The sequence below is a fragment of the Natrinema salifodinae genome (assembly GCF_900110455.1).
GTDB lineage: Archaea > Halobacteriota > Halobacteria > Halobacteriales > Natrialbaceae > Natrinema > Natrinema salifodinae.
In genome coordinates this window covers 336,611-448,206 of sequence record NZ_FOIS01000004.1, presented here as the reverse complement: position 1 = coordinate 448,206, position 111,596 = coordinate 336,611, and the positions used below count along the sequence as shown (strand labels likewise).

Sequence of the window (111,596 nt, the reverse complement as noted above, 5' to 3'; positions counted from 1 at the left end):
CGAGGGCGCGAACGGCGGAGGCGACTACCGGCTCGCGTGCGAGCACCGCCAGCAGGAGCGGGAGTTCGCACTCGAAACGGACGCCGTGATCTTCGGGACGGGCTACCGGCGTCCGACGCCGACGTTCCTCGAACCGATCATCGACCGGATCGCCTTCGACGATCGCGGCCGGTTCCGCGTGACCGAAGACTACCGACTCCAGGGCGATCTGGATCGCGAGCGCGGAGACGACGGCGATGACACTGAACCGGGCAGGCGCATCTTCGTCCAGAACGCCGAACTCCACACCCACGGCGTGGGCACGCCGGACCTCGGCCTGGGCTGTTACCGGAATGCGGTGATCGTCTCGCAGCTCGCCGACCGCGAGGTGTATCCCGTCGACCGGGACACCGTCTTCCAGAATTTCGATCTCGAACGGTTCGCCGACCACGCGCCGGTGCAGACGCGGACCGGCGCTGCACAGCCGCACTCGCAGTCACACACGCTCGATACGGAGTAATCCAGCCATGCAGAACCCACGACACGACATCGATCAGACGAACGGACTCGACGGAATCGACACGCTAGACGACGCGCTCACCGAATCTCGCTGGGACGACGCCGGCCGGGATCTGCTCGCGAAGATCCTGCGGGAGTTCACCTACGAGGAACTCATCGATCCGGAGCCGGTCGGAGACGATCGCCTGGCTGACGAGCGGGAGACCGGGAAGTCGGCGGCGTGGACCCGGTACGAGATCGACCTCGCCGGCACGCGCTACCGCTTCGACGCTGCGGAACGGGCCTGGGACAGTATCGGCGTCCGCGCCGACTCGATCGAACGGGACGCCGGCGACGGCTTCGAGCCCGCGGCCGACCCCCTCCAGTTCGTCGTCGACCTCGAACCGACGATCGACATGGATTCGATCACGGCCGGCCACCTGGTCCGCGAGTATACGAATACGCTGCTCGCGGACGCCCACATCGACGCCGATGCCGACGAGACCAACGGGTCGGTGCTCGACATGCCCTACGCCGAAATCGAGGGCGAGATGACCGGCCACCCGTGGCTCACCGTCAACAAGGGTCGGGTCGGCTGGGGGTACGACGACTACCGCGCCTACGCGCCCGAGCGCTCCGAGCCGATCCGGCTCGCCTGGTGTGCCGTCTCGCGCGACGCGGCGACGTTCGTGAGCGTCGACGGGCTCGACCACCAGGCGCTGCTCGAGTCGGAACTCGGCGAGCACTACGATCGGTTCCGCGACGAACTCGAAGAGCGGGGGCTCGACCCGGAGAACTACTTCTTCATGCCGGTCCACGACTGGCAGTGGGAGAACGCGGTCGTCCCGCTGTTCGGGCAACAGCTCGCGACCGACGAGATCGTCCCGCTGGGGCGGGGCCCCGACGAGTACCTGCCGATGCAGTCGATCCGGACGTTCGTCAACGCCGACGAGCCGGGCAAGCACAACGTCAAGCTCCCGATGATGATCAGCAACACGTTGGTCTGGCGCGGGCTCCCCGGCGAGCGGACCGAGGCCGCCCCACTGGTCACGGAGTACGTCAAGGACGTCCGCGACTCGGATCCGTTCCTGCGCGACGAGTGCGAACTCGTCCTGCCGGGCGAGATCGCCGGCGTGAACGTCGACCACCCGACGTTCGACGCGCTCGAGGCCCCGGCCTACCAGTACAACGAACTGCTGGGCAGCGTCTGGCGCGAGAGCGTCACGGACCTGATCGACGACGGCGAGCGGGCGATGACTCTCTCCGCGCTGTTGCACGTCGAGGACGGCGACCCCGTGATCTCGAAGCTGGTCGAGCGCTCCGACCTCGCGCTCTCCGAGTGGCTCGACGAGCTGTTCGCGACGACGCTCCCGCCGCTGTTACACTACCTCTACCGCTACGGAACCGCCTTCTCGCCCCACGGCGAGAACACGATCCTCGTCCTCGAAGACGACCGGCCGTCGCGGCTCGCGGTTAAGGACTTCGTCGACGACGTTAACGTCAGCGAGCACCCAATCCCGGAACTGACGGAACTGCCCGACGACCTCCGGGACGTGCTCCTGTCCGTGCCGCCGAGCGAGTTGCGTCTCTTCATCGTCTACGGCCTGTTCGTCGGCGTCTACCGCTACCTCGCGGACCTGCTGGCTCGCCACCACGACTACTCCGAGGATCGCTTCTGGGGCCAGGTCCGAGCTGCGATCGACGACTACCAGGCGCGGTTCCCCGAACTCGAGGAGCGGTTCGAACTGTTCGATCTGCTCGATCCGACGCTGCCGAAGCTGACGCTGAACCGCAACCGGATCGTCGACTTCGGGTACGGCGACCTCCCCGAGCGGCCCCACGCGATCGAACACGGGATCGTGTCGAACCCGCTGTACGAGGTCGGCCCGCAGCGGACGGACTAACGTCGACCGGCCCGCTCCCGTTTCGTTCGGTTACCCGACGCTCCGGGGCCGTCGCTGACGGTCGCGGCACCGAATAGTAGTCGCAGGAAAGCGGGTCGGGACGGCAGAACGAAGCAGGACGGTCGGATTCGACTCCGGAAATCGCGGTCGGTCCGATTCTCGGTCTCAGTCTCGATCTCGGTCTTAATCCTCGGTCGTCGTCTTCTCGACGTCGAGTTCGCCCTCGTAGATCTCCGCGCCGTCCTGGGCGACCTTCTCGGCGAGCACCGCGCACTTGACGCGCATCGGCGAGATGTCGACGCCGAGCATGTCGATTACGTCGTCGCGGTCCATCTCGAGGAGTTCGTCGACGGTCTTCCCCCGAAGTTCTCCCGAGAGCATGCTCGCGGAGGCCTGGCTGATCGCACAGCCGTCGCCCTGGAACGCGACCCGCTCGATCGTCTCCTCGTCCTCGTCGAGTTTGACGTCCATGCGAATCTCGTCGCCGCACATCGGGTTCTCGCCGACGTGGGTGAACGTGGGATCCTCGAGCTCCCCGTAGTTGCGGGGGTTCTTGTAGTGGTCGAGGATCTGCTGTCGGTACATATCAGAGCCCAGTCCCATCGTTGTATACGGATAGGCCAGTGACTTGTAAAAGGGTTCCGGGGCCGAAATGGACGGTCGCGTCCGTCTCCGACGGATTCGGCTCCGTCGCTCGGCACGCCGATTTCTTTCCACCCTGGACATATGAACAAATCCATTACTCTCAAAACCGTCGTGGATGGAACAACCCTTTTAGGCGCCGTCTCTGAGAGAAACTAATGAGTGACCGGGAACGGCCGAGCGAATCTCACAACGAGATTTCGGCCGAACTCGAACGCCGCGAAGGCGCTCTCCGACAGGCCACGGAGATCATTTCCGACGCGGAGCTGGAATTCAGAGAACAGATCGACGCGCTCTTGGAAGTCGTTCGAGACGCGATCGGAACGGAGTACGCGACGTTCTCGTTCGTAGACGGCGACACTTACGTTTTCGAGGCGCTGGACGTGCCAGCCGACGTCGACCTGCAGGCGGGGGCGACGGTTCCCCTCTCGGAACTGCCGAACTGCAAGCACGTCGTCGAGACCGAACGGACGCTCGTCCTGCGGGACGTCGAGGACGAGGCCCCGGAGTTAGCGGACCCGACGTGGGGAATCGCCTGTTACCTCGGGTCCCCGGTGTTCGCCGGCGACGAGGTGTACGGGACGTTTTGCTTCTACGGAATGGAGTCGCGGGCCGCGGAGTTCTCCGACTGGGACGTGACGTTCGTCGAACTCATCAGTAACTGGGTGAGCTCCGAACTCGAACAGCGAGAGCGCGAACAGACCTTACGTGACGCCAACCTGCAGATGGAGGCGGCGGTGGAGGCCGGCGCGGTCGGAACCTGGGAGTGGTTCATCCCCGAAGACCAGTTCGTCACTGGCCCCTCGTTCGCCAGAACGTTCGGCGTCGATCCGGACGCGGCCCGCAAGGGCGTCTCGCTCAACCAGTTCGTCTCCGCTATTCACGAGGACGACCGCGAGCGAGTCGAACGGCGAATCGAGGAAACCGTCGAGTCCTGCGGCGAGTACGAAGAGGAGTACCGTGTCTGGAACGAGGACGACGAACTCCGGTGGGTCCTCGCCCGCGGACACGTCGAGTGCGACGCGGACGGAAATCCACATACCTTCCCCGGGGCGCTCATCGACATCACGGAGCGAAAGTACACCGAACAGCGACTCGAAGCCCTGAACGATCGACTCCGGGCGTCGAACGAACGGCTCGAACAGTTCGCCCACGCGGCCTCGCACGACCTGCAGGAACCCCTCCGGATGGTATCCAGTTACCTCCAGTTGCTCGAAAGCCGGTACGGGGACGAGTTAGACGAGGACGCCCACGAGTTCCTCGAATTCGCCGTCAACGGCGCCGACCGGATGCGCGAGATGATCGACGGGCTCCTCGCGTACTCCCGGGTCGAGACGCAGGGCGCCTCGTTCGAACCCGTCGACTTGAACGACGTGCTGGCTGATGTCCGGACCGACCTCCAGCGACAGATAGCGGAGTCCAACGCCGAGGTAACCGCCGAGACGCTCCCCCGAATCGAGGGGGACGCCAATCAACTGCGCCAACTGCTCCAGAACCTGCTGGAAAACGCGCTCGAATACAGCGGCGACGAACCGCCGCGCGTCCACGTCTCGGCCGAACGGGAGGGGAACGAGTGGGTCGTCGCCGTTCGTGACGAGGGAATCGGCATCGATCCCGCGGATCAGGACCGTATCTTCGAGGTCTTCCACCGCCTCCACAGCCGCGAGGAGTACGCCGGGACCGGCATCGGACTCGCGCTCTGTCAACGGATCGTCGAGCGCCACGAGGGCGAGATCCGGATCGAGTCCGAACCCGGCGAGGGATCGACGTTCTTCATTTCCCTGCCGGCGTCCCGAGCGTAAGACCGTCCCAGTTCGGCGTCGTTTGGAGCCGCCGCTCGATACCTACCCGACGGCCGGACGCTCACTCCTCGCGTTCGGCCACTTTGACCAACTGCTTCCCGATGTTCTCCCCCTCGAACAGCCCGAGGAACGCGTCGGGCGCGTTCTCGAACCCCTCGACGACGTTCTCGCGGTACTGGAGTTCGTCCTCCCGGATGAACCGCGAGAGCCGCTTGAGCGCCTCGCCCCACCGGTCCTGATAGTCGCCGACGAGGAACCCTTCGACTTTCGCCCGGGTCTCGATGAGCTTGGCGAGCTTCCGCGGTCCGGTCGGGACCTCGGTCTCGTTGTACAGCGCGATCTGGCCGCAGACCGCGACCCGCGAGCGCTCGTTCAACAGCTGCCACACGGCGTCCGTGATCGGCCCGCCGACGTTATCGAAGTAGACGTCGACCCCGTCCGGACAGGCCTCGGCCATCGCATCCGCCAAATCGTCCGTTTCCTTGTAGTTGATCGCGGCGTCGAATCCCAGATCGTCGGTCAGCCAGGCGACCTTCTCGTCGCTGCCGGCGGTGCCGACTACCCGCGCGCCGTTGAGACGGGCGAGCTGGCCGACGACGGAGCCAACCGCGCCCGCCGCGGCGGAGACGACCACGGTGTCGCCGGGTTTGGGGTCGCCGACGTCGAGCAGGCCCCAGTAGGCTGTCACGCCTGGCATGCCGAGCACGCCCAGCGCGGTCGAGACGGGCCCGAGGTCTGGATCGACCGCACGGAGTTCGTCGGCGTCCGCGACCGCGTGTTCGGCCCACAGGAGGTTGCCGGTCACGACGTCGCCCTCGTCGAACGCGTCGGCTGCGGACTCGACGACTTCGCCGACGACGCCGGCCTGCATGGGCTCGCCGACGTCCCACGGTTCGGCGTACGACTCCGCGTCGCGCATCCGTCCGCGCATGTAGGGGTCGACCGACTGGTACAGCGTCTTGACGAGGACCTCGCCGTCGTCCGGCTCGGGGCGGTCGACGGTCACGAGTTCGAAGTTTTCCATCGTCGGTTCGCCGACCGGGCGACTGGCGAGTCGCCACTGCCTGGTTTCTGCCATACCGTTATATCGGCGCCCCGGAAGGTGAGTATTTGGCTCGCGGAAGTTCGGCCGAACGCCCCGATACTGTCGCGGACGCCGACGGATCGAACCTTTTTGGCCCTCGTTCGGGTACGTATGGTATGGGAACAGGTCGCAAGACACTCGCGGAGCTGCTCGCGGGCAACGAACGCCACATCGAGTCGCTGCCGGACGAGTACTTCGCGGACGTCCAGACGGGCCAGCGGCCGACCGTCGTCGCGATCTGCTGTTCGGACTCGCGGGTTGCACACGAAGGCATGTGGGGGGTCGATCGTCCGGGCGCAGTCTTCACGCCGAGCAACATTGGGAACCAGGTCTGGGACGAGGACGACGGCGAGCGGATCGTCGACGGCGGGATCCTCTACCCGATTCACCACACCGGGACCGACGCCGTCGCCGTCGTGGGCCACACCGGCTGCGGCGCCGTCACCGCGGCCTACCGGGTCGCGATCGGCGAGGACCCGCCCGGGCCGCGGGGCGTCGACAAGTGGGTCGATATGCTCGTGCCCGTGGTCGAGGAGGCCCTCGAGAGCAGCCTCGTCGACGCCGACGCGGCCGACGACCGGGTGATCAACCAGCTCGTCGAGTACAACGTCGGCTACCAGGCGCGATCGCTGTACGTATCGGACGATGTCCTGGACTTCGTCGACATCTACGGGTTCGTCTACGACTTCCAGGGCGTCTACGGCGACGATCCGGGTCGGACGTACCTCGTCTCCGTCGACGGCGAGACCGATCCCGAGGCGATCGTCGAGTCGGTGCCGGACGGATACGAGGCGGCACAAAAGAGTCTGCTGTACGAGGACGTCGGTCCGGGCGAGTGAGAGCGGTCCGAGTCCCGACGCTCAGTCGTCGGCGGCCGACTGCGCGACCGGCGCCGCGGGGTCCGCCGCCGCGTCGGTCTCCCACTCGAGGTCGCCCAGATAGCGGAAGACCGCGTTATCGCGCTCGGGATCGACGACGGTCAGGTCTCCGATCCAGCCGTTGTCGGCCAAGTGCTCGACTTGCTCGTGGGTCCGGAGGATCTCGGTCACGCGCTCGACCGGCGCGTGGATGACCGCCGTCAGCCGGAGGGGCTGGTGGTACGGCCGCTCGTCGGCGACCTTGAGCGACTGAAGCGGGAGGCCGGTCATCAGGTCGCCGCCGTTGCCCTGCACGACCCCGACGTTGCCGACCGGGTTCTGGGTGATCTTCGACCCGCTGCCGTAGACGGCGTTGTCCACGGTCGCGAAGTAGTACTGGTTGTTGATCCACTGGGTGACGACCAGCGGGCCCGTCATGATCCCCTCGAGGGCCTCGCCGTCCGGATCGGTCGTCCAGTCGTAAGAGTGCAGGAACGCGCGCCCGTGGAGGTTCCGGCCGTCGGTCAGGTCCCGCGGGCCGATAACGAACGAGGCGTTGCCGGCCAGGCCCCACTCCGGACGGGTCTCCGCCCAGTCGGCCGCGCGGCGTTCCACCTCGTCGACGCCGGCATCGGGATCGCCGCCCGTCGTCGCCGCGGTGCGCTCGGCCGCGGCGCCGGCCCGGGCGCTGGCGAGGTCCTCGCGCAACCGCTCTATGTCCTCGCGGTGGCTCTCGGGCACCCCGTCGTCGAACAGGGCGAGCTCGTCGGTCGTCGTGTTGTGTTCGCCGGCAAGAAAGACGGTGTCCTCGGGGATCTCGAACCCGCGATCCCGGAGGGCGTCCCTGACGTCCTCGTCGTTACAGATCGCCGCGAGCACGCGGGCGTTCGGGCCGCCGGGGTTCCCGGCGCAGGCGCCGCAGTCGAGGCTCGAGCCGAAGGGGTTGTTGGTCGTCTCGCTCGCGTGACCCGCGAAGACGACCAGGCGAGCGAACACCGTCCACCCCATGAGTTCGAAGGCGCTCGCGGCGTACTCGACCTTTTCCTCGAGGCTCATTCCCTGCGGGAGGTCGTGATCGGCGTGATCGTGATCGTCGTACTCCTCGGAGTCGATCGCGGGGGAACAGATCTCGCGGGCACTCGGCACGCGCTCGTCGACGGCGGCGCCGAGTTTGGCGATCGCCGACGGCGCCAGCGTCCGCGTCGCCATCGCCGAGCCGTACGCGCCGCCGGCGCCCTCGACGAATGTGAAGGCGGCGACGACGTTCTTCTTGAGCGTCTCGAAGTGGTGCGTCGCCGCGTCGGCCAGGCCGGTCCACCGCTCGCGGGCGGTCGCCGCGTCCCCATCGGCGTCGGGCCGGTCGACGACATGGTGTTCCGGTTCGACGATCGGCGGACAGGCGTCGGCCTCGCCCGCCGAGTCGTGTCCCCGATAGCGCATCGGCACGCCGAAGAAGCCGGCGTAGCCGTGGGTCTCGTAGGGACCTTGAGCCTCGATGTGGCGACGGATCACCTCCGAGCGGGTGTCGATGCAGAACACCAGTTGCGCGGCCGGGCGCTCCCCGTCGTCCCCCGACGAGGGGTCCGCGACCCCGTCGTCGAGCCCCTCGAGGAGCCGGTCGCGGTAGCTCTCCTCCCAGGCGGTCAGCCAGCTCTCGGCGAGGGGAACGTCCCCGTCGACGTCGGCGACGTCACCGGCAGGGCCGTCGCCGCCGCTCTCGACGGCGTCGGCTTCGGGTTCGATCGGCGCGTCCAGCAGGTCCGCCAGCGTCAGCCGCACCGCCAGGTACTCCGCTAGCGTGATCGGGTACCGCTCCTGCCACCGGTCAGTGTCGTCGTCGATCCGCTGCTTGATGAACCCGCTCCACCCGGGGAGCGCGGCGAGGTGGTGCGCTAAGATGTCGTCCCACTGTCCCACGGGATAGTCCGCGAGGACCGCCTCGAGCGCCGCCGTCGCCGTCTCGGGGAGGTCGTCGGGATCGTCGCAGCCGGGTGCGTCGCCGTCGTACGGGGCGACCGAGCGCCAGGCGGCGTAGAATCCCTCCTCGCGGTTCGGCATCGGCCATTTGGCTTCGCCCTCGTCGAGGAAGGCGGCGAGCCACTTCGACAGCACGCGGTCGACTTCCTCGGTCGCGGTATCGGGCTCGCCGCGCTCCGCGTCGCCCTCGGCCATCTCCGCGAGGAGGTCCTCCGGGTCGCGGTCGATCCCGCGGGCCTCGAGTTCGGCGTGCAGTACGTCCGGATCGATTCGACCGTCCTCCCAGGCTCGACGGAAGACCGACGGGCGCGGGTAGCCGCGCCCGCCGAACAGGCGTTGGCCCTCCGCGACGGCCTGGTGGAACGGCTCGTCCTCGAACCCCGAGAGGGGGTTGGCCGTGACGAACGAGTGCAGTGGCCAGACCGAGCCGATGCGGTCGGCCGCGCGGTCGATACTCTCCTCGATGCGGCGCTGATCGTCGAGTTGCTCAGACATCGTCGTATTCCTCCTTGTCGGTGAGCACGGTCGTCGGATCGGGCTGCGAGAGGTTCAGCAGGGAGACGTAGAGGCGCTCGCTCGAGCGGTGCCAGCCGAGTTCGACGACGAGGTAGGCGCCGACGAACAGGGCGACGACGAGGGAGTGGGCGCCCGTCAGGTCCGTCGAGACGTGGGTCATGGGGACGCCCGAGAGCATCGTCGAGACGGCGTTGAACGCGACGGCGTAGCCGCCGATGGCGGTCAGCACGACCAGCGGGACGCTGACGAACCTGACCGCCGTCGGCAGGGTCGACCGTCGCAGGATGTCCCGCGCCGCGGTCAGCGTCGTCAGCACGACCACGAGCGTCAGGACGGTCCCGCCGTTCAGCGCGAGGCTCGTCGCCTTCCCGGTGAGGACGCCGAACAGCGCGCCCCCGCCGACGGCCGTCGCCAGGCTGACGGCCATCCCCGAGAAGCCGAGGTGGGTGTGGTCGCCGTCCTTGGGAGCCGTCCGCTCGACGACGGCCCCCGACGACAGGAAAAGATACGCCTTGTAGAACCCGTGCAAGACGAGGTGGGCGATCGCGGCGGCGAAGAAGCCGAGGCCGCACTGCAGTATCATAAAGCCCATCTGGGCCATCGTCGAGCAGCCGAGTTCGCGCTTGACGTTCGACTGAACGAGGATCATCGCCTGACCGAGCACGGCGCTGCCCGCGCCGACGAGGACGAGCGCCGACATGACGACGAGTTCGTCGGCGACCACCGGCGCGAACCTGGTGAGCAGGACCCCGCCCGCGTTGACGAACCCGGCGTGCATCAGGGCGGAGGCCGGCGTCGGTGCCGTCATCGACGACAGCAGCCACCCGTGGAACGGGAACAGGGCCGACTGGACGATCGCGGCGAGGACGATGCCGCCGGCGGCGACGAGGCCGGCCGTCCGCGAGACCCGCTCGAGGTTCTCGAAGATCCCGGTGATGCTCGTCGCTCCCGTCGACCAGACCAGGACGGCCAGCGCGGCGGTCAGCACCGCGCTGCTGGCGAGGAAGTACCGACGGGCGAGCGCGGCGGCGGCCCGCGCTTGCGCCCACTCGCGAACGTGCCCGATCAGCGACGCCATCGCCAGGCCCATCGCCAGCCAGGCGGCCGCGAACAGCGCGACGTGGTCGGCCGCGGTCAGCGTCATAACGACGAGCGTGAACGCGAAGATGCGGGCGTAGAACCGGTCGACGTGACGGTCGCCCGCCAGGTAGCGTCGGGAGTAGCTGTGGACGATACCGCTGAAGAAGGTGACCACGACCCACATGACCGCGGTCAGCCCGTCGACGCGCAGGTAGCCCGGAATCTCCCAGCCGGCCCCGCTTCGGGCCGCGACCACGAGGATGCCGACGCTGCAGAGGAAAAGCGCCCAGACCGCCCAGGTCGACGCTCGGGGGACGAGCGAGATCGGCGGCGTCGGTTCGGGAAGCGGTGCGACGTCGTCGTCGGATGCGGGTGCCCTTTCGTCGGTCATGCTTCGAGTTCACGCTCGGACCAGCGCGTGATCGCGGTCGCGTCGCGGCGAGTCGATTCCGGCAACACTTGCACGCCTGGTCGTCTTCACTCCATATACGAACAGACCGGTTATTATATCCTCGGGTTCGAACAAATCGTTCGGCGACCGCTCTATAGTAGACGATCGTGATAGATATGTGTCTTGGTACCGAGAGTCAGGATGGTCGAGACGACCGGACGTCGCCGCTCGCGGTATCCGAGAGCGCGACGCGCGGAGAAGCGAGAGCGGGGGGTTCGGACGAGACGGAGGGACGGCGATTCGCCGCGTTACCGCGAGGAGAACTCGTCGAACGACGTCGACTGGTGACTCCGTACGAGCACCTCGTCAGTGATCGTCAGTCCCATATCCGAAATCTCCTGTGCGATCGGTGTAATATCCCGGTCGGTCTTGACGACGGCCGTCACGAGCAGGTTCTGCTCGCCCGTGACCAACTCCTGTACCGAGACGACGCCGGGGATGTCCAGTATGTCGTCGATGTAGTCGCCCCGTTCCGGGATCGGAGCCGTACAGAAGAGGAGCATCCGGATCGGATAGCCGGACTTCGTGTAATCGATGTTCGCGCTGTACCCCTTGATCACGCCCTCCGATTCCAGCCGCTGGATTCGTTTGCGGACCGTACTCGACGACGCCTCGGTCCGCTCGGCGATCTCGCTGGACGAAAGGTTCCGAGCCTCCTCCTGTAACGCGTAGAGGATCTCCCGATCGACCGCGTCGAGTTCGTAATCCGTCATACCGTCCGTTTTTCCGCGGCGGCTATAAGGAACTTCGGCAGCCGCGACCGCGGCGAGACGACGGACGTCGGACCGTCATCACCGCGATCTCCGCCGCCGGCCTGGCGGCCTTAGCCGTCATCAACCTGATTTCGATCACGGTCAGCCGTCTGGAGGATGGGGACCGCCTCTGGCGTCGATAACTCCTGCAGTGGCGGAGAGAGGCCCTCTTGGCCCTTCTCTCCCCGCAGTTGCAGCCGTGGGCCGAGTCGTAGGGTTTATCACTCCCGGGCCGCTCTCTTTAGAAGCAATGGCGAAAGGAACCGTTGATTTCTTCAACGACACTGGCGGCTACGGATTCATCGAGACTGAGGACGCGGACGAGGACGTCTTCTTCCACATGGAAGACATCGGCGGCCCTGACCTCGAAGAGGGTCAGGAACTCGAGTTCGACATCGAGCAGGCCCCCAAGGGCCCGCGCGCGACCAACGTCGAGCGCCTGTAAGGCGAATTCGTTACGGTATCGGCACTTGACTGCAGTATTTTACACCGGATAGCGACGCGACCGTCGCTGACGCTGCCCTGACTCTGTCGTCGCAGAGCGGGTAGCACGTCAATCCGATTCCGATGGTGTGACGCTCCTCGCAACTCACTATCCGACTCGACCATCCCCGACGGTTTTGTGGATCCGGCACCGAGTCGGCGTATGACCGAGCCACTGGTCCGGCGCAGCGACGAGATCGAGTACGAGTCCGTCGACGCGGCCGACGGCCTCGAGAAGGGCGTCCTCGTCAGCGACGACCACGGCGCGCCCCACTTCGCGATCCGCCGGTTCGTCCTCGAACCCGGCGCAGAGGTACCGAAACACACCAACGACGTCGAACACGAACAGTACGTCCTCGACGGCGAGTACACGGTCGGTATCGGTGACGAGGAGTACGCGGTCGAGCCTGGCGACTCGCTGTTGATCCCCGCCGGGACGGTCCACTGGTACCGCAACGAGGGCGACGAACCCGGCGCGTTCCTCTGTGCCGTCCCGAACGGGAACGACGAAATCGAACTCCTGGAGTGACCAGAATTTCGGCACAAGCCGGCGATTTAGCCCAGTTTAACGCGAGACGGTCCGTCGATCGACCGCGATCATGACTATCAGTTGTCAAACGGTCTCGTAACCGCAACTACTAAACATCTTTTAGGCACACCTAAATAGGGATGGCAGAAGCGAAGTCGGTCGGCGGGCACGCGTCCGCTCGGGAGCGGGGGGGATGGGTCACCGGAACGCTCGTGCTCTTTTGCCTGGCGAGTACGGTCGTCACCGTCGTCGCCGGGCTCGTGCAGGTGACGTTCGGCGAGTACTCGATGACGGTCGCCGAGGCCTGGCGGGCGGTGTTCGACCCGATGGTGATCTTCAACCTCAACGCGTGGACGGCGTTCCTGTTCGGGACCGAACTCCCGGACATGGACACCGCCAGTATCGTCGTCTGGAACCTTCGACTCCCGCGCGTGTTCGTCGGCATCATCGCCGGCGCGACGCTGGCGGTCTCCGGCGCGATCTTTCAGGCCGTGACGCGAAACGAACTGGCCAGCCCCTTCGTGCTGGGTGTCAGCTCGGGGGCCGGCTTCGCCGTCCTGGCGACGCTGGTCGTCTTCAGCGGCCTCGCGCCGTTCCTCCCGTTGGTCGCCGCCCTCGGCGGCACCGTCGCCTTCCTGGTCGTCTACGGCATCGCCTGGAAGGGCGGGACCAGCCCCGTCCGCCTGGTGCTCGCGGGCGTCATCGTCAACATGGTCTTCCAGTCGCTCCAGCAGGGGCTGTTCTTCTTCGCGGACGACCTCGGCGTGGTGCAGACGGCGATCGCCTGGCTCACCGGATCGCTGACGGGAACCGGGTGGGACGAGGTCCGGATCGCGATCCTGCCGGCGATCGTCGCAATCGCGATCGCGCTCGCGGGCTCGCGGCAGTTGAACGTCCTCCTGCTGGGCGAGAGCACCGCTCGCTCGCTGGGCATGCGCGTCGAGCGGGTCCGCTTTTTCCTCTCCGCGGTCGCGATTCTCGCGGCCAGCGTCGCGATCGCAGTCGCCGGTGTCGTGAGCTTCTTCGGGCTCGTCGTCCCCCACATCGTACGGAACACGGTGGGCGGCGACTACCGGCAGCTGATGATCGGCTGTCTCTTTGCGGGACCGGCGCTGATGGTCTCCGCCGACGTCGGCGCGCGGCTCGCGCTGTCCGGCACGCAGGTCCCGGTCGGCGTCGTGACCGGCTTGATCGGCGGTCCGTACTTCCTCTATCTGATGCGCAACCAGCAGTCCATGGGTGAGCTATAATGGCACAACAAACGGAGACCCAAACGACCCAGGAACGGATCACCGACAGCAACGGCGTCGCGGTCGAGAGCGCGCTCGTCGGCGACGACCTCGAGTTGAGTTACCCGACGAGCGAGGAGACGATCGTCGAGTGTGCGCGTCTGGACATCCCGGAGAACGCGGTGACCGCGCTCGTCGGCCCGAACGGCAGCGGGAAGAGTACGCTCCTGAAGGCGCTCTCGAACCACCTCGAACCGGACGCGGGTTCGGTCACGATCCACGGCGAGGACCTCGACTCCTTCGACCGGAAGGAACTGGCCCGCGAACTGGGCGTCCTCTCCCAGGAGAACGACTCGCTGGGCTCGATCACCGTCGAGGATCTGGTCTACCACGGCCGGTATCCCCACCGGGGCTTCTTCGACGGCGTCAGCGAGGCGGACCACCGCGCCGTCGAGCGCGCGCTCGACCTGGCCGGGATCGACCACATCCGCGACGCCGAACTCGGACAGCTAAGCGGCGGGCAGAAGCAGCTGGCCTGGATCGCCATGGTGTTGGCTCAGGACACCGACGTCCTGTTGCTCGACGAGCCGACGACGTTCCTCGACGTCCACCACCAGTTCCGCGTCCTCGAGACGATCCGCCAGCTCAACGAGGAGAAAGGCGTCACCGTGGCCGTCATCCTCCACGACATCTCGCAGGCGGCCCGCTTTGCGGACTACCTGGTCGCCATGCACGACGGCGAACTCTACGACTGGGGCCCGCCGGCAGACGTGGTGACCGAACAGCTGCTAGCTGACGTCTTCGGCGTCGAAGCCACCGTCCGGTACGAGCCCGAACTCCAAGTTCTGCCCAAACGCGCGCTCCCGGACCGCTGACGCGAAATCGCGGGATCGTTTAGCGGCGCGTGACGGGGCTGCACGGTGCGAAACGATCCGGCTCCGGAATACTTTTATCGTTTTAGGTGAGCCTAAAACATGATGACCGACGAACGGACCTGGACGCGACGCAACGTACTGCGAACGAGCGGGGCGATCGCCGGCGTGGGCGCGATGGCCGGCTGCCTCGATTCGCTCGGATCGTCGGGCGACGAGATCGAATACACGGTCTCGATGCCGCCGGTCGGCGAGGTCGGTTTCCCCGGGGTGCCCGAGACGTGGGCAACCGGCAACGGGACTTGGGCCGACATGGGGATCGCGCTCGGTCAGGAGCCGCCGGGGGCCCTCTGGTTGACCTCGCGGTTCCACACCCAGTACTACGACGAGATTCCCGACGTCAGCGTCAGCAAAGAGGGGATGGTCGATCTCTACGAGGACGGCGTCGACGTCGAGAAATTCTACGATATCGACGCCGACCTCCACGTCATGGACCCCAACTTCATGACGAATCGGTACGACAGCATCGACGAGAGCGACGTCGAGGACATCGAACAGATCGGCCCGATCTTCGGAAACACCATCTTCTCCCGGGACTACGCCTGGCACGACGACTACGAGTACCTCACGCTGTACGAGGCGTTCGGAAAGCTCGCCGAAGTGTTTCAGGAAGAAGAGCGCTACGAGGCGTTTTCCGCTCTCCACGACGAGTTCCAGTCGCGGGTCGACGAGATCGTCCCGCCGGAGGACGACCGACCCGAGGTCGCGATCCTGTGGCCCATGGGTGAGGGCGAGTTCCTCCCGTACACGATCGACGAGGGGACGAGTTTCAAACAGTGGCGCGACCTCGGCGTCCGCGACGCGCTCGCGGAAGCGAACGTCTCGGACTTCCACGACTCGCGCGGTCGGATCGACTACGAAAACGTCCTCGAGATCGACCCCGAAATCATCCTGTTCCGCGGCAACGAACAGCTGACCGCCGACGAGTTCCAGGAGCAGGTCGTCGCGGAGATGGAAGACCACAACGTCGCGAGCGAACTGAAGGCCGTCAAGAACGGCGACGTCTACCGCGGCGGCCCGCTCCACCAGGGGCCGATCATCAACCTGATCATGACCGAGCGCGCGGCCCGTCAGGTCTACGACGTCGACGACGAACTCTTCGACCGGCAGAAAGTCAGCGATATCGTCACCGGCGACTTCTGATCGATCGCGGAATCGCTCCGTTCTCTCTCCGATTCTCCCGCCGCTCGCACCCGACAATCACTGTGGCTCCTGCCAGTCGAACTTTCGCCCGGCCGTCGTCCCGTCCGTACCGGTCCTCACGGTATCGCCCTCGTCCTCACCCTCAGCGGCCGGCGCAGCGTCCGTCTCCCCGTTCGTTCCGGTCTCCGTCTCTATCGCCGAAAGTGCCGCGCCCGGATCGTCCCCGTCCGGATCGGCCGACACCTCGAACGCGGCGAGCGCGTCGGCGAGTTCCTTCGCCTGGTCCGACAGCGACGTGGCCGACCGGGAGACTTCGACCAGCGACGAGGTCTGTTCCTCCGCGGCCGCCGCGACGGTCTCGGCCTCGGCGCTGGTCTCCTCGCTGATCGCCGTCACGTCGTCGGTCATCGTCGCGACTTCCTGGGTCGCGCCGGCCTGCTGTTGGGTCGCCGCCGAGATCTCCTGGACGCCGTCGTTCGTCTCGGCGGCGAATTCGGAGATCTCCTCGAGCGACGAGACCGACGCCTCGACCGCGCTACGGTGGGTCGCGATCCGCTCGTCCGTCTCGCGAACGACCGTCGCGACCCGGTCGGTCTGCCGGCCGACCCGTTCGAGCCGGTCTTCGACGTCCGTCGCGGCCTCTTTGGTGTCCGCGGCGAGGGACTTGACCTGGTCGGCGACGGCGGAGAACTCCGCGTCGTCGGAGTCCGAGCGCGCGGCCTCGATGCTCGCGTTGAGCGCGAGCATGTTCGTCTCGGTGGTCACCTGGCCGATGAACTCGAGTAAGTCGTCGATCGCTTCGATCTCCGCCTCGAGCCGGTCGACTTCCGCGACGGCGGCGGTGGCCTCCTCTTCGATCGCGTTCATGCCGGTGATCGCCTGCTGCGCCGACTCGCGGGCAGCCGCGCTGGTCTCGGCGGTCCGCTCCGCGAGGGTGGCGACCTGCGACGCGCTCGCGGCGATCTCCTCGGTCGTCGTCGACAGGTCGTCGATCTCGCCGGTGATCGCCGCGAGCTGGTCGCTCTGGCGCTCGGCCCCGTCGGCGATCTGTTGGACGGAGGTCGTCACCTGATCGGAGGCCGTCCGGACCTCGACGACCCCGTCGGCCGTCGACGTAGCGGCCCGGTCGACCGCGTCGGCGAAGGTTCGCGTCGCGGCGACGGTCGCCTCGATATCGTCCATCATCGCGTTGAACTCCGCGGCGACGGTCGCCATGGCCTCGCTCTCGCCGTCCGGGTCGAGCCGTTGCGTGAGGTCGCCGTCGGCGCAGGCCCGCATCGTCTCGCCGTACTCGTCGGCCGTCCGCTCGAGGCGCTCGGAGAACGCCTCCGACTCGGCGCGGGCGCGCTCGGCCTCGGCTCGGGCGGCCTCGGTCTCTTCGAGGCGATCGCGCAGCGACCGTCGCATCCGATCGATCGATCGGTAGAGGTCGCCGAGCTCGTCCGACCGATCGGACTCCAGCGGCTCGTCGAGGTCCCCGTTCTCGATGGCCGCCGCCCGCTCGGAGAGTTCGCGCAGCGAGCCGGCGGTGGTCCGCCCGATGGTCGCGCCGAGGACGACCAGGCTGGCGAAGACGACGGCGAGCATCGCGAGGAGCTGGGTCGAGATGCTCGTCTGGAGCGAGTAGGCCTGCGACGCGGGGACGCGGGTCGTTAGCGTCCACCCCTCGTGTGAGAGGGCCGCGTAGCCGACGACGGTCTCGTCGTCGCCACCGTTCGTCTCGTCGGGAGCGATCGACGCGGTGCCGGTGCCGTCGGCGACGGCCCCGGAGTCGAGGACGTCGCGTTGTAACAGCAGCGACTGATCCTCGGCGAGGACGACCGTCCCGCTCTCGTCGACGACGCGCACGTCGTGGGTCTCGTCGGCCCCGATCATGTACCGGGACAGCGACGCGAGATCGACGAGTCCGACGACGGCGTGATCGGACTCGCCTGGCACGCCGCTGACGGCGAGCATCGCGGGCCGGCCGTCGTCGGTCTCGAACGGCTCGGAGAAGACGACCTGCGAATCGTCTTCCAGGGCGGTCGCGAACCGTTCGTCGACGGCGTCGTTCATCCGGCCGTCGTCGATGACCGCGGTCGCGCCGGCGTTGGCGTCGACGTCTCCCGTCTCCGTATCGACGTAATAGGCCCCCTCGAACGCGGTCCGGTCGGTCACGCGGTGTAAGGAGTCGGCGATCGCGACCCGATCGTCGTTGCGAAACGCGACCGATCGAGGGAGCGACCCCAGATACCGCTCGGTGGACCGGAACCAGATGTCGAGCCGGTTTGCGTCCTTCTGAGCGTCGGTGACGAGTTGCGACTCGACGTCGTCCTGTAATTGGTCGCCGGTCTGCGCGTAGATGCTCCCGCCGAACAGCCCCACCACGAGGAGGACGATCGCGAGCGCGGCGACGAACCGAAGCGCGTAGCTGCGACGAATCGCTGGTACCCTCTCCCACGGATCCAAGTGCATCGCCTTGGGGATTCGACCCGTGCTACATGTAAGTCTCTAAGAGTGTTATGTAGTGCTATAGATCTCTCCAGTTCGATATGCAATCGGCGCCGCGTTTCGGCTCTCGAGTCGCCTGGTCTCGGTCAACGGACCGCGGTCGGAGTCGGATTCGACGGTTCGGGTTCGCAGCGATCGACCCAGTCCGAACCGCTGAAATACCGCTGTGCCCTAGACGCGTCCGTGTCGAAGCAGGTCCAGGAGGTCGAGACGATCTTTTGTCACGAGACAGGTGACGATTACCTCATCGCCGTCGAACGTGACGGACAGCGGCTGTTCCGGGCAAAGCTCGGGCTCTCGGAAACCTCGGCCGGGCCCCGGCCCGCGAAGTTCCGGCTCAAGCAAGGCTCGAGCGAGGAGCCCCGCCAGCCCGACGAATTCGTCGAACTCGCCCGTCGCGCGAAGCGGATCCGCATTTCCGAACAGACCTCGTCGGCGGGGCGTCGCGAACTCACCGAGATGCTGGGCGGCTACCAGCTCGACGACAAGACCAAGACCGTCCGGACCTGCCGCTACTGCGCCTCCGCGGGCCGGTACTCGCCGATCACGACGGAGACCGCGGTCAAGGACGACAACGATTGGATCTGCCAGGACTGCGCTCGTCAGGAACTCGAGCGCCAGCTCTCCTTCGCCGGCGGCGGCGAAGTCACCGGGGCCGCGAAGGAACGTCTCGAGGACCTCATGCTCGAGGTCCAGGACTTAGAGCGGATCGTCAACCTGCTCAAGGGGCGACTCGACCCCGATCTGACGAAGTTCGATACGATCTCGGCGACGACCGATGAGGTCGACCTCGTTCGGACCGACTCGCTGAACCTCCACCCCGGCCTGCAGAACCTGCTGGAAGACCGCTTCGAGACGCTGCTGCCGGTCCAGAGCCTCTCGGTCGAGAACGGCCTCTTCGAGGGCGACGACCAGATGGTCGTCTCGGCGACGGCGACCGGAAAGACCCTGGTCGGCGAGATGACCGGCATCAACCGCGTCTTAAACGGCAAGGGGAAGATGCTCTTTCTCGTCCCCCTCGTGGCCCTGGCCAACCAGAAGTACGAGGACTTTCAGGAGGAGTACGGCCACCTGGTCGACGTCTCTATCCGCGTCGGCGCGAGCCGGATCACCGACAACGGCAACCAGTTCGATCCCAACGCCGACGTCATCGTCGGCACCTACGAGGGGATCGACCACGCCCTGCGGACGGGCAAGGACATGGGCGATATCGGGACCGTCGTCATCGACGAGGTCCACACCCTCAAGGAAGAAGAGCGGGGCCACCGGCTCGACGGCCTCATCTCGCGGCTCAAGTACACCTGCGAGCAGCGCGCGAAGCGACGGGACGACTACTCGGGCGCGCAGTGGGTCTACCTCTCGGCGACCGTCGGGAACCCCGAGCAACTCGCGCAGGCCCTCGAGTCGAAACTCATCGAGTTCGAGGAGCGGCCAGTGCCGATCGAGCGCCACGTCACCTTCGCGGACGGCCAGGAGAAGGTTCGGGTCGCGAACAAGCTCGTCAAACGCGAGTTCGACACCGAGTCCTCGAAGGGGTATCGCGGCCAGACGATCATCTTCACCAACTCCCGGCGGCGCTGTCACGAGATCAGCCGGAAACTGGACTACTCCGCCGCCCCCTATCACGCCGGCCTCGACTACAAGCGCCGGAAGACGGTCGAACGGCAGTTCGGCGACCAGGAACTCTCGGCGGTCGTGACCACCGCCGCGCTCGCGGCCGGCGTCGACTTCCCGGCCTCGCAGGTCGTCTTCGACTCGCTGGCGATGGGCATCGAGTGGCTCTCGGTCCAGGAGTTCCACCAGATGCTCGGCCGCGCGGGCCGGCCCGACTACCACGACAAAGGCAAGGTCTACGTCCTCGTCGAGCCCGACTGCACCTACCACAACTCGATGGAGATGACCGAGGACGAGGTCGCGTTCAAACTGTTGAAAGGCGACATGGAGTCGGTGATGACCCACTACGACGAGGCCGCCGCTGTCGAGGAAACCCTCGCGAACGTCACGGTCGGCGGCAAGGCCGCGAAGGCGCTCAACGACCGGATGCTCGGCGAAGTCCCGACAAAACACGCCATCGGCAAACTGCTGCAGTACGAGTTCATCGACGGCTTCGAACCGACGCCGCTCGGCCAGGTCGTCACCCAACACTTCCTCAAACCAGGCGAGGCGTTCACGCTCGTCGACGGCATCCGGAAGGACGCCCATCCCTACGAGCTGATCGCAGATCTCGAGCTTCGCGACGCGGACCTCTGATCCCGCCGACAATAGCTTCGTCACCGACCGGTTTACTGGCGTCTGACGGCTACACCTGTTCTTCCTTCCTCTTTACGACCAGTAATAGTAACGTGGCGGCACGTGACGCGCCTGGCCGACGCCGCCGCGGTTACGGGACGAACGCGACATCGAACACCGACAGCAGGATAACGAGCAGCGACCCGGGGAAGCCGCCGATCGCTACGATCGCCAATGCGATCGGCGTCAGCGCTACCCCGATGCCGAAGACGACCTGCGCGAGGTACACTACCAGGAGGCCGACTACCGCGTTGACGATAAACGGCCTGGCAGCCTGGACGAGTTGAGCCGCCCCGAGAACGAGCACGAGCACGAGAAGCAGCATCAGTAGTTCGAGTCCGGTCATAGACGGCGGTAGCACGGCATCGGGGAAAACCGTTCGGTCCATAACGAAACGCTTTATGACGTTGGCCCAGTAGGGTTGACGTACGGGATCGTGGGTTAGCTTGGTATACTTCGGGCCTTGGGTGCCCGTGACCCCGGTTCAAATCCGGGCGATCCCATCCTTTTGTCGCGGACAACCCCCGTGAACGACGGAGCTGTACTGATCGTGGATGTAATCCTGAACGTCACAGCGCTCGGGTGACCGCGGGAGCGATCGTCTTCTGCCGGGGATGCAAAGAATCGGGGTGGCCGCACTGGTTGCGAGCGGAACCGGTTACGGAAGCGGTTGGAAGTCCGTCGAGCCACAGGAGCAGGACTCGACTCCGATCGGACGGATCCGTCCGTCCGAGAGCACTCGCGCCGCATACGCCGATCCGCAGCGTTCACAGACGGCCATCATGCGGTTATGGTCGTCCAGGGCAATCACCCCGGTCATAAAACGCGACCTAGCAGCATCAACCCCTGTTAGAAATTCCGTGTACCTCATTGACGGGTGTAAGTCGTCAGTTATTGAATCTTCTATCCGATACTAATTGCGAACGGGGCGACCGCCGACGGCTACGAAAGCGGTATCGTGAATTGGGCTGCCCCGTCAAAGCCGTCGCTCGTGAACAGGGACTCGAGCATAGCGACTCCGATCGCGACGTAACCAGGCGATATCGATTCAACGTACTCGACGTACGTTGTCATAGGTCGTCAACAATCGTGGCGGAAGCGACGAAAAGTGGCTGTCGAGGATCGAGGGAGTGGCAGCTCTGACTGAGGCAATCGATGGCTCGCCCATCGGACCGGGACGGAATCGCAGGGATCGATCAGACGTTTGCCTGGCGGCTCGGTCCACCGTCGGATCCTCGCTGCAAGCGCCTCGGCGGCCGGATCAAACCGTACCCGAGATATCAGGTGGCGCTTACGGCGTCGGGGCGGGTTGTTCGAGTTGCGTGAACGATCCGTCGCCGCAGACGCAGTCTTCGCTCGTTCCGAGGGGACGGACGGTGCCGTCCTGTGCGACTTCGGCGACTAAGATGACCTGACAGTTGGTACAGCGGACCGCGGCTCGCGTCCGTTCGGCTGTGTTCGTCATGGATACATTCGAAGACTCCCCAGAGGTATCACTCCGCTGCCAATGTATCGGGGTAGTCTGCCACGAATCTGGAGCGTACGCCCTCGAAACGCCCGGCTCGGGCGGCGAGGGGGATCATCAGCTGATGGATACTCGTGGATCGATACGCCGGCCGCAAACTACCAGTTCGGTGGCTGATCAATCACCGAACGATACAGCGAGTGACCTGTCTTCGTCGAGCGAGCGCTCAGTAATGGATCCCGTCCGCTGGTCGGGACGCGCTGGCCGTCTCGACCGTCTTCGATTCCTCTCTCGACGTGCGCTCGCACGGACGCGGACTCGCCTCGATCGAGTCGGCCGCGTTCCTCGTTCAGTTTCGGCCCGCTTTGCGACCATTTATACACGATGGCGGCCCTAGACGGTTGCAATGGCGCAAGCGGGCAATTCGGAACTCGTCGACTCTTTCGAGCAGTTCTTCCGCAACTACTACGACAACGACATCAAGCAGCTTGCGCAGCGGTATCCCAACGAGCAGCGGTCGCTGCACGTCGACTGGCAGGACCTCTACCGGTTCGATCCCGACCTCGCGGACGATCTCATCAACCAACCCGAACAGCTCCAGCGCTACGCCGAGGAGGCGCTGCGGCTCTACGACCTCCCGATCGACGTCAGCCTCGGCCAGGCGCACGTCCGCGTCCACAACCTCCCCGAGACGGAGTCGCCCGAGATCCGCGAAATCCGGGCCCGAGACATGAACTCCCTCGTCCAGGTGCACGGCATCGTCCGCAAGGCGACCGACGTCCGCCCGAAGATCGAGGAGGCCGCCTTCGAGTGCCAGCTCTGTGGCACCCTCACCCGCGTCCCCCAGTCCAGCGGCGACTTTCAGGAACCCCACGAGTGCCAGGGCTGTGAACGCCAGGGCCCTTTCCGCGTCAACTTCGATCAGTCCGAGTTCGTCGACGCCCAGAAACTCCGCATTCAGGAGAGCCCCGAAGGGCTCCGCGGCGGGGAGACGCCCCAGTCGCTTGACGTCCACGTCGAAGACGACATCACCGGCGAGGTGACGCCTGGCGACCACGTCTCCGCGACCGGCGTCTTGCGGCTCGAACAGCAGACCGACGGGCAGGAGAAGTCGCCCGTGTTCGATTTCTACATGGAGGGCATGTCGGTCGACATCGAGGAAGAGCAGTTCGAGGACATGAACATCACCGACGAGGACAAAGAGGAGATCGTCCGGCTCTCCTCCAGCGAGGACATCTACGAGAAGATGATCGGATCCGTCGCGCCCTCCATCTACGGCTACGAGCAGGAGAAACTCGCGATGATCCTCCAGTTGTTCTCGGGGGTCACGAAGCAACTCCCCGACGGCTCGCGAATTCGCGGCGACCTGCACATGCTCCTGATCGGGGACCCCGGTACCGGTAAATGCGTCCGCGGCGATACAAAGGTCACACTCGCGGACGGGCGAACGGTCCCGATCCGGGAACTCGTCGAGTCGAATCTCACGGATCCGAAACCGATCGACGACGGCTGGTGGGACGAGGTCGATCTCGCAGTGCCGTCTCTGCAAGATGACGGATCGATCGCTGCACAGCAGGCAACGAAGGTCTGGAAACGCGAAGCACCCGACCGGATGTATCGGATTCGGACCTCGAGCGGACGGGAACTCGAGGTGACGCCGTCGCATCCATTATTCGTCCAACAGGGCGGGAAGTGTACACCGACTGCGGCAGATAACCTCGCCGAGGGACAGTTCGTCGCTGCACCTCGAAGCTATACAACAGAGGGAAATGATGTCCTCGACGTTGATGTCCGAAGATCCAAGTCCCGAAACGCAGTACAGCTTGATCTACCGGACGAGTGGACGCCGTCGTTAGCACGGGTAATCGGATACATCATTGCAGAAGGGTACGTAGAGCAGCGAGACGACAACACCGGCTTTGTTTCGATTACGAATAACGATAGAGACGTTCTCATCGATGCAACGAACGCTCTCGAGGAACTGGGTCTCAATACGACGGAACGGGATCCTCACGAGGGCAAAGAAGCCCGTGAACTACTCTGTTCGACAGGTGAGTTCGTAAGCTTCCTCGAAGAACTCGAGCCGTGTATCCTTCAGCCATCCGACGAACAATGTGTTCCGGATGACATTTTCGAAGCCACTGACTCGACGAGGTCGGCGTTCCTCAAAGCGTTCATCGAAGGAGAAGGCCACGTTTCAGCGTCGCAGCGGGAGATAACCGTCGCTTCGATGAGCCATGAACTGCTCAAAAACATTAGAACGCTACTGCTCTCTGTCGGAATCCAGTCGCAACTTCACGAACGAAATACCGGTAGTTATCGGCTCAGAATAAGCGGCAGCGAATTCGAGAAGTATGTCACGCAGATCGGGTTCGTAACACAGCGAAAACAACAAGCTGCCGAACAATATGCTGATACAGAAGGAAATACCAATCTCGATATCGTTCCCGCTATCGGGTCGGTGCTTCGGCAGATTCGGGAGTCGCTATCGCTCACACAGGCTGACTGTGGACTCCCACGGTCGACGTATCAACACTACGAGCGAGGGTCGAGAAATCCGAGTCGAGAAAACCTCCAGAACGTCGTTGCAGCATTCAAAAATGCACTGGCAACTGAGGATAGTCAGAGCGACGAAGGCATTTTAGCCGACGGTGGATCCGTAAAAACGAGCATTGCCGCTCTCGAGCAACTTGTCGAAGGTGACGTTTGCTGGGAACACATCGAATCAATCGAAACAGTCGAACCCGACTACGACTGGGTGTACGACCTCGAGATTGAGGGAACGCACAACTACATCTCGAACGGCGTCATCTCGCACAACTCCCAGATGCTGGGATACATCCAGAACATCGCCCCCCGTTCGGTCTATACCTCCGGTAAGGGTAGCAGTTCGGCCGGTCTCACCGCCGCCGCCGTCCGCGATGACTTCGGCGACGGCCAGCAGTGGACCCTCGAAGCCGGCGCGCTCGTCCTCGCCGATCAGGGGATCGCTGCGGTCGACGAGCTAGACAAAATGCGTTCGGAGGACAGGAGCGCCATGCACGAGGCCTTAGAACAGCAGAAGATCTCGGTCTCCAAGGCCGGCATCAACGCGACCCTCAAGTCCCGCTGTTCGCTGCTGGGCGCGGCAAACCCCAAGTACGGCCGCTTCGATCAGTACGAGCCCATCGGCGAGCAGATCGACCTCGAACCGGCGCTCATCTCGCGGTTCGACCTCATCTTCACGGTCACCGACCAACCCGACGAGGAGAAAGACCGCAATCTCGCGGAACACATCCTCACCACCAACTACGCGGGCGAGCTGACCACTCAGCGCGAGAAAATGACGTCCCTCGAGGTCAGCGCCGACGAGATCGACGAGATGACCGATCAGGTCGACCCCAAAATCGACGCGGAACTCCTGCGCAAGTACATCGCCTACGCTAAACAGAACTGCCACCCCCGAATGACCGAGGCGGCCCGCGAGACGATCCGAGACTTCTACGTCGACCTGCGATCGAGGGGGACCGACGAAGACGCCGCCGTTCCCGTCACCGCACGGAAACTCGAGGCGCTGGTTCGCCTGGCGGAGGCCAGCGCCCGCGTTCGACTCTCGGATACGGTCGAACAGCGTGACGCCGAGCAGTCCGTCGAGATCGTTCGCTCCTGTCTGCAGGACATCGGTGTCGACCCCGAAACCGGCGAGTTCGACGCAGACATCGTCGAGGCCGGGACCTCGAAGTCCCAGCGCGATCGGATCAAGAACCTCAAACAGCTCATCAGCGACATCGAGGAGGAGTACGACGACGGCGCGCCGGTCGACATCGTCCTCGAACGGGCCGAGGAGGTCGGCATGGACCAGTCTAAGGCCGAACACGAGATCGATAAACTCAAACAGAAAGGCGAGGTCTACGAGCCGAGTACGGACACGCTCCGGACGACGTGATCGGCGTCAGAACGCAATTCACCGAACCGGTCGCTCGAACCTGAATCTGATTCTAGAGCTCTTCGATGGCCGTAACGGTCGACCGAATCGTCACCGCCGCCACGTCGGCGACCTCGGCCGCCCTGGTCTGGGTTACCGTCGGCCACTCTTCGCGTTCGCCGGCGGCCTTGTAGAGACAGGCTGCGGCGACGCCACTCGGGTTGCGACCGCCGATTTTGCCCGCCTCGAGTAGCGCAGTGACGTGTTCGCGGGCGCGGCGTTCGACGTCGGTTCCGACCTCGAGTTGCGACGCGTACCGCGGCAGATACTGCGTCGGCTCGATCGGTCCCGTCGGGAGGCCGAGATCGCGGTTCAAGGCGTCGTAGGCGACGCCGAGTTCGTCGCCGTCGGCGCGTGCGATGTCGGCGATTTCGTCGACCGTTCGAGCGATCGACCGCGTTCGACAGATCGCGTAGATCGCGGCGGCGGCGAACCCTTCGAGCGATCGGCCCTGAAAGAGGCCTTCGGACTGGGCGGACTCGAAGAGCGCGCAGGCCTGGTCCCTGACGTCGTCGGGCAGCGAGAGCAACGCGGTGACGCGTCTGATCTCGGCGAATCCGTACACCTGATTTCGCTCCGCTTTCGAGGAGATCCGCGCGCGGTTGTGTTCGCGGCGTAGACGCGCGATCTGTCGCCGCTTCCGCCCGGTTAGTCGCGCCTGGTATCCCGCATCGGCGCCGGAGCCGTAACCGATCTCCGTCGAGAGTCCCCGATCGTGTCGCGAGCGGGTCAGCGGCGAACAGATACAGTATACAGGAAAATATTGCCACACCTGGTAACAAAATGGTAAGTAAACGGTATGTATCTGGTAAGTTAGTTTATTTAATAATCAGAACGTAAACTAACTTGTAGCAATGTCGGCCACAGGGATTCCCCACCCCGCAAAAGAAGAAGCCGCGAATCAACGCGTCGCACGGGCTTTGCAGGAGCCAACAATGCGAGACACGGACCTGCAACCCTTGACACCCGAAGATGCGAAGGAACGATACCTACGATCACTTGAGGATGACAAAGCCGATAGTACTATCCAAGCCCGAGAATACAAACTTCGACATTTTATTCGCTGGTGTAACAATAACGGTGTTGATAATCTGAATACCCTGAATGGAAGGGATATTGAGGATTACAAACATTGGAGAAAAAAGGACGGTGATCTGAATAAGACAACTTTGCGAAGTCAGATGTCTATCATTAGGCAATTCCTGGAATATTGTGGACGAATTGACGGTGTACACCCTCATCTTTATGAACAGGTGATCTTGCCTTCTCTCGAAAAAGGAGAAAATAGAAGTGAGGTAACCATTGACGCTGATCGTGCAGAAGAAATTATTAATTTTATGAATAAGTTTGAGTATGCCACTAGGGACCATGTGGTAATATTGATTCTCTGGAAAACAGGGGTTCGCACAGGGAGCCTTCGCGCTCTTGATCTAGATGACTACCATGAACGAAAGGCAGCTCTCGAATTGAGTCACCGACCTGAGACAGATACCCCTCTGAAAAACAAAGAAGATGGAGAGCGGATGATTGCCTTAAAAGAAGAAGAAATGGAAGTGTTAGATGACTATATCAAACACAACCGTAAGGACGTGACTGATGAATACGGACGTGAACCTCTGATAACTACAACCAATGGACGTATTGGGAAGGTCACAGTACGACGAACCACCTATCGATACACACGCCCTTGCGTTGTAACAGGGGGATGTCCGCATAATAAAGATCCAGAGAACTGTGAAGCAGCAACAAACTATGATAAGGCCTCACAGTGCCCTGATAGCGTAAGCGCTCATCCCTTCCGTCGCGGGGCAATCACCCACCATCTAAACAACGACTTCCCCAAGCCACTGGTAAGTGATCGGATGAACGTCTCTATTGATGTAATTGATGAGCATTACGACGCGGAAGATGAGGAAGGAAAGATGGAACGGCGTAGAGGATATCTTGACAATATCTAAGGAATAAGACTTACTTAGGGTATATTTTTGTTCTCTGTCTGATTTTCAGTAGCATGTTTTATAGTTCTCTCAATAATAAGGAGGATAACCAATATTGGCACAAATACAGCTGGGTTGTTGTTCGCATATGAAGTAACTTCTGACACAATATCGAGTGAAAGGACAAAAGGTAGGAGGTATTCTATAAACGCCATGAGAAAGATCCCCGAAGGAGCAATTCCTTTACCAAAGATCTCCATGAGCTTCTTAATCCGTTTGTGATTAGCAACAATACCACGCTGGTAAGCTAAAACAATACCAAATGTAATTCCAGCTAAGGCAAAACTTAGAGGGGAAAGCTCAGTAACAGTTAATGAAGCAAACCAAAGAACAGCAAAAGCACCAATATATGCAGAGGTAAGGTTATCTGAATCTGTTGTAAATGCTAACCCAAGATAATGACCAGATGATACACTAATAAATAATGTAACGAATATTGGGGAATAATACTCCTGAAATATCGAACTCTCTGTCTTCCCACCAATCTCTACTCCTATAGCCAGGAGAGAAAGCATTAAAATTGCACCAGCGACAAACGACCAAAGATCAATATCACGTTGTACCTTCTGTAAGAGATTAGATGGTATCTCTAGTGTACGCTGGCTAGAATTGACTATATCTTTATTCATGTTATGAGAATAGTATTCGACATTGAAGTAAATGTCGGATAAAGCAACCGATCAAACTGAGTGTTAATCCACCTCCCTCTGCTCCCAAATATGGGGCCCATCACGGTTCTAATCTTGATGGGGACCGAGTTTCCGTGTAAACTCGTTCGTTCAACCAGAGGGTTTTGCCGCTAAAACGCCTCAATCGTCAGCCGTCTTAGACACTACATCAGAAGATAACTGCCAATTATCATTTGAGGCCGATATATGGGCCTCAGATCGATTCCTAGCGAAAAGTAGGGGGGTAGGATGGTTCAATCAAAATATCGCTTAGAACGGCACTCAGGGCCTAGTGGTGATGCTGGTAAAGAGACAACTTGACTGATGATTATTGAGCAAACTATGCATAGTGTTACGGAAATTTTATTAAAAACCCATCACTATCGACACTCATGGTCAAAACACGATCGTGCAATCTGTACCGTTGTAAGGACTGCCATGTTGTTGTTGGGCAAAAATCCAGTAGAGTTTCCAGTCCAAGACAGGACTGTCCAGCCTGCGGTAACTCAAAGTGGGAAGAAGTTGTCGTAGCGTAGTTGCAAATTGCAGCAACGGGCAGCCGTACACGCGCCCGTGATCCCGGCCCATTATACTGATACTCTTCTATGTAACAGGAGCATGGAACACATTACGCTCATAGGAATTTCATTATAGTATTACTCCGCCCCATGTTTCGCGTACGTACGCGCAAGGCAAGGCCGTGTCCTGAATTAAGCCCAAACGTTAGCAGCAGCCAGAACATTTTTGTCTAGGGATATTCATTTGATGACTGCAAAGTCCATGATGGCGTATCCCCGCGGTCATACCGTGAACGGATACACTTCGCAATCACCCTAGTTGCGAGGGGAACCGCAAGACGGGGCGGGGATAATCGATTCACCAGTGGTCACTGATTGATGGAATAAGCGGCGCGCCGGTCCGTCGCCGGTCGGTGTCCTCGTCCTCGAACGATCGCCATTCGGGGCCGCGATCGATCGCGTCTTCGGCGGAGACGAGCCCGCATTCCTCACAGATCATTTCGGTACCCTCCCTCCGTAATCTGCCGTCGCACTCCGGGCAGACCATAGGCGTTTTGGTCTTTGCCATTGGTTATTCCGTGTCTAAATATCCGGTTGCCGCGCGCTGATATTTAAAATGTTGGAAATGCTGAAGAAACGGGGCGGCGAGGGGACGGAAGCCGAGACCGGTCAGCGTGCGAGCAATCGCGTTAACAGCGACTGCGAGTCCGATACCGAGTCGGCGTCCGTCGACTCGGATTCGTCTACTCGATCGGCGAGGAGTCGTTCGTACTGATCGATGATCGCCTGGCGGCGCTTCTCGCTCGTTTCGACGGCTCGTTCGAGCGCGGCGACTTGCATGCGGAGTTGCGTTCGTTCGATTCGATAGGAAAGCGGTAGTTCCCGGGGATTCGAGACGCTGGTCTGTCGGCGTGTCTGGCGGTCCTGTGCGGTCGATTCGACGGGGTTGGTCGGGGGAACGGGTCGAGTCCGATCGCCGGCGGAAACGGGAGCGTCGGGACCTCGTTGCTCGGCGGACATACCTCGATACTGGTTACCACACCCAGCCGGAAAAAGGTCAGTCAGTCGGGCGTCAGACGCGACCGACGCCGGTCGCGCCCGTGCGGTTCAGGTCGATTCGGTCCGCTCACTCTTGCAGGTGTTCGAGCACGCCTTCCGTGTCGGCCGGAACGGGCTCGGGATCGCTGCCGGCGGCGGCCGCGGCGTCGGGGTCCTTGAGCAGGTGGCCCGTCGTCAGGCAGGCGACGCGCTCGTCGTCGTCGACGATGCCCTCGGCGCGGAGCTTCCGTAGACCGGCGACGGAGGCGGCGGAAGCGGGTTCGACTCCGATCCCCTCGCTCGCCAGGTCGCGCTGGGCTTCGGTGATCTCCTCGTCGGAGACCGCGACGGCGGTGCCGTCGGTCTCGCGGATGCCGGGCAGGGCCTTTGGCGCGTTGACCGGATTGCCGATCCGGATCGCGGTCGCACGGGTTTCCACGTCGTCCCAGCGCCGGACCTCGTCGGCGCCGTTCTCGATTGCTTCGACCATCGGGGCCGCGCCCTCCGCCTGGACGCCGGTCAGCTTCGGCACGTCGGCCTCGTCGAGCGCGCCCGCCTGGACGAGTTCGCGGAAGGCCTTGTACAGCGCCGACGTGTTGCCGGCGTTGCCAACCGGCAGGACGATCCGATCCGGCACGGTATCGTAGTCCGCGAGGAAGCCCTCGAGGATCTCGAGGCCGATCGTCTTCTGGCCCTCGAGGCGGAACGGGTTCAGCGAGTTCAGCAGGTAGGCCTCGCCGCCGGCCGCGAGTTCCTGGACGATGTCGAGGCAGGCGTCGAAGTTGCCGTCGACCTCGAGGATGCGCGCGCCGTGGAGGCTCGCCTGGGCGATCTTGCCGGCGGCGACCTTCCCCGCGGGGAGGAGCACGAGTGTCTCCATCCCGCCGCGGGAGCCGTAGGCGGCCAGCGCGGCGCTGGTGTTGCCCGTCGAGGCGCAGGCCAGGCGGTCGACGCCGAGTTCCTTCGCGACCTTGACGCCGACGGTCATGCCGCGGTCCTTGAACGAGCCGGTTGGGTTCATCCCCTCGTGTTTGATCCGCAAGGCCTCGACGCCGATCTCGTCCTCGAGCCGGGGGACCTCGTACAGCGGCGTCGCGCCCTCCTGAACCGAGACGCCGGAGTCGAACGGCAGGGCGTCGGCGTAGCGCCAGACGCCCTGGCCGTTGCCCTCGAAGTCGTCGAACGTCGGCAGGTCGGCGTACCGGACCTCGAGTAGGCTGTCGCACTCGTCGCAGGTGTAGCGGACGTCGTCGAAGGGTGCGAACGTCGCGCCGCAGTCGATGCACTCGAGCCAGGCGCCGTCGTCGGCGTCGGCCGGCGCTTCCGGCTGATCAGCGGAGAGGCTGAGACTCATTGTCGGTCGAGAGGGTGGCGAGTGGGAAAAAGTGAGTGGATTCGGCAGTCGGCCGTGCGAGGCGGAGGACGGGTCACCGCTCCGTGCCGTCGAACTCGTCGATCACGTCGTGGACGGTCGCCGTCCAGGCGTCCAGAGCCTCGTGGAGCAACTCCTTGGCCGCCGGGAGTTCGAGGGCAGTGTACTGATAGACGTAGCCGCCGCCGTCCAGCAGGCGTCGGTCTCGGCGGACGAGTCCGCGATCGCGTAGCGTCGACAGCGAACGGGTGACCGTGCTCCGGTCGCGGTCGAGCGCCGCGGCCAGTTCCTCGATCGTACTGCCCGGCCGCTCGCAGAGCCCGAGATACGCGCGCGTCTCGTGGTCTTCGATCCCGAATACGCAGCTCATCACCTCCTCGAACGCCGGATTCGATGCTTCCATCAGTTCCCCGAGACGGTGTTGAGGGGAGTCAGCCATAGCCGTCCTATGAACGGCGAGCGACAAACGCTCGTCGTCTCGCGGGGTCACTCGCCGCCGCCGTCGCCGTCGGATCCCCCGTACCCCATCTTCCGGATACAGGTCCGCATTTCGGCTTCGCTCTCGTGGCGATGGAGCCGCGTCGGCGTGTCGCAGTAGTAGACCGAGCCGTCGTAGCGCAACGTCACCTCGTGTTCGTCATCGAGGTTCGTCGTCGTCACCACGATCCACCGACCGTCCTCGATCGCGTCGATGATCTCGTCGGCCGTGCGGTCGCCGGCTTTGATCCGTAGCGGGTCGCCCATCGCTCGACACTGCACGGACCGCTCTAAAGAGGCTTTGCCTCGTCACCGACGTCGGCGACCGCGATCGGTCCGAGTATCCGGGCCGCTGCGGTCCCGTAAAACCGCTGATCGGCTATGCGTACTCGTCGCACGACCGCGATACTGATACACACACCCACAGCCTAGTCAGTGACATGAGTCAACGAACAGCAACCCCAACCGAGGAACGAACTGGAACTGCGCTCGAACCCTGGCAGGCCGGAACCGTCGGCGGCATCGTCGGCGCCGTCGTCTTCGGGGCGATGATGGCGATGCAGACGCCCGACGTGCTCGAGGCCGCGATCCCGGCCATGTACGGCCTCGAGGGCGGGCTCGCGGGAATGATCATCCACGTCTCCCACGGGGCCGTCCTCGGCGTCGTCTTCGCGGCGCTGCTGGTCGCGGCGGGCCGACCCAACCTCGCTGTGGGACCGGCCGTCGCCGCCGGCCTCGTCTACGGCATCGCCGTCTGGGCGGTCCTCGCCGTCGTCGTCATGCCGCTCTGGCTCTCGGCGGTCGGGTTCGCGATGGCGCCCGCCGTCCCGAACGTCGCCATCGAGAGCCTGATCGGCCACGCCGCGTACGGCCTGGTGCTGGGCGCGGCGTACGCGGCGCTCGAGTAGGCAGCCGGACGAGCGGTTCGAAAACGGTGAGACGAAAGCGTCGATTGCTCACTCGAGCAGCCAGCTCAACAGCGCCTTCTGGGCGTGGAGCCGGTTCTACAACCCACCTTTTTTCGTTCGGGTTCGTTCCACTCACCTCTCACGGAAAAAAACTGGACCAAAAAACGCCCGCTCGTTTCACTCGCGGTCGACGCTATTCCAGTAACCAACTCAACAGCGCCTTCTGGGCGTGGAGCCGGTTTTCGGCCTGGTCGAAGACGATCGAGCGGTCGCCCTCGATGACGTCGTCGGTGATCTCCTCGCCGCGGTGGGCCGGCAGACAGTGCATCACCGAGGCGTCGGGGGCGTGGTCGAGGAGGTCCGAGCAGACCTGGAACCCCTCGAAGTCGTTCATCCGGACGTCGCGCTCGTCCTCCTGTCCCATGGAGATCCAGACGTCCGTGTAGATGACGTCGGCGTCGGTGGCCGCCTCGACGGGGTCGGTCGTGACCGTCGGATCGCCGCCGAGGTCCCTGGAGCGCTCGAGGACATCCTCATCGACCTCGTATCCGTCGGGCGTCGCGATCGTCAGATCGAGGTCGGTCAGCGCGGCGCCGAGCGCGAACGACTGGGCGACGTTGTTGCCGTCGCCGATCCAGGCCGCCGAGACGCCCTCGAACCCGCCCTCGTGCTCGCGGATCGTCAACAGGTCCGCGAGCGTCTGGCAGGGGTGGGCGTCGTCGGTGAGGCCGTTGACGACCGGCACGTCGGCGTACTCCGCGAGCACCTCGATGTTCTCGTGTTTGAACACGCGGGCCATCACGGCGTCGACGTACCGCGAGAGCGTCCGCGAGGTGTCCTTCAGCGGCTCGCCGCGGCCCAGCTGGATGTCGTCTTCGCCCAGGAAGACGGCGTGACCGCCCAGCTGGGTCATCCCCGTCTCGAAGGAGACGCGGGTCCGCGTGCTCGGCTTCTGGAAGATCATCCCGAGCGTCTGCCCGTCTAAGTCGGCGTGGTCCTCGCCCGCCTGCTGGGCTCGCTTGTACTCGCTGGCCCGCTCGAGGATCGCGGAGAGTTCGTCGCGCGACACGTCGTCGATATCGAGGAAGTGCGTCGGATCGGAATCGGTCGTCATGGCTGATCACCGCATACGGATAGTCGTGCTGTCGTTGCCGCCGGTTCGTGATCCAGAGCCGTCGCCGTCACCGCCGTCATTCGTCATCGCCTCCGCGGAGCTCCGTCGCGACCCGCTCTAGGACGGCGATCGATTGCTCGTACTCCGGCAGCGAGAGCCGCTCGTCGGGCGCGTGGTCCAGCGCCGAGTTGCCGGGCCCGTAGGTTACCATCGGACAGTCCCAGGCGGCGGCGTAGAGGTTCATGTCGCTGGTGCCGGTCTTCCGGAGGAGGCGGGGGTCGCCGCCCTCCTTCCGGATCGCCGCCCGGAACGCCCTGGCGACCTCCGTCCGCGGGCTCTCCATCACCGGCGGGATCGGCTCGTCCCACGAGACGGTGCCGACCTCGAGCTCTGCCTCGGCGGCCTCGCGGACCGTCTCGGCGTCCAGCGACGGCGGGATCCGCAACTGGACGTCGAGGGTCGTCTCCACGGAGAGGCCGTCCTCGCTGGGGCCGCCGTCGATGTCGACCGGCTTGGCGGTCACGCGCTCGAAGACGGGCGTGTACTCGTCCTGCTCGAACGCCGACTCGACGCCGGTCCACCAGGCGATCCCGTGTTGGATCGCGTTGGGTTCGGGCCGGGAGGTGTGGCCGGATTCGCTGGTCGCGACGTAGGTGCCGGCGAGAAAGCCCCGGTAGCCGAGCGTGATGCCCGTCGCGCCGCTGGGCTCGCCGTTGACGACGGCGTCGGGTTCGGCTTCGCGGTCGGCCACGAGGTGGCGCGCGCCCGCCGAACTCGTCTCCTCGCGGACGACGCCGACGAAGGAGACGCCGGTCCGGACGGCCGCGACGGCCATCGCGGCCAGCGGGCCGGTCGCGTCGACGCTGCCCCGGCCCCAGAGGATTTCGTCGCCCGCTTCGGCGACGTCGTCGGCCTCGTCCTCGGCGTCCGCGGTGTCGACCTCGACCGGGATCTGTCCGGGGACGGTGTCGATATGGGACGTGAGCAACGCGGCGTCGTCGGCCGGCGCGCGGACGTTGCCGACCTCGTCGATGCAAGCCTCGCGGCCGTGGGCGTCGAAGAACTCGACGACCCGCTCGGCGGCTTCCGCTTCCTCGCCGGAGGGCGAGGGGATCGAGACGAGGTCGATCAGCAGCTCGCGGGCCGCCTCGAGCGATACGTCGGCCGGGTCGGTCACGCTCGCGTTCATGAGTTGGCCTCGGCCTCGGGTGCGATGACCGCCGTTAGCGCGTCTATGAGTCGATCCGCTTCGTCCTCATCGATCACGAGCGGCGGCAGCAGACGCAGCACGGTTCGGCCCGCGGGCAGCGCCAGGATCTGGTGGTTCATCGCCAGGTCGCGGGCGACGCGGTTCGCCCCCCGTTTCAACTCGATGCCGACGAGCAGGCCCTCGCCGCGGACCTCGCGGACCGCGTCACCCAGCGCCGCCTCGAGCTTGGTCACGAGGTAGTCGCCGATTTCGGCGGCGTGGGCGGGCCATTCCTCCTCGACCAGCGTCGAGACGGTCGCGTGGACCGCCGCGGCGACGACGGGGCCGCCGCTGAACGTGGCGTTGTGCGAGGCCGCGCCGTCGGCGATCCAGTCTTGCACCGCGACCGCGCCGACGGGCAGCCCGTTGCCCAGCCCCTTCGCCGTCGTGAGCACGTCGGGCGTGACGCCCGCGTTCTGGCAGGCCCACATCGAACCGGTGCGGCCCATGCCGGTCTGGACCTCGTCCAAGACGAGGGCCGCGCCGGCCTCCTCGGTCAGTTCGCGGGCGGTCTCGAGGTAGCCCGCCGGCGGGACGTTGATCCCGCCCTCACCCTGGATCGGCTCGAGGATCACAGCCGCGGTCTCGTCGTCCACGGCGGCCGCGAGTTCCTCGCCGTCGCCGTAGGGGACGAACTCCACGTCGCCGGCCAGGGGTTCGTAGGGCTTCTTGTACTTATCCTTCCAGGTGGCTGCGAGCGCCCCCATCGTCCGCCCGTGGAACGAGCGAGTCGCCGCGACGATCTTGGACTCGCCGGTCGCAGACCGGGCGAACTTCAGCGCAGCCTCGTTGGCCTCGGTGCCGGAGTTACAGAACCAGGCGGACTCGAGTCCGTCCGGCGTCGACGCGACGAACGAGGCGTAGGCGTTCTCACGTGCCTCGACGGGATAGGATGAGTCGACGAACGTCAGGTCGCCGACCTGCTCCTGTACCGCATCGACGACTGCAGGATGGGAGTGTCCCAGCGGCGTACACGCGAAACTCGCGCCGGCGTCTATGTACTCCGTGTCGTCGGCGGTGTAGAGGAACGGTCCCTCGCCGCGCTCGATGCCGATGGGCTTGCTCCCGGAGACGAAATCGAGGTCGCTCATTCTGCGGCCTCCGTTTCCGCTTCGTTGTCTTCGTTCTCGTCCGCGAGCACGCCTGGCTCGAGCGTCGTGCCCTCACCCGCGAGCGCGCTCGTGATCGGCGCGTCGGCGTTGGCGGTCGCGACGGTGACCGAGGCGGCGCCGCCTTCGAGGGCCTCCTCGGCGGCCATGACTTTCTTCGTCATGAACCCTTCCGCGGCGTCCTTGACCGACTCGAACTCCGCGGGGGTCGACGCCGACTCGATCTTCGTCGACTCGTCGTCGGGGTCCTCGTAGATCCCCGAGACGTCCGTGAGGACGACCAGGTCGGCCCCGAGCGCGCCGGCAATCGCGGCGGCCGCGCGGTCGGCGTCGGCGTTGACCGCCGTGTAGCCGCCCTCCTTCTCCCTCCCGAGCACCGGGACGGAGACGACGGGCGTGTACCCGCCCGCGAGGACGGTCTCGAGCAGGTCGGCGTTGACAGACTCGATCGTGCCCGAGTGGTCGCCGCGCTTGATCTTCTTCTTGCCGTCCTCTTTCACGCGGACGGCGGACTTGCGCTTGCCCTCGAGGAGCTTGCCGTCCGTGCCGGAGAGGCCGACGGCGTCGACGCCCTCGTTGTGCAAGCTCTCCACCAGATCGGTGTTGAGCTTGCCGGGCATGACCATCTTGAAGACGTCCATCGTGCGCTCGTCGGTGAAGCGACCGACGACGCCGCCAGGCGTCTCGACGTAGGTCGGCTCTTCGCCGAGCGCTTCGAGGGTCTCGTCGACGGCGGTCGAGCCGCCGTGGGTGAGTACGACGTCCTCGCCGTCCTCGACCAAACTCGCGACGTCCGCGAGCGCGCCCTCGGGGTCGACGGCGCGAGCGCCGCCGATTTTCACTACGACCGTCATTACGGCGCCCCCACGGGGTGGAGCCCCGTAAACTCGAGTCCGGCCGTCTCCTCTAACCCCAGCGCGATGTTCGCGGCGTGGACCGCCTGGCCGGCCGAGCCCTTCATCATGTTGTCGATCGCCGAGAAGACGACGACGCGCTTGTTCGAGGGGTCGAGTTCGAAGCCGACCTCGGCCAGGTTGGTTCCGGCGACCGCCTTTGGTTCGGGGTAGCGGTAGACGCCGGAGCCGCCGGCGGCCATCCGGACGAACGGCTCGTCCTCGTAGCAGCCGCGATAGGCCTGCCACAGGTCGCCCTTCGAGACGGGCGAACTCGGGAAGACGTGGTTCGTCGCGCTGGCGCCGCGGACCATGTCCACGGCGTGGCAAGTGAACGAGACGCTGGTATCGAGGAACTGCTCGATCTCGGCCTCGTGGCGGTGGCCAGTCGGCGCGTACGGGCGCACCACGCCCGAGCGCTCGGGGTGGCTCGAGGCCTCGCCGCCACCGGCACCGCCTTCGGAGGAGCCGACCTTCACGTCGACGACGATCTGCTCACTGCCGTTGAGGATGTCGTGCTCGAAGAGGGGGTACAGGCCGAGGATCGTCGCGGTGGCGTTACAGCCGCCGCCGGCGATCAGTTCCGCGCCCGCGAGGTTCTCGCGGTTGATCTCGGGGAGCGCGTACTCGGCCGTTTCGAGGTACTCCGGTGCCTCGTGGCCGTCGTACCACTCGTCGTACTGCTCCTCGCTCTCGAGGCGGAAGTCGGCCGAGAGGTCGACAACGGTGTCGGCGTGGTCGAAGAACTCGTCGACCTGACCCATCGAGACGCCGTGGGGCGTCGCGGCGAAGAGCACGTCGACGCTCTCCAGATCGTCGGGTTCGGTAAAGCGTAGGTCCGACCCCCGAAGCGGCGGGTGAACGGAGCCGACGCTCTTGCCGGCCTTCGAGCGGCTGGTGACCTCCGCGATCTCGAAGTTCGGGTGGCCCGCGAGCAGGCGCAGGAGTTCGCCGCCCGTGAATCCGGAGCCGCCGATGACGCTTGCGGTGACCGTTTCCGCGTTCTCGTCGGCGCCGGTCTCGGTGCCGACCGCCATCAGGCGGTCACCTCCAGCTCCGGATCGGCGGCCTGCGCTTTCTCCTCGAGCCAGTCGACGACGGTGCCGGCGACGTCGGTCTCGACGGCGCCGTCGAGCGCCTTGAACTCGACCGTGTGGTTGACCTCGTGGACGGTGTAGGAGTCGCCGGTTTCCATGAGGTCGACGCCCAGCAGCCCACCGCCGACGGCGTCGCTGGCCTTCTGCACCAGCTCTTTTGCCTCGGCGTCGAGCTCGAAGACGTCCGTCTCCGCGCCCTTGGCGGCGTTTGTGATCCAGTGGTCCGACGAGCGGACCATCGCTGCGATCGGCTCGCCGTCGGTCGCGAGCACGCGGATGTCGCGTCCCGGCTTCTCGACGAACTCCTGAACGTAGAACACCTTGTGCTCGTAGTGGCCGAGCGTCGCCTTGTGCTCCAAGATGGCCTCCGCGGCCGACTTCGAGTCGATCTTGGCCATCAGCCGTCCCCACGATCCCACGACGGGTTTGAGGACACAGGGGTAGCCGAACTCCTCGATGGCCGCCATCGCCGTCTCCTTCGTGAAGGCGACCTTCGTGTTCGGCGTGGGCACGCCGGCTTCCTCGAGCGCCAGGCTGTTCTTTACCTTGTCCGCGCAGATGTCGGCCGTCTCGTGGCTGTTGACCACGGGGATCCCGTACGCCTCCAGGAACTGGGTGGCGTACAGGCTCCGGCTCGTGGCGAGACAGCGGTCGACGACGATGTCGAGGTCGTCGAACTCCGCGGGCGTGTCGCCGATGTCGAAGGTCTGCTTCCGAACGTCGATCTTCGTCACCTCGTGATCGCGCTCGCGAAGCTCGTTGAGCAGGAGCTTCTCGTCCTTGCGAATCCGTGAATAGAGTATGCCTACGTTCACGCGAGCCACCTCCGTGCGAGAGTGGGTGCGAGAGACCCGCTACGAGTCTCTCGAGCCGTGTGTGCAGGACGGGCCAGTGTCGCGACCGCCTGCAAGGTCACTCACCCCAGTCCTCTTCGAGCTCGGGGGCCCGCTCGAGGACTGGCGGCTCGGTGTCGACGACCTCCAGCTCGGCGCCGCAGGTCGTACAGTCGATGATCTCTCCGACTTCCAGATCGTCGTGCAGGGACACTTCAGCCCCGCACTCGACGCATTCGGTCATTGTACCTGCTACTCGGTACCGATCACCCTTAAACCCTTCGAACTTAACAGCAAAATTATACTTCCATACTTCCCGCTAACGGTGCATTGAGGGCGTTATTCGCCAGATCCTGTCTGACATATCATGGTGCCGGTATTTCGTCCCCTCGCGGGGATCGTCGGCGTCGGAACGGGCGGCCGCGGCGACCGGTATCGGGATACGGCTCCGTCTCCATCTCCGCCGGCTGCGGCGCGGTCTCAGACATAGCCGTTCACCTCCGAGCGGAGCGCCTGGCGCGCGCTCTCGATCGCGTCGGCCGTCTCCGCGAGCGCGTCCCGGTCGGCCGCGAGCGCCTCGTCGGCTGCTGCGAGCTGGTCGGCCACCGCCTCGGGGGCGGGGCCGCCCTGCGAGTCGCGGCTCGCGACGCTTTCGGCGGGATCGAGCGCGTCGTCGACGGCCGCGGGGTCGACGTAGGCCTCGAGCGGCTCGCCGAGGACCTCCTCGGCAGCGGCCTCCAGCGCGTCGTAGTCCGCGCCGTTGTCGGCCGCGATCGCGACGAGTTCGTGGGCCGTCCGGAACGGCAACCCGTTGGCCGCGAGCAGGTCCGCGACGCCGGTCGCCGTCGAGAAACCCTCGCCGGCCTCGGCCGCGAGGTCGTCCTCGTTCCAGTCGGCCGTCGCAACCGCGCCCGCCGCGACCTCGCTCGCCTCCGTCACTGCATCGACGGTCTCCCAGGCGTGGGTCGTCGCCCGCTGGAGGTCGCGATTGTACGCGCGCGGCAGTCCCTTCAGCGTCGTCGTTAGCCCCTGAACGCCGCCGGCCGCGTCGCCCGCGACCGCGCGGACGAGTTCCAGCGTGTCCGGATTCTTCTTCTGGGGCATGATCGACGACGTCGAGGAGTAGTCGTCCGCCAGGTCGACGAAGCCGCGGTTCGCGAAGATGATCACGTCCTCCGCCAGGCCCGACAGCGTCGTCGCGTGCGTCGACAGCGCCTGGGTGGTCTCGAGCAGGAAGTCCCGGCTCGAAGAGGCGTCCATCGAGTTCTCGACGACAACGGCGGAGCGCTGCTCAGCCGAGCTCCCCCTCGCGCTGCTCGCGGGACCGCCGTCGAAGCCCAGCAGTTCGGCGGTGCGCTCGCGGTCGACGTCGAAGGTCGTGCCCGCGAAGGCAGCGGCGCCGAGTGGCGATTGGTTGACGCGGCCGTAGGCGTCGAACAGCCGCTCGGTGTCGCGGCGGACGGCCCCCTCGTAGGCCAGCGCCCAGTGGGCGACGGTGGTCGGCTGGGCCGGCTGGAGGTGGGTGTAGCCGGGCATGAGCGTCTCGTCGTGGGCCTCGGCGACGTCGACGAGCGACTCGCGCAGCGCGAGGGTCGTCTCGATCGCGTCGAGGACGTCCGCGCGCAGCCGGTAGCGGATGCAGGCCGCGACCTCGTCGTTACGCGAGCGCGCAGTGTGCATCTTCCCGCCGTCGGCGCCGATGCGCTCGATGACGGCCGTTTCGATGGCCTCGTGAACGTCCTCGCCGTCCGGCAGGGAGCCGTGGCCGTCGACCTCGATGGCGTCTAACGCCGTGAGTATCTGGCCCGCGACGTCGGCCTCGATGATCCCCTGCTCGGCGAGCATGACCGCGTGTGCACGGTCGACCTCGAGATCGGCCTCGAAGATCCGCTCGTCGGCCGAAAGCGAGGAGAGGAAGCTCCGGGCGGGGCCGCCGCTGAACCGGTCTCGGCGCACGACGCTGTCATCGCTGCCGCCGTCGGTCGCGACTCTCGGTCCGGACTCGGTCTCGGCATCGGTCTCGGCCTCGCCGTCGTGAGCGCTCTCCTCGGTCATACTTACTCGTCCGCCTCTTCGCCGCTCCCGTCGGTCGCGAGCTCGGCCGCTTCCTCGTCGCCGTCACCGTCGGCGTTCGCGGCGATCGCCTCGTTCGCCAGGCGGCGCTGGAAGCCGTGGTACTTCGCGACGCCGGTGGCGTCCTCCTGTTTGATCTTGCCGACGGTCTCGGTGTCGAAGGAGGCGTGCTCGGCGGAGTAGGCCGCGTACTCGCTGTCGCGAGCGACCGGACGCGCCTGGCCGCCCTCGAAGCGGATCGTGACGGTGCCGGTCACGCGCTGTTGGGTCTCCTCGATGAAGCCCTCGAGCGCGCCGACGAGCGGCGCGTCGATCAGGCCCTCGTAACCCTTCTGGGACCACTGCTGGTCGATCTGCTGTTTGAACTGGCGCTCCTCCTGGGTGAGGACGAGCCCTTCGAGGGCCTCGTGGGCGGAGAGCAGCGTCGTCGCGCCGGGGTGCTCGTAGTTCTCGCGGACCTTCAGGCCGAGCATGCGGTCTTCCATCATGTCGGTCCGGCCGACGCCGTAGCTGCCGGCGAGCTCGTTGAGGGACTCGATAAGCTCGACGGGCTCGTACTCCTCGCCGTCGACGGCGACGGGGTAGCCGTTCTCGAAGGTAATCTCGATCTCTTCGGTCTCGCCGGTCGGGTCGCTGGTCCAGTCGTAGATCTCGGTCGACGGAACGTGGTTCGGGTCCTCGAGGTCGTCGCCCTCGACGGAGCGGCTCCAGAGGTTCGTGTCGATCGACCAGTCGCCGCCGCTGCCGCCCTCGACGGGCAGGTCCTTCTCGTCGGCGTACTCCTGCTCCCACTCGCGGGTGAGCCCGAGTTCGCGCACGGGGGCGATCACTTCGAGGTCGGAGTCGCGCCAGACGGCCTCGAAGCGCAACTGGTCGTTGCCCTTGCCCGTACAGCCGTGGGCGATGCCCTCACAGTCCTGTTCCTCGGCGACCTCGAGGATCGCCTGAGCGATCACGGGCCGGGCGAGCGCCGTCCCCAGCGGGTAGCCCTGGTAGGTCGCGTTCGCGCGAACGCTTTCGAGACAGAGATCGGCGAACTCCGCTTTCGCGTCGACGACGTAGTGCTCCAGATCGAGGGCCTCGGCGGTCTCCTCGGCTTCCTCGAACTCCGATTCAGGCTGACCGACGTCGACCGTGACGCCGATTACGTCGTCGTATCCATACTCCTCTTCGAGCAGCGGGACGCAGACAGTCGTGTCCAGGCCGCCCGAGAACGCAAGTGCCACGCGGGTCATGTCGTACTCGTGTGAAACCCTACGAGGGACTTAAGATCATCGGTTTAGATTGAGAAATTAAACGGTAGAGCGGCTGCTAGCCGGAAAAACGCTGGTTACTGGATCGTTGAAACGAACCGGAGACGAAGGGTGATAGTGGTAGACGGGCTCAAAAGGCCCGTCGTCGCGGTCGTCGCTGTCGAGCGACGGTCCCGTCGGTACCGAGAACGGCGAGCGTGGTACCGACGGACTGACTCATTGGTCGCTCTATACTGACTCGCGGTATTAAACGCTTCCCCGCGTGGCAAGTATTGCACCACCGCACGGCCTCACCTCCCGTCCGGTCGCTACGTCGTGGGCGACGGCCGTGGCGGCTCGCGCACCCCACCGGCTACGCGGGAGAAATCGGAGAAATATGGTGTCGTGATCGATCCGCGACATCGGCCGGCCAGGCCGGCCGAGTCGCGCCCCCACTGTCGTTCTGAATTTTACTCTGACTCTTCCTCGGGTAACGCCAAGACGTTCTCCCGTCCGATCCGGAAGACGTCGATCTCGTCGTTCTCGCGCAGGTCGCCGACGACCTGACTCGTCTTGGCCTCGGTCCAGTCCAGTTCCGAGACGACCTCCTGTTGTTTGATCCGGCCGCCGCGTTCCTGCAGCAGGCGCAGGACCCGTTCCTCGTTGCTCAGTAGTTCCGGCGGGGGACCGTCGGGGCCGTCCGACTCGGACTCGCCACCGGTCGCGCCGTCGGTCCGATGTGCGGTCTCGGCCTGGGCCCCGTTTCCGGCCTCGACCCCACCGCCGGGGCGTCTGCGTCCGAGTAACCAGCCCGCGGCGCCGACGGTCGCGAGCAGGGCCAGCGCCAGCGCGACGATCGCCCACGGCATCGCCGGCCCTTCGTCGGTGCCCGCCGGTTCCTCGCTCGTGTTCCCGTCCTCGATCAGGACGATCCGCGGCTGTTCGTCGGTGAACGTGGTCTCATCGCCGTTCCAGACGACCGAGCCGTCGGGGTCGTCGCTCGGCGTCGGATCGACCTGCGGTTCGCCTTCGTCCACGTAGACGCTGTAGTCGTCCGGCCACCGGAACTGCAGCGCCGTTCCGTCGTCGAGCGTAAACCCGGAGAGCGCGGCGCCGGCCTCGATCCGGTTCAGTTCGACCAGCGCGAACGAGGACCACTCGAAGGTGACCGTGGCGTGGCCGATATCCCGCGGCGCGGTGTCTCGGTCCGTGGTCACGGTGACGTTCGAGATTTCCATCTCCTCGCGGCCCGTTCGGTTTTCCCCCTCGACGAGGGTCTCGTTCCACTTCTCGTGTTCCGCGTCCGCGTACGCGTCCGAGTTCGAGTCGATGTCGCTCTCGAGTTCGTTCCACGCCGTCTCGGAACTGTTCTCCTCGTTGAGAAGGAACTGGTAGTCGACCGTCACCTGGGCCGTCCCGTTCTCAGTGATGAAGACGTCGATGTTGATCTGGTCGGCATCCTCGAGATTCAATTCCTCAGCCTGATCGTCTTGTAGCGCCGCTCGCTGTGCCCCGGTGTCCGGGTCCGCGACCGACGCGGCCGCGACCTGAGACGGAACGAGGGCGAACGAGCAGACCACCACCACGAGCACCCAAAGCAGGACCCGCAGCCCCCTGGCGTCCATTACCGGGACATGCCGTAGCCGTCTAAATAGGTCTTTCCGACCGCAGTGCGGTGGGTTTTTTGAGACGGTCAGGCCTACGTGAACGTATGTTCGACGAACGCGGCGAAATCGAGGTCGAAACGCTGCTGAAAGTCGTCCTCGGGTTGGTCGCCGTTTTGCTCGTGCTCGAGATCGTCCAGACCGTGATCGGCGGTATCGCGAGCCTGCTCGGCCCCTTTTTCATCGTCATCCAGCTCGCGATCGCCGCCCTGATCGTCCTCTGGCTGGTCGATCGAATCTGAATTCGGAACCGAGATCGAACCCTCCCCGGGACCGAGACCCGAGTTCCGAATCAAAATCGGTGCCGCGATCACCAGACTGATAGCCGTCCCGACCCTACCGGAAACGAAGTGTACAGCGTCAACGTTCCCGTTCCCGGCCGCGTCCGCCGGATCGCGGACCGGCTCTACCCCGATCTGGTCGGGTTCGAGACCGTCCGCGAGGACCACTCGTGTCTGCTCAAGCGGCTGGGCGAGGCCGACCACGTCGCACAGCTCCAGCACCGGGCCCACCGCGCGCTCGAGGGCGCGCCCGCCGTCGAGGCCGAGATCACGGGCATCGACTACTTCGAAGAGCCGCCGCTCGGCTCGGCCCCGGTCGTCTACCTGGCCGTCGAGAGCCCCGGCCTCGAATCGATCCACGCCGACCTCACCGACACCTTCGACGTCGTGGAGGGGCTCGAGGGCAGCGACTACGTCCCGCACGTGACGCTGGCCCGGGGCGGCGACGTCGAGACCGCGCGGCGCCTGGCCGACCGCGAGATCGAGCCCATTCGGTGGACGATCAGTGAACTCGAGTTTTGGGACGGGACGTACAAACTGCCGGTGAGCCGGGTTTCGCTGCCGTCCTGACGCGGTACCGGCACCGCTACTCCCGGCTGCGGGCCGTGATCGGCAGTTCGCGCTGCGCTCGGTCGGTCACGTTTGCGACGGCGTCTCGTATCCCAGTCATTCTCATTCGGGGTCCGCAAATACCGCTGGTATCTACGCCGCCGAGCGCGACGGATTCACCCGGATAGTCCGCCTGTAGACCTCCCAGACGGCCGTAACGCGTCGATTGAGTGCGTCTGGAGCTGGGGTAGAACCGGCCGACTGACTGCGGGTTAAGTCGGTAAAGCCCCTGGAAACGGTGTGGTTTCGACGTTACTCGTCGCAGCGGTCGTCGGGATCGCCCTCGGAGCCTTTCTCCAGAAGGGGCGATTCTGTTTCGTGAACGCCTTTCGGGACTTCTTCGCCTACAAGGACTCCCGGGTCACCAAGGGCGTTCTCGCGGCGACGCTGCTCACGATGGTCTTCTGGGGGATCGCCTATCAACTCGGATATTATCAGGGGTTCTGGACGCCGCAATGGGGACTGACCGGCCTGATCGGCGGCTTCATCTTCGGCGTGGGGATGACCTACGCCGGCGGCTGCGCCAGCGGCACGCTCTACCGCGCCGGCGAGGGATACCTCCAGTTTTGGCTCACCCTGCTGTTCATGGGCGTCGGCTACGCGGGCTTTACCGTCGCCTTCCCGACGCTCGAGAGCACGTACTTCGACGCCCTCACCTTCGGCGAGGGCGTGAGCCTGTTCGCCTACTCCTCGCTTCCGGCCGGTCTCCTCGCGCTGGTCGTCGCCGGGGTCGCGCTCCTCGTCTACGCCACCCTGATCGGACGCTCGTCGGCCGCCGCCGCGTTCGGCGAGCGCGCCGACGCGGCCGAACTCCGGCCGACCGCGCTCCTCGCGCCGGCCGCGGGCCTCCGGCAGTTCGTCCACGGGACGCGCGCGTACTTCGCCGGCCTGACCCGCGCCTGGCGGAACCCGATCGCGGCGAGCAAGCAGCCGTGGGACCCCCGCACCGCGGCGCTCGGAATCACCGCCGCCGCGGTGCTGTGGTTCACGCAGGTTTCGATCGTTGGCGTGACCGGCCCCGAAGCCCGCTGGACGGGCTACCTGCTCTCGCAGGTCGGCGTCGACGCGGGCTCGTTCGAGTACTGGGGCTCGGTCCTCTTCCAGGGTCAGGGCGTCGGCCTCACCGTCGACATGGTGATGATCGCGTTCGTCATCGTCGGCGCGTTCCTGGCCGCCGTCTGGAGCGGCGACTTCTCGGTGCGGGTTCCGAAGCGCCGCCGGCTGCCCAACGCCGTCGTCGGCGGCCTCATGATGGGCGCCGGCTCGCGACTCGCGCCGGGCTGTAACATCGGGAACATCTACTCCGGCATCGCGGAGCTGTCGGTCCACTCCTTTATCGCCGCCGTCGGCATCGTCGCCGGCGTCTACGTGATGACCCACTGGATCTACCGCGAAGTCGGCTGCGCGATCTGACCGGAATCGTTCGCCAAGTATACCACGCGACCACTACTGAAACACTACAATGCCATCCATCGACGACGTCACGAACACGCCAGACGAACTGAGCGACGACGAAGCGGAATCCCTTCTGGAGGAGGCCGACCTCGTCCAGGATATGATGGGCGAGGTCTGCCCGTACCCGCAGGTCGAGGCCAAGAAGGGCCTCCAGCAGCTCGAATCGGGCGACCTCCTCGTCCAGGAGACCGATCACGTCCCCTGCACCGAGAACGTCCCCAAGGCCGTCGGCGACGACGCCGAGGCGAAGGTGTGGCGCAGCGGCGACGCGACCTACCGCATCTACCTCCGGAAGCAGTAACGCATGGTCGACGAACTCACTCCCGAGACGGTCCGCGAACGCATCGACCGCGGCGACGAGTTCGACCTCATCGACGTCCGCGGCGACGACGCCTACGCCGACGGCCACCTCCCCGGAGCCGAACACGTCACGATCGAGGAACTCGAGGAGACTGTCGTCGACCGCGACTGGGCCGACGACGTGATCGTCTACTGTTACGTCGGCAAGTCCTCGATCCAGGCCGCCAGGCTCATCGAGGAGTACGGGAACGCCGAGTCCGTCGCGAGCATGGCGGGCGGCTACGACGCCTGGGAGCCGGTCGAGGCATCGACGGCCGACTGACCGGACTCCGAAATCGGAATCGAGTCGGGACGCGAGAGCGGTCGCGAACGGTATCGAACCGCTGCCTCAGGGCGCCGGCGGCTCGCCGGCGTAGGCGTCGTGATCGCCGTAGAAATTGAGCATCGCGAACTTCAGCTTCTCCGGGTCGATGTCGATCAGTTCCTCGCGCTCCTCGTGGGGGAACGTGCCGTTGACGCTGTACCGCCCCAGATCGGACTTCGCCGACCGCGAGTAGCGCCGGTCGAGCAGCGCGCGGACGCCGACGTCCTCCGGCGACCGGATGACCCGCCCGAGCGCCTGCCTGGTCTTGCGAACGGTCGGGATCTCGACGGCGTAGCGCCAGCCGGTCTCGGTGCCGTCGAAGGCGACGTCGTAGGCCTCCTGGACCGCTTCGGCCCGGTCGTCGAGGTGCGGGTAGGGAACGCCGACGACCAGCACCGTCTGCGCGTCGTCGCCGTCGAAGCTCACGCCCTCGGCGAGGGTACCCCACAGCGAGGTACACAGCACCGCGTCGTCGTCCGCAACGAATTCTTGACGGAGTTCCTCGACGGCGACGCCAGGCTCGTCCAGATAGACCGTCTTCTCCGAGCGGCGTTCGAGCCGGTCGGCGTACCGCTCGGCCTCGCCGTAGTTGGGGAAGAACGCGAGCGTATTGCCGGGGGTCATGCGGACGGCGTCGTGAATCGTGTCGGCGACCTCCTCCTGGACCGCGGGGTCGTCGCGGTCGGAGGCGAACAGCGGCGGCGTCTCGACGGCGTACGTGCGGCGGCGTTCCGCGGGGAACTGCAGGCCGTAGGCCATCGTCACCGGATCCTCGAGGCCCAACACGTCTTCGGTGACGTCGAAGGGCTGTAGCGTCGCGCTCATCAGAACGGTCGCGTAGACCTCGTCGAACAGCCGGCCGGTCACCTGCCGCGGGAGGCAGGTGTACAGCTCCGCGCGGCCGTAGACCTCGTCGGTGCCGGCGTCGCGGGTGACGGAAACGACCGGGTAGAGCCCTTCTTCGGCGCTCTCGTTCATCCAGGCGCTGACGAAGGCCGCGGCCTGGAGGGTCTGACACTCCGTGCGCGTGGCGGTTTCGCCCTCCCGGTAGGCTTCCTCGTACTCCTCGTCTAACTCCTGGCCGAGCTTCATTGCGGCCTCCAAGTCGTCCTCGATTCCCCGTCCGGAGTAGCGCTGGAGGAACTCGAGGGTGAGGTCGTCCCGGCGGTCCTCGTTGGCGATGGGGACGTCCTCCCAGTTCTCGCCGATTCCCTCGCGCTCGCCGAAGCCAAAGGAGTCCTCGTAGGTCTCGACGAGCGCGCGGTGGAACGCCGAGAGGACGTTCGCGGCGTCCTCGGCGCGCGGATCGTCGCTGTCGGCGAGTTCGTCTAGCGCCGAGTCGAAGGTCCGCTCGGAGCAGGTCCGGGTCGCGTGCTCGCGGGCGGCGTCCTCGACGTTGTGGGCCTCGTCGAAGACGGCGATGACGTCCTCCGGATCGCGGCCCAGCCACCGGAAGAACTGCTCCCGAATCGTCGAATCGAGCAGGTGGTGGTAGTTACAGACGACCAGATCGACGCCCTCGATGCCCTCCTTCAGGAGTTCGTAGCCACAGAGGTGGTGCTGTTCGGCGTACTCGTAGATATCGTCGGGCGTGCGGACGTCGTCGAACAGCCAGGCGAAGAAGTCGTCCGTGTCTTCGGTCAGGTTGTTCCGGTAGTAGTCGCAGACGTTCTGGTCTTCGAGATCCTCGAGTCGGTCCTCGATGGTCTCGAGTTCGTCCATGACGGCGCTGCGGGCGTCGGCGGCGCTCCCGTCGCCGTCCTGGCTCTCCGCGAGGAGTTCGCGCTGGCGGCGCTCGAGTTGCTGCTTGTCGCGTTCGGCGTCGACCACCGCGCGGGTGTTGTCACGGAGCGCCTGGCACTCCTCGTAGCCGACGTCGATGTGACACATCGACGACTTCCCTTTGAAGACGACCGCGCGGATTCGCTCTTCGCGGGTGATCGCGCGGGCCTCGGCGACGAACTGGCGCATCTGCTGGTGGACGTTGGTCGTGATGACGACCGTCTTGTCGTGTTCGCGGGCGACCTCCAGCGCCGGCACCAGCGACGAGAGGGTCTTGCCGGTCCCGCAGGCCCCCTCGAAGAGGACGTTCTGCCCCCGCTGGAGGGAGTTGTGGATGCGGTCCATGGCCTCGCGCTGATTCTCGTACGGCTGGTCGTACGGGAAAAAGCGCATGTACCCGGCAGTCTCGGACACGATACGTGATTGGTTCCCGCTTCGATAAAAGGGTTCGTCTCGATTCGGTCGGTCGATTTAAGGCGGCTGTCGGATCGCCACCGGTGACGAGACCGGCCGGCGACCGCGCGGCACAGGGCCATGTGTCTCGAGTCCCTGCCTCCGGTATGGCGATTCCCGGATACGATTCGAGTAACGTCGCCGAATATACCCTCGAGAGCGCGGGAGCCCGCGTCGCCCTCGTCGCCGGCGTCGTCCCCGACGAGTTCGACCTCGAGAAGAGCGGCGTCGAAGCGCCGGTCGACGCCCTCGCCGATCCCGTCGACCTGAGCGCCGTCGACGAGCTAAAGGCGATCGAGGCGGTCAGTATTTCGCTCGTCTACGATCCCTCTCGGCTGCCGCCTGGCGCGAGTCCGACGGACGTCGCGGTCGCCGTCGAGACCGAGGAGGGATGGGAGCCGCTGGAGTCGACCGTCGACCTCGAGGAGACGACGGTGACAGCGGTGCTGAACGACCGGCCGCCGGGGTCGACGGTCGTGGCGGGCTACGACGATCGCGACGAGGAGAGCGGCGAATCCGGAACGTAACGCGCTCGGACTAAACCGACTGAACCGCCCGAACCGGTCACCGGCTACGTTTCGGGCTCGATGTAGACCTTCTGCACCTGGTCATCGTGGTCGATCAGCGTGCGTTCGATCGCGGAGATGCGCTCGTCGATCTCGTCGGTGTCGAGGTCGGGGTCGAACGCGACATCGGCGGTGATCAGCAACTCCTCGGCGCCGAAGTAAACGGTCCGGAAGTCGACGAGGTCGGTAACCCCGTCCCAGTCGGCGACGATCCGGCGGAGTTCGTCCTCGGCGGGTTCGGGAAGGCTCTCGCCGAGGAGGAGCCGCTTGTTCTCGAGCGCCAGCGCGACGGCGAAGCCCATGAGCAGGAGACCGATAACGAGGGCGGCCCCGGCGTCGTACATCGGGTTCCCGGTGGTCCGGGTCAGGTAGACCCCGAAGAGAGCGATCCCCGCGCCGGCGAGCGCGATGGTGTCCTCGGTGAGCGCGGTCAGCGTCGTCACGTCGCTGGTCTTGCTGAACGCCTCGCGGAGGCTCTCCCAGCCGTGCTCGTGCATCTGGCGGCTGATCCCCTGGTAGGCCTTCCGGAACGCGTAGGTCTCGAAGGCGATCGCGCCGAGCAACACCGCGTAGTTGACGTAGACCGGATCGAACGTCGCGCCGAGCAGCGTAACCGGCTCGTTGGCCCGGTGAACGCCGCCGTGGGTCAGCGCGTCGTAACCGTGCTTCGCGCTCTCCCAGCCGGCGATGCCGAACAGCATGACGCTGACGAGGAAGCTGTAGAAGAACTGTGCCTTCCCGTGACCGAACGGGTGAGACCGATTCGCCTCCTGTGCGCCGTACTTGATGCCGATCAGCAGGAAGACCTGGTTTCCCGTGTCCGAGATCGAGTGGTACGTCTCCGACAACATCGCTGGACTGCCGGTGAGCAGAAAGCCGCCGAACTTCAGGACTGCGATCGCGCCGTTCGCGAACAGCGCCGCGAGCACGACGGAGGTGCTACTGGCCATCGCTGGACACTACACCCGATCGATCCTAAAGTGTGAGCCGTTCTAGAGCCGGTCGCCGTCGTTCTCGACCGCGATTCCGCAGGGAACGGCGACCACATCCGAAAGGACTCTTTCGGCGACGGGCGAAGGGCCACCATGATCGCGATCTTCTCGGACACGCACAGCAGCGACGGCCACGAACTCGAGGGGGAGGCGCTGGCCGCCGCTCGGAACGCCGATATCGTCCTCCACGCGGGCGATTTCACGAGCGAGGCGGCTCTCGACGCCTTTCGGGAGGAATGCACCCAACTGTTCGCGGTCCACGGCAACGCCGACTCGATGGCGGTCCGCGACCGCCTGCCGACGGCCCGTGTCGTCGAGGAGGCCGGCGTCCGGTTCGCTCTTACCCACCGGCGGGACGGCGGCGAGACCGGCCTGGCGATGTTCGGCCGCTCGCGCGGGGCCGACGTCGTCGTCTTCGGGCACAGCCACCGCCCAACGGTCGTCGAGACCGCGGACGTCCGCCTGCTGAATCCCGGCAGTCACGCCGACCCGCGGGGCAACCGGCCCGGCTTCGCCGTATTCGAAGAACTCGACGCCGGCGGCCTGGCGGGCGAGATCCGCGAGCCGGACGGGACGGTGATCGAGACGGTCGAGATTCCGTCCGTATAGCTGACCCGTAACCGACATCTCGTCCAGTACGATCGCTCTCGATCGATTCGGTGCGGCAGGAAACGGAACGAGACGACCGCCGACGAAACGGCGTCGCGTCAGCGGGATCGCGGCACTCGGCGGGTCCAGCGTCGAATCTGGGCCGAGAGCGGCGTCAGGACGGCGGTCACCCGGCCGTCAGCGATCGGTCGCGTCGTCAGCGGGCGCGACTCGAGGGACGGCCTGGCGTGACCGGCGGGGGCGAGCGACTGGCCTCGATCCCGAGGGCGTTCCCCGGTGGCAGGTGTGGCGTCGGGCTGGTGGGCTGGCGATCGAGGCGCAGTAGTGGCTACGAGCCGCCCTCCGTTATACTCAGCGCAAGCTGAAATACGCATTTTAGTTATCGAACCCGTCGCACGGATTCAATCGAATCCGGTCGAAACGATTAACCTTCCCGATAGTGTACTCGGGGCGTATGCTGGACCTCATCACCGGCCTCATTCCAGACGATCCCGTCATCATCGCGGTCGTCCTGATCCTGCTCTCGCTGATCTTCTTCTTCTATCTGCTCCTCCGGCGGACGGTCCTCGAGTTCCGCGACGGGATGCGCGGTCGCTGAGCCGGCCCTCGATTCGGATTTCCGGTTTGCCGTCGCCGACTCCCGCGCTCTCGCTCCCGCGCTTCAGGCCAGCGCCGTCTCGATTCGCTCGACTGCCTCCTCGACATCTGCGCGAGTCACGTCGCGGTGCGTACAGAACCGGATCGTCGTCGGCCCGAAGGCGGTCGCCAACACCTCCCGCTCGCGCAGGCGCTCGACCACTGTGTCGGTCTCGATGCCCGTCTCCGCGACGTCCGCGAGGACGATGTTCGTCTCCGGCGCCTGCACGCTGATACCGTCGACGGCCGCCAGACCGTCCGCCAGGCGCTGCGCGTTCTCGTGATCGGTCGCGAGGTCCGCGACGTTCTCGAGCGCTTCGAGTCCGGGGGCCGCGACGAGGCCCGCCTGGCGCATCCCGCCGCCGAACAGCTTGCGGGTGCGGCGGGCGCGCTCGATGAACGCCTCGGGGCCGGCGAGCATCGACCCGACGGGCGCGCCCAAGCCCTTCGAGAGCGAGACCATGACGGTGTCGACGGGCTCCGTGAGGTCGGTGATGGGGACGTCGAGGGCGGTCGCGGCGTTGAACAGCCGCGCGCCGTCGAGGTGGACCGGGACGTCGTGCTCGTGTGCAGCCTCGGCCGCCGCGGCGATCCGCTCGGGCTCGATCGCGAGTCCGCCGCGTGCGTTGTGCGTGTTTTCGAGACAGAGCAGGCCGGTCCCGGGGCGATGGAGGTCCTCCGTGACGACGCCCTCGCCGACCCGTTCGGGTGACGGGACGCCGCGGTCGGCGTCGAACATCCGGACCTGCAGCGCGGAGTGCTGGGCGAAGCCGCCGAGTTCGTACTTCACGACGTGGCTCCGCCGGTCGGCGAGTACCTCCTGTCCGCGCTCGGTATGGACGCGCGCAGCGACCTGGTTCGCCATCGTTCCCGTCGGGCAGTACAGCGCCGCCTCGGTCCCGAGCCGGTCGGCGACGCGGGCCTCGAGTTCGTTCACCGTCGGATCCTCGCCGTAGACGTCGTCGCCGACGTCGGCGGTCGCGGCCGCCTGGCGCATCGCGTCGTCAGGCGTCGTCACGGTGTCGGAGCGCAGATCGATCATAGGGACTGCTACCGGGACGACGCTGAAATACTCCACCAGTTTCGATCGGGGCGAGACGACGGAATCGGTTCGCTCCGACGCGGTCAGTCGTCGGCGGACGAAGCGGATCGGGAGGACGCGTGTCGCGTCACGCGATCGGCAAATAATTCATCCGTACCGACACGTTCAATATACTATCATATCTACGGCCCCGTATGGTCCCCGCTCCCGCTTCCGATTCCGGGTCACCGGCCAACGGGCCGCCGCGGTCCGACGGCTCAGGCTCCGTCCGCCGAGGTCGGAACCCGTTTCACCGACATACCTCGCGAGCTATCGATCGATTCGACGAGTTGCTTCCCTTCGTACCCGTCCCGCTGGTCGCGTCGCTGCTGGAGTTTCGGAAGCTCCGCCGCGCGTTCGCCGCCGCCGGTCGGGGATTCTCGATCACGTTCGAGTTCGTCCTCCCGACGCCGTTACCGACCCTGTGGACGTTCGCCGATCCGCCGTCGACGCCCCGACTGTCTCCGCGGACGACGTCGGAGCCGTCGGGTACTCCCTCGTTCGGCGACGACCCCGCGTCACCCGGTCCGACCGTCGAACCGACGCCGACCGGGTCGTCCCGAACCGGCGGTCTCGACACGACGATCGAGACGCCCGTCGACGTCCTCTCGCTCTCGACCGAGTCGGTCGGCCCCGAGGCGCTCGCCTGGCTCGGCATGGCGCTGGTCGGGTACGCGCTGGTCGCGGGCGTGCTGGCGGCGGGGTACGTCGGCGGTATCGACCGACGGCTCCGCGACGAACCGGCTTCGATCCCGTCGTGTATCGCCGCCTACGCGCCGCGGTTTATCCTGTACAACCTCCTCGTGTTCGGGGCGTTCCTGCTGACGATCCCGGTGCTCGCGGTCGCTCCGGCGCTGCTGTTGCTCGCGATACCGATCGTCGCGGTCGTCTCCTACGTCTTCTATCCCGCGCCGTTCCTGTTCGTCGTCGACGACGCGGGCGTCGTCGAGGCGTTTTGCCGCTCGGTCCGGCTCACGACGTCGGGCGGGCCGGTTCTCAGTTTCGCGCTCTGGCACGTCGGCGCGACGGTCGTCGCCTCGGTGGTCCTGTCCCTGTTCGTCAGCGCCGGCGGCGCGGGGATCCTGCTCGCGCTGGTCGGGACGGCGCCGTTCGTGCTCGTTTTGACGGCCGCGACGGTCTCGTTCCTCCGAGATCACGTCTCGGGCGACGGGTTCGAAGCCGGATCGACCGATCCGCCCTCGCGTCCTCCGATCGACGGCCACGGGACGGACCGAAACTCGAACGCGATCGACCCCTGACCGCGCCGGTTCCTCATCACGAACCGTTTTTTCCTCCCCCCGTCAATACCGGGGCATGGACCCACGCATTCGCGAACACGCGGAGATCATCGCGGACCACTCGGTCGACCTCGAGGCGGGCGATAACGTCGTCGTCGACGCCCACCCGGTCGCCGAGGACCTGGTCGTCGCCCTCCACGAGGTAATCGGCGAGCGCGGCGCCAACCCCGTCACCACCAGCCAGCGAACGGGCAAGCGCAGCCAGCGCGCCTACCTCCGGTCGTCCGACGGCGAGTTCGACACGCCCGAACACGAACTCGCGCTCATTCAGAACACCGACGTCTACATCGCTATCCGAGGCAGCGACAACGTCACGCAGACCAGCGACGTCGACCCCGAGACCAGTTCGGCCTACCAGCAGGCCCACCGCCCCATTCTCGAGGAGCGCCTCTCGAAGCGGTGGTGTCTCACGCAGTTCCCCGCGCCGGCCAACGCCCAACTGGCCGAGATGAGCACGGAGGGGTACGAGAACTTCGTCTGGGACGCCGTCAACAAGGACTGGGAGGAACAGCGCGAGCACCAGGCGAACATGGTCGAGATCATGGACCCCGCCGAGGAGGTCCGGATCGTCAGCGGCGACGAGACGGACGTGACGATGTCCGTCGCGGGCAACCCGACGATCAACGACCACGGCGAGCACAACCTCCCCGGCGGCGAGGTCTTCACCGCACCCCAGCCGGACAGCGTCGAGGGCGAGGTCCTGTTCGACATGCCGCTCTATCACCAGGGCCGGGAGATCACGGACGTCTACCTCGAGTTCGAGGGCGGTGAGGTCGTCCAGCACTCGGCGGCGAAAAACGAGGACGTCCTGACCGAGGTCCTGAACACCGACGACGGCGCGCGCCGCCTGGGCGAACTCGGGATCGGGATGAACCGCGACATCGACCGGTTCACGTACAACATGCTCTTCGACGAGAAGATGGGCGATACGGTCCACATGGCCGTCGGCCGGGCCTACGACGACACCGTCGGCGAGGGCAACGTTGCCAACGACTCCGCGGTCCACGTCGACATGATCGTCGACATGAGCGAGGACTCGTTCATCGAGGTCGACGGAGAGGTCGTCCAGCGGGACGGCACGTTCCGGTTCGAGGACGGCTTCGAGGAGTAGCGCGACTCGCACTTGCTTCGTTCGCTCCGAACCGTGGTCAACCGAACGGCGATCGGAGTGCCGTCGTGATGGCACCCGCGACGAACGGCAGTGAGTCGCGGCTTTTTCATCGACGTTTTTGCGCGACGGGTTGCCGAAGGCAACCCGAGCGGAAAAGGTCGGAGCGACTCGTTCATCGAGGTCGACAGAGCGGCCGTCCAGCGGGACGGCACGTTTCGGTTTGAGGACGGCGAGGTCTGAGCCTGCGAAGACCTCGATTCGGAACGGCGAGTAACGCGAGCCGTGGAGACGGCTTCGAGAACAGGAACCGCCGGCCGAGACGAGGATAGTCTGCGACCGCTGCGACGGACCGCACGCGACCGTTCGGCAGTGCAAGCGGTTTTCGACCGATTTTACAAGTATCGAGGCGGGAGTGTCACGAGTTAAATATCTGGGTTCGGACGACAGATTATCGCAACTATGTATGTAACGCGAAGATTTATTTCCCGTTCTCTGATTATAACATTTGACTATCACCATGTATCGACGACGATTCATCGAGGCCGGCCTGACAGCCAGCGGACTCGGCCTGGTTGGGACGGCGAGCGCGCGAGACGACTACCGACCGGGGGGTCCCTGGGCACCGAACGAGCGGGCCGTCAACTACGACGGATACCTCGATAACGAACAGCTCGGCGAGCGGCTACGGGGGATCGCCGAGCGGAGCGACCGCATCGAACTCGATCAGATCGGGGAGTCCGCCGGACGCGGCAATCCGATCTGGGAGGTGACCGTCGGCGATGGCGACGAGAGCGTTCACGTTATCAATCAGATCCACGGCGACGAACCGACCGGCGCGGAGGCGATGGTCGAGATCCTGCGGCGGCTCGCGACCGGGTCCGCCCCGGAGGTCGAGGCGATCCTGGACGCGCTGACGATCACGATCGTGCCGCGGGCGAATCCGGACGGCGCGAACTTCGTCGGCGACGACGGGCTCGGAACGGACGGCGAGTTCCGCCAGCGGCGGTACAACACGACGGAGTGGGACGCCGGCGATTCGCGTTATATCAACGCGAACTCTTACGCGTACAACCTGGATGTCCCCGGATACGATCTGAACCGGGGATTCAGTATCATTCCAGGGTTCACTCCGGGCGACGAACCGGCGGCGTGGTGGGACGTCGAGGACGAAGAGGCGGGGCTCGGCTACCTGAACGTCCCCGTCGACGAGATCCCGCTCGAGTCGGAGGACGGGAGGCCCTACGAGGAAATCTGGAGCGCCGGCTTGAACCTCAATCCGGAGACGCGAGCGGTCACCGACTCGTTCCTCGAGGCCGACCCCGACTGGGCGCTCACGCACCACCATCAGGGCCCGACCGCCGTTCCCGACTCGGCCGACGGACATTCGGATCGGGACTGGCAGTCGATCATGAGCGTGATGGCGCCGTACGGACCGACGTACGCCGGTCTCGACGGCGTCGACTACGCGCCCTGGGTCGGCCAGGGGAACCCGTTCATGTCCGTCGACGCGCAGACGCGCTCCCTGCAACTCGGCGGCCTGGTCCCGGAGCGAACGGATCGATTCGGCGGCCGGTTGGACACGATCACGCGGTACGCCTACGGCCCGCTCTGGGGCTCGTATCTCGACGCGCTCTGTCCGCAGACCGACGCCGCGGGGGCGCTCTACGAGGTCTCCCACCAGAGCGACGACCGCGGTCACAAGGCCCGCGGAACGATGGTGAAAGTCTCCGTCGAAGCGTTCATGGCCACGTTCGAACGGATCGCGGACGGCTCGGTCCACGAAGTCGACGAGAGGGCGTACTTCGACATGCCGATCGCCGAGGACATCGACGACCCCCACGACGGCAGTGACCGCGGCCGCGGCACTCGACTCCGATAGCCCATGCGACGTAGAACGCTCCTCCGACGGACCGGCGTCTCGCTCGGTGGCCTGACGCTCGCCGCGACTGGCGTCGCTGCAGCCTCGGAGTCCGGATCCCGACGGCGGTTCGTCGTCGATCGCGAGAGCCTCCGCGACGAGGATTCGGTCGACGTCGTCCACGCGCTCGATCCCGTGGACCTCCTCGTGGTTCGGGCCTCGGAAGCGCAACTCGAGGACGCGGGCGCGGACTTCGCGCCGGACGTTCGAATCGACTCCGACCCGTACGGGCCGGTCCGACGATCCGAGACCGTGTCAGCGGCGGAAGCAGAGGACCTGTCGAAATACCAGTGGGACAAGCGCGACCAGCGCATCTCGGAGACCCACGAGATCACGCGCGGCGATGGGAGCCGCGTCGCGATAATCGACTCCGGGATCGCCGCGGGCCACCCCGCACTCGAAGGGCGGGTCAACCTCGAGCGCTCGAAGAGCTTCGCGAACGACGATTACGGCGTCGGGGGGCCCTACGGCGGCACCCACGGCACCCACGTCGCGGGGATCGTCGCCGCCGACGACACCGAACGCGGCGTCGTCGGCTCCGCGCCGGACGCCGAACTCGTCGATCTGCGCGTCTTCGGCGCGTCACCCGAGAGCGCGAGCGCGGGCACCGACGGCGGGGACCTCCCGCCCGACTACTGGGGCGAGACCTACTACGGATCTGTGATGGCCGCCCTCGTCTACGCGACGGAGATCGGTTGCGACGCCGCCAACCTCAGCCTCGGCTGGACCTGGCGGATGCGATCGGACGGCTGGGGGAAATTCTGGGGCGAGGTCCACCAGCGGGTCGGAAACTACGCGCGACGGAACGGGACGATCCACGCCCACGCGTCCGGCAACTGGGGCGAGAGCCTCCAGTTCAACGAGGACGAGACCGACTCGTCCCAGACGGCCGGCGGGCTCACGACGAGTTCGACGGGCCCAGTCGGCTTCGATCCCGAAACCGGCGACGCCGACGAGCCCGCGTACTCGCCGTCGACCTACACGACCCACGGGGTCGGCGCGATCGACCTCGCGGCGCCAGGCGGCAACGGTGGCGAGTACCGGACCGACGACGTGCTGAACGCGGTCGCGATCCCGCAGTTCGACGAGGAGACCGGCGAGTACCGCGGCGCCGAGTACGGCTACGACTGGCTGGCCGGCACGTCGATGGCCGCGCCGCAGGTCACCGGCGCCGTCGCGCTCGTGAACAGCGCGGCGTCGTCGCTCAACGGAAATCAGGTTCGGAACGTCTTACAGCGGACCGCGGACCGGCCAGACGAGTACGAGAACAAGTACTACGGCGCGGGCTATCTCGACACGTACGCCGCCGTCACCGAGAGCGGGTAGGAGAAGATCGCGTTCTCGGGTGCGATTTTACGATTGCACCTTCAAATCCGATTCCGACTTCGTGCCCGTCTCCGACTCAGTCCTCGACCAGCGCCGCGACCATCTCCGAGACGACCGCCATCTCGTCCTCGTTGATGCCGTGGCCCATCCCCTCGTAGAGGCGCTCGGTCACGTCGGCGTCCATGGACTCGAACGCGTCGGCCGTGTCGTGGACGCGCTCCTCGGGGATGTGCGGGTCGACGTCGCTACAGCCCAGGAAGACCGGCGTCCCCTCGAGGTCGCCGGGGTACTCGTCGTCGAGGTCCTCGCCGATGAGCCCGCCGCTCAGCGCGGCCAGGCCGCCGTACCGGCGCGGGTTGCGCGCGAGGAACTCGCTGGCCAGGCAGGCGCCCTGCGAGAAGCCGATCAGCATGACGCGCTCGGTCGGGATGCCGGCGTCGTCGGCTTCGGCGATTGCGTCGCTGATCGCCTGAAGGCCCGAGGACCGACCCGGCTCGTTGTCCGCGACGGGTGCGAGAAACGAGTTGGGGTACCAGGTCCGGCGGGCCGCCTGCGGGGCGAGGAAGGCGACGCTCTCGCGGTGGACCTCGTCGGCCATCTGGAGCATCCCCTGAGCGGTCGCGCCGCGGCCGTGGGTGAGCACGACCGCGGCCTCGGCCTCGTCGAGAGGGGTACCGGCGGTGCGAAGCGGCTGACCCTGGTGGGGCCCGTCGACGCGGTCGTCACTCCCGGTGCTCATTCGACACCACCGACGCCGGCGCTGGCGTCAGGAAGGTCGTGTTCGACGACCTCGAGGCCGACTTCGTCGATCGCGGCCCGGAGGTGCTCGTCCTTGGCGTACTCGGCGCCGTCTTCCTCGCGGAGTTCCTGGGCCTTCGCGAGGACTTCTCCCCGGCGGTCATTGGGGATCTCGTACTTGTCCGTCGAGAGTTCGATGACCAGGCCGTTGTTGTCGCGGGTGTAGATCGAGTGGAAGATGCCGCGGTCGAAGACGTTGTAGCCGTGACCGGCCTCGTCGAGCGCGTCCATCGTGTCCTCGTACTCGTCGGGATCGACGCTGAAACAGAGGTGGTGGACGGCCCCGACGCCGGCGCGCTGGCCGCGGGCGGAGGGCCGGTCGTCGCTGACGAAGAACGTCAGGATGCGGCCGTCGCCCGTGTCGAAGAACAGGTGCGTCTGCGAGGGATCGTCGAGGTTCGGCTGGCGGAGCACGAGGGGCATCCCGAGGAGGTCGCGATAGAACTCGATCGTGTCGTCCTCGTTGCTCCCCCAGATGGTGATGTGGTCGGTACCCGTCGTGTGGACGGGGCTGTCCGGGAGGTCCGGCGTGACTGGGTTTCGGTGTTCCTCTGACATAGTGAATTACTCCGCGACCAGTTCGCCGAAGACGCGCGAGGCGTCCGCGGGTACGTCGAAGTCGTGGAAGTGTTCTCCACGTACGTCCGAGAGGATGTTGAGTGCTGCGGCGGCCCCGTCGCCGACGGCGATGGCGGCCTGCCACTCCTCCGGACGGACCATCGCGCCGGTCGCGTACGCGCCGGCGACGCTGGTCTCCATGTCGACGCCGACGTCGACGACGCCCTCGTCGGTGAACTCGCAACCGAGCGCTTCTGCGAGTTCGCGGTTCGCACCCGTCGCGAGCACGACGTAGTCGGCCTCGTATTCGCCGTCCTCGGTTTCGACCGCGAATCCGTCGGCGGTTTCCTCGACGTCGGTCACTCGCTCGCCCTGCCGGCGGTCGGCGCCGAGATCATCGACCTGTTGGCGAGCCGTCGCCATGAACTCGCTGCCGCCGACGGAGCCGATTCCGAGGTAGTTGAAGAGGTGGGCCTTGTGCATCCAGGTCTCGTCGGTGTCGAAGACCGTCGTCTTGATGCCGTCCTTCGCGGTAAAGAGGGCCGCGTTCAGGCCGGCGGGACCGCCGCCGACCACGATCACCGATACTGTCGAATCGTCCGAAGCCGTCTCGCTGCTCATGTAGTTACATAGTGTTACCGCAGGGGTATCAATGCGGCAGAGACTTCGGCGCAACCACGTAACACCGGTGTTAGTAGGGCCGTCCCTCACCGCTGTGATCGTTTCGTGGGGTTTGTTCCTCCTGATCACGAGGGTCTCACCGCCTCTCTCCGCTGATCTCTCGCCTGCGTACGCAGGCTCAACGCCTTCGCGCGAATCGTCCCTAGCACCGAATCCAAAAAGAAGAACTACCATCGGACGGCCGGTCGCGATCGGTTCCCGACGGGAACTCGGTCGTCGACCGCGGTCCGCCGTCCGACAGTCACGGCCCGGGGCCGGTTTGCTCGCGGGCCGCTCCCTACCACCCGTCAACGGAGACATCCATGAAAACCAGCCTCGAGGTCGAGTACTGGGTCGTCGATACGGACGGTGACCTGGTCTCGCCCGATACACTGCTCGACGTCTCGGAGCAGGTCGATCCCGAATTCGTCGAGCCGATGCTCGAGATCAAAACGACCCCCTGCCGGTCGATGGCCGAACTCCGCGACGAGTTCCGGGAGCTGATCGGAACAGTCGTCGACGCGGCGCGCGAGGAGGACAAGCGGCTCGTCCCGCTTGCAACGCCGCTGTACGCCGCCCCGTCGGAGATCCCCTACCGCGAGAAACGGGGGACCGACCTCCAGCGCCGGATCGTCGGCCCGACCTTCGACGACGCGAGGGTCTGTGCCGGGACCCACATCCATTTCGAGCAGTCGAACGTCGTCGACCAGCTGAACGCCCTGACCGCGCTCGACCCCGCCTTCGCGCTCGTCAACAGCGCGTCGCACTACCGCGGCGAGCGCATCCTCGAGTGCGCACGCCCATTCCTCTATCGGCGGTCGTGTTACGAGACCTGCCCCGATCAGGGTCAGCTCTGGCCCTACGTCGACGGCGTCGACGACTGGGAGCGACGGCTCGAGGACGCCTACGAGACGTTCCGCGAGCGCGCGATCGACCGCGGCGTCGACGCCGACGCGTTCGACGACGAGTTCGGCACCTACGACGCGGTCTGGACGCCGGTCCGGCTGCGGAAAGCGATGCCGACCGTCGAGTGGCGCTCGCCCGACGCGGCGCTCCCGAGCCAGGCGCTCCAACTCGCGGCCGACGTCCGCTCGCTGGTCACCCGAGCGGACGAGCGCGGAACGGTCGTCGAGGGCGGCGAAATGGCCGTTGACGGAAGCGGCGATATCGGAGTCGGTGACGGCGTTGGCAGCGGAACCGACCCCGACACCGACGCGGTCGTGCTCCCCGCGTTCGACGCCGTCGAAGAGATCACCGACGCGGCGATCCACGACGGGCTCGAAAGCTCCGCCGTTCGGCGCTATCTGCGCGATTTCGGCTTTGCACCGTCGACCTACGAGCCGCTCGCGGACCGACTGCCCGACTCGCGGGTCTCGAAGCGACGCGCGAAGCGGCTTCGGCTCCGGGCCGCCGACCGGCTCGAAGCCGACCTCGACCGGCGGCGCGTTCGCGCCTGAATCGACGACCGAGCGTCTACTTCCGGCGTCCGGGTGCGTTCCCGCTGGCTCCCGGCCCGGATCCGCGGTGCCCCGGCGCCTGGCCGCTCCGTCCCGGCGCGTCAGTCCACCCGCCTCCCGCACCGTTGCCGCCGTCCCCGTCGGTTTCGTCCGGCGACGGTCCGTAGGCATCGAATAGCGGGGCCGAGCCGTCGAACGCCGTCGTCTCGAGGATTGCGGGATCGTCCGCGAGGTGCCGTTCCGGATCGACGACCGCGTCCGCGTTGAACCGGAGGGCCGTGTTCAGTCGCTCGGCGACCGCGTTCAGATTTCGGGTGTGGTCGGCCGGCGCGTCCGCGCTCCCGAGTAGAACGACCGCGCCGCCGTCCGCTCGGAACTGGCGTACGGCGACGATTTCATCCGTCGTGAGCGGTCGGTCGGGTGCGCTGAGCAAGACTGCCCGTGGCGTCTCCGATTCGGTCGGCAGCGTCTCCGCAAGGTCGTTTACCTGCCGGCACCGCAGGCCGACGCCTTCGAGGTATCGGAGGTAGTACTTGCAGTCTTCGAGCGAGATCGAGCCGGCGGCGTTGAACTGGCCCTGGCCGCCGGCGACGAGCACGTCGCCGTCGGTCTCGGAGAGTCGGTCGATCAGATTCGTGAGGAACGGGAAGTTGCCGTAGCCGCCGGTGTCCGCGCCGAATCCCTCGCTCTCCTCGTACGTTTCGTCGATCACGAGTCCGCCGACGAGCGCAACTCGGCGGCGCTTGTCGACGCCGACCAGCGGGATGTCATCGTCGTACGCAACGCCGCCGTCGTCCAGACGTTGCTCGGCACTCGAGCTTGCCGAGACGACGATCCGGTCGTCCCGAAGCCGGCCCCCGTTTCGATCGCGGGCGCTGCGGATACTTCGGGCCGAGGGAACGAACAGTTCCTCGACGGGCTCGTTGCGGATCTCGGAGAGCGCGTCGAAGTCGGCGGCCGACCAGACGCCGCGACCGTCGGCCAGGGCGCTCTCCTCGAGTGCGGCCCACTCGTCGTGGGACGAAAATCCGGAGGAGTAGACCCGGGCGTATCCTTCCTCGATCAGGTCCCGGTTGTAGTTCGCCGAGAACGACCCGTCGTCGAAATCGGCCGCGAACTCGTCGGGGTCGTAGCGCGTGTCGCCGAGCAAGCGGCCGTAGTTCCCGCGGATCGGCTCCGCGCCGTCGAACGTCAGTTTGACGTGTCGGCCGTCGATGTCGGATTCGTCGACCGACGCGCCCTCGGGCGCCAGGCGCTCGAGGGCGAAGTCCGTCGCGTTCTCGCCCCACGTTTCGAGGTGCTCGTCGGCGTCGTCGGGGACGCCGAACCACTCCTCGGGGTCGTTCCCCGTCGGCGGCGTCTCCGGGGTGTCGACGCCGACGCTGCGGACGACCTCGCGGTAGCCGTACTCGCCCTCGAACTCGACCTCGAACGTGTCACCGTCGACGACGCGGACGATCCGCCCGTCGTACTCACCGTCGCGGTCGAACTCGATGCCGATGCCGTCCCGGTCCGCGAAGTAGTCGACCGCCGGGGAGAACTCAGTCGCAATCGGTTCGTATTCGGGTCCGGCATTTTGTACTTCGTCTTCGACCTGACCGCCGTTGAACCGGAAGGCGAGAGCCAGCCGCTCGGCGATTTCGTTCAGGTTCTCCGTCCGGTCGTTCCCGCCGAAGTCGGACTGATCGAACAGGAAGACGGCGCCGCCGTCGTCGACGAAGGCTTCGAGGGCCGCGAACTCGTCGGCTTCGAACGGTCGCTCGGGCGTCGTAATCACGAGTCCGTCGGCGTCCGCCAGGCCGACGCCGTCCGCCCCATCTCCAAGGGATGTCTCGTCGAAGTCGGTCGTCGCGAACACGTGGTCATCCCAGCCGGTCGCGTCGTCCACGACCTGGTCGGCGTTGAAGCGGAACCCGAGGTCGAGCCGCTCGGCGATTTCGTTGAGATTCGCGGTCTCGTCGTGGCCGCCGTAGTCGGACTGATCGTGGAGGAAGACGGCGCCGCCGTCGTCGACGAAAGCTTCGAGGGCCGCGAGTTCGTCGTCGGAAAACGGCGTTTCGGGCGTCGTGATCACGACCGCATCAGCGTCGGCGTCGGAACCAGCCTCGGCTTCAGTCTCGGTGGCGTCATCACCTCCGTTTTCGTTCCTGGTCGTCCCGCCGAGCACCGCCAGCAGGTCGTCGGTCCCGTCGACCGCGTATCCGGCGGCTTCCGCGTCGGCGACGAACGACTCGAACCGCCCCGCGTCGTAGTACTGCCCGTGGCTCTCGTCCCAGTAAACCGTCTCGCCGTCGATTACCTCGTCCCAGACGCCGCGGACGAACGCCCGGTTCTCGTCGTGATCGCTCGCGTCCTCGACGAACGGCGCGCCGAATCCGACCGCTCGACCGTCGCGGGTGATCAGCGGAATCCGCTCGTCGTCGGCGTAGTGATACGGTTCCGCGCCCGTCAGGTCGACGTTCGTCGCCGTCGGCTCCGCCCACGCGAGGACGTCGAGGTCGTCGTCGGCCGCCGCCTGGTCTCCGGTGAGCGCGTCGCCGGCCGGCGACACCTGGCTCGCCGCCGAGTAGAACTCGAGGGTCGCGCCGTCTGGTTCGAACTCCTCGAGCGCCCGGAGTTCGTAGCCGTTGTCCGCGGCGTAGCGCCGGAAGGTTTCGTGGCTCGCGAGGTCCCAGTACTGCTCGTGGCTCTCGTCCCACAGCACCGTCCCCCCGGGGCCCACGAGTTCGTCCCACGCGTTGAGCAGGAACTCCTCGTTGCCGACGTCGAACCCGCCGCGCTCGTCGCTCACGAAGCCGGCGCTGCCAATTCCAATTACGGGTCCGTCCCGGGAGATCAGCGGAATTCGCTCGTTCTCGTAGACGACGACGTCGTCCGCGTCGGTGCCGCCGTCCGCGATCGTTACGTACGCGTCCGCGGAGGCCCAGGCGAGGACGTGGTCCTCGTCGGCGAGTTCGTCGTACTCCGGGCTCACCTGGCTCGCCGGCGAGTAAAACGAGAGAGCGTCGAGTTCGTCGGCTGTACTCGCTTCCGATTCGGTTTCGGACGCCGTCGCCGCCGCTGCGTCTGCCGTCCCCGAAAGCGCGAGCGCGCCAGTCGTGGTGCCAAGCAGCGAGACGAACGATCGGCGATCGAGTCGGCGGTCGTTAGTGTATCGGAACGTGTCCATGTGTCGGTATTCCGTCGCCGATACAAGATGGTTAGTAATAGCTATACGTATTGGTATGTAGTGCACTCGCAGGAGTTACCGCCACGAATCGACCGTCGGCGAGTCGCCCTCGAACACCGCCGCGCTCGCGGTCGTCGTTGCAACGACGCCGTCGGCTCGCTCTCGCTCGCCGCTGTCTCATTCAAATCCTCGGTGGCGGTTTACTCGTCACTGCGAGAAACCGGACACGTAACTACTCCCGCGTAGGATAGCACTTATAACACATCAGAATAGGGATATGTAATGAAAAATGATACTCTCCCGCGCCGGAGGCTCCTCACCCTTAGTTCGGCAGGCCTCATCACCACTGCCGGGTGTACGGAAAACGTCTACGAGGGATTTCAGCCCGACGATGGTAGGTCAGAGACCAACAAGGTGACCGAAGGCGGCCCCAGAAATCAGCCGCCCCAAGACCCCGCCGTCTCGTTCAAGCGCAACCAGAACGCCATCACAGATTACAGACTCCCGTTCTACGAGGGCTGGGATTCCGTCCAGTACAGCGAACACCCTGACACTCGCATCGCCAGCGTCGAGGTCGACTCCACGGAAATCACCGTCAACATCGGTTCAATGAAGGTCAACCGAGACATCGAGTTCTCCGCCGCATACCTGCGCCACGATGGGTCCGTCGGTATGACCGACTCCGTGACCGTTAGTTCCGAGTCTGACAACTACGAATCCCACGAGATTACTCTCCCCGTTAATAGCCGAGAACTCCCCCGTGAGAAAAAAGGTGTTGTCAAAATCCTTATCGAGGATACCGCTGAACACTCGCAGGGCTACGGCGTCCTCAAAGAGCATCGGTTCATCGCCATTCCGTTCGAGAACTCGCGGACGTCCGGCGTTCGATGGGTCAACGACGAACGCCTCAACTTCAACTACGTTGGCGATCCCATCTCCAAGCCGGATAGACTCTACACCGTGCGCGACGGATTCGGTGAGCAATACACGCGGTTCTTTGTTCTCGCCCACCCCGTGCGAAAAGGTCGCCTCATCAGTGGGTACTCCAACATCAACCGCGATATGTACCACGAGTACCAAGACAACAAGGATAACCTCGACTGGTTCGAGGACCGGCACCCCGGGAGTTACATCTACAACGCCGACGACTTCGAGATGTTCACCTCCCTCACGAACTCGTTCACCGACTCCCTCGACGCCAACAATATCACTAGCAAGTTCGACCGCCTCCAGCAACTCGCCTTCCTCGTCGGCAGTATGGAGTACCAACTCGACCGAATCAAAGACAACCAAGTCAAAACGCTCGCGGTCGCAGGCGGCGATTGTACCGAGGTGACGACGCTCTACCTCGCCCTGATGAATACCACTGCGTTCGACAACACGCAAGGGGCGATGATTCACTGCGAACTCGCAGACCTCGGCGGCCACGCCATCATCGGCATCGATGAACAACACCTCGGTACCCCGCCGAACCCTGACGCCCTCACATGGCACTACCCGGACGACGACCGCCTGAGTGATGGCGTCCCTGACACCCGCTATGCGCTGACCGAACTCACTCAACCCCGACGTATCGGAAACTTCGACGACGAGAAGAACAAAATCGTCGCCATTATGGACACCACCAACCTCGACGTGACGCCACAACTCCGCGACTTCTAACCGTATAGTTCTGTACTTGAGCGATTAGGAACTCACCCATTCGGCGTGCTTGGTCCGAGTAGGCGGTAACGGGCACGATGGGATTTGAACCCACGACCGTCGGATTAGAAGTCCGACGCTCTATCCGGACTGAGCTACGTGCCCTCGACTCCGAATCCACGACGGAACGGTATAAGCGGTTGGGATTTCCGGTCGCAGTCGAGTCGCCTCTCCGGGCCGCTACTCGGACCGGGCCGTCACGCGAGATACGCGCCGCTGCCGACTACGGCACGAAAAAGAAACTCGGTCCGCCGCCAGGTATCCGACGTCACTGCCGGTCAGAACTCGATCTGGGATCCGTTGTCGCTTTGATTGCCGTCGGTCTGCTCGCCGTCCGACTCGCTCGTGTTGTTTTCGCTCGTGTTCCCGTCGTCCGTCTCACCGTCGGTTTCGCCACCGAGGCCCTCGTCACCGCTGCCGGTGTCCGTCTCGTTGTCTGTTTCGTTGCCGGACTCGTTGCCCATTCCGTCTTCACCGTCCTCGGACCCGAGGCCGCCGGTCTCGTCGCCGCCATCTTCGGTCCCGCCGGACTCGTCGGTCGATCCGCCGTCGGTCGACTCGTTCTCGTTGGATTGGTTATCGTCCATACAGCCTGCCACTGCAGCGACCAGACCGGCGCCGACTCCGGCCGTGAGTCGGCGTCGGGTGAGCGTCTTTTCTGTCATAGCGCAGCATCTGCAGCCCCAATAGACTACCATATAACGCTGACAATTCGTTTCGGTAATCAGTCTGAATTTACGCGTATTCTCACGAATTCGAACGGTTGGGGGAGCCGTAACTGTCGAGCCGCTTAGTTCTGATACCGAAAAGCGATCGATAGTAGCCTCGTAAGCCGCTCTCGTCCGGTCGGACGTCGCAATTGGTCGCTCTCGTTGCGAGCGGCGCATGGATCCGGCCTGCAACGCGGCAAATAGCGCTGCTAAAATCGTTGCACAAGCGACAAGGGGAAGAGATCGATCGTTGCAGCCGGCAACAGCGCGGCGTTCGAGGACCGCGAGCGGCGGCGATCGGCCGTCGTCTCCGTCTTCGTTCGACGCGCGGGAACACAGCGTTTATGCACATCTCGCCGGTACGTAGACTCGATGCACGTCATCGGAACGGTGGGTCTCCCCGGGAGCGGCAAGGGCGAGGCCGCCACCGTCGCACGCGAGGACGGGATCCCGGTGGTTACCATGGGCGACGTCGTCCGCCAAGAGACGACCGACCGCGGGCTCGATCCCGCGAAGGACCACGGCAAGGTCGCGCAGGCACTGCGCGACGAGCACGGCCCGGCGGCGATCGCCGAGCGGTCGCTCCCGATGCTCAGGGACCGCCTCGAAGACCACGAGACGGTGCTGGTCGACGGCATCCGCTCGGACGTCGAGGTCGACGTCTTCGAGGAAGCCTTCGACGACGCATTCACGCTGGTCAGCATCGAGGCCCCCTTCGAGGTTCGCGCCGAGCGGATCGAGGCCCGCGGCCGGGACGCCAACATGGCCGACGGCGGCGAGGGCCTGGCCGCTCGCGACGAGCGCGAACGCGGCTTCGGGATGGACGACGCGATGGACCGGGCCGACGTCGTCGTCGAGAACACCGACTCGCTCGAGGCGTTCCACGAGCGGATTCGATCGATCATTCGAGCGGAGGGCGCGAGCGGCGAGGAGAACGGAACCGACGAAGGGAAACGCCCCGAAGCGGAAGCCGACACATGAGCGATATCTACCGTGTCGACGTCGAGATCACGGCACCGGTCTACGATACCGAGGTCACGAGCCGCGTGATCGACGCCGTGGCTAACATCTTTCCCAACGCCGACGTCGAAGAGCAGTTCGGCGAGGTCCGCGGCGAAGCGCACGCGATGGATCACTTCTCGGAGCTACTCCACCGCCAGGAGATCCTCGATACCGCCCGCGGCGAGTTCTTCGCGAACCGCGAGGGCGATACCTTCTCCTTCGCGCTGAAGAAGCAGGCCGCGTTCGTCGACCGGGTGAACTTCTCGGTTGGCGAGCCCGACGAACTCGGCGAGATCAGCGTCCGCGTGCGCGTCGACGAACCGAGCGTCGAGGGTTACATTGACCACATCGCGCCGCCGACCGAAGACGGGCAGCCGGTCGACGCCTAACTCGGTGTCGATTCTTTCCCCGCTGTAGTCCACGAGAACCGTCGCGACGGCTACCGGCGCGCTGTTCGAAACCCATCGGGAGTATACTTTTCAAGCAGTGGGCCGATTGAACTAGCATGATCCGAACGCTCATTTCGCGGCTTCGGGAATGGATTGCCGTGGACGACCCCGACGAGCGGATCGAGGGCTCCGGTGAGCCGATCGTCTCGCCACAGCACCGTCGGTCCAGAGACGCGGAACGCGAACTCGCTCGTCTGAGCGACCACACTGACGAGAACCGGTACGAAGATCCGTGAGTGCGGCTGACAGTCCAGTCTGCTGAATCGGCCCACCGATACTGATAGGGATCGGTCGCGTAGGGAAGTCAAATGCACGACACGATACCCGTCACCGAGATCATGGTCGCGGACGTCGTCACCGCCCCGCCCGATGCGACCGCAACCGAGGCGGCGACGCTGATGCGCGACGAGGGCGTCAGTTCGGTCGTCGTCGCTCGAAACGGCAACCCCGTCGGCATCGTCACCGAGGGCGACTTCGCGACGCACCTCTGCAAACGGCGGGACCTCGGCCATATCGAGCTGTCGGCGGTCATGTCGTCTCCGCTGACGACGATCGAGTCGACCGCGTCTCTCGTCGACGCCGTCGAACTGCTGCGGTCGTCGGACATCGAACACCTGCCGGTCGTCGCACGCGACGGCGCAAGAACGGAAACTCGGTCCGGCGCGGCCGACGGGGACGATGGTGCGGGCAGCACGGACAGCGCGGGCGACCTGGTCGGCATCGTCACGACGATCGAACTCTCCTACTACGTCCCGCAACTCGTTCACCGCACCGTCGACTCGCGTCAGGAACGACCCCGTCGTCAGGTACGGACCGATACCCAGTACGAGCGCGACGACTGGGACTTCGAGTACCGCGGCGCTGATAAGTCGTCCGTCGCGGTCGGCGACGTCGCCAGGTTCTCCAAACCGCTCACCGAGGACGACGTCGCAGCCTTCGCGGACGTGACCGGCGACACAAACCGGCTGCACCTCGACGCGGCCTACGCCGCCGAGACCAGGTTCGGCGAGCGGATCGTCCACGGCGTGCTCGCGAACGGGCTGCTTAGCGCGGCGCTGGCGCGGCTTCCGGGGCTGACGATCTACCTCTCGCAGGAGAGCAGTTTCCGGGCGCCGCTCCCGATCGGCGACCGAGCCACCGCCGTCTGCGAGGTTGTCGAGGATCTCGGCCGGGACAAGTACCGCATCGAGACGACGGTTCTGGACGGTGACGGCACGGTGGTCCTCGACGGGGACGCGGTCGTCCTCGTCGATGACCTCCCGCCGATGGCGGACGACGAGACCGACGCGACGGCGATTCAGTGAGTCAGTCCGTACAGTGCCCGACGTCGTCGAGTTCGGCTTCGCCATCGTCCCGACGGCGTTTGGCGGTGACGTAGTCGTCGTCCGCCGCGGCCGTCGCCGCGTCGGCGAAGGCGGCGGCCGCCGCTTCCAGATGTTGGGTCTGGCACGCGCCCGCCTCGAAGTACTCGACGAGCCCCTCGGGCGCGTCCTCGCGGCCGGTCTCGAACCGCCGTCGCGCTGTCGCGAACGTCGATTCGGCGGTCCCGAACTCGTCTCCCGCGGCCTCGTACTCGTCGTTTTCGAACCGATCGCGGCCCCGCTCGAGCGCGCCGTACCCCTCGTCGGGATCCAGCGTCGCGTCGTAGCTCGCGGCGAGCGTTTCGAGCGCGGTCACGACGTCGCCGAGCGCGGCCGCCCCTTCCTCGAGATTGTCCAGATCGATACCGGCCAGGCCGTCGAGTCGCTCGCCGTCGAGCGATCGGATGGTCTCGTCCGCGCCCTCGAAGCGCTCGCGCGCGCCGGTGATCTCCGCGTGACGCTCGCCGACGGTCTCGCTCGCCGTCTCGACGTCGCCCGCTTCCTCGATCGCCGCGGTGACGGCGTCGATGTCGTCGGCGATCGTCTCGTCGGTGACGGTCACGGTCACTGCGATCAGCCCCTCGAGGGCGTCGGCGTACGACCGGAGCGTTTCGACGTCGGCCTGGCGGTCCTCGCCGAATTCGTCCTCGGCGGTCTCGAGGTGGTCCCGCGCTGCCGAGAGACGGCTCCGCGGCTCGTCGGGGTCGAATTCGACGTCATCGGGAGTCTCGAAGCCGTCGAGTTCGTCCAGTGCTCGGGCGGCCTGGTTCAACTCGCCGGCGGCGCGGTCGATCGCGCGCTCGCCGGCGCGGCTCCCGACGTCGCCGTTGCTCCCGTCGTCCGCGGACTCGCCGAGGTCGTCCACGCAGCCGGCGAGTCCGGTGAGTAGACCGGCGCTCGCGGCCGCGCCGGTCCGAGTCAGATACTGTCGGCGGTGCATTCCTACCCGAGGGTACGTCTAGAGGTCCATTAACGTAGCGGCAGAACGAGTGTCACGAAAACCGGACGGTCTGGCGATCGGACGCGAGATGGCGGTGTAGTAGCCAGCAGCGGCCGCGCGGGTGCGGCGCTATCCGAACGGCCCCATACCGCCCATGCCGCCGCCACCGCCGCCTTGCTGTTGCATCTGTTTCATCATGCGCTGCATCTCTTGCTCGGAGCCCATGCCCTGGAACTGCTTGATGGTGCGCTCCATCATCTTGTACTGCTCGAGCAGTTCCCGGACCTGCTCCTCGCTGGTGCCCGATCCGCGAGCGATCCGTCGGATCTGGCTCGCGCCGATGGCCTTCGGATACTCCTTTTCCGCCTCGGTCATCGAGTCCATGATGACGCTGAAGGCGCGCATCCGATCCTGGGTGACGTCCATGGCGTCGTCGGGCAGCTGATCCTTGATCCCGCCGCCGAAGCCCGGGATCATGTCCATCACCTGGTCGAGCGGCCCCATGTTGTTCATCGCCTCCATCTGCTTTTGCATGTCGTTGAGGGTGAACTGCCCCTGGAGCATGTCCTCCGGGTCCCAGTCGTCTTCCTCCATCTCGGTCTGCTGCATGGCGCGCTCGACGCGCTCGGCCAGTTGGCCGAGGTCGCCCATGCCGAGCAGCCGCGAGATGAAGCCGTCGGGCTCGAAGCGCTCGATATCTTGAACCTCCTCGCCAGTCCCGAGGAAGGCGATCGACGAGTCGGTCTGGTCGACCGCGGTCAGCGCGCCGCCACCCTTCGCCGTCCCGTCTAGCTTCGTGATGACGACTCCGTCGATGCCGATCGACTCGTCGAACTGCTGGGCCTGGTCTTTCGCTCCTTGCCCGATCGCGGCGTCTAAGACGAGCAGGGAGGTGTCGGGCTCGACGACACCCTCGATCTGCTCGATCTCGTCGATCAGGTCGTCCTCGAGGGCGTGGCGACCGGCCGTGTCCACGATGTGGACGTCGGCCTCGCTGGTCTCCTCGAGGCCATTGCGGGCGATCTCGACCGGATCGTCGTTGTCCGGGTTGCCGTAGAAGTCGACCTCCGCGCGCTCGGCCATCTCCTCGGCCTGGTCGTACGCGCCGGGTCGGAAGGTGTCGGTCTGGATGACCGCCGGGCGCAGCCCTTTCGTGGAGAACCACCAGGCCATCTTCGCGGCGGACGTGGTCTTCCCCGACCCCTGCAGGCCGGCGAGCAGGATGGTCTGTTCCTCGAGGGGCAACTCGGTGGAGTCGCCGATGAGGCCGACCAGTTCCTCGTAGACGATGCGGAGGACGAAATCCCGCGCCGGCGTGCCGGCGGGCGGCTCCTCTTCTAAGGCGCGTTCCTCGATGTTGTCCGACAGCTCCATCACGAGCGAGACGTCGACGTCGGCGGAGAGCAAGGAGCGCTGGATCTCCTTGACGATCTCCTCGATGTCCTCCTCGCTGATGCGGGATTGCCCGCGGAGCTTGTCGAGGGTGCCCCGCAGAGAACTCCCGAGATCGTCGAGTACCATTTGCTCGGTCTACGGGACGACGGCGTTAAAGGTTTTTTCTACGTCCGACATCTGTGGTTTCCGTCGGCGAACGCCGGTCGGCGTCGGTGGGTATTTCAGCCGACCGCGACAACCTCCGCGTATGAGTTCCGACGAACCCGTCGACCTCGCAGACGTGGACGCGGATCCCTCGGCGTACGAGGCCCTCGCGGACGCGGACGTGGTTATGCGACAGAACGAGCACGGACTCTACATCGCCGACGACGAGGTGACCGGCGTCTCGAGTCAGGGGCAGACGCCCGAGAAGGCCGTCGCGAACCTTGCGGAGGCCGTCGCGTCGTACGAGGAGGCGACCGCGGACGAGCCGGGCGACGACTGGCTCTGAGCCGGGTTCGGTTCGACGCGCCCGAGACGGACCGATAACGACGGCGGCCACGGACCGTTCGACTCGCAGGGTCCGGTTTTACGCGGCCCTTCGTGGACCGTGGCCGTATGGAGGAGTACGATATCGTCGTGATCGGCGGCGGGTCGGGCAGCCAGGTCGCCACCGCGGCGGCCGAGCAGGGCCTCGAGGCGGCCGTCGTCGAGCGCGGCCCCCTCGGCGGTGCCTGCATCACTCGGGGGTGTGTCCCCTCGAAGGCGCTCATCCACCGGGCGGACGTCACCGAGTCCGTCCGCAACGCCGAGGAGTTCGGCGTGACGGCCCGACTGGAGGACGTCGACTACGGCGGGATCACCGATGCGATCCACGATACGGTCTACGAGAAGGCGGACAACCAGGAATCGAACCTCCGGGAGAACGAGCGGATCTCCCTCTACCGCGGCGAAGGACGGTTCGTCGACGATCGGACCGTCGAGATCGACCTGAACGAGGACGACAGGGGCGGGAGTGCGACGATCCGCGGCGATACCGTCGTCATCGCCGTCGGGAGCCGTCCGATGGTGCCGCCGATCGACGGGATCGAGGACGTCGACTTCCTCACGAGCGACGACGCGCTCTTCCTCGACGACCGGCCGGACGACCTCGTGATCGTCGGCGGCGGCTACATCGGCGCGGAACTGGGCTACTTCTTCGCCGCGTTGGGCACCGACGTCTCGCTCGTCGGCCGCAGCGACGAACTCGTCCCGCGGGCGGACGACGACGTGAGCGCGGTCGTGACCGAGTCCCTCGAGACGCACTGCGACGTCTACACCGGCTACGAGGCGGCCGCGGTCGCGGAAGCGGACGACGGCGTCACTGTGACCGCGGAACCCGCAGGCGGGGGAGACGAGGACGAGAACGGCGGCGGTGACGACGGCGCCGATACCGACACCGTCGAACTCACCGCCGACGAACTCCTGCTGGCGACCGGTCGCCGTCCTAACACCGACACGCTCGATCTCGACGCGACGGGTGTCGAGACCGACGAGAAGGGCTACGTCGAGACCGACGACCACCTCGAGACGACCGCCGACGGCATCTGGGCGCTGGGCGATATCGTCGGCGAACAGCCGTTCAAGCACGCGGCCGACGACGAGGCGCTGGTTGTCACGGCGAACGTGCTCGACGATGCGGGAGAGGCGGTCGACTATCGCGCGATGCCCCACGCGATCTTCACGGAGCCCCAGGTTGCGAGCGTCGGGGTGACGGAGGACGAACTCGCGACCGACGACCGCGACTACGAGGCCGTCACTGTCCCCTACGACGCCGCGCCGCTCGGGCTGATACTCGAGGCCGGCGACGGGTTCGTGAAGGCGATCGCCGCGCCGGACGGCGAGATTCTGGGCTGTCACATCGTCGGCCCCCAGGCGTCGACGCTGCTCCACGAAGTCGTCGTCGCGATGGACGGCGGTGGGACCGTCGAGGACGTCGCAGAGCCGGTCCACGTCCACCCCGCGCTGAACGAAGTGGTCTACGCGGCGTTCGACGAACTCTCGGACGCGAAGTATTCGACGGCGCCCGACTGGCGAGACGTCGCGTGACGGCGGGAGCAGGGACGGTGATGGGCGCGTAACCGCGCCCCGATCCGATCCCGTCTGGCTGCGCGTCTCGGATACCCGCGCGGGTTACCAGTTCCAGGGGCCGTGATCGGGATCGATCTGCCGTTCCCGGCGGTTGATCGAGTCGATCAACTCGATGTCGTCCGCGTCGAGTTCGAGGTCCCGCGCCGCCAGATTCTGTTCCAGATGCTCGCGGCTGCTAGCCTTGGGGATCGCGGCGACGTTGTCGTGATCGAGCAGCCAGGCGAGCGAGACCTGCGCCGGCGTCGCGTCGTGTTTCTCGGCGACCCGCCGAATCTCGGGGACATCGAGGATCTCGCCGTTGGCCAGCGGCGAGTAGGCTACGAACAGGTAGTCGTGTTCCTGCGCGTGGGCGACCAGGTCCTCCTGCGGGAGCAGGGGATGCATCTCGGCCTGGTGGGCGAACAGCGGCGCGTCGAGGACCGCCAGCGCCTCGTCGAGCAGTTCGGGCGTGAAGTTCGAGAGGCCGACGCGGCGGGTCTTCCCTTCCCGGTAGGCCTCGTCGTAGGCGGGCAGGACCGCCTCGTGGTCGTAGACACCCGAGGGCCAGTGGACGTACAGGAGGTCGACGGTCTCGACGCCGAGGCGGTCGAGACAGCCGTCGATGGCGTCGGGGACCCGCTCGGGCTCGGGCGGGACGTCGTGGTGGACGGTCTTCGTCGAGAGGAAGACGTCCTCGCGGTCGACGGACGCGGACTGCAGCGCTTCGCCGACGTACTCCTCGTTTTCGTACACTTGGGCGGTATCGACATGTCGGTAGCCGACGTCCAGCGCCGTTTCGACGGTGTCGCGCCACTGCTCGCGGTTCTCCTCGGAGTAGGTGCCGAGGCCGATGCTCGGCAAGGAATCGCGGGCCATCGGTTCCGCGTACTCGATGGCCGTGGATGGTGCTTCCGATTACTCACCTGCGTGGCCGCTATCGAAACGGTCGAAACCGGCGAGACCGCGTGACGGCAGGATTCGACGGGCCTTCACGGACCGTCGGGACGGGATCACTCGGACGCGACCGGCCCTGTCTCGATCTCGCCGTCGGCGGCGAGCCAGTCCGTAAGACTGCCTTCGTAGAAGCGGACGTTCTCGTACCCCAATGCCGTGAGCACGACGTAGGTGTGGCTGATCCGGCGCGCGGTGTTGCAGTAGAGGACGATCTCGCGGTCGCGCGTGATCCCGTGTTCTTCAAGCAGCGCCTCGAGGTCGTCCTCGGGCTTGAGGCGGCGGGTTTCGTCGTCGACGACCTCGCGCCAGTCGAACCGCACCGCGCCAGGCAGGCGGGCCTCCTCGAACTCGTCTTTCTCGCGAGTGTCGACGAAGACGGCGTTGCGCTCCAGGGCGTCCTCGACGGCCTCGCGGTCGACCAGCGGGCTCTCGTTGGGATCGAGCGGGTCGGCCTCGTACTCGGTCGGCTCGACATCGGGTTCGTCGCTCGTGGTCTCGTGCTCGCGGTTCCAGGCGCTGTAATCGCCGTCTAACAGGCGCACGTCCTCGTGGCCGTACTCGATTGCGGTGAGCACGAACCGGGCGGCGAAGACGCCGTGGGTGTCGTCGTAGGCGACGATCGTATCGCCCTCGTCGATGCCCGCCTGGCCGAGCAGGTCGGCGAAGGCGTCGGCGCCGGGGAGGGTCCCCCGGTCGACGTCGCTCTCGTCGCGGTAGCTGTCGAACGGGACGGTTACCGCGCCGGGGAGGTGCCCGATCCCGTCGTATTCCCAGGCGTCGCGCACGTCGACGACGCGCACGGTCGGATCGTCCAGTCGCGATGCGAGCCAGTCGGGGGAGACGACGACGGATTCGTCCATTAGGAAGACGTTTCGGACGCAGATCCGAGTACGCACCGGTTTCACGGCGCGTTTCGCCTACCGGAACAGTGGCAATTATTGCTGGCTGTCGATAGCGAATCTGACCCGTCCGATCCGTCGGCTGCCGACCGCGCCGCGTAGCGGACGAATTCGGCCGCTGTGACGACGGTTCCGACGACCGGCTTCGTAAGCACTGGCAAATATTTCCGACAGGGTCGACCGGTGTCCGAATTGACCGGTTAAGAAGTCTCTTTGTGTGTCGCCATCGTAGCGCCGGGTATGGCAGACGACTACGCCAAAGACGTACTCGTGTCGGCCGACTGGGTCGACGAGCGACTCGACGACTTCCAGGACGACGACTCCGACCTTCGCCTGGTCGAGGTCGACGTCGACACGGAAGCCTACGAGGAGGAGCACGCGCCTGGCGCGATCGGGTTCAACTGGGAGACCCAGCTCCAGGACCAGACCCAGCGGGACATCCTCGAGAAGGACGACTTCGAGGACCTGCTCGGGAGCCACGGCATCAGCGAGGACGACACGGTCGTCCTCTACGGCGACAACTCCAACTGGTTCGCCGCCTACGCCTACTGGCAGTTCAAGTACTACGGCCACGACGACGTCCGTCTGCTCGACGGCGGCCGCGAGTACTGGCTCGAGAACGGCTATCCGACCACCGACGAGGAGCCCGACTTCTCCGAGACCGAGTACGAGGCCTCCGGCCCGCGCGAGAGCATCCGCGCCTACCGCGAGGACGTTGAGAACGCGATCGAACGCGGCGTTCCGCTCGTCGACGTCCGCTCGCCCGAGGAGTACTCCGGCGAAGTCCTCGCCCCGCCGGGACTCCAGGAGACCGCCCAGCGCGGCGGCCACATCCCCGGTGCGAAGAACATCTCGTGGGCCGCCGTGACCAACGACGACGGCACCTTCAAGGAGCCCGACGAGCTCGAAGAACTCTACGCCGAGGAAGACATCACCGGCGACGAGACGACCGTCGCCTACTGCCGTATCGGCGAGCGCTCCTCGGTCGCCTGGTTCGCTCTGCACGAACTGCTCGGCTACGACGACGCCGTCAACTACGACGGCTCGTGGACCGAGTGGGGCAACCTGGTCAACGCGCCCATCGAGAAGGGCGAAGCGGACGACTGAACGACGTCGGGACAGCCGTACTCGACACTCGGTTTCGGTTCCGTTTTCGGCGGAGACAAAACGAACAGTAGCTGCGCCGCCGCACTCCGATCGGCCGCGTTCGGGCCACCCGGTTCCCGTTCCGTTACACTTCGTAGACGTGGTCCGACGCGACGTCGGCCGGCGTCACGACTTCGACGTCGCCGGCCGATTCGAGCTCGCTGAGGTACGAGATCGTCTCCTCGAACGCCGATAGCGAGTCTCCGGACAGGTCGCGGTAGGTGAGCGTCGTGATCGTCCGGAACCGGGCCGTCCACTCGAGGAGCTGCGTCGCCTCGTCGGCCGACGGGCCGACCGCCCGCGGCGCGAGCGCCGGATTCATCAGGTTGCCGTGGCCGGCGTAGCCGCCGACGAAGCCGACGTCGTAGTGCTCGTCGACGAGTTCCATTGCCGTTTCGTCGTACCGGTTGAGGGGGTAGGCGAAGTAGTTGGCGCCGTCCTCGAACCCGTTGTCCTCGAGCCAGTCGATCGCGCCCTGAAGCTGGTCTCGCTGGGCCGATTCGGACTGTCCGGAGAGGTCGCTGCCGGTGGTGCCCTGGCTCCCGATCGTCCAGCCCTCGCTCTGGAGCGTCTCGAGTTGGCTCTCGTCGAGGTACCCCTCGCCGCCTACGTAGTCGGTCGGGACGAAGGCCGTCGCAGGGAAGTCGTGGGTCGACAGCGTCGAACGGGCTCGCGTGTAGGCGGTCTCGGTCCCGTTGTCGAACTGGATGAGGACTTTCCCGGTGTCCGGCCGGGAGACGAAGTGGAGGTCGTCGCACCAGACCGTCACGGATCGGTCGTCGCCGGCCCACGCGGAGATCTTGATGTGTTCGACCGAACTCAGGTCCGGATCGCCGACGGTGTCGACGACGGCGAGATCGTGGTGGGCAAGCGGGAGACCCGGCTCGACGGTACACTGGAGCAGCAGCCGGTTCCCGTCGGTGTCCGAGAGCTGGACGATCGGGTCGACGTCCTCGTCGGTCGCGAGTGCCAGCGCGGGGAACTCGTCGGAGAGGTCCCGCGGCGACTCGAACCGCCGTTTGATCATCACGCGCTCCTCGGACTCGTCGGCCGTCATGCGGCCGGACTGGTCGCCGACGTAGGCGCGCTCCTCGTCGAGTTCGAGGGTGCCTTCCATCACGTCCCACATCGAGAGGTCGTCGAACTGATCGAACGAGCCGGGCTCCTCGTCGATCGTATCCGGATTCCCGTCGGATCCGTCGGTGTCGTCGTCCGGATCGTTCTCGGAGGTTTCCGAATCGCTCAGGGCGGAACAGCCACCGAGCGTCGCCGCGGCGGCCGTCACGAGATACGCTCGTCGTTTCATTCCGCTCGAAGACAGTCCAGGTTCGGTAATTGTTATGCCTCGGTTGGCGGCCGATTTGCCAACGGTAACCGGTGCCTGTCGACCGCCGGCGCGGGGACGAACGGCCGACGCGGAGCGGCGTCACGATAAACCTAACTCGGGGCCGCTCGAAGGAACCGTCATGACCGATCCGGACACGTTCGTCGAGACCGTCAGCGAGGAAAACCAGACTGCGCTCTCGCGACTCGGCTCCTCGAAGTCACTGTACGCCGACACTGGCGGCGACATCGATACCGAACCCGTTCTCGAGGCCACCGCCGACGCCGAGTACGCCGCCTGGCAGACTTTCCTCGAGTGGGCCGACGACGAGGCCGACGACGAGGTGCGCGAGGCCTTCGAGCGGACCGCCGAAGAGGAACAGGAACACTACGAGACCGTCGACGACAAACTCGACGACGAGTACGAGCCCGACGCGATTCCCGCGCTCCACGACTACCTACGCGACCGCGAGGACACCGTCGAGCGCGTCGGTGCCTTCGTCGGCCGCATCCTCGCGAGCCAGCGCTCGAAGGACCAGGTCGTCGGCTACTTCGTCGGCGACGCCGACCCCCAGACCGCCAGCCTGTTCCGCGGATTCGGCGACGACCTCGACGACCAACTCGAGCGCTCGACGGCACTGCTCGACGACGTCTGCGAGACCGACGAGGACTGGGAGCGCGCGCAGGAGGCCGCGACCGGCGCGATCCAGGCCGCCTACGGCGAGTACGTCGAGACGCTCGAGGGAATGGGTGCGAATCCGAAGCCCGTCTGCTGACGCTCGGGTCGCGGTCGTTCCCCGTCTCGTCCCCGACCGTCCCGCGCTCGATCGGTCCGGTAAAAAAATCGCGTCGTCGTTCGTCGCCGCTGTTATACGCCTTCGACCGTCTCTCGGAACGCGCTGATGGACTCCAGCGCGTCGCCGATCTCGCTCGCGACGTCGCCGCCTTCCTCGTCCGCGATATCGTTCAGGATATGTTCGTGGCGCGCGAGCTGTCCGTGATCGGGGCCGCGGTCGGCCGCCGCGTGATCGTCGAACTTCGCCGCCTGGTTTTCGAGCCGTTCCGCTGCCTCGTCGTCGGACGCGGCGTCGGCCGCCTGGCGGAGCGACTCAGCCGCGTTCTCGAGTTCGTCTCGAGCCATACGCACCAGTTCACCAGCCGGTACTAAAACCGTTTCAATACAGTCCGGGAATCGGACGGATGTCGCCTCCGCTTCTCGACGAGTCGTCTCAGAGCACCTGCTCGATTCGCCCCTCGAGGTCGAGGTCCGCGGCGACGTCGCCCGTCATACCGGCGACGGCGTCGCGGAAGTTCGTCCGGTAGCTTCCCGGGCCGGCGTGGTCCATCTCTGCCGCGCGCTCGCCGGCGAGCCCGAACGCGAGCGTGCCGTGGACGGCGGCTGTCCGCGGGTCCTCGAGCGCGCCGCAGAAGGTCGCGACGGTCCCTCCGAGCATACAGCCGGTACCGACCACCTCGCCGAGCAGTTCGTGGCCGGCGGCGAGCCGAACTGCGCCGTCGGCATCCGCGACGACATCCTCGACGCCCGAGGCGACGACGACCGCGCCGGTCGATTCGGCGACCGAGCGGGCCGTTCGTTCTATCTCCTCGTAGTCGCCGACCGACTCGACGCCCTTCACCTCGGCCTCGACGCCCGCGAGCGCGCTGATCTCGCCGTAGTTGCCCTTGATAGCGGTGAACTCGATCTCCGAGAGGAGCCGCTCGGCGACCGCCTGGCGGGTGGGCGTCGAGCCGACGCCGACGGGATCAAGGATGACCGGGATCCCGCGCTCGTTTGCCGTTCGGGCGGCGTCGTGCATGGCGTCGACGCGCTCCTCGGGGACCTGGCCGATGTTGAGCATGACTGCGCGCGCGAGTTCGGCCATCTCGCCGGCGTCGCCGACGGAGTCGGCCATCACCGGTAGCCCGCCCCAGTGCAGGGTGAGGTTCGCTACGTCGTTGATCGTCACCGTATTGGTCAGGTGCTGGACGAGCGGTTCCGTCTCCCTGATCGTCCGGAGCGAGTCCGCGAGGTCGCCGGCAACGACGTCGGTGACGCTCATCGGTCGTCACCTCCGGCGTCGACGGCCGTCGGCGTTTCGACGGCCACGGCGAGCGACTCGGTCACGGCCTGCGGGTCCGCGGCCGCCGTGATCTCGCTGATCACGGCTACACTGGCCGCACCGGCCTCCGCGACCGGCCCGGCGTTGTCGGCCGTGATGCCGCCGATGCCGACGATCGGAATCGAGACTGCCGCGGCGATCTCGGCGATCCGCTCCGGACCGACGCCGGCCTGGTCGTCGTTGACGTCCTTCGAGGAGGTGTCGTAGACGGCGCCGACGCCGAGGTAGTCCGCGCCCGCGGCTTCGGCGTCTCGGGCCTCGTCGACCGTCGACGTCGAGCAGCCGACGATCGCATCCGGGCCGAGCAGCTCGCGCGCGACCTCGACCGGCAGATCCGACTGGCCGACGTGGACGCCGTCGGCGTCGATCGCCTGCGCAATGTCGATCCGGTCGTTGACGAGCAGGTCGACGCCCGCCTCGGCCGTGAGTTCGCGGAGCTCGCGACCGAGTTCGTACCGCGAGCGGGCACTCGCGTCCTTCTCGCGCAGCTGTACCGCGTCGACGCCGCCGTCTATCGCCGCGCGGACGATCTCCGGTGTCGTTCGGTCGCCCGACAGCGACGCCTGGGTGACGAGGTAGGTCCGCCAGTTCGCTGGATTCATGGGGGATACCAGTCGGTAGTCGCACTAAGCGGCTTCGGTCGTTCGGTCCGATCGGCAGGGGCTCGACCGATCGCAGCGGCCGCGCACCTCGCGGAGCAGTCGGGGTGTTACTCGACCGCGGCTCAGGACCGGTCGAGCGCGCTCTCTCCCGTCCGGACCAGCGACTCCCAATCGTCGTCCGCTCGCACCGCCCGGAACGGCCGCGGTCGGTCCGGCGTCTCGGACTTCTCGGCCAGCGGCCGCCGCCACCAGGCCACGTCCTGCCAGTCGTCTTGCGTGTAGCCGATCGCCGGAAAGTCGACCAGACGTTCGAATCCCATCGACTCGTGGAACCGCTCCGTCTCCGGATTCGGAACCGTCGTCACGGCGTAGGCGTCGCGGATCCCCTGGCGCTCGAGGACGGCGAACAGGGACTCGTAGAGCGCGCGGCCGACCCCCGATTGGCGGGCCGACTCGGCGACGTAAACCGACAGTTCGACGACCCACTCGTAGGCCCGGCGCTTGCGCAGCGGGCCCGCGTACGCGTAGCCGACGACCGCGCCGTCGAACTCGCAGACGAGCCAGGGGTGTTCGTCGAGGGTCGACTCGATCCGCTCGGCCATCTCGGACTCGGCGGGCGGCGTCTCTTCGAAGGTGACCGCCGTCGACTCGCAGAAGGGTGCGTAGATGTCGCGGACGGCGGCGGCGTCCGCCGGCGTCGCGACTCGAATCCGCGCGTCGGATGCCATACGGCCGTGTGTTTCCGGCCCGCAAAATAAGTCCGCTGAAACGGTCGCTGCAACATTCGGGACGACCGCCTCGTACCCGATAGTGCGTCACTGAAATCCGAACCGTACAGTCGAATGGCAGCAATCGTCACGTTAGTCATCCTGTTAATCGTTCGCACGGGAAGACAACCCCGTACTGCCGCTATCCGAATTAAACACTCGAGGAGGACGACGACTTCCCGTCATAGCTCCACTTTGTGACCAGAAGCACTTAAAGTCCGACGGCGGCGAGAGCGTGCCATCAGATGCCGTGACCGCAATTCCCATGGTGGTCTGGAAACGTATCTCCGCGTAGAATGCAGCGCACGACCGTTGCTCGGACGATGAGCGTCTCGAGTCGATCGCCGTCACGGGACCGAGGGGGCGACCGCTGACAGATGGCCGATCTGTTCGGTATCTTCGCCTCCGCGGTCGGTCCGATCGTCGCGATCGCCGGCGTCGGCTACGTTCTGGCCGCCGTCAAGGACATCGACCCGGAGCCGCTCAACACGGCCGTCGTCTACGTGCTCGCGCCCGCACTGGTGTTTCACAGCCTCGCCGTTACCGAACTGCCGGCGTCGACGCTCCTGCGAGTCACCGGTGGCATCGTCGTTTTCACGGCAGCGATGTGGGGCATCGCCGAACTCGCCGGCCGCACCGTCGGCGAGCGCGAACCGGCGTTGAGCGGCCTGGTCCTCGTCGCGATCTTCTGCAACTCGGGGAACCTCGGCATCCCCGTCTCCGACTTCGCGTTCGGCGAGGTCGGCCGCCAGACGGCCGTCCTCTTCCTCTCGGTCCAGTCCGTGCTGATGTACACTCTCGGCGTCTACATCGCCTCCCGAAGCAGCGGTTCCGCCGGCTTCGAGGGCGTCCGTCGGGTGTTCTACATCCCGCTGGCCTACGCCGTCGTCGCCGCCCTGGTCGTGCGAGCGCTGGGCCTGGTCCCGCCCGCGGACTCGGCGGCCATGGAGACGCTCCAACTCGTCGGCGACGCGTCGATCCCGCTGATGCTGCTCATCCTCGGGATCCAGCTCGCGCGCACCGACACCGCCTCGGCGGTCTCACGCGCCTGGCCCGCGACGGCGCTCAAGATGGCCGTCGCCCCGATCGTCGGTCTCGGGGTCGCGCTCGCGTTGGGGTTTCAGGATCCGACCGTCGCGCGCGTATTCGTCCTCGAGACGGCCATGCCGGCCGCGGTGACGCCGCTGATCCTCGTCATCGAGTTCGCCGGGGGCGCCCGCTCTGACGGCGTGCTCGTCTCCGAGTACGTCTCGACGTGCGTGTTTCTCACGACGCTGCTCGCGGTCCCGGCGCTCACCGTCCTGATCGCGATCTTGCAGTCCGGCCTGGTACTGTGAGAGCCCTGGCCGCGTTCGAGAGTACGCCTGGCGAAAACGAGCGGCGTGACTATTGCCGACCTCAGTGCCCCTGATCGTGGGGGTTCATCGCGGTGCCGTAGTTCTCGGCGTGGTCGGTATAGTCGATAAAGCGCGGCGCGTCGGGGTCGAAGGGCCGTTCGAGGCTCTCGAAGGCCTTCTTCTTATCCCAGCCCTGGAGCTTGCCGATCGCCGAGCGGTCCTCTAAGTCGTGGTAGTCGAGTTTGGGTTCGGTCAGCTCCCAGGCATTCATCCCCTGTTCGGTGCGGATGATGACGCTGGAGTACTCGTCGGAAGAGCCGACGGAGCCGACCGTGATGTCCGAACAGAAGCCGGTGAAGTCGGCGCACTCGTCACAGCCCTTGAGGGCGGCGTCGTGGAAGTTCTCGACGTCCTCCTCTAAGATCATCTCCCCGTCGTGGTCGTAGACCATCATCTTGCCGTGGAGGACGTCCATCTTGCCGATCTCGGCCGGCGAGATGTTCCGCTTCTCCTCGAGTTGCTCGCCCATGAGGCTGTAGTAGTTGAAGTTCTTCGTACACATCAGGGAGATCGTGTAGTCGACCGCCCGGATGCCCTCGTTCTGGGCCTGGTAGTCCCACTCGAAGTCCTGCAGGGCGCGGACGCCCTCGATCTCGCAGGGCGTGCCGACCAGGGCCAGCGAGATGTCGTCCCAGTCTTCGTCGGGGAGCTTGTGCTCCCACTGCTTCAGGTCGAGGTTACCCAGCGCGAGCGTCTGGTTGTAGACGGTGCCGGCGTTCTCGATGAGTTCCTCCTCGGTCGTCGCGAGGAAGCTCTCGGCCTTCCAGGGTTCCTCGTCGCTCTCGGTCGCGATGAGCGCGCCGTCGATCTCGCCTTCCTCGAGCAGCGTCGCGAGGACGCCCGTGACGACGCCGCCGTCCTGGGCGCCGTCGGTCCAGTCGTCGTCGACCTTCGCGGAGAACTCCGTGATCGGGTCGCCGGCGCCCTTGACGTTGTCCTCGCCGCCGGTGATCTTCCACTGGCGCTCGTACCGGAGGCCGCCGCGGGGACAGAAGTCCCAACACATCGAACAGCCGGTACACATCTTGACGAGCTTCGGGTGCCCGTCGTCGCCGACGCCGATCGAGTCCGAGGGACAGGCGGCGACGCAAGTCCCGCACTGAATGCACCGACCCTCGTCGATGACGGCCTCGTCCAGTTCCATGAACCAGGTCTTCTCGTCTGGCGTCTCGATGTCGTTCATCTGCGACCGGATGGAGTACTCCGGCGTGTCGAGGTCGACGCCCTCCGGGATGCCGACGCGAGTGTCCGGCGCGTCGTCGTAGACGTCCTGACTGACGCCCTCCGCGGGCTCGGTGAACTCAATGTCGCCGAGTTCGCCCTGCTCGTCGACGTTGGCGACGCCGGCGCCGTCGGTGGCGACGCGGTGGTCCGCGTCCGGCGTCGCCTGCGTTTTCTCGCCGCAGGTGCAGGTATCGGGCGAGCAGCCGTCCCCGCTACCGCCGTCGGTGCGGATCGCACCCTCTCGGGCGTGGTCCGTCCCGTCGCGCGACCGCGGCGCCTCGCTGCCCGCATCGGGGACGATGACGGCGTCGTCATCGTCATCGGAGTCAGGAACGTGCGGGAACGCGCGCTCGTCGCGCTCGTCGCCGTCAGTCCCCATGGGCAACACCTCGCGAAACGGGGGCCTCGGCCCGTTGCATGACCGTCCGCAGCCGGTCGTTGTCGACGCGGCGACACCACTGGTAGAACTTCTCGCCGTCCTCGCGGTCCTCGGCGTAGGCCTCGAACAGCTGTTCGAGCGCCGGGATCACGGCGTCGGCGGGAACGGCGTTCTCGACCCAGTCCAAGAACTCGTTGTCCGCACCCAGCGAGCCGCCGAGGCCGAAGTCCATGCCCTCGACGATATTGTCACCCTCGGCGTTGGTGCTGTTCTCCGCTTGCGGGCGTTGCCCGCTCGCATCCGAGGCGCGTTGCGCCTCGCCGTCCTCAAGTTTGACAGTCTCACCGCGGAAGCCGATATCGGCGATCTGGGGCTGGGCGCAGGAGGCCGAGCAGCCGGACATGTGCATCCGGATGGCCTCGATGTCGTCGGGCACGTCGATGCGATCGTCGAGTTCGCGGGCCCAGCGCTTGGTGCGCTTTTTCGTCTCGATGATGGCGTAGTTACAGAACTCGTTGCCCGTACAGCCGACCGCACCCCGGGAGAACGGCCCCGGATCGGGGCTGTACTCCTGGGCGAACGGTTCCGCGAGGAGGTCGTCGACGTTCTCCTCGGGGATGTGGGTGATCAGGAAGTTTTGATCGGTCGCCAGGCGGATCGAGGCGTCCTCGGTGCCGTACTTCTTCGCCGCGCGGGCGGCCGCGGCGAACTCGTCGCCGCCCATGCGGCCGGCGATGACGTTGAAGCCGACGTACTTCAGGCCGTTCTGCTTCTGGTCGTGGACGCCAACGTGGTCGCCCTGGTAGCCGACGGTCAGGTCCTGGCCGCTCTCGGGCAGGTCGACGGTACAGCGGTCACGGACCGCTTCCTCGAATTTCTCGGGGCCCATCTGCTCGACGAGGTAGCGCATCCGGCAGACGCCGCGGTTGTTGCGGTCGCCCAGTTCCTTGAACGTCTGGGCGATGGCGCGGCAGACCTCGACGGCGTCCTCGGGTTTGACGAAGACATCGAGCTGCGAGCCCATCCGCGGGCCGTCGGAGAGGCCGCCGCCGACGCGGACGTGGAACCCGTAGAGCTGCTGACCACCGTCGGACTCGTCCGACGAGTCTCCGGCGGAGCCGGAGACGCCGACCACCTTCTTCGCCGGGACGAGCCCGACGTCGTTGATCTGGGACTGCGCGCAGTCGTGGCGACAGCCCGTGATCGTGATCTTGAACTTCCGCGGGAGGTTGGCGTACTCGCGGTTCTCGGTGAAGTAGTCGGAGACGGCTTCGATGACCGGCTGCGCGTTGAAACACTCGTGGTCGTCGAGGCCGGCCGCGGGGCATCCGAGGACGTTCCGGGCCGAGTCACCGCAGCCCTGGACCGTCGTCAGGCCGACCTCGTCGTAGCGCTCCCACATCTCGGGGATGTCCTCGACCTCGACCCAGTGTTTCTGGATGTCCTGGCGGGTCGTAATATCGAGGAAGGCGTCTCCCCAGAGATCGTTCTGCTCTTCGCCGCCGTACTCCTCGGGGGCGACGGCGTAGTCGGTGGCGCACTCGCCGATGACCTCGGCCTGCTCGGGCGTCAGATAGCCGCCCGGGACCTTGGTCCGGATCATGAAGTAGCCCTCCTGCTTCTGGGCGTACATGCCGGCCCACTTCAGGCGTTCCCACTCGCCGCCGCCGGCGCGCTCTTCGATCTCCTCGAAGCTCAGCTGCTCGTCGGCGTAGTCGTAGACGTCCTCGACGACGTCGAGGGGATGTTTCTCCTGTTTGTGTTGCTCGACTGTGTTCACGCGAACCACCACCGCCGAGCGGTGCCGGTCGGCTCTCGGATCGTCGTACTGTCTTGAAGGATCATTGTTGAGCGGGTAATGTCATCCCATACGTATACCCCTCCGTAACTCGGCGAATCATGACGAGGGTCGTTTTCACCAGTAAATATTGCCCCATTGTTCGGCTACTGGTGACAGGGATGATCGGAGACCACCGGTCCCACGACGGAATGCGCCGAATGAGAACGATTCGCTTCCCGACCGCGTCGTGGATGGCGGCAAATGATACCGATACAGTGTGGCCTGTCGATCGGTATCTCTGCGCCCGTTCACTCGAAACAGGCGACGAGCTCACCCTGTGTCCGGGGGTCGGGATCGAACGCCGGCTCCTGTGCGAGCCCGTCGTACTGGGCCCGGAGGACGATGCGTTCGTCGACGTAGTAGGTGACGCGGATGTCCCACTCGGTCGTCGGCGCCGACTGTCGCGTCCCGGTCGTCAGATCGTAACAGAGTGCGACCAGAACGGCGGTTCTCTCGTCCCCGGTGGTGACTGTCGAGAGCCGACGGTCCGTGAGCCGAAGGTCGACGGTCCCGGCCATCGATCCGAACCGGACGAGAAAGGCGTTCTGCCGATACGCTCGCTCGAAGTCGACGACGTACTGGCTGACGGTCGTCGGCGACGACGACGATGCGCCTGGTGATGGCGACGGTGCCGACGATGACCAGGCCGACGGCGTGCGATTCTCGTCGGTCCCGGTCGCCGACGGCGGTGCCGGGTACGCCTGTGGGTCGAGCGCATCGTCATCGGCTGTCGGTTCCGGTTCCGGTCGGTCGACGGCATCGCACTCGTACCGGTCCGCGGGAACGATTTCGAAACGGAGCGACGATCTGCTCGTCCCGCCAGCGGGATACTCGAATCCGCCGGTCGTGGCCGCCGCGGTCGTCGCGACCGACGCGAGGAGGGCACGCCGAGAACGAGGACGGCTCATACACTAACCTTTCAGACGTAAAATAAGTGTCTTCTGAAATGGTGGTCGACTGACGGTACCGCCTCGAACTACCGCTCGGGAGCGGCGTGATCGCTACTCCTCGTCGTCGAGCAACCGATCGACCATCTCGTCGGGATCGAATCGTTCTATGTCGTCGTAGCCCTGTCCGACGCCGAGGAACAGGATCGGTTTCCCGGTGACGTGGGCGATCGAGATCGCGGCCCCGCCGTTGGAGTCGGCGTCCGCCTTCGTCAGGATCGCACCGTCGACCTCGGCGGCCTCGTTGAACTCGCGGGCGCGGTTGACCGCGTCCTGGCCGGCAACCGCTTCGTCGACGAACAGCGTCATATCGGGGTCGACGACGCGGTCGATCTTCGCGAGTTGATCCATCAGTCCTTCGTCGGTGTGAAGTCGACCTGCCGTATCGCCGAGGACGACGTCGATGTCGTTGGCCTCGGCGTACTCGACGGCGTCGTACAGCACCGCGGCAGGATCGCCGCCCTGCTGGTGGCTGATGCACTTCGTGCCCAGCGCGTCGGCGTGTTCCTGGATCTGCTCGTTAGCGCCGGCGCGGTAGGTGTCGCCGTTGGCCATGACCGTCGAGTAGCCGTGCTCCTCGAAGTAGCGGCTCAGCTTGGCGATCGAGGTCGTCTTCCCCACGCCGTTGACGCCGGTGAAGACGATTGTGACGGGCTTGTCCTCGATGGCGATCCGCTCGTTAAAGTCGAACTGCCCGACGCTGATTACGTCGTAGATCGCGTCGCGGAGGGCCTCCTCGACGACCTCGCCGGTCGAGGTCGTGAAGGTCCGCGTCTCGCCGACCAGTTCGTTGCGGATGTTGTCGAGGATCTCTTCGGCGACGCCCATCTCGACGTCGCTCGAGAGCAGGGCCATCTCGAGTTCGTGCAGCGGATCCTCGAGGTCCTCCTCCTCGATGACGAACTTCCCCTTGACGAGGGACTTGGCCTTGGCGCCGAAGCCGGTCGAGTTATCGTCGGCGTCCGCCGCTTCGGCCGCTTCGGCCTCGTCGTCCGCGCCGTCCGTCTCCTCGTCGACCGCTTCCGGATCGGTCGTCGCTTCGTCGGGAGCCTCGTCCGGTTCCGGTTCGGATTCGTCGGCGCCGCCGAGGAAGTCCGGTTCGGATTCGTCCGCCGGCGCTTGTCCCGCGGACTCGGCGGCCTGCGTCGCGGCGGCCCCTTCCGACGCTTCCGTCGTTTTCGGGTCCGTCTCCGGCTCCACTCCGGACTCGGCCGTCGACGCGGCCGCCGTCTCGGACGATTCGGACGATCCGGACGGCTCGACAGCCCCCGTTTCGGGGGTAGTATCGGTCGCTTCCGCATCCGCCGTCTCCGCCTCGGGAGAGACGTCCTCGAGTTCCTCGTCTTCGAGTTCTTCCTCGTCGACCGCTTCGGCCTTCTCTTCGGCGGCCTCTTCGGCGTCTTCGCGGAAGCTTCCGAGCTTCTTCTTCAAATTATCGAACATGCGTATCGGATACGTACCGCAGCCGCGTTACTCGTCGGGTTCCTGCTGGCCCTGGCCGAGCCCCTGCATCTGCTGTTGCATCGCCTGCTGCTGAAGCTGCTGGGCCTGCTGCTCGAGCTCGTCGCTCTCGGTTTCGAGCTCGGCGATCTCCTCGTTGAGTTCGTCGATGCGGTCGTCGAGCCGGTCCTTCTTGTTCTCGAGGGCGTTGACGGCGTCGTCCTCCTCGAACTCCGCGGCGTAGTCGGCGCCGAGTTCGACGATCACTTCGTCGATGTTCTCGATCGTCGTACGGAGGTACGCGCCGCCGCCGAGGGGCATCTGCACGGTCGAGTCGGTCTCGAGCGTCTCGAGCGCCTCGATGGCCTCGTCGACTTCGGTCTTCTCCTGCTGGGTGGACTCGACGTCCGTCTGTAGCGCTTCGATCTGCTGTTCGATCTCTTGCAGTTCCTGGGAGAGCTGCTGAAGTTGCTGTTGACTCATTATTGAGAAACCTCCTCGAGTTCAATTTCGGTCCGCTTCAGCCCGTGCTGGCTCCCGAGCTGGGAGAGCGCGTGCTCACGAGCGACGTTTTCGTTTTCTGCGTCGATGGTCGTCTCGAACTCCGCAAACCCGTCGCGGCTCTTGAAGCGACCACTGACCGTAAATTGACTCATACCAATGCCTCCGGCGACCAGTCGGAAGAATCTTCCCTTCCCATGCGACGGCCGTCGCTCGATCGGCCACCTCGATCGACCCGCTCGCGCCGCCTGGCCGACCCGCGGGCGCGGTGGCTGTGGGTATCGGTGAAGATTTTCCCGACCCAGGCCGAACACACGGGTATGAGCGAACTCGATTCGAGCGACCTGCTACCGAGCGAGCGAATGCGAAATCAGGCCGTCGACGGCGAGGTGACGCAGATCCACCGCGGCCACCGCTACGCCGACCCGGGCGATACGTTCGCGATCGACGGAACAACCTTCGAGGTGACGACTGTCCGGGAGCGCACGCTCGGAGAGTTGACCGACGAGGACGCGCGAGCCGAGGGGCTGGCGAATCTCGAGGCCTACGAGCGGCTGCTCGAGCGTGTCCACGAGAACTTCGAGTGGGACGACGACAGCGAGGTCGTGCGACACGAGTTCGAGCGGCGGTAGCGGGACCCCGTTCGATATCGGCCGTCGATCACGGGGCGCAGACGACCGGCCACGAGAAACGGATCCTGCGAACCCACGCGTAGCGTCTCCGCTGTCGAGTACCTGTCGTTGCGGCCGGAGCCGCCAGAATCGAGAATCGGGGGTCGGGAATCGGAAGTCGGAGAACCGAGCGTTCGCGTTCGGCTGGGCGACTCGCCAGGCGGTCGGCGGTCAGTCGATGTAGCCGAGCGCGTCCTCGATCCGGCCCAGTTCCGGTCCGGTCGTGTCCTCGCCGACGACGTACCCGGCCTCGTTCGCGACGAGACCGGAGCCGACGAGCGGCGCCCCGTAGTTGATCGTTCCGACGTCGGCCCGGACGTCTAAGGCCGCCTCGAGGACGTCGAGTTCCTCGTCGGTGGCCTTGGGATGACAGAGCACGCCCGTGTTGTTCGCGACGGCGGCCGTCCCGACGGTCCGGACGCCCGCGAGGTCGCCGCGTTCGACCGGAACATCGAGCGTGTCCTTGACGATCTGGATCGCCTCGTGGGGCAGGTCGGGATGGACGTAAGCCCCGTAGTCGTTCGCGAGGACGACGTTCCCGGCGGCGTTGATACTGCCCGGCAGCTCGGCGACGGGGACGTCGACTTGTTCCTCGAGGGTTTCGCGCTCGTACTCGAGGACTCGCGAACTGACGAGCAGTCCGTTCTCGTTGCCCGTCGCGAGGGCGCCGACCGTCGACGAGCCGCCGACGGTCGTCTGGATCGCCGGCACGTCGAGTTCGTCGGTCAGGTCGGCAACCACGTCGTCGTCGACGTCGGAGCGAACGAGCACGCACGAGTCGGTCGCACGGGCGAAGACGCCGACGTAGGCCGACCCGGCGAAGGCGAGGCGTTGCAAGTTTAGTCGGCGACCTCGGCTTCGACGACCGCTTCGCCGTCCTCGTCGAAGCGGGCCGCGCGGACGCGAAGCTTTCGCGGCGGGTTCGAGCGTCCGTTCGACCAGACTGCCTCGTTGATCGAGGGGTCCAGACGGATGGCGTCCTCGTCGACCGCGAAGTGCTTCGCCAGGTGTTCGCGCGTGAGCCGCATCGCGAGGTCGGCGGCCTCGTGGTTGGCTCCCTTCTTGACGTCGCGCAGGGGAACGGTTACGACGCGTTCCTCGAAATCACTTGCACTCATGGTTACTCGTCAGTGTCGTTGCGCCGCCAGTTGCGTCGCTTCGGGTTCCGCTGGACTTCCATGTCCGTCTTCATCATGACCCAGGCCGGAACGCGGCTGTTCTGGTTCTCGAGTTTGGCAAGTCGCTTCTTCTTGCCCTTCGATTTCTTACCCATAGTAGCCGAACGTAGCCCGCGGTGGCTTAAAATCTTGTCCATCTCGCAGGGGGTGACGCGGATCGCGAACCGCGAGACGCGAAATCGCGACGAGACGGCGCTCGGAAACCTCGCTCTCAGGCCTCGAACTGGCGCTCGAGCGTCCGGGCGACGCCCTCTCGGGTCGCCTCGCTGAGCTCGGTCGTGTACGTCCAGTTTTTGATCCCGTCGACCCCGTCGTGACGGACGAACCGCTCGCGGTCGTAGCAGCCGGTGCCCTGAAAGCGGGTCCCGCCGCCGAGCCGATCCGGGCCGGCGTAGGCGGTCGCGATCGGCGAGATCCGGAGGGTGTCGTCGTCGGTCCGGACGGCCGTCCCGAGTTCGTGGTCGCAGACCGCGTCGCCGATTTCGGCGACGACGTCGTCCGCGAGGAACGTGTGGATCGTCTCGTGGATCGCCACGTTCCGCGTCACCGCCCGCGAGTCCCAGACCTCCGTCGCGCCGACGTTCGCAACCGTCTGCGCGTCGCCGTCGCTCCCGTCGCTCTCGTCGCCGACCAGGGAGTGGGGCGACAGCGTCCCGCCGTAGCCGACGCGGTAGTTCAGCGGCGACCAGTGCAGAAGGACGTGACTCGTCCGGCCGGTGAGCGCGTCCCGCGCTCGCAACCGCTCGCGAAACCGGCCGAGGAGGGTCTCGAGCGACGGGAGCACGGCCTCGGACGAAAGCGGCATCTCCATGGCCGGAAACCGAATTTGGTCGCCGCGTTCGACGCGGATTTCGAGGGCCTCGAGCCGACCGCGCTCGCGGGCGTATGTGAGCACCTGCTCGAGCGCGTTCTCGACGGCGGCCATCGCGTCCGCCAGCGGGTCCGGCCAGGCGCCGCGCAGATCGTCGAGCCCGTCGACCCCGTACCGCAGCCGCGCGTGAAGCGGCACGACGCCGGGATAGATGCGCACGCGGACGACGTTGCGACGACGGCGGGCGGCGTCGGCACGAGCGGTCGTCGCGTCCGGGGCGCCGACCGCCGACGCCAGGCCCGCGCCGCCGAGCGCGGCGAGAGCCTCCCGGCGCGTGACGCGCCACGTCGTGGCAGTGCTCGCGCTCGCGCTTGCCGCCTGGTCGCGGTCGCGGTTGCCGCCGAGTCCGGGATGCCCGGAGACCATCGTCTCGCGGACGCTACGCTGAAGCGGCCTATCATACCCCGTTCAGTATTTCCTGACTATATCCGCCAGAGACGCGCTAACGTTCAGTTTGCGCGGACAGTTACGGCAGAGAACGGACCGGATCGGGCTCCGCTCGACTCGCTCACGTCAGCGGGAACGACTCGACCGTCGAGTAGACCGGCCCGTCTTCGGTCAGGGTGCTCTCGGTCAGGCGCACCTCTTCGACGCGGGCCTCGCCGATCGTCGGGTCGCGCTCCTCGACGAGGTCCTGGACCAGGTCCTTCCCGCCGGCGTGTTCCATCCGCGCGAGGGTGACGTGGGGCGTGAAGTCGTGATCCTCGGGGTCGAAGCCCAACTCGGTCGTCCGCGCTTCGATGGATTCGTGGAGCCTGGTGAGTTGCTCGCCGCCCCGTTCGACGCCCAGCCAGACGACGCTAATGTAGTCGAGACTCGGGAAGACACCGAGCCCGCCGTAGCGGACGGTGAAGGGGTCGACGCCCGCGTCCGCGACGGCGGCGGACAGCTCGCGCTTGAGGTCGTCGACGCGGTCCTCGCCCACGTCATCAGAATCGCTTTGCGATTCTGATTGGCTCGAAAGAGTTCCGCTCTTTCGAACGTCGCCGAGGAACTTCATCGTGATATGGGCCTGCTCGGGGTTCGTGAAGTTGAGCCCGCTCGCCTCGGCGAACTCGTCTTGCAGGTCGGCGACCGGTTGTGCGAGGTCGTCGGGGAGATCGACGCTGACGAACAGACGCATGAGCGACTCTTCGGCGCCAGCGTACTCAATGGTGGCGGTCGTCGGAGCGCTGACGGGTCGCCTGGTCCCGACGGTTTCGGTCCCGGACCGGACTCCTGCGGTCGGTGACTGACGCGGCCGACGATCACCCGGCAGTCGGGAGGGTGCCCGTTATTTCCTCGGCTCCCGCAGAGTAGAAGCATGACAGGCGTTGCCGTGATTGGCGGCGGTGTCGGGGGACTTACCGCGGCCCACGAACTCGCCGAGCGGGGGATTGACGTAACGGTCCTCGAGGCCACCGACCAGTTCGGTGGAAAAGCCAGGTCGGTGCCGATTTCGGACGGTCAGGCGCCGCTGCACGGCGAACACGGCTTTCGGTTCTTCCCGGCGTTCTACCGCCACGTCGTCGATACGATGGCCCGCATCCCCGACGGCGCCGGCACTGTCGCGGACAACCTCGTCGAGACCGAGGCGACGCTCGTCGCGAGCACCGCGGGGCCTGGCCGGATCGCCGAGACGCGCACCCCCGACACGATCCGCGGGTGGCTCGACGCCTTCCGCCCGGCGTTCGCCGAGGACCTGCCCGCCGCGGACGTCCGGTTTCTTCTCGAACGATTGCTGTACCTGCTGACCGCCTGCGAGCAGCGACGCGAGGGTGAACTCGACGATCTCTCCTGGTGGGAGTTCATCGACGCCGAGAACCGCTCGCAGGCGTTCCGCGACCGGCTCGCCTCCACCACCCAGGCGCTCGTCGCGCTTCGTCCCCAGGTCGGGAGCGCCCGGACGATCGGCACCGTCTACCTCCAGTTGCTGTTCGGGCAGCTCGATCCGACCAGACCGACCGAGCGCGTCCTGAACGCGCCGACCAGCGAGGCCTGGATCGAGCCGTGGGTTCGCCACCTCGAGACGCTCGGCGTCGAGCTCCGACCGAACGCCCCCGCGCGGCGACTCGAGACGAACGGGCGACGCGTCACCGGCGTCGTACTGGCCGATGGAACGATCGTCAGGGCCGACGAGTACGTCTTGGCCGTGCCGGTCGACGTCGCTCCCGCGTTCGTCACGTCGGACCTGCGTCGGCTCGCCCCGGAACTGGGCCGCATCGAGCGACTGGACACGGCCTGGATGAACGGCATTCAGTTCTACCTCACCGAGGACATCGACCTGACGCGGGGCCACCAGGTCTACGCCGACGCGCCGTGGGCGCTGACGTCGATCTCCCAGCGGCAATTCTGGACCGAGTACGACGTCGCGGCCCGCGGTCCCGACGCGGTCGAGGGCGTCCTCTCGGTGATCGCTTCGGACTGGGACACACCGGGAATTCTGTATGATAAACCGGCTCGGGCGTGTACGCGCGAGGAGATCGCGGCGGAGATCTGGGCGCAGCTGAAAGCGCACCTGAACGAGGCCGACGAACGCGAACGATTGCGGGACGAGCTGCTCATCGACTGGTTCCTCGATCCGGCGATCGTCGAGACGGACGAGGGGGTCGAAAACCGGTCGCCGCTGCTGATCAACACCGTCGGCTCGCTTCGCAACCGGCCGCCGGCCGACGTCGCGGTCCCGAACCTCGCGCTGGCGGGCGACTACGTGCGAACGAACACCGACCTGGCCTCGATGGAGTCGGCCGACGAGGCCGGGCGGCGCGCGGCGAACGCGATTCTCGATCGACGCGGAAGTCGGCGCTCTCGCGCCCGGATCTGGGAGCTCTCGGAACCGGCGGTGTTCGAGCCGTTCAAACGCCAGGACCGGCTCCGGTACCGCCTCGGACTGCCCCACCCGGCATCGGTGACCCAGTCGCTTCGCTCGTTCACCAGGCGCTTCGGCGGGCGGGCTTGAGACCCTCGCTGACCGCAATTATCGGGTCGCAGCCCTTAACAGTCGTCGCCACCACATTCCGCTAATGACCGACCGAGACGGCGACCGTGATCATCGCGACCATCGGTTCTCCGAAGGCGAGGGATTCGACGATCCCTACGAGGAGTTCGACCTGGACCCGCCGGAGCTGGCCGTCGACCCCTCGAAGGTCGACCCCATCGACTCCCGCGTCGTCACCGACACGCTCGACGAGCAAAACATCGCCACAGACGACGTCGACGCCACGGAGTTGCTCGACGTCGGGCTGAACTACATGCAGATCAACCGCTACGAGCAAGCCACCGAGGCCTTCGAGCGGACCGCCCGCTTCGCCGAGGACGAGACGCTCGAACAGGAAGCGTGGGTGAACAAGGGGGTCGCCCACGCCGAACTCGAGGAGTGGGACGAGGCCATCGGCGCCCACCGCGAGGCGCTGCGGATCGACGACGAGAGCGAACACGCCGCGACCGCTGAGACGAACCTCGCGTACGCGCTCTGGGAGTTCGGCGAGACCGCCCAGGCCTTAGAACACGCCGAGCGCGCCGTCGAGATCGACGAGCGGTTCGCCGCGGCCTGGTTCAACCGCGCGTTCTTCCTCTCCGAGCGCGGCCTGTCCGAGGAGGCCCTCCACTGCGTCGACAACGCGATTCGGCTCGGCCTGCGCAACGCGAAGGTCCTCGAGGAGAAGGCCGAGATCTTGGAGGAACTCGGCGAGTACGACCAGGCCGAGGAGATCGCCGAGGAAGCAAACGAGATGCGCGAGCAGGCCGAACGCGAGATGATGGACGACCGCGAAGAGATGTTCGGCCAGGCGTCAGGCGGTGCCGGTGGCGCCGGTGGCGGCCCCGGTATGGGTGCCGGTGCCGGCCGCGGCCAACAGCGTCAGGGCGGCCGGGACGGGATCGGCCTGGACGATCTCGGCATCGACATCACCGATCCGGGCAGCGAGGAGGAGCGCGACCGCGAGTGGGAACTCGAGTAATCGGATGATCGTCAACGAGCGACAGACGCAGGAGGGGCTGCTCGTCGCGGTCTGCGACGAGGAGGTCCTCGGCGAGACGTTCGAGGAAGGCGAGCTCTCCCTGACCGTCACCGAGGAGTTCTACGGCGGCGAGGAGGTCGACGAGCGCGCGGTGATCGAGAGCTTGGCGCAGGCGACCGTCGCCAACATCGTCGGCACGCGCGCCGTCGAACTCGCGGTCGAAGAGGGGTTCATCGACGAGGTGAACGTCCTCGAGGTGGGCTCGACGCTGCACGCGCAGTTGCTGCGCATGCAGTAACCCCGTCGCACGATCTCCCGGTCACAGGTCCGCGTTTTCGAACCGATAGTAGCCGATCGCGACCGGCACGGCGAACCAGACCAGCAGGACGACGACGCCGAACCAGTCCTGCAGGTAGAACGGCGCGTCGCCCGGGTGGCGCTCGGCCGGCGTCAGCCCGTAAGCCTCCATCGACTGCAGCCCGTACTGGAACTGGAAGGGGATCAGCGACCCCTCGACGATGCTGCTCGCCAGGTTCGTGTACGCGAAGATCGGATTGAACTGATCGAGCACCAGGTACCAGGTCTCGGGCTCGACCGGCACTTCCTCGTCGTAGAGGAGGTAGTAGGGGCCGGCGGTCAGCAGTTCCCAGAGCGCGACGAACACCATGTACAGACCGACGACGAGCGCCATCGACTTGCCTCGAGTTGCGACGCCCGCCGAGACGCCGACGGCCAGGCCGACGAAGGTCGTTCCGAACAGCAGCGAGACCGCGGCGAAGCCGAGCCAGTCGACGAACGGAACGTCGCCGAAGAAGGCGGCCCCGAGGACGAGCGAGACGAGGAAAGCGAGCCCGACGGCGACGCCGACGACGGCCGTTCGACCCAGCAATTTGCCGAAGACGATGTCGGTCCGGTTCGGCGGGAGCCCGAGCAGGAGTTTGATACTACCCGAGCGGCGTTCCCCGACGACGGCCATGTAGCCGGCGATCAGCGCGGCGATCGGGAGGATCACCTGCAGCGGTGTTCCGAGGAAGCTGAGCACCTCGGCGGCGGTCACGTCGTCGACCGTGTACCAGATCGCGACGTAGCCGATCGTCACCAGTCCGACGAGCAGGCCGATCAGCGCCCAGAGGAGTTTCGACCGGCCGGCGTCGTCGAACTCCTTGCGGGCGACGGTGGGGATGTGCGAGGTCATCGAGTCGCCCCCGTTCCTGTTCCTGCTCCCGCTCCCGTTTCCGTTCCCGTCTCGGACGCCGTCGCCCCGATCGAACCCGCTTGTGGTCCGGTCCCGGACTCCTCACCGTTGGTCAGCGCCGTGAACAGCGACTCGAGCGAAACCTCCTCGATCCGCACGTCCCGAATCCTCGCTTCCGCGTCCGCGAGCGCGGTCACGGCTCGGGCTTTCGCCGCCGGATCGGTGACCGAGCACTCGAGGGTACGGCCGGACGCGACGACGTCCGTGATCCCCTCGACCGACGCGGCCACGTCTCGGGCTCCGTCGGCGCTGTCCGCGAGGGTGAGCGTCATCGTCGCGCCGCCGCCGATCGACTCGCGCAGGCCTTCGATGGTGTCGACGGCGACGAGACGCCCTTCGTTCAGCACACCGACGCGATCGCAGATGGTTTCGACGTGCTCCAAGATATGACTCGAGAAGAAGACGGTCGTGCCGCGCTCGGCCTCGCTGCGGACGAGTTCCTGCATCTCTCGGATCCCGTGGGGGTCGAGCCCGGTCGAGGGTTCGTCCATGATCAACAGATCGGGATCGCCGACCAGCGCGATGCCGGTCGCGAGCCGTTGGCGCATCCCCTTGGAGTAGTCACCGGCCGGCCGCGCGCCGTCTTCGGCCGAGAGTCCGACGCGCTCGAGGATGCGGTCGGGATCGTCGGCGGCGTCTTTCGTCTTCACGGCGAATTCGACGTGTCGGCGGCCCGATAGCCGGGGATAGACGTCGAACCCTTCCGGGAGGACGCCCACGCGGGGACTGATCTCGTCGGCCGCGGCCTGGGCGTCGTAGCCGAGCACCGTCGCCGACCCTGCGGTCGGCCGCGCGAAGTCCAGTAACATGTTGATCGTCGTCGACTTCCCCGCTCCGTTGGGACCGAGGAAGCCGAACACCTCGCCATCGTCGACGGTCAGGTCGAGATCGTCGACGGCGGTGAGGTTGCCGTACTCCTTCGTCAGACCGGACGTCTCGATCGCGGACATCACGGTAGCGCTACTACGCCCGGGTTCATAAGCCGCCGATCACGACCTCACAGTCGGAAACTGCGAGCCGTTCCATACGGTGGTGTCAGGTGAACACCGCTACGGGTGACGATCGGCGACCGGTCCCTTCGTTTTGACGCGCTCGCGCGAGCGTCCGCGCGGCAGACGATCCACTGTTGTCGCGGACCGCGCGATCTCGATCGAGCCGTCTCCCAAAATTATTTGGGGACATCGATATTTCCGATGGGGTCCAAGCCGGTAGTGCGGCAGGGGCACCCACCAGGGCGAGATCACCGACTTCCGATTTCCCCTGTCGTTACCCCCCGAACCCCGTCCCACCCCACCCCACCCCACCCCCTCCCCCACCCCCACTCCCCACTCCACCCCCTTTCCGTTCTCGAGCACCGATCGCTCGGCCACGAATTACGAGCCGATCACGGGTCCCGTAGCGGATGCCCCAGGCTATGCTTGCGTCGGTGCGATCCCCGACTCGAATGCCGATCCGGCAAATCTGACCGCGCGGCCGCGATCGCGGAAAAAGGGGCCGTCGCCGGACCGAAGGAGTGTTTTGTGTGGGCTCCTTCCTAGGGAGTAATGAGTCAACAGAATCTCGAGTCGCTCGACGTCGGGGCGATCCGGGAGGAGTTCCCCATCCTCCAACGGGAGTTCGACGGCCAGCAGGTCGTCTACCTCGACAACGCGGCGACGACCCAGACCCCCGATCCGGTCGTCGACGCGATGAGCGACTACTACCGCGAGTACAACGCGAACGTCCACCGGGGAATCCACCACCTGAGTCAGGAGGCCTCGATCGCCTACGAGGAGGCCCACGACCACGTCGCCGAGTTCATCGGCGCCAGCGGCGGTCGCGAGGAAGTGATCTTCACGAAGAACACGACCGAAGCCGAGAACCTGGTCGCCTACTCGTGGGGGCTCGCCGAGCTCGGGCCCGGCGACGAGATTGTCCTCACGGAGATGGAACACCACGCCTCGCTGGTCACCTGGCAGCAGATCGGCAAGCGAACCGGCGCCGACGTCAAGTACATCCGCGTCGACGAGGACGGCCGCCTCGACATGGACCACGCCCGCGAGATCATCACCGACGACACCGCGATGCTCTCGGCGGTCCACGTCTCGAACACGCTCGGCACCGTCAACCCGGTCTCCGAGCTGGTCGATATCGCCCACGACCACGACGCCCTGGCCTTCATCGACGGCGCTCAGGCCGTCCCCAACCGGCCCGTCGACGTCGAAGCCATCGACGCCGACTTCTACGCCTTCTCCGGCCACAAGATGGCCGGTCCCACCGGCATCGGCGTCCTCTACGGTAAAACGCACCTGCTCGAGGAGATGCAGCCATACCTCTACGGCGGCGGCATGATCCGCAAGGTCACTTTCGAGGACTCCACGTGGGACGAACTCCCCTGGAAGTTCGAACCCGGCACCCCCCAGATCGCCGAGGCCGTCGGGCTCGCGGCCGCCATCGACTGGCTCGAAGACATCGGCATGGAGCGGATCCAGGCCCACGAGGAGGAGATCGCCCGCTACGCCTACGAGCAGCTCGCGGCCGAACCCGACGTCGAGGTCTACGGCCCCGAACCCGGTCCCGAGCGGGGCGGCCTGGTCGGCTTCAACCTCGACAGCGTCCACGCCCACGACCTGGCCTCGATCATGAACGACCACGCGGTCGCGATCCGCGCGGGCGACCACTGTACGCAGCCGCTGCACGACAAGCTGGGCGTGGCGGCGTCGGCGCGCGCGTCGTTCTACGTCTACAACACGAAAGCGGAGGTCGACAAGTTGGTCGACGCCATCGACGACGCACGTCAGCTGTTCGCGTAAGCGACCCTGACTGCGAGGAGATTCGACGACCGCATCGCAACCGGCGTGAGTACGCGATCGCAGAACGCTTCATTTTCGCGAGTTTGCGGACGGGAACGGGACCAGCGATCAGTCCGTCAGCCCGTAGCCGATCTTGAACAGGTAGACGTCGATCGCCAGGACGAGGAGGGTACTCGCCGTGAGTACTCCGAGCGAGACTAGCGGCGCGAAGGTGGCGTAGGGGTCGGGTAAGACGCCGACCGCGATCAGATCCGAGTGGCCCAGCAGGCCGTATCGGACGCTGTCGACCATGTAGACCATCGGGTTCACCAGCGAGATCTGGATCTGCCAGGCGTGTTCGAACGTGTCGAGGGAGTAGAAGACGGCGCCGAAGAACACCAGCGGGCGGAGGATGAACTGGTTCATCACGGTCAGATCGTCGAAGTCGCGGGCGATGAGCCCGCCGATGATCCCGAACCCGGCGAACAGCGCCGTGATGACGATCATCGTGGCGACGAGGAACAGACCGTGTTCGATACCGATCGGCACGAACAGCCGGCCGACGACGGCGATGATGGCGCCGACGATCATTCCGCGGACCGCGCTGGCGCCGACGTAGGCGACGACCATTTCGACGTAGGACAGCGGCGAGGTCAGCGTTTCGTGGATGTACTCGTTCCACCGGCCGTGGAAGATCGAGAACGAGGCGTTCTCGAAGGCGTTCGAGATCGCGCCCAGGACGATGAGTCCGGGAACGATGAAGAGGATGTACCGGAAGCCCGCGATCTCGTCGATCCGGTTGCCGAGGATCACCCCGAAGACGGCGAAGTAGAGTACGTTCGTGATCGCCGGCGGCATGAACGTGTTCTTCGGACGGCGGACGAACCGCAGGACTTCGCGCCGGAAGAGCGCGCGGAAGCCGACCGACAGCATCAGGCGACCCCCTCCTGTTCCCGCTCGCGCTCGCGTTCCTGCTCGGGTTTTGCCGCCGCCTGGTCGCCGTCGTCCGAACTCGGCGCAGCGGACCGAGTCACCGTCCGGTCCTCACGCTCGGTCAGGTCGACGAAGATCTCCTCGAGCGAGGTGCGGGTGATCTCGAGATCGGCGATTTCGTGTCCGGCCGCCTCCAGGTCGTTGAGCAACTGCGGCGCGGTCGGGCCGCCGTCGTCGACGCGAACCTCGAGGCGGTCGCCGGAGACCGTCGTTTCGTGCGCGTAGGCGCCCAGTTCGGGCGTGGTGGCCGGTGATGATTCCAGCCGGACCGCGATAGTGTCGCTCCCCCGCTGTTTCAGTTCGTCGGGGGTTGCGACCGTCACCTTCCGGCCCTCGTTCATGATCGCCACGCGGTCGCAGAGGCGTTCGGCCTCCTCGATGTAGTGGGTCGTCAGCAGGATGGTCGTCCCCTCCTCGTTGAGTTCGGTGACCAAATCCCAGAGGTCGTGGCGCAACTGGACGTCGACCCCCGCAGTCGGCTCGTCCAAGATGAGCAGGTCGGGGTCGGTCACCAGGGCTCGGGCGAGCAGGAGGCGGCGTTTCATCCCCCCGGAGAGCCAGTCGAAGCGCTCGTGGCGCTTGTCGTAGATGCCGACGCGTTTGAGGACCTCGTCGGCCCGTTCGGCGGCCTCGTCCTCGGGGACGCCGTGGTAGCCGGCCTTGTGCATCAGCACTTCCTTGATCGGGAAGAAGCGGTCGACGTTGAACTCCTGGGGCGCGAGTCCGATCGCGTCACGGGCCTGGCGGTACTCGTCTTCGACGTCGTAGCCGAAGACCCGCGCCTCGCCGCCGGTCTTGCGGACCAGGCCGACCAGGGTGTTGATGAACGTCGTCTTCCCCGCGCCGTTCGGACCGAGCAGGCCGAAGAACTCGCCCTCCTCGACGGTCAGTGATAGTTCCTGCAGGGCGCGCAAGTCGCCGTACTCCTTCACGAGATCGACGGTCTCGATGGCCGGTGGCATCGCCCCAGCATCGGCTCCGGTCGCGGTTAAGAATGTTGGTCTCGGCACTTCAGACGGGCGTTTCGACCGGGAACGAGGCGCACACTACCTTGTCATTTGGCCGCTCGTGTCGGCGACTCTCGCTCGCGGTCGCCGCGCGGACTCGCTGTCGGCAGCGAAGAGCGGGGAACTTACAGTCAGTCCGCTGACCGGGGACGAGGTGCGGGTGCGACCGCACCGCTCTGCTGGACGATGTCGAAGGCGGTCATCACGTCGGTCCGCGAAATCAGGCCGACCAGATCGCTGTCCTCGACGACGAGCAGGCGACCGATGCCGTTTTCCTGCATGCGTTCGATCGCGGTCATCGCGTCCGAGTCGGGCGTGATCGTCTCCAGATCGCTCGTCATCACGTCCTCGACGGTGTACGCTTCGCGCTCGACCGGGTCGACCTCGCGGGCGTCGGTTAGCGTCACCAGGCCGATGAGGCGTTCGCCATCGAGCGAGTCGCTTTCGATGACCGGATAGCCCGTGTGGCGCTCGGAGAACATCCGCTGGATCAGGTTCTCGACCGTCGCGTCGGGATCGACGGTGTGGAGGTCCGCTGCGGGCGTCATGATGTCGCCGACGGTGACGTCTTGGAAGGCGGCCCGCATCGTCACCTGCTGGGCCTCGCTCGAGGCGGCGATGAAGACGAAGAAGGCGACGCCGATGAGGATGATGTTGACCGCGAAGAGTCCGAACAGGCCCATAAAGACCGCGAACAGCTTGCCGACGCTGGCGGCCTGTTGAGTCGCCCGCGCGTACGGCTTACTGCGGGCCAGCAGCGCGCGCAGCACCCGCCCGCCGTCCATCGGGAACGCGGGGATCATGTTGAAGACCGCGAGCGCGACGTTCAACACCGCGAGGTAGCCGAGGACGAACCGCGTCCCGTTGAGTAGTTCCGTCGACGCGCCGCCGAGCACCGCGGGCGCGAGCATGAAGAGACCGTAGGAACCGACGCCCACCAGAACGCTGACGATCGGGCCGGCGATGGCGATATTGAGTTCCTTGCGCCAGTCTTCGGGCATCTCGGAGAACGCGGCGATCCCGCCGAATAGCCAGAGTGTGATCGAGTCAATCGGGAACCCGTACCGCTGGGCCGTCAGCGAGTGGCCGAGCTCGTGAAGTACGACGCCGACGAACAGTCCGAGCGCCGCGGCCAGTCCGAGGACCCACGGTACCGGTCCGCCGGTGATAGCGCCCACTTCGATTCCCGCTTCGAGGCCCTGGTTCAGTAGGTCCGCGACTTCCTCGATCTGCGTTCCGATGAGGTACGCGAACAGCGGAAGCACCAGCAGGAACGTGAGGTCGAGCTTGATCGGAATGCCGAACAGGGACCCGATCCGGAAACTTCTCATAGACGTATCTTCCGTCGGCGGACCCTTAAACACGCCGTCGAAACGATACTGTATTGTCGGCCGTCGCCGGTCCCAGGCGGAGACCTCCGCCGCCTCCGCCAACCGATCGGTCCGTCCGCCATCGGTATGGCGCTCCGTTCGATCACTGGTCACCGGTTTGATCCCGATTGTCCGCGCAATCGCACCGATATCGTCAAGACCGACCTTTAACAGACATATACATCTTAATATGTGCTAGTCAATATATGCCGTCCACCCCATAACTTTATACTGACGTTCGTGGTTCTTGTTGGCATGGTGATGAAACCGAACCGCGACGTCGATCAAATCGAGCGCCTTCCGACCGAACTCAGCTCCGACCAGGCGAAGCTGGTCTTCCTCTATCTCGCGGCGACTGACGGTGCGACGCCGACCGACCTCCAATACGCACTGCGGCTTCGCAAACTGGCGATCCTGAGCGTTCTCCAGTCGCTGTCGAGCGAAGGCCTGGTCGAGCGGACCGACGCCGGCTACGTGACGACCGACATCGATCAGGCGTCCGACGCGTCGACCGGCCCAATCTCGGCGTAGACCGGCCTCGGACGTCCGTCCCGTCTCGGATCCGAATCCGACTTCACAGTTCGACGCGGAACCGCCTCGATGCCCCCGTGCGTCTACGCGGCGCTTCGAAGCCTTTATCCGCCCGGTGGGCTTCCGTTTTCGTAAGTAACCACCATGTCCGACAAACCAGCCTCCATGTACCGGGAGATCAGTAAGCCGGCGTACACCCGCCGCGATTACATTACCGGCATCCCGGGATCGAAGATCGCACAGCACAAGATGGGCGACCTGCAGGCTAACGCCGAGGATTACCCGATCCAGATCAGCCTCGTCACCGAGGAGGAGGTCCAGCTCCGCCACGGGAGCCTCGAGGCATCGCGTCTGTCGGCAAATCGCCACATGCTGAAAAACGCCGGTGAGGGCAACTACAAGATGATCCTGCGCAAGTTCCCCCACCACGTCATCCGGGAGAACAAGCAGGCGACCGGTGCCGGGGCAGACCGTGTCTCCGACGGGATGCGCCAGGCGTTCGGGAAGATCGTCGGCACCGCCGCCCGCATCGACGCCGGCGAGCGGATCTTCACCATCTGGTGTGACGTCGACGACGCCGAGTTCGCCAAGGACGCGCTGCGCCGCGCCTACAACAAGATCTCGCCGCCGTGTCGTGTCGTCGTCGAGAAGGGCGAAGAGAAGCTGATCGCGTAGAACGACGTTTTTCGCTTCGAGTGCGCCTTCGGCGCGCTCGAGCACTATTCGATTACGAGCACTCCACCTTCCGTTCGCTCATTCTCGTTAGTCACTCGTTGACAGTAGCCGTCGTCTCCCCGTTCGTGTCTGCGGCGCTCACTCGCAGTGCATCGTCGCATAGCTTCCGCTCTTCCCTCGAGTCGGGGCCTCCCGCGCCCGCTCGAGCTGCGCTTCTGACTGCCGAGTCGAGGGCGCGTATCGCTCGTCTCGCGCACCTTTTTGCCCGTCTGTTCCCGAGTATCGCGTATGATCAATCTCGCCGTCGCGAACGATCAGGAGACGTTCCAGCGGATGCGAGAGCCGCTGGCCGAACGGGGGATACAGGTCCATCACGTGCCGCCGAGCGAACGCGTGGTGCCGCTGGGGGCGGACGCGCCGTGGTCGCCCGACGAGTACGACGTCGGCTTCGTTTACCCGGGGCGGCTCATGGAGGGCGGGGTCGCCGACGCCCTGCTCGAGATCCCGTGGCTTAACGATCACGAGACGGTATTGACCTCGCGGAACAAGGCCGAGGTACTAGCGCGACTCGGTCGGGCCGATTTGCCGGTGCCGAAGTCGGTCTACGTTTCGAACGACGTTTCCGAGGCCGAACTGGCCGACGTCTTCGATCGCTTCGAGCCGCCGGTCGTGGTCAAACCGAACTCGACGACGCGGGGCGTCGGCGTCGCGAAGGTCCACGACTTGGACTCGTTTCTGGGCGTTTGCGACTACCTCTCGCTGGTTCACGACTACAAGGCGACCGGCGATCGATCCTTCCTCGTGCAGGAGTACCTCCCGAACGCCGTCGACTACCGCGTGATGGTACTCGAGGGCGAGTACGTCGGCGCGGTCGAACGCCGACTCCCCGACGACGCGGTCGCCGACGGGCAGTGGAAGCACAACGTCCACCGCGGTGCCGAAGCGACCGGCGTCGACCTCCCGGAGCCCTGGCGCGAACTCGCCGAAGCGGTCGCTGCCGAACTCGATATCCCGTTCGTCGGCGTCGATCTCCTCGAGACGGGCGAGAAACTGGTGATAAACGAGACGAACGCCAGGCCGACGATCGACGAGGAGACGAAGTACGAATCGGACTTTTACGATCGGCTCGCGGCGGCGATACGGGGGGCCGCGGAGCGGGACGGATAATTTGAAAACGGGTGACTACGACCGCGACTGCCCGGTTACTCGAGGCTGATGCCCGATGACTGTTCGGCGGGCTCGAAGACGACCTCGAGGACGCCGTTGTTGTAGGTCGCGGACGCGGTGTGTTCGTTGACGCGGGTCGGCAGCGAGACGCGCTCGTCGTACTGGCGGTGGTCGCTCTCGGCGGAGATGGTCAGCGTCTTGCCGTCACACTCGAGTTCGATGTTGTCCTTCTCGACGCCGGGGAGGTCCGCGACGACGCGGATCTCGTTGTCGGTCTCGTGGATGTCGACGTGGGTGTCCATGCCGAACCCGTTGTCGACGCCGCCGGCGGAGTCGAAGTTGACGTTGGCGTCCGCACCGCTCATCATCTCGTTCATCATCCGCTCGATCTCGCGAAACAGGTCGTCGAAGGGTTCGTCGCGGTCGTCTCGGCGCATGGAAGACAGTAGGCCATCGCGTGGCAAAAACTTTCTGTCGTCGCTATAGGATCGCGGTTCGGCGCTGGGATCAGAAGATCGGGTCGAATCGCGGCCTCAGAGTCCGATTCCGAGCGTCTCGTCGGTCGTCCGGATGCTCTCTTCGGCGTCGGCGGCACCGGTCACGGCGCGGATCGCGTCGACGTTCTCCGGCACAACGTCCGATTCCTGGTGGATCCCCTGGAAGAGGTAGAGGTCGTCGCCGACGGTCGAGATGGATTCCTCCCAGATGCAGTTCTCCCAGAGGTCGCCCCGCGGGCGGCCCGCGTCGTGGGCGTACTCCTTGAGCTTGCCGCTGCCGTCGATGTTCATCCGCTCGGGGATCAGGAATAGGCGCGACTCGTCGGCGAACAGCTCGCGGACCTCGGCCGCGTCGACTTCCTCCTCCAAGGTGACGTTCAGGCTGTGCATGTGCATCAGCGTCGCCGGCACCTTCATCCCGAGCGTGTCGATGTCGAGATCATCGAAGATGGTCTCGACGTCGGGCCCGTGGTGAGAGGGGATGGTGACCGGGTTCGGGAGGATGTCGTTGATCGGGCCCCGCGAGGTCTGGCTGGGGTCGCCGCCGCGGCGGACCAGCGTCGCGCGGACCTTCTCGACGCCGTAGGCCTCCCGGAGCGGCGCGATGACCCGGGAGAGGCCCGTCGTGTTACAGGAGACGACGCGGACGTGGTCGGCGTCGACGGCGTTCTCGAAGTTCGCGCGCGCGTTGAAGCTCACGTCGGCGACCGCGGCGTCTTCGCCGCCCTGGTAGAGCGCCGGCGTGTCGTACTCCTCGTAGAGCGCCTTGTTCTGGGCGCCGATCCCTGAGGGCGTGGCGTCGACGACGACGTCGGCTTCGGCCACCAGGTCCTCGACGGGACCCGCGATGTCGAGGCCCGCCTCGTCGAACTGATCGGCCCGGTCCTCGACGGCCGCGTAGAGCGGGAATCCCTTGTCGATCGCGGTCTCGGCCTCGAAATTCGGGCGCGTCTTCGCGACGCCCAGCACTTCCATGTCGGGCTGTTGCCGGACGGCGTCCGCGACGCGCTTGCCGATCGTGCCGTAGCCGTTGATGGCGACCTGTTGCATGTGCCCGGGAGTGGACCACCGAGCGGGATAATCGTTTCGAGGACTATCAGTCGATTTTTACTCGAATCGGAGTTCTCGATCGCTCTCGTTGCCGATTTCGGCGATCTCCTGTGACGGTGGTGACGTTTTCGACCACTCGATCGCGCGCTCGCGATACCGGAACGGAGGCCTGGAGAGCGGCCGAGGGCAAGACATATCGGCTCGCTGGCCGCACGGTCATCCATGGACGAACTTCGGACCGCAGCGGAGACGGCCGTCCGCCAGTGTCTGGCTCTCGAGGCCGGGGAATCGTGTGCGATCGTCACCGACGACGAACGCGAACCCATCGGGGAGGCGCTCTACGAGGTCGCGAGCGAGATCACCGACGACGCCGCGATCGTCCGGTACCCGCCTGGCGAGACCCACGGCGGGGAGCCGCCGGCGCCCGTCGCGGCCGCGATGGCCGGGGCCGACGTCGTGCTCGCGCCGACGACGAAGAGCCTGAGCCACACCCGCGCTCGGACCGAGGCCAACGAGGCCGGCGCGCGGGTCGCGACGCTCCCGGGGATCACCGAGGACGTCTTCACGACGGGGCTGGACGCCGACTACGAGTCGATCGCGGCCCACTGCGACGACGTCCGCGACCGGGTCGCCGGGGCCGACGAGGTCCGCGTCACGACCGACGCCGGGACCGACATCACGTTCGGCGTCGGCGACCGGGAGTGGCTCTCCGACACCGGGATCGTCCACGAGTCGGGGACGATGTCGAACCTCCCGGCCGGCGAGGTGTTCGTCAGCCCCGCGACCGCCGACGGCACCTTCGTCGTCGACGGGACGATGATGCCCCATGGGCTGCTCGCGGACGGCGAGACCCTCTCCTTCGAGGTCGAGGACGGCCTGGTCACCGAGATCTCGGACGACGAGATCCGCGCGGAGGTCGAGGATGCGGCCGAGGAGGTCGGCGACGCGGCCTACAACCTGGCGGAACTGGGCATTGGGACGAACGTCGCCGTCACCGACCTGGTCGGCTCGGTCCTGTTGGACGAGAAGGCCGCCGGCACCGTCCACATCGCGATCGGCGACGACGCGGGGATCGGCGGCGACACGGAGGCGCCGATCCACCTCGACGGGATCATCCGCGAACCGACCGTCTACGCCGACGGCGAGCAGATTGCGCTCCCGACGGCGGACGACGCCTGACTCGAGAGACCGTTCGTGCAGGTTCGCTCCGGGTCTCCGGTCGACAGTCGATAGAAAAGTACGGGACGGAAGACGGTTGGTTCTCCGACGTACCTGTTAGAACCTATCGGTTTCAAGTACCGGTAGCGAGTGGCCGGTACCGATGAGCGACACTCGTTCGTACGATATCGACGGGATCGAACTCACGGACGACCGGTATACGGTCGAACAGGGCCTGATTCGGAACAAGTACCGGGCACTCGATGCCGACGGGGACGTCGTCCTCCGGGGGAAACAGAAACTGTTCAAGATGAGAGAGGAGTTCCCCTTCACCGACGCCGAGGGCGACGAGGTGTTCACGGTGACAGCCGGCGGGATCATCGACGTCGCAGGGAACTACGTGCTGTCCGACGCCCGGACCGGTGAGGACCTCGTGATTCTGGACAACGATTACTCGATCCTTCAGGACACCTGGAAGATCCGCGACGCCGACACCGAAGCGAAACTGGCCGAGATCAACTCCTGGGGCGCGCTGGTGACGGTGGCACGGAACGTCGTTCCGTTCGGCGGCTGGATCCCGCACAAGTACGAGATCACGGACCCGAACGGCGCACACGTCGGTTCCATCGACGGGCAGTTCTCGCTGCGGGACCGCTACGAGATCACCATCGACGACGCCAGTTCCGTCCCGAAAGAGCCCGTCGTGGCCGCGGCGATGGTGATCGACGCGATCCAGGGAAACTAGGCCGAGATCGAGGGCCGGTCCAATCGTCTTTTAGGTGCGTGGCGTCTACGACGGGGTATGAGCGAAACACCGGATCGGGTTCCGACGCCCTGTCCTTCGTGCTCGCCGGACCTCGAGACGGTCCACGAGGTTCTCACGGTCACGGAAGGCGGCGGTACCTACACCATTCGATGCAGCGACTGCGGCCACGTCCACAAAGTACAGCCCGAGACCGAACGCGAGGTCACCATCGACGTCGTCGTCTCCCAGGGCGGCGAGTCCTTCACGGCGAACGTCACCGCGCCCGAGGACGAGACCGTCGAGGTCGGCGACGAGTTCATCTTGGAGACCGAGGAGGTCCTCTCGACGGTCCGCGTGACCAGCGTCGAACTCGACGGACAGCAGCGCGTCGAGGAGGCGCCGGCGGACGAGATCGAGACCGTCTGGAGTCGCGAGGTCGACAACGTCGCGGTCAACGTCACCGTCCACCCCCAGGACGGCTCCCGAGACGACAGCCGGAGCATCACCGTCCACGTCCCCGGCGACTACGAGTTCGAGGTCGGCGCGGTCGAGGAGTTCGGCGACGACGAGTTCGAGATCGACGCCTTCGTCGTCCGCGACGACGCCGACGGCTACCGGCGAGACCGCTTCGAAATGGAGGGCGACACCGCCTTCGCGAAGGACCTCAAGCGCGTCTACGCCTACGACGAGACGACCAGCGCCTGGTCGGCCTGGTAACGATACCGGCTCCCGGCTCCCGACCCCCGTCTCGACACGATCACCGTCGGGCCCGGTACTCGCTACCCGACGCACTACTGTTCTCC

The 111,596-nt window shown here is 65.8% G+C and carries 104 protein-coding genes, 2 tRNA genes and 3 pseudogenes (1 of these 109 cut by a window edge); 48 read left to right on the top strand and 61 right to left on the bottom strand.

What is annotated here, in order from left to right:
* Positions 1-499, top strand: the end of a protein-coding gene (locus tag BMY29_RS16520) for a lysine N(6)-hydroxylase/L-ornithine N(5)-oxygenase family protein (RefSeq protein WP_081985455.1). It extends 1,133 nt beyond the left edge of the window; the window shows 499 of its 1,632 coding nt (coding positions 1,134-1,632); the start codon falls outside the window, past its left edge; the stop codon is at positions 497-499.
* A 7-nt stretch (positions 500-506) separates the two neighbouring features.
* Positions 507-2,381 carry an IucA/IucC family protein gene (locus BMY29_RS16515; protein ID WP_049990078.1) on the top strand — a complete coding sequence of 625 codons (1,875 nt, stop codon included), beginning with the start codon at positions 507-509 and terminating at the stop codon, positions 2,379-2,381.
* A gap of 183 nt (positions 2,382-2,564) precedes the next feature.
* On the opposite strand, the gene sufU is transcribed toward BMY29_RS16515, so the two are convergent.
* On the bottom strand, positions 2,565-2,984 hold the full coding sequence (gene sufU, locus BMY29_RS16510) for a Fe-S cluster assembly sulfur transfer protein SufU (protein ID WP_049990077.1): 420 nt from the start codon (positions 2,982-2,984) through the stop codon (positions 2,565-2,567).
* Positions 2,985-3,292: 308 nt separating this feature from the next.
* Here sufU and BMY29_RS16505 point away from each other — a divergent pair.
* Positions 3,293-4,825 (top strand): annotated as a pseudogene (locus BMY29_RS16505) (ATP-binding protein); the annotation flags it as partial.
* A 61-nt stretch (positions 4,826-4,886) separates the two neighbouring features.
* On the opposite strand, the gene BMY29_RS16500 reads toward BMY29_RS16505, so the two are convergent.
* Entirely contained in the window at positions 4,887-5,903 is a 1,017-nt protein-coding gene (locus tag BMY29_RS16500; RefSeq protein WP_049990075.1) for an NADP-dependent oxidoreductase, read from the bottom strand.
* Between the two features lie 122 nt (positions 5,904-6,025).
* Here BMY29_RS16500 and BMY29_RS16495 point away from each other — a divergent pair, with 122 nt between their 5' ends.
* The gene (locus BMY29_RS16495) at positions 6,026-6,748 is read left to right on the top strand and encodes a carbonic anhydrase (protein ID WP_049990074.1); all 723 of its coding nucleotides are present in this window, start codon (positions 6,026-6,028) and stop codon (positions 6,746-6,748) included.
* A 21-nt stretch (positions 6,749-6,769) separates the two neighbouring features.
* Here BMY29_RS16495 and BMY29_RS16490 read toward each other — a convergent pair whose 3' ends face one another.
* From BMY29_RS16490 to BMY29_RS16480, 3 genes are all read right to left on the bottom strand, one after another.
* The gene (locus BMY29_RS16490) at positions 6,770-9,238 is read right to left on the bottom strand and encodes a DUF2309 domain-containing protein (RefSeq protein ID WP_049990073.1); all 2,469 of its coding nucleotides are present in this window, start codon (positions 9,236-9,238) and stop codon (positions 6,770-6,772) included.
* The gene (locus tag BMY29_RS16485; protein ID WP_049990072.1) at positions 9,231-10,730 is read right to left on the bottom strand and encodes a proton-conducting transporter transmembrane domain-containing protein; all 1,500 of its coding nucleotides are present in this window, start codon (positions 10,728-10,730) and stop codon (positions 9,231-9,233) included. Before BMY29_RS16485 ends, BMY29_RS16490 begins: the two co-directional genes overlap by 8 nt.
* A gap of 308 nt (positions 10,731-11,038) precedes the next feature.
* The gene (locus BMY29_RS16480) at positions 11,039-11,503 is read right to left on the bottom strand and encodes an Lrp/AsnC family transcriptional regulator (protein ID WP_049990071.1); all 465 of its coding nucleotides are present in this window, start codon (positions 11,501-11,503) and stop codon (positions 11,039-11,041) included.
* A gap of 289 nt (positions 11,504-11,792) precedes the next feature.
* Between BMY29_RS16480 and BMY29_RS16475 the strand changes: the two genes are divergently transcribed.
* From BMY29_RS16475 to BMY29_RS16455, 5 genes are all read left to right on the top strand, one after another.
* Positions 11,793-11,987 carry a cold-shock protein gene (locus tag BMY29_RS16475; protein WP_007259363.1) on the top strand — a complete coding sequence of 65 codons (195 nt, stop codon included), beginning with the start codon at positions 11,793-11,795 and terminating at the stop codon, positions 11,985-11,987.
* Positions 11,988-12,188: 201 nt separating this feature from the next.
* On the top strand, positions 12,189-12,554 hold the full coding sequence (locus BMY29_RS16470) for a cupin domain-containing protein (RefSeq protein ID WP_049990070.1): 366 nt from the start codon (positions 12,189-12,191) through the stop codon (positions 12,552-12,554).
* A gap of 140 nt (positions 12,555-12,694) precedes the next feature.
* Complete coding sequence (locus tag BMY29_RS16465; RefSeq protein WP_049990069.1) at positions 12,695-13,804, top strand: FecCD family ABC transporter permease; 1,110 nt, start codon at positions 12,695-12,697, stop codon at positions 13,802-13,804.
* Positions 13,804-14,658 (top strand): ABC transporter ATP-binding protein, encoded by an 855-nt coding sequence (locus tag BMY29_RS16460; RefSeq protein WP_049990068.1) that lies wholly within the window; start codon positions 13,804-13,806, stop codon positions 14,656-14,658. Before BMY29_RS16465 ends, BMY29_RS16460 begins: the two co-directional genes overlap by 1 nt.
* Before the next feature lie 102 nt (positions 14,659-14,760).
* Positions 14,761-15,858, top strand: coding sequence for an ABC transporter substrate-binding protein (locus tag BMY29_RS16455; protein WP_143067728.1), 1,098 nt, complete (start codon positions 14,761-14,763; stop codon positions 15,856-15,858).
* A 57-nt stretch (positions 15,859-15,915) separates the two neighbouring features.
* Here the strand turns inward: BMY29_RS16455 and BMY29_RS16450 are convergent, their stop codons facing one another.
* Positions 15,916-18,312, bottom strand: coding sequence for a methyl-accepting chemotaxis protein (locus BMY29_RS16450; RefSeq protein WP_049990066.1), 2,397 nt, complete (start codon positions 18,310-18,312; stop codon positions 15,916-15,918).
* A gap of 219 nt (positions 18,313-18,531) precedes the next feature.
* On the opposite strand from BMY29_RS16450, the gene BMY29_RS16445 reads away from it, so the two are divergent.
* Positions 18,532-20,598 (top strand): DEAD/DEAH box helicase, encoded by a 2,067-nt coding sequence (locus tag BMY29_RS16445; protein WP_049990065.1) that lies wholly within the window; start codon positions 18,532-18,534, stop codon positions 20,596-20,598.
* Between the two features lie 130 nt (positions 20,599-20,728).
* On the opposite strand, the gene BMY29_RS16440 is transcribed toward BMY29_RS16445, so the two are convergent.
* Complete coding sequence (locus tag BMY29_RS16440; protein ID WP_049990064.1) at positions 20,729-20,983, bottom strand: pro-sigmaK processing inhibitor BofA family protein; 255 nt, start codon at positions 20,981-20,983, stop codon at positions 20,729-20,731.
* An 84-nt stretch (positions 20,984-21,067) separates the two neighbouring features.
* On the opposite strand from BMY29_RS16440, the gene BMY29_RS16435 reads away from it, so the two are divergent.
* Positions 21,068-21,140 (top strand) — tRNA-Pro (locus BMY29_RS16435).
* A gap of 788 nt (positions 21,141-21,928) precedes the next feature.
* Here the strand turns inward: BMY29_RS16435 and BMY29_RS21215 are convergent.
* Positions 21,929-22,102, bottom strand: a complete 174-nt coding sequence (locus tag BMY29_RS21215; protein WP_173424903.1) for a hypothetical protein — start codon at positions 22,100-22,102, stop codon at positions 21,929-21,931.
* A 406-nt stretch (positions 22,103-22,508) separates the two neighbouring features.
* Here BMY29_RS21215 and BMY29_RS16430 point away from each other — a divergent pair, with 406 nt between their 5' ends.
* Entirely contained in the window at positions 22,509-26,027 is a 3,519-nt protein-coding gene (locus tag BMY29_RS16430; protein ID WP_049990063.1) for an LAGLIDADG family homing endonuclease, read from the top strand.
* Positions 26,028-26,079: 52 nt separating this feature from the next.
* Here the strand turns inward: BMY29_RS16430 and BMY29_RS16425 are convergent.
* A pseudogene (locus BMY29_RS16425) lies at positions 26,080-26,805 on the bottom strand (transcription initiation factor IIB); the annotation flags it as partial.
* Positions 26,806-26,920: 115 nt separating this feature from the next.
* Here BMY29_RS16425 and BMY29_RS16420 point away from each other — a divergent pair.
* On the top strand, positions 26,921-28,024 hold the full coding sequence (locus tag BMY29_RS16420; RefSeq protein WP_081985453.1) for a tyrosine-type recombinase/integrase: 1,104 nt from the start codon (positions 26,921-26,923) through the stop codon (positions 28,022-28,024).
* 14 nt (positions 28,025-28,038) lie between these two features.
* Here the strand turns inward: BMY29_RS16420 and BMY29_RS20710 are convergent, their stop codons facing one another.
* The 6 genes and pseudogenes from BMY29_RS20710 to BMY29_RS16395 form a co-directional block, all read right to left on the bottom strand.
* Positions 28,039-28,692, bottom strand: a complete 654-nt coding sequence (locus tag BMY29_RS20710; protein ID WP_143067727.1) for a hypothetical protein — start codon at positions 28,690-28,692, stop codon at positions 28,039-28,041.
* Between the two features lie 924 nt (positions 28,693-29,616).
* A pseudogene (locus tag BMY29_RS16415) lies at positions 29,617-29,817 on the bottom strand (TFIIB-type zinc ribbon-containing protein); the annotation flags it as partial.
* Positions 29,818-29,918: 101 nt separating this feature from the next.
* Positions 29,919-30,269 (bottom strand): hypothetical protein, encoded by a 351-nt coding sequence (locus BMY29_RS21475; protein WP_049990060.1) that lies wholly within the window; start codon positions 30,267-30,269, stop codon positions 29,919-29,921.
* A 106-nt stretch (positions 30,270-30,375) separates the two neighbouring features.
* Entirely contained in the window at positions 30,376-31,641 is a 1,266-nt protein-coding gene (thrC, locus tag BMY29_RS16405) for a threonine synthase (protein ID WP_049990059.1), read from the bottom strand.
* A 73-nt stretch (positions 31,642-31,714) separates the two neighbouring features.
* Positions 31,715-32,098, bottom strand: a complete 384-nt coding sequence (locus BMY29_RS16400) for a helix-turn-helix domain-containing protein (protein WP_049990058.1) — start codon at positions 32,096-32,098, stop codon at positions 31,715-31,717.
* A 47-nt stretch (positions 32,099-32,145) separates the two neighbouring features.
* Positions 32,146-32,403: a DUF8001 family protein gene (locus tag BMY29_RS16395; protein ID WP_049990057.1), complete on the bottom strand. Its 258-nt coding sequence runs from the start codon at positions 32,401-32,403 to the stop codon at positions 32,146-32,148.
* 173 nt (positions 32,404-32,576) lie between these two features.
* Here BMY29_RS16395 and BMY29_RS16390 point away from each other — a divergent pair, with 173 nt between their 5' ends.
* On the top strand, positions 32,577-33,044 hold the full coding sequence (locus BMY29_RS16390) for a hypothetical protein (protein WP_049990056.1): 468 nt from the start codon (positions 32,577-32,579) through the stop codon (positions 33,042-33,044).
* Between the two features lie 193 nt (positions 33,045-33,237).
* Here the strand turns inward: BMY29_RS16390 and argF are convergent, their stop codons facing one another.
* The 10 genes from argF to BMY29_RS16340 all read right to left on the bottom strand — a co-directional run bounded on the left by argF (position 33,238) and on the right by BMY29_RS16340 (position 44,269).
* A complete protein-coding gene (argF, locus tag BMY29_RS16385; protein ID WP_049990055.1) occupies positions 33,238-34,158 on the bottom strand; it encodes an ornithine carbamoyltransferase in 921 nt (306 codons plus the stop codon).
* Positions 34,159-34,234: 76 nt separating this feature from the next.
* Entirely contained in the window at positions 34,235-35,347 is a 1,113-nt protein-coding gene (locus BMY29_RS16380) for a [LysW]-lysine hydrolase (protein ID WP_173424902.1), read from the bottom strand.
* Entirely contained in the window at positions 35,344-36,498 is a 1,155-nt protein-coding gene (locus BMY29_RS16375; protein WP_049990054.1) for an aspartate aminotransferase family protein, read from the bottom strand. Before BMY29_RS16375 ends, BMY29_RS16380 begins: the two co-directional genes overlap by 4 nt.
* Positions 36,495-37,370 carry an acetylglutamate/acetylaminoadipate kinase gene (locus BMY29_RS16370; protein ID WP_049990053.1) on the bottom strand — a complete coding sequence of 292 codons (876 nt, stop codon included), beginning with the start codon at positions 37,368-37,370 and terminating at the stop codon, positions 36,495-36,497. Before BMY29_RS16370 ends, BMY29_RS16375 begins: the two co-directional genes overlap by 4 nt.
* Positions 37,370-38,446, bottom strand: coding sequence for an N-acetyl-gamma-glutamyl-phosphate reductase (argC, locus tag BMY29_RS16365; protein WP_049990052.1), 1,077 nt, complete (start codon positions 38,444-38,446; stop codon positions 37,370-37,372). Before argC ends, BMY29_RS16370 begins: the two co-directional genes overlap by 1 nt.
* Complete coding sequence (lysX, locus tag BMY29_RS16360; protein WP_049990051.1) at positions 38,446-39,321, bottom strand: lysine biosynthesis protein LysX; 876 nt, start codon at positions 39,319-39,321, stop codon at positions 38,446-38,448. Before lysX ends, argC begins: the two co-directional genes overlap by 1 nt.
* A gap of 97 nt (positions 39,322-39,418) precedes the next feature.
* Positions 39,419-39,583, bottom strand: a complete 165-nt coding sequence (lysW, locus tag BMY29_RS16355; protein WP_007110216.1) for a lysine biosynthesis protein LysW — start codon at positions 39,581-39,583, stop codon at positions 39,419-39,421.
* A 236-nt stretch (positions 39,584-39,819) separates the two neighbouring features.
* Positions 39,820-41,394 carry an argininosuccinate lyase gene (gene argH / locus BMY29_RS16350; protein ID WP_049990050.1) on the bottom strand — a complete coding sequence of 525 codons (1,575 nt, stop codon included), beginning with the start codon at positions 41,392-41,394 and terminating at the stop codon, positions 39,820-39,822.
* A 2-nt stretch (positions 41,395-41,396) separates the two neighbouring features.
* Positions 41,397-42,647, bottom strand: a complete 1,251-nt coding sequence (locus BMY29_RS16345; RefSeq protein ID WP_049990049.1) for an argininosuccinate synthase — start codon at positions 42,645-42,647, stop codon at positions 41,397-41,399.
* Positions 42,648-43,114: 467 nt separating this feature from the next.
* Positions 43,115-44,269, bottom strand: a complete 1,155-nt coding sequence (locus BMY29_RS16340) for a helix-turn-helix transcriptional regulator (protein ID WP_049990048.1) — start codon at positions 44,267-44,269, stop codon at positions 43,115-43,117.
* 86 nt (positions 44,270-44,355) lie between these two features.
* Between BMY29_RS16340 and BMY29_RS16335 the strand changes: the two genes are divergently transcribed.
* The 5 genes from BMY29_RS16335 (at position 44,356) to BMY29_RS16315 (ending at position 47,275) form a co-directional block, all read left to right on the top strand.
* Entirely contained in the window at positions 44,356-44,550 is a 195-nt protein-coding gene (locus tag BMY29_RS16335) for a DUF7554 family protein (protein ID WP_049990047.1), read from the top strand.
* A 108-nt stretch (positions 44,551-44,658) separates the two neighbouring features.
* Entirely contained in the window at positions 44,659-45,159 is a 501-nt protein-coding gene (locus tag BMY29_RS16330; protein ID WP_049990046.1) for a 2'-5' RNA ligase family protein, read from the top strand.
* A gap of 279 nt (positions 45,160-45,438) precedes the next feature.
* Positions 45,439-46,611 carry a YeeE/YedE family protein gene (locus BMY29_RS16325; RefSeq protein ID WP_049990045.1) on the top strand — a complete coding sequence of 391 codons (1,173 nt, stop codon included), beginning with the start codon at positions 45,439-45,441 and terminating at the stop codon, positions 46,609-46,611.
* Positions 46,612-46,660: 49 nt separating this feature from the next.
* Positions 46,661-46,954: a sulfurtransferase TusA family protein gene (locus BMY29_RS16320; RefSeq protein ID WP_049990044.1), complete on the top strand. Its 294-nt coding sequence runs from the start codon at positions 46,661-46,663 to the stop codon at positions 46,952-46,954.
* Positions 46,955-46,957: 3 nt separating this feature from the next.
* Positions 46,958-47,275, top strand: coding sequence for a rhodanese-like domain-containing protein (locus BMY29_RS16315; protein WP_049990043.1), 318 nt, complete (start codon positions 46,958-46,960; stop codon positions 47,273-47,275).
* A 66-nt stretch (positions 47,276-47,341) separates the two neighbouring features.
* On the opposite strand, the gene BMY29_RS16310 is transcribed toward BMY29_RS16315, so the two are convergent.
* Positions 47,342-49,513, bottom strand: a complete 2,172-nt coding sequence (locus tag BMY29_RS16310; protein WP_049990042.1) for an ATP-dependent DNA helicase — start codon at positions 49,511-49,513, stop codon at positions 47,342-47,344.
* A 146-nt stretch (positions 49,514-49,659) separates the two neighbouring features.
* On the opposite strand from BMY29_RS16310, the gene BMY29_RS16305 reads away from it, so the two are divergent.
* Complete coding sequence (locus tag BMY29_RS16305; RefSeq protein WP_049990041.1) at positions 49,660-50,079, top strand: hypothetical protein; 420 nt, start codon at positions 49,660-49,662, stop codon at positions 50,077-50,079.
* 44 nt (positions 50,080-50,123) lie between these two features.
* Here BMY29_RS16305 and BMY29_RS16300 read toward each other — a convergent pair whose 3' ends face one another.
* Positions 50,124-51,068, bottom strand: coding sequence for a cation diffusion facilitator family transporter (locus BMY29_RS16300; protein WP_049990040.1), 945 nt, complete (start codon positions 51,066-51,068; stop codon positions 50,124-50,126).
* 135 nt (positions 51,069-51,203) lie between these two features.
* Between BMY29_RS16300 and BMY29_RS16295 the strand changes: the two genes are divergently transcribed.
* Positions 51,204-51,719 carry a metallophosphoesterase gene (locus tag BMY29_RS16295; RefSeq protein WP_049990039.1) on the top strand — a complete coding sequence of 172 codons (516 nt, stop codon included), beginning with the start codon at positions 51,204-51,206 and terminating at the stop codon, positions 51,717-51,719.
* Between the two features lie 454 nt (positions 51,720-52,173).
* Positions 52,174-52,317: a DUF7859 family protein gene (locus tag BMY29_RS21210; RefSeq protein ID WP_173424901.1), complete on the top strand. Its 144-nt coding sequence runs from the start codon at positions 52,174-52,176 to the stop codon at positions 52,315-52,317.
* A 63-nt stretch (positions 52,318-52,380) separates the two neighbouring features.
* Here BMY29_RS21210 and BMY29_RS16290 read toward each other — a convergent pair whose 3' ends face one another.
* On the bottom strand, positions 52,381-53,397 hold the full coding sequence (locus BMY29_RS16290; RefSeq protein WP_049990038.1) for a threonine aldolase family protein: 1,017 nt from the start codon (positions 53,395-53,397) through the stop codon (positions 52,381-52,383).
* 329 nt (positions 53,398-53,726) lie between these two features.
* Here BMY29_RS16290 and BMY29_RS16285 point away from each other — a divergent pair, with 329 nt between their 5' ends.
* From BMY29_RS16285 to BMY29_RS16270, 4 genes are all read left to right on the top strand, one after another.
* Positions 53,727-54,695 carry a hypothetical protein gene (locus BMY29_RS16285; protein WP_143067726.1) on the top strand — a complete coding sequence of 323 codons (969 nt, stop codon included), beginning with the start codon at positions 53,727-53,729 and terminating at the stop codon, positions 54,693-54,695.
* A 55-nt stretch (positions 54,696-54,750) separates the two neighbouring features.
* Entirely contained in the window at positions 54,751-55,845 is a 1,095-nt protein-coding gene (locus tag BMY29_RS16280; protein WP_049990036.1) for an aminopeptidase, read from the top strand.
* Positions 55,846-56,362: 517 nt separating this feature from the next.
* A complete protein-coding gene (locus BMY29_RS16275) occupies positions 56,363-57,724 on the top strand; it encodes a M14 family zinc carboxypeptidase (protein ID WP_049990035.1) in 1,362 nt (453 codons plus the stop codon).
* Between the two features lie 3 nt (positions 57,725-57,727).
* On the top strand, positions 57,728-59,089 hold the full coding sequence (locus BMY29_RS16270) for a S8 family peptidase (protein ID WP_049990034.1): 1,362 nt from the start codon (positions 57,728-57,730) through the stop codon (positions 59,087-59,089).
* Between the two features lie 76 nt (positions 59,090-59,165).
* Here the strand turns inward: BMY29_RS16270 and BMY29_RS16265 are convergent, their stop codons facing one another.
* From BMY29_RS16265 to BMY29_RS16255, 3 genes are read right to left on the bottom strand one after another with little or no spacing between them, the layout of a single operon-like run.
* Positions 59,166-59,828 (bottom strand): alpha/beta hydrolase, encoded by a 663-nt coding sequence (locus BMY29_RS16265; protein ID WP_049990033.1) that lies wholly within the window; start codon positions 59,826-59,828, stop codon positions 59,166-59,168.
* On the bottom strand, positions 59,825-60,445 hold the full coding sequence (locus BMY29_RS16260; RefSeq protein WP_049990032.1) for a VOC family protein: 621 nt from the start codon (positions 60,443-60,445) through the stop codon (positions 59,825-59,827). The genes BMY29_RS16265 and BMY29_RS16260 overlap by 4 nt, the downstream gene beginning before the upstream one ends.
* Before the next feature lie 6 nt (positions 60,446-60,451).
* Positions 60,452-61,066 (bottom strand): NAD(P)/FAD-dependent oxidoreductase, encoded by a 615-nt coding sequence (locus BMY29_RS16255; protein WP_049990031.1) that lies wholly within the window; start codon positions 61,064-61,066, stop codon positions 60,452-60,454.
* Between the two features lie 362 nt (positions 61,067-61,428).
* Here BMY29_RS16255 and BMY29_RS16250 point away from each other — a divergent pair, with 362 nt between their 5' ends.
* Positions 61,429-62,562: a glutamate-cysteine ligase family protein gene (locus BMY29_RS16250; protein ID WP_049990030.1), complete on the top strand. Its 1,134-nt coding sequence runs from the start codon at positions 61,429-61,431 to the stop codon at positions 62,560-62,562.
* 16 nt (positions 62,563-62,578) lie between these two features.
* Here the strand turns inward: BMY29_RS16250 and BMY29_RS16245 are convergent, their stop codons facing one another.
* Positions 62,579-65,731, bottom strand: coding sequence for a thermonuclease family protein (locus BMY29_RS16245; RefSeq protein WP_049990029.1), 3,153 nt, complete (start codon positions 65,729-65,731; stop codon positions 62,579-62,581).
* Between the two features lie 282 nt (positions 65,732-66,013).
* Between BMY29_RS16245 and BMY29_RS16240 the strand changes: the two genes are divergently transcribed.
* Positions 66,014-67,393, top strand: a complete 1,380-nt coding sequence (locus tag BMY29_RS16240; protein ID WP_143067725.1) for a hypothetical protein — start codon at positions 66,014-66,016, stop codon at positions 67,391-67,393.
* A gap of 69 nt (positions 67,394-67,462) precedes the next feature.
* On the opposite strand, the gene BMY29_RS16235 is transcribed toward BMY29_RS16240, so the two are convergent.
* Together BMY29_RS16235 and BMY29_RS16230 are read right to left on the bottom strand one after the other, a co-directional pair.
* Positions 67,463-67,537 (bottom strand) — tRNA-Arg (locus tag BMY29_RS16235).
* 173 nt (positions 67,538-67,710) lie between these two features.
* The gene (locus tag BMY29_RS16230; RefSeq protein WP_049990027.1) at positions 67,711-68,019 is read right to left on the bottom strand and encodes a hypothetical protein; all 309 of its coding nucleotides are present in this window, start codon (positions 68,017-68,019) and stop codon (positions 67,711-67,713) included.
* 495 nt (positions 68,020-68,514) lie between these two features.
* On the opposite strand from BMY29_RS16230, the gene BMY29_RS16225 reads away from it, so the two are divergent.
* From BMY29_RS16225 to BMY29_RS16210, 4 genes are all read left to right on the top strand, one after another.
* Complete coding sequence (locus tag BMY29_RS16225) at positions 68,515-69,123, top strand: AAA family ATPase (protein WP_049990026.1); 609 nt, start codon at positions 68,515-68,517, stop codon at positions 69,121-69,123.
* Positions 69,120-69,533 (top strand): RNA-binding domain-containing protein, encoded by a 414-nt coding sequence (locus tag BMY29_RS16220; RefSeq protein WP_049990025.1) that lies wholly within the window; start codon positions 69,120-69,122, stop codon positions 69,531-69,533. Before BMY29_RS16225 ends, BMY29_RS16220 begins: the two co-directional genes overlap by 4 nt.
* A gap of 116 nt (positions 69,534-69,649) precedes the next feature.
* Positions 69,650-69,829, top strand: a complete 180-nt coding sequence (locus BMY29_RS16215) for a hypothetical protein (protein ID WP_049990024.1) — start codon at positions 69,650-69,652, stop codon at positions 69,827-69,829.
* A gap of 72 nt (positions 69,830-69,901) precedes the next feature.
* Complete coding sequence (locus tag BMY29_RS16210) at positions 69,902-70,897, top strand: CBS domain-containing protein (RefSeq protein ID WP_049990023.1); 996 nt, start codon at positions 69,902-69,904, stop codon at positions 70,895-70,897.
* A 1-nt stretch (position 70,898) separates the two neighbouring features.
* Here BMY29_RS16210 and BMY29_RS16205 read toward each other — a convergent pair whose 3' ends face one another.
* Both BMY29_RS16205 and BMY29_RS16200 read right to left on the bottom strand, forming a co-directional pair.
* The gene (locus BMY29_RS16205) at positions 70,899-71,894 is read right to left on the bottom strand and encodes a hypothetical protein (protein WP_049990022.1); all 996 of its coding nucleotides are present in this window, start codon (positions 71,892-71,894) and stop codon (positions 70,899-70,901) included.
* Between the two features lie 129 nt (positions 71,895-72,023).
* Entirely contained in the window at positions 72,024-73,415 is a 1,392-nt protein-coding gene (locus tag BMY29_RS16200; protein ID WP_049990021.1) for a signal recognition particle protein Srp54, read from the bottom strand.
* Positions 73,416-73,536: 121 nt separating this feature from the next.
* Here BMY29_RS16200 and BMY29_RS16195 point away from each other — a divergent pair, with 121 nt between their 5' ends.
* Both BMY29_RS16195 and BMY29_RS16190 read left to right on the top strand, forming a co-directional pair.
* On the top strand, positions 73,537-73,779 hold the full coding sequence (locus tag BMY29_RS16195) for a type II toxin-antitoxin system HicB family antitoxin (RefSeq protein ID WP_049990020.1): 243 nt from the start codon (positions 73,537-73,539) through the stop codon (positions 73,777-73,779).
* Between the two features lie 107 nt (positions 73,780-73,886).
* Positions 73,887-75,356 (top strand): dihydrolipoyl dehydrogenase, encoded by a 1,470-nt coding sequence (locus BMY29_RS16190; RefSeq protein ID WP_049990019.1) that lies wholly within the window; start codon positions 73,887-73,889, stop codon positions 75,354-75,356.
* 84 nt (positions 75,357-75,440) lie between these two features.
* On the opposite strand, the gene BMY29_RS16185 is transcribed toward BMY29_RS16190, so the two are convergent.
* Together BMY29_RS16185 and BMY29_RS16180 are read right to left on the bottom strand one after the other, a co-directional pair.
* Entirely contained in the window at positions 75,441-76,253 is an 813-nt protein-coding gene (locus BMY29_RS16185) for an aldo/keto reductase (RefSeq protein WP_049990018.1), read from the bottom strand.
* A gap of 134 nt (positions 76,254-76,387) precedes the next feature.
* The gene (locus tag BMY29_RS16180) at positions 76,388-77,191 is read right to left on the bottom strand and encodes a sulfurtransferase (RefSeq protein ID WP_049990017.1); all 804 of its coding nucleotides are present in this window, start codon (positions 77,189-77,191) and stop codon (positions 76,388-76,390) included.
* 279 nt (positions 77,192-77,470) lie between these two features.
* On the opposite strand from BMY29_RS16180, the gene BMY29_RS16175 reads away from it, so the two are divergent.
* Complete coding sequence (locus BMY29_RS16175; RefSeq protein WP_049990016.1) at positions 77,471-78,337, top strand: sulfurtransferase; 867 nt, start codon at positions 77,471-77,473, stop codon at positions 78,335-78,337.
* A gap of 124 nt (positions 78,338-78,461) precedes the next feature.
* Here BMY29_RS16175 and BMY29_RS16170 read toward each other — a convergent pair whose 3' ends face one another.
* Positions 78,462-79,682 (bottom strand): polysaccharide deacetylase family protein, encoded by a 1,221-nt coding sequence (locus BMY29_RS16170; RefSeq protein ID WP_049990015.1) that lies wholly within the window; start codon positions 79,680-79,682, stop codon positions 78,462-78,464.
* A gap of 160 nt (positions 79,683-79,842) precedes the next feature.
* Here BMY29_RS16170 and BMY29_RS16165 point away from each other — a divergent pair, with 160 nt between their 5' ends.
* Entirely contained in the window at positions 79,843-80,475 is a 633-nt protein-coding gene (locus BMY29_RS16165) for a ferritin family protein (RefSeq protein WP_049990014.1), read from the top strand.
* Between the two features lie 92 nt (positions 80,476-80,567).
* Here BMY29_RS16165 and BMY29_RS16160 read toward each other — a convergent pair whose 3' ends face one another.
* The 4 genes from BMY29_RS16160 to BMY29_RS16145 form a co-directional block, all read right to left on the bottom strand.
* Positions 80,568-80,840: a DUF7553 family protein gene (locus BMY29_RS16160; RefSeq protein WP_049990013.1), complete on the bottom strand. Its 273-nt coding sequence runs from the start codon at positions 80,838-80,840 to the stop codon at positions 80,568-80,570.
* An 88-nt stretch (positions 80,841-80,928) separates the two neighbouring features.
* A complete protein-coding gene (gene thiM, locus BMY29_RS16155; protein ID WP_049990012.1) occupies positions 80,929-81,759 on the bottom strand; it encodes a hydroxyethylthiazole kinase in 831 nt (276 codons plus the stop codon).
* Positions 81,756-82,421, bottom strand: a complete 666-nt coding sequence (gene thiE, locus BMY29_RS16150) for a thiamine phosphate synthase (protein WP_049990011.1) — start codon at positions 82,419-82,421, stop codon at positions 81,756-81,758. Before thiE ends, thiM begins: the two co-directional genes overlap by 4 nt.
* 122 nt (positions 82,422-82,543) lie before the next feature.
* Positions 82,544-83,149 (bottom strand): GNAT family N-acetyltransferase, encoded by a 606-nt coding sequence (locus BMY29_RS16145; protein WP_049990010.1) that lies wholly within the window; start codon positions 83,147-83,149, stop codon positions 82,544-82,546.
* A gap of 416 nt (positions 83,150-83,565) precedes the next feature.
* Between BMY29_RS16145 and BMY29_RS16140 the strand changes: the two genes are divergently transcribed.
* Complete coding sequence (locus BMY29_RS16140; RefSeq protein WP_049990009.1) at positions 83,566-84,525, top strand: AEC family transporter; 960 nt, start codon at positions 83,566-83,568, stop codon at positions 84,523-84,525.
* Between the two features lie 61 nt (positions 84,526-84,586).
* Here BMY29_RS16140 and BMY29_RS16135 read toward each other — a convergent pair whose 3' ends face one another.
* From BMY29_RS16135 to rpl18a, 6 genes are all read right to left on the bottom strand, one after another.
* Entirely contained in the window at positions 84,587-86,188 is a 1,602-nt protein-coding gene (locus BMY29_RS16135; protein ID WP_049990008.1) for a Coenzyme F420 hydrogenase/dehydrogenase, beta subunit C-terminal domain, read from the bottom strand.
* Positions 86,178-87,968, bottom strand: coding sequence for a nitrite/sulfite reductase (locus BMY29_RS16130; RefSeq protein ID WP_049990091.1), 1,791 nt, complete (start codon positions 87,966-87,968; stop codon positions 86,178-86,180). The genes BMY29_RS16135 and BMY29_RS16130 overlap by 11 nt, the downstream gene beginning before the upstream one ends.
* Before the next feature lie 308 nt (positions 87,969-88,276).
* The gene (locus BMY29_RS16125; protein WP_049990007.1) at positions 88,277-88,936 is read right to left on the bottom strand and encodes a hypothetical protein; all 660 of its coding nucleotides are present in this window, start codon (positions 88,934-88,936) and stop codon (positions 88,277-88,279) included.
* A gap of 93 nt (positions 88,937-89,029) precedes the next feature.
* Positions 89,030-90,418, bottom strand: a complete 1,389-nt coding sequence (gene ftsY / locus BMY29_RS16120) for a signal recognition particle-docking protein FtsY (protein WP_049990006.1) — start codon at positions 90,416-90,418, stop codon at positions 89,030-89,032.
* Between the two features lie 27 nt (positions 90,419-90,445).
* Positions 90,446-90,898 carry a prefoldin subunit alpha gene (gene pfdA, locus BMY29_RS16115; protein WP_049990005.1) on the bottom strand — a complete coding sequence of 151 codons (453 nt, stop codon included), beginning with the start codon at positions 90,896-90,898 and terminating at the stop codon, positions 90,446-90,448.
* Positions 90,898-91,071 (bottom strand): 50S ribosomal protein L18Ae, encoded by a 174-nt coding sequence (gene rpl18a, locus BMY29_RS16110; RefSeq protein ID WP_049990004.1) that lies wholly within the window; start codon positions 91,069-91,071, stop codon positions 90,898-90,900. The genes pfdA and rpl18a overlap by 1 nt, the downstream gene beginning before the upstream one ends.
* Before the next feature lie 165 nt (positions 91,072-91,236).
* Here rpl18a and BMY29_RS16105 point away from each other — a divergent pair, with 165 nt between their 5' ends.
* A complete protein-coding gene (locus BMY29_RS16105) occupies positions 91,237-91,548 on the top strand; it encodes an ASCH domain-containing protein (protein ID WP_049990003.1) in 312 nt (103 codons plus the stop codon).
* A 210-nt stretch (positions 91,549-91,758) separates the two neighbouring features.
* Here the strand turns inward: BMY29_RS16105 and BMY29_RS16100 are convergent, their stop codons facing one another.
* The 5 genes from BMY29_RS16100 to thpR form a co-directional block, all read right to left on the bottom strand.
* Positions 91,759-92,424 (bottom strand): translation initiation factor IF-6, encoded by a 666-nt coding sequence (locus BMY29_RS16100; RefSeq protein ID WP_049990002.1) that lies wholly within the window; start codon positions 92,422-92,424, stop codon positions 91,759-91,761.
* Positions 92,425-92,426: 2 nt separating this feature from the next.
* A complete protein-coding gene (locus BMY29_RS16095) occupies positions 92,427-92,705 on the bottom strand; it encodes a 50S ribosomal protein L31e (RefSeq protein ID WP_049990001.1) in 279 nt (92 codons plus the stop codon).
* 2 nt (positions 92,706-92,707) lie between these two features.
* Positions 92,708-92,860: a 50S ribosomal protein L39e gene (locus tag BMY29_RS16090; protein WP_004267621.1), complete on the bottom strand. Its 153-nt coding sequence runs from the start codon at positions 92,858-92,860 to the stop codon at positions 92,708-92,710.
* 116 nt (positions 92,861-92,976) lie between these two features.
* A complete protein-coding gene (locus BMY29_RS16085; protein WP_081985452.1) occupies positions 92,977-94,002 on the bottom strand; it encodes a hypothetical protein in 1,026 nt (341 codons plus the stop codon).
* A 142-nt stretch (positions 94,003-94,144) separates the two neighbouring features.
* Positions 94,145-94,759, bottom strand: a complete 615-nt coding sequence (thpR, locus tag BMY29_RS16080; protein ID WP_049990000.1) for an RNA 2',3'-cyclic phosphodiesterase — start codon at positions 94,757-94,759, stop codon at positions 94,145-94,147.
* Between the two features lie 180 nt (positions 94,760-94,939).
* Between thpR and BMY29_RS16075 the strand changes: the two genes are divergently transcribed.
* The 3 genes from BMY29_RS16075 to BMY29_RS16065 all read left to right on the top strand — a co-directional run bounded on the left by BMY29_RS16075 (position 94,940) and on the right by BMY29_RS16065 (position 97,872).
* Complete coding sequence (locus BMY29_RS16075) at positions 94,940-96,574, top strand: hydroxysqualene dehydroxylase (protein WP_049989999.1); 1,635 nt, start codon at positions 94,940-94,942, stop codon at positions 96,572-96,574.
* A gap of 64 nt (positions 96,575-96,638) precedes the next feature.
* A complete protein-coding gene (locus BMY29_RS16070; RefSeq protein ID WP_049989998.1) occupies positions 96,639-97,574 on the top strand; it encodes a tetratricopeptide repeat protein in 936 nt (311 codons plus the stop codon).
* A 4-nt stretch (positions 97,575-97,578) separates the two neighbouring features.
* Positions 97,579-97,872 carry a DUF424 domain-containing protein gene (locus BMY29_RS16065; protein ID WP_049989997.1) on the top strand — a complete coding sequence of 98 codons (294 nt, stop codon included), beginning with the start codon at positions 97,579-97,581 and terminating at the stop codon, positions 97,870-97,872.
* A gap of 21 nt (positions 97,873-97,893) precedes the next feature.
* Here BMY29_RS16065 and BMY29_RS16060 read toward each other — a convergent pair whose 3' ends face one another.
* Positions 97,894-98,769, bottom strand: coding sequence for an ABC transporter permease (locus BMY29_RS16060; RefSeq protein WP_049989996.1), 876 nt, complete (start codon positions 98,767-98,769; stop codon positions 97,894-97,896).
* Positions 98,766-99,779, bottom strand: coding sequence for an ABC transporter ATP-binding protein (locus BMY29_RS16055; RefSeq protein ID WP_049989995.1), 1,014 nt, complete (start codon positions 99,777-99,779; stop codon positions 98,766-98,768). The genes BMY29_RS16060 and BMY29_RS16055 overlap by 4 nt, the downstream gene beginning before the upstream one ends.
* 594 nt (positions 99,780-100,373) lie before the next feature.
* Here BMY29_RS16055 and BMY29_RS16045 point away from each other — a divergent pair.
* The gene (locus BMY29_RS16045) at positions 100,374-101,621 is read left to right on the top strand and encodes an aminotransferase class V-fold PLP-dependent enzyme (protein WP_049992175.1); all 1,248 of its coding nucleotides are present in this window, start codon (positions 100,374-100,376) and stop codon (positions 101,619-101,621) included.
* Between the two features lie 108 nt (positions 101,622-101,729).
* Here the strand turns inward: BMY29_RS16045 and BMY29_RS16040 are convergent, their stop codons facing one another.
* The 3 genes from BMY29_RS16040 to BMY29_RS16030 form a co-directional block, all read right to left on the bottom strand.
* A complete protein-coding gene (locus tag BMY29_RS16040) occupies positions 101,730-102,533 on the bottom strand; it encodes an ABC transporter permease (protein WP_049992176.1) in 804 nt (267 codons plus the stop codon).
* Positions 102,533-103,555 (bottom strand): ABC transporter ATP-binding protein, encoded by a 1,023-nt coding sequence (locus BMY29_RS16035; protein ID WP_049992177.1) that lies wholly within the window; start codon positions 103,553-103,555, stop codon positions 102,533-102,535. Before BMY29_RS16035 ends, BMY29_RS16040 begins: the two co-directional genes overlap by 1 nt.
* Positions 103,556-103,731: 176 nt before the next feature.
* Positions 103,732-104,931, bottom strand: coding sequence for a CBS domain-containing protein (locus tag BMY29_RS16030; protein ID WP_049992178.1), 1,200 nt, complete (start codon positions 104,929-104,931; stop codon positions 103,732-103,734).
* Between the two features lie 294 nt (positions 104,932-105,225).
* On the opposite strand from BMY29_RS16030, the gene BMY29_RS16025 reads away from it, so the two are divergent.
* The 3 genes from BMY29_RS16025 to BMY29_RS16015 all read left to right on the top strand — a co-directional run bounded on the left by BMY29_RS16025 (position 105,226) and on the right by BMY29_RS16015 (position 107,343).
* A complete protein-coding gene (locus BMY29_RS16025; RefSeq protein ID WP_173424955.1) occupies positions 105,226-105,501 on the top strand; it encodes a MarR family transcriptional regulator in 276 nt (91 codons plus the stop codon).
* Positions 105,502-105,645: 144 nt separating this feature from the next.
* A complete protein-coding gene (locus tag BMY29_RS16020) occupies positions 105,646-106,176 on the top strand; it encodes a 50S ribosomal protein L16 (protein WP_049992179.1) in 531 nt (176 codons plus the stop codon).
* Positions 106,177-106,464: 288 nt separating this feature from the next.
* Positions 106,465-107,343 (top strand): ATP-grasp domain-containing protein, encoded by an 879-nt coding sequence (locus tag BMY29_RS16015; RefSeq protein WP_049992180.1) that lies wholly within the window; start codon positions 106,465-106,467, stop codon positions 107,341-107,343.
* Between the two features lie 35 nt (positions 107,344-107,378).
* Here BMY29_RS16015 and BMY29_RS16010 read toward each other — a convergent pair whose 3' ends face one another.
* A complete protein-coding gene (locus BMY29_RS16010; RefSeq protein WP_049992181.1) occupies positions 107,379-107,780 on the bottom strand; it encodes an Hsp20/alpha crystallin family protein in 402 nt (133 codons plus the stop codon).
* A 96-nt stretch (positions 107,781-107,876) separates the two neighbouring features.
* Positions 107,877-108,890, bottom strand: coding sequence for a type II glyceraldehyde-3-phosphate dehydrogenase (locus BMY29_RS16005; RefSeq protein ID WP_049992182.1), 1,014 nt, complete (start codon positions 108,888-108,890; stop codon positions 107,877-107,879).
* A gap of 222 nt (positions 108,891-109,112) precedes the next feature.
* Between BMY29_RS16005 and BMY29_RS16000 the strand changes: the two genes are divergently transcribed.
* The 3 genes from BMY29_RS16000 (at position 109,113) to BMY29_RS15990 (ending at position 111,510) form a co-directional block, all read left to right on the top strand.
* Positions 109,113-110,069, top strand: a complete 957-nt coding sequence (locus BMY29_RS16000; protein WP_049992183.1) for an aminopeptidase — start codon at positions 109,113-109,115, stop codon at positions 110,067-110,069.
* A 142-nt stretch (positions 110,070-110,211) separates the two neighbouring features.
* Positions 110,212-110,793 (top strand): LURP-one-related/scramblase family protein, encoded by a 582-nt coding sequence (locus tag BMY29_RS15995; RefSeq protein WP_049992184.1) that lies wholly within the window; start codon positions 110,212-110,214, stop codon positions 110,791-110,793.
* 57 nt (positions 110,794-110,850) lie between these two features.
* Complete coding sequence (locus BMY29_RS15990) at positions 110,851-111,510, top strand: HVO_0476 family zinc finger protein (protein WP_049992185.1); 660 nt, start codon at positions 110,851-110,853, stop codon at positions 111,508-111,510.
* Positions 111,511-111,596: the final 86 nt, after the last annotated feature.

Excerpts from the sequence above, each read along its gene's own strand:
- BMY29_RS16515 (WP_049990078.1), top strand. The coding sequence starts at position 507 with ATGCAGAACCCACGACACGACATCGATCAGACGAACGGACTCGACGGA.
- sufU (WP_049990077.1), bottom strand. The coding sequence starts at position 2,984 with ATGGGACTGGGCTCTGATATGTACCGACAGCAGATCCTCGACCACTAC.
- BMY29_RS16500 (WP_049990075.1), bottom strand. The coding sequence starts at position 5,903 with ATGGCAGAAACCAGGCAGTGGCGACTCGCCAGTCGCCCGGTCGGCGAA.
- BMY29_RS16495 (WP_049990074.1), top strand. The coding sequence starts at position 6,026 with ATGGGAACAGGTCGCAAGACACTCGCGGAGCTGCTCGCGGGCAACGAA.
- BMY29_RS16490 (WP_049990073.1), bottom strand. The coding sequence starts at position 9,238 with ATGTCTGAGCAACTCGACGATCAGCGCCGCATCGAGGAGAGTATCGAC.
- BMY29_RS16485 (WP_049990072.1), bottom strand. The coding sequence starts at position 10,730 with ATGACCGACGAAAGGGCACCCGCATCCGACGACGACGTCGCACCGCTT.
- BMY29_RS16480 (WP_049990071.1), bottom strand. The coding sequence starts at position 11,503 with ATGACGGATTACGAACTCGACGCGGTCGATCGGGAGATCCTCTACGCG.
- BMY29_RS16475 (WP_007259363.1), top strand. The coding sequence starts at position 11,793 with ATGGCGAAAGGAACCGTTGATTTCTTCAACGACACTGGCGGCTACGGA.
- BMY29_RS16470 (WP_049990070.1), top strand. The coding sequence starts at position 12,189 with ATGACCGAGCCACTGGTCCGGCGCAGCGACGAGATCGAGTACGAGTCC.
- BMY29_RS16465 (WP_049990069.1), top strand. The coding sequence starts at position 12,695 with ATGGCAGAAGCGAAGTCGGTCGGCGGGCACGCGTCCGCTCGGGAGCGG.
- BMY29_RS16460 (WP_049990068.1), top strand. The coding sequence starts at position 13,804 with ATGGCACAACAAACGGAGACCCAAACGACCCAGGAACGGATCACCGAC.
- BMY29_RS16455 (WP_143067728.1), top strand. The coding sequence starts at position 14,761 with ATGACCGACGAACGGACCTGGACGCGACGCAACGTACTGCGAACGAGC.
- BMY29_RS16450 (WP_049990066.1), bottom strand. The coding sequence starts at position 18,312 with ATGCACTTGGATCCGTGGGAGAGGGTACCAGCGATTCGTCGCAGCTAC.
- BMY29_RS16440 (WP_049990064.1), bottom strand. The coding sequence starts at position 20,983 with ATGACCGGACTCGAACTACTGATGCTGCTTCTCGTGCTCGTGCTCGTT.
- BMY29_RS21215 (WP_173424903.1), bottom strand. The coding sequence starts at position 22,102 with ATGACGAACACAGCCGAACGGACGCGAGCCGCGGTCCGCTGTACCAAC.
- BMY29_RS16430 (WP_049990063.1), top strand. The coding sequence starts at position 22,509 with ATGGCGCAAGCGGGCAATTCGGAACTCGTCGACTCTTTCGAGCAGTTC.
- BMY29_RS16420 (WP_081985453.1), top strand. The coding sequence starts at position 26,921 with ATGTCGGCCACAGGGATTCCCCACCCCGCAAAAGAAGAAGCCGCGAAT.
- BMY29_RS20710 (WP_143067727.1), bottom strand. The coding sequence starts at position 28,692 with ATGAATAAAGATATAGTCAATTCTAGCCAGCGTACACTAGAGATACCA.
- BMY29_RS21475 (WP_049990060.1), bottom strand. The coding sequence starts at position 30,269 with ATGTCCGCCGAGCAACGAGGTCCCGACGCTCCCGTTTCCGCCGGCGAT.
- thrC (WP_049990059.1), bottom strand. The coding sequence starts at position 31,641 with ATGAGTCTCAGCCTCTCCGCTGATCAGCCGGAAGCGCCGGCCGACGCC.
- BMY29_RS16400 (WP_049990058.1), bottom strand. The coding sequence starts at position 32,098 with ATGGCTGACTCCCCTCAACACCGTCTCGGGGAACTGATGGAAGCATCG.
- BMY29_RS16395 (WP_049990057.1), bottom strand. The coding sequence starts at position 32,403 with ATGGGCGACCCGCTACGGATCAAAGCCGGCGACCGCACGGCCGACGAG.
- BMY29_RS16390 (WP_049990056.1), top strand. The coding sequence starts at position 32,577 with ATGAGTCAACGAACAGCAACCCCAACCGAGGAACGAACTGGAACTGCG.
- argF (WP_049990055.1), bottom strand. The coding sequence starts at position 34,158 with ATGACGACCGATTCCGATCCGACGCACTTCCTCGATATCGACGACGTG.
- BMY29_RS16380 (WP_173424902.1), bottom strand. The coding sequence starts at position 35,347 with ATGAACGCGAGCGTGACCGACCCGGCCGACGTATCGCTCGAGGCGGCC.
- BMY29_RS16375 (WP_049990054.1), bottom strand. The coding sequence starts at position 36,498 with ATGAGCGACCTCGATTTCGTCTCCGGGAGCAAGCCCATCGGCATCGAG.
- BMY29_RS16370 (WP_049990053.1), bottom strand. The coding sequence starts at position 37,370 with ATGACGGTCGTAGTGAAAATCGGCGGCGCTCGCGCCGTCGACCCCGAG.
- argC (WP_049990052.1), bottom strand. The coding sequence starts at position 38,446 with ATGGCGGTCGGCACCGAGACCGGCGCCGACGAGAACGCGGAAACGGTC.
- lysW (WP_007110216.1), bottom strand. The coding sequence starts at position 39,583 with ATGACCGAATGCGTCGAGTGCGGGGCTGAAGTGTCCCTGCACGACGAT.
- argH (WP_049990050.1), bottom strand. The coding sequence starts at position 41,394 with ATGACCGAGGAGAGCGCTCACGACGGCGAGGCCGAGACCGATGCCGAG.
- BMY29_RS16345 (WP_049990049.1), bottom strand. The coding sequence starts at position 42,647 with ATGACCCGCGTGGCACTTGCGTTCTCGGGCGGCCTGGACACGACTGTC.
- BMY29_RS16340 (WP_049990048.1), bottom strand. The coding sequence starts at position 44,269 with ATGGACGCCAGGGGGCTGCGGGTCCTGCTTTGGGTGCTCGTGGTGGTG.
- BMY29_RS16335 (WP_049990047.1), top strand. The coding sequence starts at position 44,356 with ATGTTCGACGAACGCGGCGAAATCGAGGTCGAAACGCTGCTGAAAGTC.
- BMY29_RS16320 (WP_049990044.1), top strand. The coding sequence starts at position 46,661 with ATGCCATCCATCGACGACGTCACGAACACGCCAGACGAACTGAGCGAC.
- BMY29_RS16315 (WP_049990043.1), top strand. The coding sequence starts at position 46,958 with ATGGTCGACGAACTCACTCCCGAGACGGTCCGCGAACGCATCGACCGC.
- BMY29_RS16305 (WP_049990041.1), top strand. The coding sequence starts at position 49,660 with ATGGCGATTCCCGGATACGATTCGAGTAACGTCGCCGAATATACCCTC.
- BMY29_RS16300 (WP_049990040.1), bottom strand. The coding sequence starts at position 51,068 with ATGGCCAGTAGCACCTCCGTCGTGCTCGCGGCGCTGTTCGCGAACGGC.
- BMY29_RS16295 (WP_049990039.1), top strand. The coding sequence starts at position 51,204 with ATGATCGCGATCTTCTCGGACACGCACAGCAGCGACGGCCACGAACTC.
- BMY29_RS21210 (WP_173424901.1), top strand. The coding sequence starts at position 52,174 with ATGCTGGACCTCATCACCGGCCTCATTCCAGACGATCCCGTCATCATC.
- BMY29_RS16290 (WP_049990038.1), bottom strand. The coding sequence starts at position 53,397 with ATGATCGATCTGCGCTCCGACACCGTGACGACGCCTGACGACGCGATG.
- BMY29_RS16280 (WP_049990036.1), top strand. The coding sequence starts at position 54,751 with ATGGACCCACGCATTCGCGAACACGCGGAGATCATCGCGGACCACTCG.
- BMY29_RS16275 (WP_049990035.1), top strand. The coding sequence starts at position 56,363 with ATGTATCGACGACGATTCATCGAGGCCGGCCTGACAGCCAGCGGACTC.
- BMY29_RS16270 (WP_049990034.1), top strand. The coding sequence starts at position 57,728 with ATGCGACGTAGAACGCTCCTCCGACGGACCGGCGTCTCGCTCGGTGGC.
- BMY29_RS16265 (WP_049990033.1), bottom strand. The coding sequence starts at position 59,828 with ATGAGCACCGGGAGTGACGACCGCGTCGACGGGCCCCACCAGGGTCAG.
- BMY29_RS16260 (WP_049990032.1), bottom strand. The coding sequence starts at position 60,445 with ATGTCAGAGGAACACCGAAACCCAGTCACGCCGGACCTCCCGGACAGC.
- BMY29_RS16255 (WP_049990031.1), bottom strand. The coding sequence starts at position 61,066 with ATGAGCAGCGAGACGGCTTCGGACGATTCGACAGTATCGGTGATCGTG.
- BMY29_RS16250 (WP_049990030.1), top strand. The coding sequence starts at position 61,429 with ATGAAAACCAGCCTCGAGGTCGAGTACTGGGTCGTCGATACGGACGGT.
- BMY29_RS16245 (WP_049990029.1), bottom strand. The coding sequence starts at position 65,731 with ATGGACACGTTCCGATACACTAACGACCGCCGACTCGATCGCCGATCG.
- BMY29_RS16240 (WP_143067725.1), top strand. The coding sequence starts at position 66,014 with ATGAAAAATGATACTCTCCCGCGCCGGAGGCTCCTCACCCTTAGTTCG.
- BMY29_RS16230 (WP_049990027.1), bottom strand. The coding sequence starts at position 68,019 with ATGGACGATAACCAATCCAACGAGAACGAGTCGACCGACGGCGGATCG.
- BMY29_RS16225 (WP_049990026.1), top strand. The coding sequence starts at position 68,515 with ATGCACGTCATCGGAACGGTGGGTCTCCCCGGGAGCGGCAAGGGCGAG.
- BMY29_RS16220 (WP_049990025.1), top strand. The coding sequence starts at position 69,120 with ATGAGCGATATCTACCGTGTCGACGTCGAGATCACGGCACCGGTCTAC.
- BMY29_RS16215 (WP_049990024.1), top strand. The coding sequence starts at position 69,650 with ATGATCCGAACGCTCATTTCGCGGCTTCGGGAATGGATTGCCGTGGAC.
- BMY29_RS16210 (WP_049990023.1), top strand. The coding sequence starts at position 69,902 with ATGCACGACACGATACCCGTCACCGAGATCATGGTCGCGGACGTCGTC.
- BMY29_RS16205 (WP_049990022.1), bottom strand. The coding sequence starts at position 71,894 with ATGCACCGCCGACAGTATCTGACTCGGACCGGCGCGGCCGCGAGCGCC.
- BMY29_RS16200 (WP_049990021.1), bottom strand. The coding sequence starts at position 73,415 with ATGGTACTCGACGATCTCGGGAGTTCTCTGCGGGGCACCCTCGACAAG.
- BMY29_RS16195 (WP_049990020.1), top strand. The coding sequence starts at position 73,537 with ATGAGTTCCGACGAACCCGTCGACCTCGCAGACGTGGACGCGGATCCC.
- BMY29_RS16190 (WP_049990019.1), top strand. The coding sequence starts at position 73,887 with ATGGAGGAGTACGATATCGTCGTGATCGGCGGCGGGTCGGGCAGCCAG.
- BMY29_RS16185 (WP_049990018.1), bottom strand. The coding sequence starts at position 76,253 with ATGGCCCGCGATTCCTTGCCGAGCATCGGCCTCGGCACCTACTCCGAG.
- BMY29_RS16180 (WP_049990017.1), bottom strand. The coding sequence starts at position 77,191 with ATGGACGAATCCGTCGTCGTCTCCCCCGACTGGCTCGCATCGCGACTG.
- BMY29_RS16175 (WP_049990016.1), top strand. The coding sequence starts at position 77,471 with ATGGCAGACGACTACGCCAAAGACGTACTCGTGTCGGCCGACTGGGTC.
- BMY29_RS16170 (WP_049990015.1), bottom strand. The coding sequence starts at position 79,682 with ATGAAACGACGAGCGTATCTCGTGACGGCCGCCGCGGCGACGCTCGGT.
- BMY29_RS16165 (WP_049990014.1), top strand. The coding sequence starts at position 79,843 with ATGACCGATCCGGACACGTTCGTCGAGACCGTCAGCGAGGAAAACCAG.
- BMY29_RS16160 (WP_049990013.1), bottom strand. The coding sequence starts at position 80,840 with ATGGCTCGAGACGAACTCGAGAACGCGGCTGAGTCGCTCCGCCAGGCG.
- thiM (WP_049990012.1), bottom strand. The coding sequence starts at position 81,759 with ATGAGCGTCACCGACGTCGTTGCCGGCGACCTCGCGGACTCGCTCCGG.
- thiE (WP_049990011.1), bottom strand. The coding sequence starts at position 82,421 with ATGAATCCAGCGAACTGGCGGACCTACCTCGTCACCCAGGCGTCGCTG.
- BMY29_RS16145 (WP_049990010.1), bottom strand. The coding sequence starts at position 83,149 with ATGGCATCCGACGCGCGGATTCGAGTCGCGACGCCGGCGGACGCCGCC.
- BMY29_RS16140 (WP_049990009.1), top strand. The coding sequence starts at position 83,566 with ATGGCCGATCTGTTCGGTATCTTCGCCTCCGCGGTCGGTCCGATCGTC.
- BMY29_RS16135 (WP_049990008.1), bottom strand. The coding sequence starts at position 86,188 with ATGGGGACTGACGGCGACGAGCGCGACGAGCGCGCGTTCCCGCACGTT.
- BMY29_RS16125 (WP_049990007.1), bottom strand. The coding sequence starts at position 88,936 with ATGAGCCGTCCTCGTTCTCGGCGTGCCCTCCTCGCGTCGGTCGCGACG.
- ftsY (WP_049990006.1), bottom strand. The coding sequence starts at position 90,418 with ATGTTCGATAATTTGAAGAAGAAGCTCGGAAGCTTCCGCGAAGACGCC.
- pfdA (WP_049990005.1), bottom strand. The coding sequence starts at position 90,898 with ATGAGTCAACAGCAACTTCAGCAGCTCTCCCAGGAACTGCAAGAGATC.
- rpl18a (WP_049990004.1), bottom strand. The coding sequence starts at position 91,071 with ATGAGTCAATTTACGGTCAGTGGTCGCTTCAAGAGCCGCGACGGGTTT.
- BMY29_RS16105 (WP_049990003.1), top strand. The coding sequence starts at position 91,237 with ATGAGCGAACTCGATTCGAGCGACCTGCTACCGAGCGAGCGAATGCGA.
- BMY29_RS16095 (WP_049990001.1), bottom strand. The coding sequence starts at position 92,705 with ATGAGTGCAAGTGATTTCGAGGAACGCGTCGTAACCGTTCCCCTGCGC.
- BMY29_RS16090 (WP_004267621.1), bottom strand. The coding sequence starts at position 92,860 with ATGGGTAAGAAATCGAAGGGCAAGAAGAAGCGACTTGCCAAACTCGAG.
- BMY29_RS16085 (WP_081985452.1), bottom strand. The coding sequence starts at position 94,002 with ATGGTCTCCGGGCATCCCGGACTCGGCGGCAACCGCGACCGCGACCAG.
- thpR (WP_049990000.1), bottom strand. The coding sequence starts at position 94,759 with ATGCGTCTGTTCGTCAGCGTCGATCTCCCCGACGACCTCGCACAACCG.
- BMY29_RS16075 (WP_049989999.1), top strand. The coding sequence starts at position 94,940 with ATGACAGGCGTTGCCGTGATTGGCGGCGGTGTCGGGGGACTTACCGCG.
- BMY29_RS16070 (WP_049989998.1), top strand. The coding sequence starts at position 96,639 with ATGACCGACCGAGACGGCGACCGTGATCATCGCGACCATCGGTTCTCC.
- BMY29_RS16065 (WP_049989997.1), top strand. The coding sequence starts at position 97,579 with ATGATCGTCAACGAGCGACAGACGCAGGAGGGGCTGCTCGTCGCGGTC.
- BMY29_RS16060 (WP_049989996.1), bottom strand. The coding sequence starts at position 98,769 with ATGACCTCGCACATCCCCACCGTCGCCCGCAAGGAGTTCGACGACGCC.
- BMY29_RS16055 (WP_049989995.1), bottom strand. The coding sequence starts at position 99,779 with ATGTCCGCGATCGAGACGTCCGGTCTGACGAAGGAGTACGGCAACCTC.
- BMY29_RS16045 (WP_049992175.1), top strand. The coding sequence starts at position 100,374 with ATGAGTCAACAGAATCTCGAGTCGCTCGACGTCGGGGCGATCCGGGAG.
- BMY29_RS16040 (WP_049992176.1), bottom strand. The coding sequence starts at position 102,533 with ATGCTGTCGGTCGGCTTCCGCGCGCTCTTCCGGCGCGAAGTCCTGCGG.
- BMY29_RS16035 (WP_049992177.1), bottom strand. The coding sequence starts at position 103,555 with ATGCCACCGGCCATCGAGACCGTCGATCTCGTGAAGGAGTACGGCGAC.
- BMY29_RS16030 (WP_049992178.1), bottom strand. The coding sequence starts at position 104,931 with ATGAGAAGTTTCCGGATCGGGTCCCTGTTCGGCATTCCGATCAAGCTC.
- BMY29_RS16025 (WP_173424955.1), top strand. The coding sequence starts at position 105,226 with ATGGTGATGAAACCGAACCGCGACGTCGATCAAATCGAGCGCCTTCCG.
- BMY29_RS16020 (WP_049992179.1), top strand. The coding sequence starts at position 105,646 with ATGTCCGACAAACCAGCCTCCATGTACCGGGAGATCAGTAAGCCGGCG.
- BMY29_RS16015 (WP_049992180.1), top strand. The coding sequence starts at position 106,465 with ATGATCAATCTCGCCGTCGCGAACGATCAGGAGACGTTCCAGCGGATG.
- BMY29_RS16010 (WP_049992181.1), bottom strand. The coding sequence starts at position 107,780 with ATGCGCCGAGACGACCGCGACGAACCCTTCGACGACCTGTTTCGCGAG.
- BMY29_RS16005 (WP_049992182.1), bottom strand. The coding sequence starts at position 108,890 with ATGCAACAGGTCGCCATCAACGGCTACGGCACGATCGGCAAGCGCGTC.
- BMY29_RS16000 (WP_049992183.1), top strand. The coding sequence starts at position 109,113 with ATGGACGAACTTCGGACCGCAGCGGAGACGGCCGTCCGCCAGTGTCTG.
- BMY29_RS15995 (WP_049992184.1), top strand. The coding sequence starts at position 110,212 with ATGAGCGACACTCGTTCGTACGATATCGACGGGATCGAACTCACGGAC.
- BMY29_RS15990 (WP_049992185.1), top strand. The coding sequence starts at position 110,851 with ATGAGCGAAACACCGGATCGGGTTCCGACGCCCTGTCCTTCGTGCTCG.